This is a genomic window from Sphingomonas zeae (assembly GCF_014197135.1).
Taxonomy (GTDB): domain Bacteria; phylum Pseudomonadota; class Alphaproteobacteria; order Sphingomonadales; family Sphingomonadaceae; genus Sphingomonas; species Sphingomonas zeae.
Genome location: NZ_JACIFA010000009.1, coordinates 56,538 through 153,698, shown reverse-complemented (window position 1 = coordinate 153,698; position 97,161 = coordinate 56,538). Strand labels below are relative to the sequence as shown.

Below are 97,161 nucleotides of genomic sequence, written 5' to 3'. Positions count from 1 at the left end.
GCACGAGCGCCGTCGTGCCCGACACGACGCCTGTTTCCACAAGATCGTTGCCGTAGGGCGTCAGGCGGAGCTTGATGCCGGGCGCGACCTTCTCCAGGCGCGCCACGACAGCGGGGACCAGGACGAACTCGACATAGCCGTTCGGCGCGATGGTGAAGAGCCGTTCGGCCTGTGCGGGATCGAAGGCCTGCTGACCGAGGACCGCGTCGTCAAGCTGCGCGAGTGCCTCGGCGATCAGCGGTGAGAGTTCAAGCGCGATCGGGGTCGGCTGGATGCCGTAGCGCTCGCGGACGAACAGTTGGTCCTGAAGCATCAGTCGTAGACGCGATAGGGCATTAGACAGGGCGGGCTGTGTCATGCCCATTCGCTCGGCGGCCCGCGTGACGCTGCGCTCCTCCATCAACGCCACGAAGATCGGCAGCAGGTTCAGATCGTAGCGCACGCAGTCATCCTGTCAGACGTATATCTGACATTAGAAAGATAAACTTCTAGAATATATCAACTAGGCCCATTTCCCATCCATCGGCGACGGGCGCCGCGAACATGGAGGTTCAGATGAGCAAGGGTCAGGTTCTCGTTCTTGGATCGAACGCGACACAGCTCGGTCTGCGTGGCGGCAGTACCGCAACGGTCGGTCAGTATCTCAACGAAACGGCAGTCCCCGCGCTGGCACTGCTCGACGCCGGCTATGATATTGTTCTCGCTACGCCCAATGGGACCAAGCCGCACATCGATGCCGGTTCCGACACGAAGGACCACTTTGGCGGTGATGAGGCGGCATACCAGCGCGCCAAGGACTTCTTCGCCAGCCACCCGGCCATGAACGACGTCCGCACGCTGAAATCGGTCGTCGACGAGGGTCTGGACGGCTTCGTTGGCGTGTTCGTGCCGGGAGGTCACGCGCCCATCGTCGATCTGATGCAGGACCGCGATGCGGGCACGATCCTCCGTCACTTCCACGCGGCGGCCAAGCCGACCGCGCTCCTCTGCCACGGACCGGTGGTCGTTGTTTCTACGCTCGACGATGCTCCGGCCTTCCGCAAGGCGCTGGAGGAAGGCGATGACGCCGGGGCGGCCGACCTGGCGCGAGACTGGATCTACTCAGGCTACCGCATGACCGTCTTCTCGGCGAGCGAGGAGAAGATCGCTGAGGAGCAAGTGCTGAAGGGCGAGCTCTTCTTCGACATGGAAAAGGCGCTGCGGTCGGCCGGTGGCGACGTCTCTGTCACCGACAAGAACTTCGCTTCGAATGTCGTCGTGGACCGGGAGCTGATCACGGGTCAGAATCCGGCGTCGGACCAAGCCATGGCCGACGCTTTGATCGAAGCCCTCGATCGCGCCGCTGCGTGAGTACCAGGATGACGGGCGGGGCGCTCAGGATGCGCCCCGCTTCGGATATAACCAGGACAGGATATGGTGCCATGACCGCCAACGTGAAGATCGTCGCCGTCCTAACCGCCCGTGCGGATACCGTCGACCGCCTGCGCGCTCTGCTCGACGCCATGCTAAAGCCAAGCCGTGCCGAACCGGGCAATTTGCGCTACGATCTCTGGCAGGACCAGAGCGATCCGAACCGCTTCGTCCTCGACGAGCTGTACGCGGACGCGGATGCGGTTACCGCCCACCGCGCGACGCCCCACTTCCAAAACTACCTCTCTCAGATCGGCGATCTGGCCGAGCGCGCCACGTTTGTCCTCAACCCCGTCTCCGCGACCTAAGGGTGCTGCCATGGGCAAGCTTAAAGAATGGGTGGGGTCGGCGCTGCTGGCACAACCGTTCTACATAGAGGAGCTGCGGATGATCGGCCTGTTGGCACCTGCGCTTCGCGCGGGCCTTATCGGCCTCGTTCATCCACGCGGCTACCGCTGGCGCGGGGCCGCGACGCAGCGAAAAATCAACATCTGAAGTGAAGGAAACACAGTCATGACCAAAGGTATCGAAGGCAAGGTTGTTCTCATCACCGGCGGGAGCACCGGCATCGGCGCCGAGACCGCGCGTCTTCTCGCCGAACGCGGTGCGAAGGTCGCCATCGCCGCACGGCGCAAGGACAAGCTCGACGAGGTCGTCGCGCAGATCGCCGAGAACGGCGGAACGGCACGCGCCTATGCGCTCGACGTCACCGACAAGTCGGCGGTCCAGACCGTCGTCGCCGCGATCGTCGCCGACTTCGGCCGTCTCGACGTACTGATCAACAACGCCGGTCTGATGCCGATCCGTCCGATGGCCGAGGTCAACACCGACGAGTGGGACCAGATGATCGACGTCAATTTGAAGGGCACGCTCTACGGCATCGCCGCGGCTCTTCCCGGCTTTCTGGAGCAGGGCAGCGGCCACATCATCAACCTGAGTTCGGTCGCCGGCATCAAGGTCTTCGCCCCGGGCGGCACGGTCTATTCCGGCACCAAGTTCGCCGTCAGCGCGATCAGCGAAGGTCTTCGCCAGGAGGTGGGCGAGAAGGTCCGCGTCACGTCGATCGAGCCCGGAGCCGTCGAGAGCGACCTGAAGTTCACGACGTCGGGTACGGCTGCTGAGACGGTGCTGGACTTCTACAAGCAGGCCATCCCGGCGGCATCGGTGGCGCGTGCTATCGCGTTCGCTGTCGAACAACCTGATGACGTCGACGTCAACGCGATCGTCATCCGGCCGACCGCACAGCAGTTCTGATTTCGACGAGGAGGCGGGGCCGCGTTTGCTCCGCCTCATGGGGAACGTAGCGGCCCGCTCTTCCGTTACTCTGCCGAATAATGACTGTCGGTTTCACTTGAGGAGTCATTTATGCCCAAACTTGCCCTGTATGTACCACTGAAGGCCAAGCCCGGAAAAGAGCGTGATGTCGCCAATTTCCTGACCTCGGCATTGCCGCTCGTTCAAGCTGAGGCGGGCACTCTGACCTGGTATGCGATCGAGGAAGGTCCCGGTGCGTACGCGATCTTCGATACGTTCGACACAGAGGAGGATCGGCAAGCCCATCTCGACGGCAAGGTTGCCGCCGCACTGATGGACAAGGCAGAAGAACTTTTTTCTGAACCGCCGCAAATTCACAAGTTCACCCTGCTGGCCGCGAAATAGCCGAGCGGTCGGCACCCTAAGCTGCTGTCTGACTGCAGGGTAAGGTTCGTGTTTCTATCCGGAATGGGTGGCCCGGCCGTATCGGGAAATGAATAGATGAATATGGCAGGTCATCCGCAATAGTGGATGACCTTGTCTTCTGCACTTATCATATCTCTGAATTTAACGATAAGGCGCCGTTGATGGGTCGCGACGTGACGGCACCATTCGTTCGCGGGAGGGTGCCGAACGCGAGCGATGACTTGCCCGAGCCCGATATGCCGGTGAACACCACGAAGGCGTCGCGCGGTACATCGACGTCAATATTTTTGAGGTTATTCTGGCGCGCGCCGCGAACCTGCACGCAAGCGGGCAGCCCCGTATGCCCATGATCGGTGGCCGGCGTCGTCGCGTGAATATCCTTGCTCTTCAATTCAGTCTTCCTGCCCTATCCGCCCGTGCGGCCCGTGGTTCATCACAGTCGGGGAACAGATGAATGCTTTTCCGACTCAATACATCCAAAGGTCAGGCTGGCCCGATATTCGGCACCTTTGAAGTATTTTTCCAGCAGTGGACAAAGGTTACGATAAAACCATTTTCCCTGTTGGGTCGCGCGACGAGGCCACACACACTCCGCTGGTAAGCGCCTGGGCTGGGCGGCCCTGGTCCGTGCCGCTATCGGCATGTAACGACCGTACTTCGGCGCTTGTTACCGCATCGCGACGCGTTGCCCATTTGCCAGAGCGCGCTTCATCATGGCCGGGGTCGGGCCATGATGACGGCCGAGTTGTCGATCCGAGCGCCTCGCGCCGCTTCGGATCGGCGGGTCAGTAGTGAATGACCGTGCGGATCGACTTGCCTTCGTGCATCAGTTCGAAGGCCTCGTTGATCTCCTCCAAACCCATCGTGTGGGTTACGAATGGGGCCAGATCGATATCGCCTCTCATCGCATCCTCGACCATGCCGGGGAGCTGTGTCCGTCCCTTGACGCCACCGAAAGCGGACCCCTTCCATACGCGGCCCGTGACGAGCTGGAATGGGCGGGTGGAGATTTCCTCGCCCGCGCCGGCAACGCCAATCACGATCGACTGACCCCAGCCACGGTGCGCTGATTCAAGCGCGGCGCGCATGACGTGGACGTTGCCGATGCACTCGAAGGTATGATCGATGCCCCAGCCCGTCATCTCGATCAGCACTTGCTGGATAGGCTTGTCATGGTCCTTGGGGTTGATGCACTCGGTAGCACCGAACTGGCGTGCCAGCTCGAACTTGGATGGATTGGTGTCGATGGCGATGATGCGACCCGCCTTCGCCTGGCGCGCACCCTGAATCGCCGCGAGGCCGATGCCGCCGAGGCCGAACACGGCGACCGAGTCTCCCGGCTGGACCTTGGCGGTATTGTGGACTGCGCCGATGCCGGTCGTGACGCCGCAGCCGAGCAGGCAGACATGTTCGGGGTTTGCCTCGGGATTGATCTTGGCGAGCGAGACTTCGGCGACGACAGTATATTCACTGAAGGTTGAACAGCCCATGTAATGATAGAGGGGCTGACCATTGTAAGAAAAGCGCGTGGTCCCATCGGGCATCAAGCCCTTGCCTTGCGTTTCGCGGACAGCGACGCACAGGTTGGTCTTGCCCGACAGGCAGAAGTCGCACTTGCCGCATTCGGCGGTGTAGAGCGGAATCACGTGATCGCCCGGTCCGACGCTGGTGACGCCTTCTCCGACCTCGACAACGATGCCCGCGCCCTCGTGGCCCAGAACCACCGGGAAAACACCCTCCGGATCACTCCCCGCCAGCGTGTACGCGTCGGTGTGGCACACACCGGTGTGCGTCACCCGTATGAGGACTTCGCCTTTCCGGGGTGGGGCGACATCGATCTCGACGATTTCGAGTGGCTTGCCCGCCTCGAAGGCTACAGCGGCGCGAGATTTCATGTTGGGATACCCTCGTTGAGTTAAACCGATTGCTGGTGCGAGGCCGTCGCGTCAGCGCAAATTCGTGGGGGAGCGATCGCTCACTCCCCCCGGTATGCAGGTCAGACCGTAACGACGACCTTGCCGACCTGGTCGTTCGATTCGAGGAAGCGGTGAGCGTCCTGGATCGCGTCGAGCGGGAAAGTGCGCGCGATCCGCGGCTTGAGCGCGCCCGATTCCAGACCCGCCACGATGAACGCCTTGGCGCGATCGAGGGCGGCATCGTCCGAGACGATCTCGCTGTAGAGATACCCCTTGAGCGTGAGACTCTTGCCCAGCACGGAGAACAACGGGAACGGCGTCGGTTCGCCGCTGAGCGCGCCATATTCGAGCAGGATGCCGCCGCGTGCCATGCTCTCGGTCAGCGGCTCGAACGACGGGCCTCCGACCGGATCGAGCACCACGCGCGCACCCTGACCATCGGTTATCTCCATCACCCTCGCTACCAGATCCTCTTCCCCGGTCGCGACGACATGATGTGCACCGGCATCGATCAGGGCCTGGCGCTTGGCGCCGGTACGCGTCGTCGCGATTACCGTCGCGCCGACCATCCGCGCAATCTGGAAGGCAGCAAGGCCGACGCTGCTGGAGGCAGCAGTGACGATGACGAAATCGCCCTCGCCGAGTTTCGCCTGCTCCACCAGCGCACCCCAGGCGGTGACATACTGCATCCACACGGCCGCCGCTTCCTCGAACGTCAGCGCCACCGGATGCTTGACGACGAGGCGGGCGGGCACGTTGGCGACCTCGCCATAAGTGCCCCAGCGCGCGATATCGAGCGGGGGGATGACGCTGACGGCTTCGCCTTCCGCAAACCCGGTCACGTCCGCGCCGACCGTAACGACAGTGCCGGCAGCCTCATAGCCAAGGCGGCTCGGGAACTCGGCTTCCTGAAGGTAGGCATGGTTGCGGAACATCACCTCGGCGCGGTTTATGCCTATCGCCTTCACCGCGATCTGCACTTCGTCGGCCGCGGGCGCGGGGACTGCCACATCTTCAATCCTGAGGACGCTGGCGTCGCCATATTCGTGGATGCGGACGATGCGGCTCATTGTAAAATCCTTGATTATTGAATGATCGTTCTGTAAGGAGACGGACCACCCGTTTCAAGATATTATTTATCGATCGTTCCATATCGTGCACGAAAGATGACAGAGACGAAAGCCCGTCGCCGCGCAGGTCGCCCTCGTGTGTTCGACACTGACGCTGCGCTCGACAAGGCGGTGCGGCTGTTCTGGCAGCGCGGCTACGAGGCGACATCGATGGCCGATCTGGTGGCGGAGACTGGCGTCGCCGCTGCCAGTCTCTATGCAGCGTTTGACAACAAGGCGGGGCTGTTTGCGGCGGTGATCGAGCGCTACGCCGCGACGTTCAGCGTCCACCTCTATTCACCCATCAACGATCCGGCGTTGTCCACCTACGAGGCCGTCAAAGGCCTGCTGGAACGAGCGGCGTCATCATTCTCGGAACCTGGAACGCCGGCCGGCTGCTTCATGTATTCGGCAGCGGCAGCCGTTTCGCCGGCGTCCGCCGCCATCGAATGCCTGCTGCGCGACAAGCGTATCGCGGCGGAGGCTCTCCTGATCGAGCGTCTGCAACGCGGCGCCGCGCAGGGCGAGCTTGCGGCCAACACCGATCCGGCCGTGCTAGGCAAATTCATCAATACGGTCATGGAAGGCATGTCCGTTCAGGCGCGCGACGGCGCTACGATCAACGAACTGCTCTCCATCGCCAAAATGGCACTCGATCGATGGCCGGCCGCGATATGATCGTTACATGGTGGTCATCTGCCAATCCGCCTCCCGCGACCGAACAGTCGAACTCATCTCATTGGACGAAAGCACATGAAACACGTGACATTGCTCGGCGGGGAAGTGGTTCCTTCAATGGGTCAAGGCACCTGGAAGATGGGTGAACGTGCTGAGCGGCGATCCGATGAGATCGCCGAGCTACGCGCCGGTGTCGAGCTAGAGCCGCCTCGACGATCCGCTCGAACGTCGCCAAGGCGTCTTCGGCGAGGTCTCGCAGGATCACAGATCGGTCTGCTTCTACCCTCTCGGAAGGATTCGTCGCCACTGGTTCGCCCCCTCAATGCATTCTTAGAAGCAAGTTGAGCTCAGACGGTGGTTGATCGCAAGAACTTACGTGTCGCGCGCGCCTTGATGTGTGCCCACAGGCCAATCCGATTTTAAGGTCGCCACCTTGGTGACGGACACGAGGCCTTGAGGCCGGAACGCGACGGCCCGTGCTCCTGATCTTGGCAGCCGGCGCTACGCGTCGATTAGGAGATACATATACCACGATACCCCACCTGCGGGAGCGTCAGCACGGCGTTATTTTACCGCAAATTTCGCTCCCATCTTACGCGACAAGGGTCACGCCGGAGCGATCGGCAAGCGCCTTGAAGCGCATGGCGAGCCCCGGATCACCATCGATGCCAGACGTGCTGACCACGCTTAGCGCACCAGGCGGCACGCGATCGCCGAACAACATCATCGCCTGCGACGAGGGATAGGGGCGAGACTCCCAGACCATCCCATGCGTGGCGGCGTCTTTGCGATGCAGTGCCGCAGACCAGCGCCGCGTGTCCGGAAATTCGCGCGCGGGCGTGTCGATCAGCTGGGTACGGGCGACGCCCAGCTTCATCAGATCGGGCGCGAGAAAGGAGCGAAGCACCAGCGGGCTGGCGACCCGGAGTACCGAGCAGCGAACATCGGCAAGCCTGCTCAGCGCAAAGGTCTTGAAGGTCTGCGTGGAATCGAGATCGTGGAAGATCGTATCGTACACCGCAGCCTCAAACCCGTCTGCGGCATAGGCCGTCGGCACCCGCTTGCGCACCGGGCCGATCGGCGCGAAGCGCGAAGCGCCGAAACCCGGATTGAACGCGTCTCCGGCAAGCTTCTCGGCGTGAATGCGCCAAAGCACCGTCCCCACCGGTAGGTCGGTAACGTGGGTCGGGAAGGCGGTCGGCGGTTTCGCAACGATGCCTGTCGGAGCGAGGGCCGTCACCCGCTGATCTCATCACCTTCGTGGGCTGCCGCCTCGAGAACGGCTGCTGGTTCGTCGAACCGCTCAATGGGTGCGGGACCACCAAGCCATGAGTTGGACGATACGAACCAGAAAGCAACTTGCCATGGCGTGCGGTTCGCGGGGAGGGCCGCGAGAACCTGCCGGATTAGCGGAAGGGGTTTGCCGTCGGCATCGAACTGGAACGCGGGAAAGCGATCCTGCCCCTGATAGGGGACGGCGAAGACACGGGCCTGCGCCTTCCAGCGCGCGGCCGTCTGGTGGCGGTTCTTGGCTTCGTGCCCGGCGCGCGCGGCAACCTCGACCGAGGTAAGCGTCTCGACCTCCTGAAGGAAGCGCTGCCGGATCGCGGTGTTATCGGCCGCGACCGCAGTGTGAAATTCCGCCATCGGGTCATGCGTGTCGGCCAACACATCGAGGAGCTGCTCGATCTTGCGCTCGAGGTGTCGGGTGCGAATGTCGGGCAGCAGCTTGTCGACGATGGCGTAGAGCGCCTGCCGATCCGGATCAGTTGCAATACCGGCTTCAGCTAGCTGCTCCAGCGCGTGATCGACGGCGGTGCGATATTGTGCGGAGAAGCCCTCAACCGTGGGCGCTATATATAAGGTTTCGTCGACCGTAGGCGCCGGCTCGGATCCACGCTGTTTGGCTGGCTTGTTGCGTGCGGTCTCGACCAAGCTGGCGAACACCAGATTGGCAAAGGCACCCGGATCAACGGCGTTGGCGAGGGTCGCCATGAGCAGCTCCTACGGTTAGTCTAGCTAACATATAAGCGATCTAACCGGCTTCGTCACCCTCATTGTATTTTCCGGTAACCCCTCTTCCTGGAAAAAGAGAGTGGCCGGGCAGGGCGCGTGTTGGTTCTCCTGAAACGGGACGCTGGATATCGCACTGCTTCGGATGAGCCGGTCAGCCGCCTAATTGCGGGTACGGCCCGCCTATGACTGGCCATCACTGGAATGGCTGCTCGCTAGCACGCCGAAATGGGTCCAGGCGATGTTGATCCAGAACTGCAAGGACTGGTTGGCGCCGCTGCGCGCTCGTGGCCAATGCACCATCGGCAAATGGGACTGGACGTTGCCGACATTCTGGCGCAGTTTCATGCGTGGCTCGCCGAGCCGAAGCACGCCAGCGCGAGCGGGTGTCGCTGATCGGGTGAGTGCCGGTAGAGCGGCCTAAGTGCTTCCGCCGCAGAGCAGATTTGCTAGTCCGATAACATAGATTATGTTAAGCATCTGAGCGATATTTTCCGCGGGCTCCCGTCACTGCAGCGCCTCCGTCCAATCACTTCAGCCTGGAGCCACCGTCAGCATGCTCCTGTCGGGAAGGCTCTCAAGAAGGTCCGCTTCGGCTCGGTTCGGACCGCTTACGACGCTATTCACGCCTGCAACGCCGGTCCGAGCTTCCCGCATGCCTGCCCTGCCGCGCTGGTTCACGCAGCCCGCTCCTGCAAGCCGCAGGAGGTGCAGGCCGGGAGGTCGGCCATGAGCTCCAAACATTGATTGCGCTCTGATCGAGGAAGGACCGACGGAACAGAACGGAGCGACGAGATTAGAATCCCTCACCGTGCCTGAACGAGGCACGGCAGGACGAGGACGAACCTGATGAACGAGAACAACCTGAAGAAGCTGGTCGCGCAAGGATTGTCCGCGATGCGGGCCGGCAGCGACGTCGCCGCCAAGGCGACCGACGAGATCAACAACGACGCGCGCCACCCGGCGCTGCGATCCGCGCTCGAAGAGGGCAACCGGACTTCCCGCCAATGGGCGGACCGCATCCGTCGCGCCGCCGAGCAGGCGGGCCCGGCCGATCAGCAGGACAACCCTGTGCTCGAAGCGCATTACGAGGTGAGCCGCAGGATCCGCGAAGCGGCACCGGACGATGCCTCACGCGACCTCGGCATCATCGCCAGCGGGCAGCTCGCGCTTCATTACTGGATCGCTTCGTTCGGGACCATGGCCAATTACTGCCGGCAGACCGGCATGGACGATGCGGCGCGCGACATGAAGGCGTGCGCGGACGAGGCCAAGCAGGCCGACGAAAAGCACAGCCAGCTCGCCGAGCAGTTGCTGTCTGAAGGCTGAACCGGTGCCGGCCCGCCTTGCTACCGACGACTGGCCAACCGGCATGATCTTACAACAGGAGATAATTGGTGCTTGAGCAACGAAAGCTGGGCGACGGGCTGCGCGTATCTGCGCTGGGCCTCGGTTGCATGGGCATGTCCGAATTCTATGGGCAGGCCGACGAAGCCGAGGCGGTCGCGACCATTCAGCGCGCGATCGATCTCGGCGTGACGTTTCTGGACACCGCCGACATGTACGGGGTAGGCCGTAACGAGGAGTTGGTCGGGCGTGCGATCCGCGATCGCCGCGACGCGGTGGTTCTCGCCACCAAGTTCGGCAACGTTCGCGGCGAGGACGGCACCTTCAAGGGCGTGTGCGGGCGCCCGGATTACGTCCGCTCCGCCTGCGAGGCGAGCCTGCGACGGCTCGGCGTCGAGACGATCGACCTCTACTATCAGCACCGCGTCGACCCCGACACGCCGATCGAGGACACGGTGGGCGCGATGGCCGGGCTGGTCCGCGAGGGCAAGGTGCGCCACCTCGGCCTCTCCGAAGCGGCGCCCGCCACGGTCAGGCGCGCGCACGCCGTGCATCCGATCGCGGCGCTGCAGACCGAATATTCGCTGTGGAGCCGCGATCCCGAGGGCGAGATCCTCGACACGGTGCGCGAGCTCGGCATCGGCTTCGTGCCGTACAGCCCGCTCGGCCGCGGTTTCCTGACCGGCGCGATCCGGCGGGTGGAGGATCTCGCGCCTGACGACTATCGCCGGCACAGCCCCCGCTTCCAGGGCGAGAACTTCCAGCGCAATCTCGATCTCGTCGCGGCGGTCGAGGCGATGTCGCGGGAGAAGGGCTGCACCCCTTCCCAGCTGGCGCTCGCCTGGGTGCTGGCGCAGGGCGAAGACATCGTGCCGATCCCGGGCACCAAGCGCCGCGGCTACCTGGAGGAGAATGTCGGCGCGCTCGACGTGACGCTCACCCGAGGCGAACTGGAGCGGCTCGACCGCGCGGCGCCGAAGGGGGCAACGGCGGGCGAGCGCTACGCCGCGCCGCAGATGCAGGCGCTGAACCGATGAGCGGGAGCGACGGACACGGCCTTGCCGGCCGCGTCGCGATCGTGACGGGCGGCGGTCGCGGGCTGGGCCGCGCGATGACGCTCGGGCTGGCGCAGGCCGGCGTGCGGGTCGTCGCCACCGCCGCGCGCGAACTCGCCGAGGTCGAAGCGGTCGCACGGGAGGCAGAGCGGGCATGCGGCGACGATCGGGTGCGGCCGCTGCTCGCCGACGTGACGCGGGTGGAGGATTGTGCCGCAGTCGTGCGCGCGGCGCTCGTGCGCTTCGGCCGGCTCGACATCCTGGTCAACAATGCCGGGCGCGGCATGAAGTATGTGAGCGACACCTTCCTGACAGAACCGACCCGGTTTTGGGAGGTCGCCCCCGACACTTGGCGCATGGTGACCGACACCAACGTCAACGGCCCGTTCCTGATGGCGCGCGCCGCCGTCCCCGCCATGCTGGAGGCGGGATGGGGCCGAATCGTCAACATCTCGATGAACCGCGAGACGATGCGACGGCGCGGCTTCTCGCCCTACGGCCCGTCCAAGGCGGCGCTGGAATCGGAGACCGCGATCTGGGCGCAGGACCTTGCGGACAGCGGCATCACGGTGAACGCGCTCCTGCCGGGGGGCGCGACGCTGACCGGCATGATTCCCGAAGGACTGCCGGATAGTGCACGCGACGGACTGCTGTCGCCCGAGATCGTGGTGCCGCCCTTGCTCTGGCTCTGCTCTGACGCTGCCGCGGCGGTGACGGGTAAGCGCCTGGATGCCCGGCGGTGGATGGGAGAGCAGCCCGGAAGTCAGCGCACAACTGACACGCTGGAGGATGTAGGCTGTTAGGGCAGACCACAGGACATATCCGCTCGGCCAGCCGTGGTCTCTTCGTCCTTTTGTGCGATATCCCTAGCGACAGGTCTTCTGCTAACCGAGACGGTAAAGGACCTGAAATTGGCCGCACGAAGCCGGGATCAAGAGATCCCGGCCCACTCAGCCTACCAAACAGCGGTCGGCCGCACGCTTCGTCCGCCAGCTTTGCAGCAGCTCGATCTGTCTCTCGTGCACCTCGTCGATAACTGGTGGCTCGGCCTGACAGGTTGCACCGGCCGCCACGACCTGAGATTCCGTTTTGTATCCCTTATCGCTGTTCATGTGATCTAGGAGTGCGCGCAGCATCTGCCGCCCTCTTACCACGCGGCTCTTGATTGTGCCGACGGGAACCTGCTCGATTGTGGCTGTCTCCTCATAGCTCAATCCCTCGATCCCGATGAAATTGATGCACCGCTGCTGCTCAGGCGTCAGGCGCGGCCATAGACGGCGAACATCGCTCAGCGTCACAACGGATTCCTGGTTCGACGCCACCGGAATGTCGGCGAGTTCGGCGGTCTCGCTAACTTGTACCGTGCCTCGACGGCGTACCTGCGAAAGAAATGAGTTGCGAAGGATCCGGAAGGTCCACGCCTTCATATTTGTACCGGCTTCGAAGGATGCGCGGCTGCGCCAGGCTTTCAGCACGGTTTCCTGAACAAGGTCCTGTGCAGTATCGGGATTCCTGGCCAGCGATCGCGCATAGCGCGCCAGACTAGGCATAAGCGCGCTGAGCTCGGCACCGAAGTCCGACCAGCCCTCAGATGGCAGATGCGGCTCGTCAACCGTTTGTTCGGACACGCGGAACCCCTCGCTCAATCGAACCGGTCAGCTGCTTTGGTACCAACCGGTTTACTTTCGGAAAACGCCAAGCCGATTGGTTCGTTCCGCTCGTCGGAGATGAAATATCAGTAGCGAAACAATCGCGCGCGACTGGGTACATGAAAGGCTGACAACAAGAGGTCAGCGCCGCTGCCTGTTCGCGTACCAAGCGCAGCCGGCAAGGAGTATCGCAGAAGCCATCAGGATTGCTCCAACAACATCATGGTCGTGCTGGAGGATCGCGCCGGCGACCAGCAGGCCGGCGGACAGGACGTTGGGATCTGCGCCCCGGGGCAATGCCGGTGGTGAGGAGACGGCACCTTTCTGCAACTCGATCGGCAGCGCACCCGACCGCGCAACCCGCTCGGCGAAGGCCACCAGCTCGGGCGAGGCGGCGGCCAGACGGCCAAGGCTTGTCGCCAGCCGGCGTCCGCCACGCTTGAGGCCGGCCGGGCCGATCCGCTCCCGCAGCAGTTCGCGCGCGATCGGTGCGGCGCGCGCGGTGATGTCAAAGCCGGGATCGAGCCGTCGCACGAACCCTTCGGCGATCAGCAAGGTGCGCAGCAGCAGGGCGAGGTCCGGCGGCAGCGCCAGACGATAGGTTCGAAGCAGCGCGAACACGCGGCCGAAGATGTCGGCGAGCTCGATCTGCTGGAGTACCGCCCCGCGGAACTGGCCGATCAGCGCGTCGAGGTCGCGGGTCAGCGCCTGGCGATCGACATCGGTCTCGCCCGACCATTGCAGCAGTACGTCCGTCACCGATCGTGTGTCCTCACCCGCGATGGCAAGGACGAGCGTGACAACCTCGTTCCGCCGGGCGGGACTGAGCACGCCGACCGCCCCGAAGTCGATGAACGCCAACGACCCGTCGGCCAGAACAAAGACGTTGCCGGGATGGGGGTCCGCGTGGAACCGACCGTTGAAGATGATCATCCGCAGCACCGCATCGGCATATCTGCCGGCGACGTCAGCACCGCCCTCACCCGCCACGTCAAGAACCTCGCGGACGGGCATGCCGTCAAGCCGCTCCTGCACGTTGATCCGGCGGCCGACCTGATCCCAGTAGAAGGCCGGCGTCCGGACGCCGAGCGGCTGCAGGAACGCGCCGATGCTCTCGCAGGCTGCCGCTTCTGCGCTGAGGTCCATTTCCTGCGACAAGCTCTCCGCGAAAAACCGCAGCAGTTCGTCGGGCTTGAGGCGGCGGATCTCCGGTGAGTGCCGGGCCGCGAGCCGCGCGATGCGGCGGAGCAGCCGTAGGTCGGCATCGACGCGTTCCGCGATCCCCGGCCGGCGTACCTTGACCACGACCTCGGTCCCGTCGCGCAAGGTTGCAGCATGAACCTGCGCAATCGACGCCGCCGCGATCGGCTCGCGGTTGAAGTTCGCGAACACATCAGCGATCGGGGAGCCGAGCGCGGCCAGGATCGTCGGCTCCAGCGCCTCGAACGGCAGCGGGGTCACGCGATCCTGCAGCGTCGACAGCGCCCGCACCCATTCCGGCCCGAGCAGGTCTTCGCGGGTGGCGAGCACCTGCCCCAGCTTGACCGCGACAGGTCCAAGGTCTCGCAGCAGCGCGACGACCCGCTCGGGCGTACCGAGGTCTACCGGCTGCTCTGAGCGACCGGGCAGCAGGCCCAGGCGCGAGGCGAGCCCGTTCAGCCCATGGCGCCCCATGATCTGGATGAGCTCGGCCAGCCGCGCGCGCTCACCGATTTGAGACTCGTCGTCGGTGGTGGGCATCACGCGCTGCAACCATCCTCCTGCCGCGGGCGGCAGCCATCGAGGAACAGGTCGATGCCGCGCGAAATGCGATCCCGCGCTGCCTCGTCGTATGCTGGAGGAGACAGCCCCAGCGCTGCGCGGCGCATGGGTGCGACCACGACGAGCGTGACGAACTGCTCGGCAGCGAACACGGGGTCCGCCAGCGACAGTTCTCCCTTCGCATCGGCGTGGGCGAGGATCGACGCCACCCATTGGACGGCCCGCTGGTAACCGAAGTCATGGATGTTCGCCGCTAGCGCGGGAAAGCGCACGGCTTGCGCGATGACGACGCGTTCCATGGACGCGATCCGGGGCGTCAGGAGCCACTCGAGCAACCGATCTGCGATCACGCCAAGTCGCGATCCAATGTCGGGTTCGTCGCTGCCCGACGGTTCGAGCGCCCGCAGCTGCGTGTCGATCTCGTCGAGAATGACCGCCTCGAACACACGCGCCTTGCTGCCAAAGCGCGCGTACAGGGTCCGCTTGGAAATGCGCGCCTGTTCGGCGATCATGTCGGCACTGGCGCCGTCGAACCCGTGTTCGAAAAACAGCTCGCGAGCGCTCTTGAGGATGTGCGAGGTCAGGCGGAGCGCATCCTCAGTGGTCGGTCTGCCCATTTTCCTCGGACGCCGACGTTTCTTTTCGTCATCGCTCAATCTCGTTCTCCTGGATCGAGAGTAGCGCGATCCGGACCGGTTGGCGAGAAATCAAACGGAGACGGTCGGTTGCTCACCCGCCAGCGAGATCTCAGCCAATGGCTGTCCTTGTATCGCGGCCGATCACTGCCGTGGCCTCGGCTTGTAGATGGGAAGGGACGGAGCCCCCACGCCCAGTCCCTCCTGATCGATGCGAACGGCCGCATCCCTGACAGCACCGACCTTGTTCCTCGCTGAACGAACCGTTTCACGCAGTTGGGCCTGTTTGGCGGCCGTGCCGCGTATCGTGGGTCGAATAGCCTCTAGCCGAGCCGTGAATCGATCGGCACCGTCTCGGGCTCTCAACAATGTTCGGTTCGCTCTCGCGAGGACGGTCGCGCGGCGTTCGTCCGCTGCCGCTCTCAGTTGTTGGGCGCTGTCGCCGGATCGCTGCAAGGCGTCTCCCACGGCAATCACGCGGCCGCGCGCACCGGTGAGAGCATCGGACGCTGCTCCGGCTTTGTCAGCCCAACCAGCGGAACTCTCCGCGAGCGCCGCCAGCCGATCGCTGGCCCGCTGCTGCTGAGCGGCGTCGAGGTTGCGCGAGACAGAGTCCACGGTGCGGCTGATCTTCTCGACCAGTGCGACGGGGTCCCCTCCGCCGCCAAGGAGCCCGCCTTCCTTGGTGGGGATGACGGGAAGCTCCCCGTCGTTCGCCGCAACGATCGGGGGCGCGCCAGAGGTTGCACCGTCGAGGCTGATGTTCGCGGTGCCGGCCAGTGCCGATCTTGCGATCGACGCTTTCACGCCTGCGACGATGGGGATCCGCGGTTCAAGGCTGACGGTGACGAGAACCGCTGACGGGTCCTCCTTGTCGAACCGTATCGACGTGACGTGACCGGCCGGTACGCCCGAGAAGGTCACCGGCGACCCCTTCTCCAGACCGGCAACGCTTCCGGTAAAGCGGATCAGATAAGGGTTTCCGTCTTCATTGCGTGCATCAAACAGCCAAAGGGTAAAGACGAGGAGCGTACCCAACAGAAGGCTGGTGACCGCGAGCACAAGGAATTTATTCGACCGCGTTTCCATGAGAGACCATAACCATTAGGAAGCCGGACCAAATTTGTAAACCGTACCGTTTCCAAGGTGGCAAGGCCTGATCAGGACGAGGATGGAATCGTGGCTGGAGACTGGAGCCTGCAACCAGGCGACATACCGTGGGGCAACAGGCTTGGCCTGGAGTTGGTTTCGATCGGCGATGGCCTCAGCTCGCTACGTGTCGGTTGGCGTGAGGAGCTGGCCGACGAGGACGAGACTTTAGCAACGGGCGTGTTGACGAGCCTTATCGATCAGGCCTGCGGCGTTGCCGTAATGTCCCGACTGGGAAGGCGATTGGCAATCTCGACCCTCAACCTGAAGGTGGACCATGTGCGGTCCCCCGAGGCGAGATGCTCCGCGACAGCGTGGGCGCATTGTTACGACGCTACCGAGCGCCGTGCGTTCGTACGGACCGAAGTCTGGGATACCGATCCTTCTCACCTGATCGCGACTGCCCAAGGCGTCTTTTCGATCAATCGGGCTGTCGGGCCATGACCGGCTTCGCGCAGCTGCTAGGCTCCATGATTTCAGAGAGCGGTGACGCCTTTGTTTTGACGCCAGTGGAGTACATGATCGGCAGCCCTCTCCTTCCCGCCTTGCATGGCGGAGCTGTGGCATCCTTTCTCGAAGTGGCAGCGAAGCGTGCCCTTGCACGCAAACTTCCGCCCGGGCACTTCCCGAAGCTCATCAGCGTGAACCTCCAGTTCCTTGCCTCTGCTCGGCTGGATGCACTTGTCACGACGCCGAAGGTCAGGCGTGTCGGACGTCGGATCGCAGTCGTTCACGCCGAAGCATTCCGCCGCGAAGATCCAGCGGCTGTTTGTTTCGCGCAGCTTGAGTTTGCTGTGCACGAGCCCATCAGAGTGGGTGGCAGTGCCGATCGCCACATACTATGATACGGTCCGGTTTACATACGTTAGGGTTGCTGAGTGGCTGACGAGCATGCTGAAGATCGAGGCGGCGATGCGCCGCATGACGACCGGAATGCGCATTCCCAGCCAGAAGCTAGGTCGAAGGACGGTGTCGAGGAGAACGACGGCGTAAAGAAGCCCTCGCTTCTCGAGCGCTATCCGATCATCCGCTACGTCCTCATCGCCGCGCTCGTTGCGGGCATCGTCGCGGCGGTCGTCTGGTACATGAACTACCGCGCGAGCGGCCAATACCTGCAGTCGACCAACAACGCCTATGTGCGCGCGGACTTCGTGACCGTTTCACCGAAGGTGGGCGGCTATGTCGAGCGTGTCCTCGTCGCCGACAACCAGCCTGTCCGCCGCGGCCAGCTGCTCGCCGTCCTCGATCCTCGTGACTACCGCGCCAATGTCGAACAGGCGCAAGCTCAGATTGCCGCGGCCGGCGCCAACATCACGACCGCGCGCCGGACGCTTGACGAGCAGCAGGCCACTGTCGCTCAGGCCGCCGCCCAGGTTGCGAGCGCCGAGGCTGCCGCGGCAGCGGCAGAAAACGAGGTAAGACGTTACGAACCGCTCACTCGGACAGGGGCGGAATCGCGCGAGCGCCTCGCCAACCTCGTCCTGCAGCGTGATCGAGCCGCCGCGGAGCTGCGCGCGCAGCGCGCCGCCTACCTCGCCGCCCGTCGCAGTGTCGCCACACAAGCGGCTCGCATCGGCCAGGCGGAGGCGCAGCGCGGCACCGCGCAGGCGCAGCTTGCGCGCGCCTCGACGGACCTCGGCGCCGTCGAGATCCGCAGCAGCATCGACGGCGTTGTTGCCGACAAGGCGGTCCGGGCCGGGCAATATGTCCAGCCTGCGACCCGGCTGATGTCGGTGGTGCCGGTTGATCAACTCTACATCGAGGCCAATTTCAAGGAGACCCAGGTCGCGCTGATGCGCGTCGGGCAACCCGTGACCATCAAGGTGGATGCACTGGACGGCGCCGAACTGCGCGGCCGGGTTGCGAGCTTCTCGCCAGGCACGGGCGCGCAGTTCTCGCTCATCCCGCCCGAGAACGCGACCGGGAACTTTACCAAGATCGTTCAGCGAGTGCCCGTGCGGATCAGCATTGAAGCGGGGCCGGAGGCGCGCCGGGTGTTGCGTCCCGGCCTGTCGGTCGAGGTTACGGTCGACACGATCAGCGCAAAAGGAAGTCGTGACCGGATCGAACAGGAAACCGAGCGGCTTAAGCACGACGAGACGCAGGGCGGGCGCTGATGGCGGCCGAACGCGCCGGCCTGCGCGACTGGCTCGCCGTCGCAGCGGGCACGATCGGGTCGTTCATGGCGCTGCTCGACATCTCGATCGTCAATGCGGCCTTGCCCACCATCCAGGGCGAGATCGGCGCGAGCGGAACGGAGGGCACCTGGGTCGCGACCGCCTATCTCGTGGCGGAAATCGTCATGATCCCGCTTAGCCCCTTCCTCGTGCGTCTGTTCGGTCTGCGCAACTTCCTTCTGGGTGCGGCGATCAGCTTCACCGGCTTCTCGATCATGTGCGGCATCTCGACGACGTTGCCGATGATGATCGCCGGGCGTGTAGGGCAAGGCTTCACCGGCGGTGCGCTGATCCCGACCGCGATGACCATCATCGCGACACGGCTGCCGCCATCGCAACAGCCGATCGGCACCGCCGCGTTCGGCGGCACCGCGATCCTCGGTCCGGTGCTCGGGCCGATCATCGGCGGCTGGCTCACCGACAATTACAGCTGGCACTACGCCTTCTTCCTGAACGTGCCGGTTTGTGCCGGGCTCGTCCTGCTCCTGCTGTTCGGGCTCAAGCATGAGCGTCTGCGGCTCGACCAGCTGCGCCATGCCGACTGGTTCGGGATCGCAGGGCTCGCAATCGGCCTGGGTGCGCTCACCGTCATGCTCGAGGAGGGGCAGCGCGAGATGTGGTTCGAATCCGCCATGATCGTGAAACTCGCGATCGCCACGGTCTTCGGCTTCGCGCTCATCACGATCGGACAGGTCCGCTCCGCGCATCCGGTGCTCAAGCTGTCACTGATCTTCAGCCGCTCCTTCGGCAGCGTATTCGTCCTCAGCCTCATCATCGGCGTCGTGCTCTACGGGGTCACCTTCCTCATCCCCCAGTTTCTCTCGTCGATGGCGGATTACAGCGCGCTGCAATCGGGCAAGGTGGTCTTCGTCTCCGGCATCCCCGCCCTGATGCTGATGCCGTTCCTGCCGCTCGCGTTCAAATATCTCGACGTCCGGCTGGCGGTCTTTGTCGGCATGACGCTGATCGGCGTCAGCTGCGCGATGGACTGGCATCTCACCGCGCGGTCGGCCGGTGGGGACCTGACGAACTCTCAGCTCGTGCGCGGCTTTGGGCAGATCTTCGCCATGATGTTCCTCAACCAGGCCGCGATCAGCGCCGTGGCGCCCGAAGACGCAGGCGATGCGTCCGCGCTGTTCAACGCGGGGCGAAACCTTGGCGGATCGATCGGCCTGGCGCTGATGGCGACCCTCCAGGACCGGCAGACCTTTCTGCATTTCAACCGGCTGGGCGAAACGGTGTCGGCCAACGCGGCGACCACGCAGGAATGGTTCGCTAAAGCCATGGTCATGCCGTCCGGCGAAGCCGGCGCGTATCGGCAGCTCGCCGGTCAACTTCTCGAACAGGCTACCGTCATGGCCTATAACGACCTGTTTTTTGCGCTGGGCGTCGCGATCGCGATCACGACGCCGCTGGCGCTGTTCCTCCGCCCGATCTCCTCCGACACGCAGATGGCGATGCACTGATGAAGCGACTTGGCTGGGCCATTCTCCCCGCACTCCTGACTGGATGCGTCGTCGGCCCCAACTATGGAGGCCCGCCGGGCGTTGCGAGCGGGGAGCGCGCCGGGTCGACATTTCGCCGCGCGGATCAGGCCGTCACGTCACCGCAGACCCCTGTCGCACGCTGGTGGGAAGGCATGGGCGACGCGCAGCTCACGATGCTGATCGACCGGGCGCTTGCCTCTAATCCGGACGTGGCGATCGCCGAGGCGCGCATCCGCAAGGCGCGCGCCAGCTTGCGCGAACAGCGCGCGAACCAGCTTCCCACCGTCTCGGGGTCAGGGACTGCGATCGTCGCCGATCTTCCCGCCGGCTCGCTCGCGCTGCCGACGCAAGGCGAGCAATCCGATCGTACCAGGGCCGAATTCTACAACGCCGGCCTGGACGCGTCTTGGGAGATCGATCTGTTCGGCGGCCGACGCCGTGCCGCCGAAGGTGCCGAAGCCCAGGCGCAGGCAGCCGAAGCCAATAGGGCCGATGCGCAGGTTCGTCTCTCGGCGGAGGTTGCCCAGAATTATGTGACCTTGCGCGAACTTCAGCAGCGTCTGATCCTGGCCCGCCGCTCCGCAGCGCTTCAGCAGCGATCACTCGCCCTGCTTCAACAGCGTGAGCAACGCGGTGCATCGTCGCGCGACGAGGTGGTTCGGCTCCAGACCGAGCTGACCCGCACGGAGGCCGGGCTGTTGCCGCTCGAAGGGCAGATCGCAACCACGCTCGACCAGCTTGCCCTGCTCACCGGCGACGAACCCGGTGCTCACGACGCCTTGCTGTCTTCCCCCGCGCCGATCCCGATGATCCCGAGGAATGTCGCGATCGGCGATCCGGCCGCCATGCTGCGACGCCGGCCGGACATTCGCGCAGCCGAGCGGCAGCTGGCGGCATCGAACGCGCAGATCGGTGTCAACGTCGCCCGGCAGTTCCCATCAGTCAGCATCATGGGTATCATTGGCCTCGGTGGTCCCAATATTGCCGATGTGATCGATCCTGACAGCGTCGCGGGCCTCCTCCTGCCGCGAATCAGCTGGAGCTTCCTCGACTTCGGCCGTAACCGTGCCCGGGTCGAGCAGGCGCGGGCCGACCGCGACGAGGCGGAAGCACAATACCGCAAGGCGGTTCTCGGCGCGCTGTCGGACGCGGAAAGCAGCCTGACCCGCTTCGGGAATCAGCGCCGGAACCTGTTTTCGTCTATCGAGAGCCGGCACGGCGCCAAGCAGTCAGCGACCTATGCCGGGCAGCGATACGCGCAGGGAGCGATACCGCTGACCACGTCCATCGATGCCGAACGCGCGGCGCTGGCTGCCGACCAGTCGGTGCTGGAAGCCACTGGCGAGCTTGATCGTGCCTTCGTTGCCCTTCAAAAGGCGATGGGACTTGGATGGAGCCAGCCGTGACGGTCTTCCAACTATGCGAGCGGAGGGCGCCGACCGCGTGACGGCTCCGCTTCTGCCGCCCCCTGCCCAGTATCTGCGTGATGACGCGATCAGGGGAGGAATGGACCTGATGTTCTTCGCCCACAGATCCCATCTGGCGCATGCCGACGCCGAACTGGCGACGCGTAACCTCGGGCGGGCGCATCACCGCGCCCTGTATTTCCTCGGCGGGTACCCGGAAATCTCTGTCAGCGAACTGCTGGACGTTCTTTGCGTCTCGAAGCAATCGCTTGGCAGGGTAATGCGGGATCTGATGGATCGCGGGCTCGTCTGCGGCCGTGTCGGGGAGCGCGATCGTCGTCAAAAGCTGCTTTCTTTGACCGATGAGGGGCGAGCGCTCGAAAACGCGCTTTTCGAGGATCTCAGGCGCAACATGGCGAACGCTTACCAAGCGGCAGGAGAAACAGCCGTCACGGGCTACTGGATCGTAATGCAGCAGCTCATGCGCGGCGAAGCACGGGAGCAATTCCGCCGGCTGCACTCCAGGCAGTGATCGCCGCAAACAAGTGCCGGACCAGGTCGAAGGGGGCTTCGTCGACCTGGCCCGGCGGGTATCACCTATCCTGCAAGCCCGGAGGGAGTAAGCGACTTGCCGGTGGTGAGCTCGTTTTCCAGCACAGGGACCGCAGTACCGGCAACCTGCTGCAGCGCCGGGTCGGTCCCATCCTGTGCATAGCCCTTATGCACCGCCCACGCAGCCTGCTGAACCTGCGCCGACTGGGTCAGATACAGGTTGTCGAAAGCGCTCTTCGGCGCCTTCTGGAGCAGCTTTAGGAGGGCGGCGCGGTCGGCGGACAGGTTCGAGGGCGGCGCCTTGATCGTGCGCTGATCATTCTTCAGCGCTGCCAGCAGCGCCTTGTGGCTGCTCTGCGTTTCCGCCAGCACGCGCTTTGCGTAGGCCTTGACGTCGTCCCGCTGCGCGCGCGTCGCGGCGAGCTGCGCGGCCTTGATCTGGTAGAGGTTGGCGTCGGCCGCGGCGAGCACGTAATTAGGGCCGCTCTGGCCCGAGATCGGCGAGACGCCGACGTCGGCGCTGGTCATCGTTCCCGAAGTGGCGGGCGAAACGGCCTGCGCCAACACCGTAACCGGCGCCAGGGTGAGCAGCGCAGCGACAATCGCAATCTTCATAGAGGGCCTCCGTTGGTGTTGTCAGGCATTGACCGAAATCAACCGGCCGAACGATAAAGAAACGGAACGGTTCCCTTTTGCGAAACTGATTTGGCAAACCTATGGGATGGTGGCCGCTCGGACGGCTGGAGGTGCGCGGCGATGAAGAACACGACCGCTCGGGCAACCGTCTCAACGCCGAGTCGGTCGATAGCTGAAGCGGCAGGCCAGATTGCCGGGGCTTTTTTTCGCGAGAACGAACTCTCGAGTGTCTCGATCGTGTCCGCCCTGCTCTGCGTTGCATGCCTTAGTGGCTGCGACCGGACTCCTCGCGAGGCGCCTCCGCGAGCGACGGACACCATCAGCGTGCCCCCGCAGACTTCTACCATGGATGTCCCGATTGTTGCAGACATGGACAAGCTGGCGGCAAGCCTCGAACAGGCGGTTCCGCGTCGCCTCTGGTCGATCGACAAGCCGGGGCAGACCTGCCTCCCGCCGAAAAAGGTCAAGATCCTCTTCGCGAAGATCAAGACGCCCGCGATCCAGTGCCGCATCACCGGCACCGTCGTCCGAGGGCCGCTGGTGCTGGAGGGCTCGGGCAAAACGATCATTGTCACCATGCCGCTTCACGCCGCGATCAGCGCCCGCGACGTGGGCGGCGTGCTCAGCCGGGAAACGGCGGAGGCGGACGCCCGCGTCCGGGCCGTGGTCAGGCTCGACATCGCCCGCGACTGGTCGCCGCGCGCAACGGTGTCGATCGCCTACGACTGGACCGACGAGCCGCACGTCGACTTCCTCGGCCAGCGAATCGAGTTCACCAGCAAGGCCGACGCCAAGCTCGCCGGCGTCGTCGAGCGCCTGGAGCGCTCGCTGCCGCAGGAGCTCGGCAGATTGCAGCTGCGCGAGCAGATCGCGCAGGTCTGGGGGTCGGCGTTCACCTCCGTCCAACTGAACCGGGCGAACCCGCCGGTGTGGATGCGGATCACGCCCCGGCAGTTGAGCTACGGAGGCTACACCATTTCGCGCAACCGGGTGAACCTGGCGCTAGGGATGACGGCGGGGACGGAGACTTTTGTCGGCGATCGGCCGCCTGATCCGCAGCGCCGGCCGCTCCCCGACATGACGCGCACGCAGCCCGGACCCGGCCGCATCCTGTTCGCCATCCCCGTCATCGCCGACTATCCTCAGCTGGAGCCTGTGCTCGCCAAGGCATTGGCGAAGCGTTCCCGCCGGCCCTTCGAAGTGCCTGGTGTCGGGGCCGTGCGCGCGCAGTTTCACCAGGTGACCGTCTACGGCACCACGGGTGACAAGATCGCGGTCGGGCTTCGCTTCAGTGCGGCAGCCGAAGGTGGGGAGCCTGCGCAAGGCACGATCTGGCTTACCGCCACGCCGCGGAACGCCGTCAACGATCGCCGTGTAGCGTTCGACGATCTCACTGTCGCCGGTGTGGCCGACTCGGTCGGGACAAGCCTGCTCCTGAAGCTCGCCAACACTCCCGGCATATCAGGCACTGTGTCAGCCGCGCTGACCCAGAACTTCGAAAAGGATTTCGACAAGCTAATCGGCAAGATCACCCGTGCGATCGACGAAAAGCGGATTGGCGACATAATCGTGCGTGCCCGTGTGACGGACGTGCGGACGGGCCAGTTGAAGGCGGCGGGGCAAGGCGTCTACCTACCGGTATGGGGGCGCGGCACGGCCACGATTAGCCTTGCGCCAGTACGGGCCAGAAATTGAGATCTCGCTGCAGCCTTCACGGCTGCTTGACCGTCCCAGCGGCAACGCTGCCGCCTCTTTCCATCCTAGCAGAATTATTCAGAGGTCGAATTGAGTCCGGCTCTATCTCACGGTATCGTCGGACACGCATCGCTCTGCTTGGTCGCCCGGTGGAGGGCTGTAACGCGCTTGACTTGTGCGATGCTGCAGCCCGCTAGCGCCGCCGTTTTCGCTATGCTCATCCCTGCCTCACGAAGTGAGACAATGCGGCGATGATGGGCCAAGTCTGGTTTTCGACCGGTATAGCGTCCCTCCCGCTTGGCGATCGCTATGCCCTCCCGCTGCCGCTCGCGGCGCAGTTCGTAATCATCGCGAGCGGTCTGAAGCGCAACCCTCAACAACATGTCTTGAACGGCCTCTAGGACGATGCGCGTCACCCCGCCATTGTCCTCAGCAAGATCGGTAAGGTCCACAATTCCTGGTACGGCTAGCCTCGCTCCCTTGTCGCGGATAGCGGTGACGAGCCTCTCCGCCTCAGCCAACGGCAGGCGGCTGATCCGATCGATCTTTTCGGCGATAACGACTTCGCCCATTTGCAGGTCGGCTATCATGCGAAGCAACTCGGGCCGGTCAGGACGCGCGCCGGAAGCCTTCTCGCGATAAACAGCTGCGACATAATACCCCGCGGTACGCGAGGACACGACCATCGCCTCTTGGCGTTCAAGATCCTGCTCATCGGTGCTGACGCGCAGGTACACGCGAGCAGCGCGGACGGTCGTACTCATGTTGGCTCCGTTGGGTATACCCTTGTGAGCCAGTCATGCAGCAGTCGGCTCAGATCGGCAACTACCGGTCCTACGTAGCCTAGCTAAGCGAGCCGGGTCTAAGTAGCTGCTCCATCATCGATGAACGCTATATTGGTGATCGGCCGTGCATCGATCCCTGCCTCCACGCTGGTGTCCGACTTTGCTCTCCGGTATAAGGCCGTTGGGCGGGTAAGAGCAGCGGGTTTGGTGCAGATGGAAGCACAGAGGGTCAAGATCGTGGACGGTGGTAAGCTCGTGATCCCGGCGGCAATGCGCCGTGAGCTCGGGATCACCACGGGTGACACCGTTCTCGTCGATGTGGACGATGGCGAGCTGCGGGTACGTTCCGTGCCTAAGGCACTTGAGCGTGCTCGCGCGATCCTGCGTAGGTATGTGCCCGAAGGCGTCGGTTTGGCTGGCGAGCTGATCGCGGAGCGTCGGCGTGAGGCGGAGCGTGAGTAGCAAAGTCGTACTCGACGCCTCCGCCCTGCTCTGCCTTCTGAATGATGAACCCGGGGCGGATCGGGTAGTCGATGTCCTGACTCGCAGCATCATTGGAACAACCAACCTCGCGGAGGTCATTTCCAAGCTACGGGTCCGAGGACTGCCACTTGACGACGTGCGTGAGGCGCTTGGCGGGCTGCACCTCGATGTCCGGCCGCTTACTCCTGCCCAGGCGCTCATAGTAGGCGACCTTCGGCCAGCGACGATGGCGCTCGGCCTGTCCCTCGGCGAGCGGGCATGTCTTGCCTTGGCGATCGACTTGCAAGCTGAGATGTTTACGACAGACGGACCTCTGGCGAGCGCGGACGTTGGCATTACCATCACCAACGTGCGACCGCGGACGGTGTAGTCGCAAGTTCGTGCTTTTGGGTACGGTATGCTCAACCTACTGGGTCAGCAGACGCGTTCGCTATGGCGCAAGGACAGGCTCGCCGCGATCGCTGCCTGAGATATAAGCGGCCGATCCGTTGGGGAGACAGGACCATTGCCGGCGCTCACGCCTAACATCGAGAACCGCGTCCGAAAGCTACCCAAGCCCTCGAACGCTACGCAGAGCCTGCAGCCGCTATTTGAGGCCGTGAGCAATGCCATGTTCGCGATCGAGGATGAGTTTGACGATCGCGTGTCCGAAGGACGCATCGACATATCCGTTTCGCATCTAAGCGACCCGGCGAAGATCACCATTGAGGTCGCTGATGACGGGATCGGGCTCGATCAGGAGCGGTACGGAGCATTCTGTACCATCGATACAGATTTTAAGCGGAGCAAAGGCGGCAAGGGCGTGGGGCGCCTGTTCTGGTTAGACGCCTTCGACGGGATCACTATCGAAAGTGGGTATCGCGACGCCACAGAGGTTCAAGCGGCGGTCGTTCGAGTTCGTCCTCAATAATGCCGAGCAAGTTGTGCCGACGTACGAAGATAAGCCGGACTCGGCCGGGCACCACGGCACAAGGGTGCAGTTCCGCGGTCTCCGTACGAGAGAGTATGCTGACCCCTTCCCCAAACGAGCCGACACCTTCATGCGCTACTTCAGCGCGCACTTCATTGCGGACTTTTTGCTAGGTGGTGGTCCGACGATCCTCGTCGATGTGGACGGTGAGGTGACAGAATACCCGAAAGCGGTTTCTGACCTCGTCGTTGGCGAGCCGATGCAGGCAACGATCTTGAGCGACGAGTTCGGCGAGCTCCAAATCACCGGCTTCTTTTGCAAGCCTGAGGCGAGCACGGGTTTGGAGGGCCTTCATCAGCTGCACCTTCTGGCCAATGGACGTACCGTCGAGAGCCGAAAGGTTGACAACTTGCTTGGCGTCGAGCGTCTGGAGCGTGATGGCGAACAGGACCTCGCCTTCCATGGCTGCGTTTCGGGCGAGTACCTCGATCTACGGGTCAATGAGGGGCGAACAGCCTTCAACCTTACGGAGCGAACGCTCAAGCAGATCAGCCGGCAATGTATGGATGCCGTTCGATCGCAGATGATCCCAGACCAGGTGCGGCGCTACTTCGAAACGCGGAGGGAGCGGTACGAGTCCTTCGTCGAACGCTACCCCACTTACGGTTTTGACGATGACGATACACAGCTCGGCCGAGTGCCGCTTCATGCGGCGACGCCAGAGGAGTTCGCTTCTTTTCTCGTTAAGTTTCAGATCCGGCGGGACGAGGAGCGACAGGATGCGCTGCAAAGGCTCATTGATGCGCTTGACGCCGGAACCGTCCCCTTCAGTTTCGGCCAGACCGTCTCGGATGCAGCTCGCGAAATTCAGGCTTCGGAGCAGCTAGCCCTCGCGCAGCACGTCGTGCGCCGCAAGCTTGCTCTGGAGCTACTCGAAAAGCTCATCACTAGGATCAGAAGTCGCGATGGCAGTGCCGACGACTATCACCTGGAACGGACCCTTCACTCCTTCATTTGCCCGATGAACGTTCGTGGCGATGACGTGACTGAGCTGAAGAGCCGGGCGCACGAGCTCTGGATCGTCGATGAGCGGCTCGCCTTCACGCGCGCGTTCTCCTCTGACAAGCGCCTTGATGAAGTACTGGTTGAAGGCGGTACGGCCGATCGGCCAGATCTATTCCTATGGGACTTGGCTTACGGTCTGAGCTCCACTGATCCTGACCAGCCCGATGCGGTTGACCTATCGGAGCCGCTTCGCCGGGTTATGGTGGTCGAATTCAAGAAACCCGGTCGGCGAAACTATAGCGGTGCCAAGGACCAGATAGAGCAACAGATCACAAGGTATTTAGCCCAAATGCAGGGCGGAGAAATTGAGTCGTTCGGACGCTCACGCGTCAGGATAGCCAAGGATTGCATCTTCTATTGTTATGTTGTTGCTGACATTGTGGGGGACTTGACCCAGCAGCTATCGAGTTGGGACACGACTGCGAACGGCCAAGGTCGCATTAGGCCTCTGCGCGGCGCTTATAGTGGGCAGATAGAGGTCATTCAGTGGCAGGACTTAGTCAATGACGCTTGGATGCGGAACCGGTCGACACTGCACGCTGCTGGGCTGAGCCGAAAGAGACTGATGCCTATGAGCTCAGTATCTGCAAAGCCAGGGTCGGTTGATGACGATGATTTCGGTGATTGAGCGGAGGTCGAGGGCTGGCCTGCCGTCGTGTGCTCGATTGCGCCGAGCATCAGCAGATACGACCTAGGTAACCTGCTAGCGCAACCTGCATAGATCCAGCTGCGCGTTAGCCGCGGAACATCCACTCTTTCAGGTTCAAGTCTGCCCTTAAAGGTGCACGCTCCAGAGCGCGACGTCGTCCACTGATTCGGGAAAACCTACAGCTTCGGGTACGGTCGCGGCCATGACGAGTGTGGTAGTTTGGCGGCGGCGCGAGCTGATGGATCGAGGAAGCTTGATTGAAGCATGGGAGGGCGAGCCGCCGGAGTTTCCGGTCGAGCCGTGGATCCACGAGGGCGACATCTGGCTGGCCGCCGATAGCCGGATCAGCATGCCGACCGAGCATGGCCGCATCCCGACGACCGACGCCGCGATGAAGATTCTCCCGATCACGCTGCGGTTCTTCCAGGAGCACGAGGATGGCGGTCCCGGCATGACGCCAACCTACCACTCCGAAATCGCCTTCGCCTGGGCTGGTGACACTCAACCAGCGAGCGCGACGTATCAGCTGGCGACCTCGTATCTGAAGGCGATGCACGGCCCTGCGTTCGAGAAATTTCCGACGATCAGCGACATTGCCGACATGATCGGCCGTATCGGCGCGCGCTACGCCGGCGAAACGGAGCGGCGCTTCGAGGCATTCGTGGTTGGTCAAACCCCGCACCGCACGGGCAACCCGCCGGTGCAGGTCTTCAAATTCGGATGTGATGAGGCCGGACGCCTCTATGGTCCGCGCGAGATTGACCTTTCTCAGCCGGGGAGCTTCCATCTTCTGGGAAGTCATAAACCGGAGATCAGTGCGGCCATCGACGGGGGTTTCGGCGGCAGCATCGAGTATGTGCCGGCGCGGGCGATCAAGGCGGTGATCGCGGCGGACGCAGGAAGCGATATCGGCGGCTCGATCGCCTTGGCGCGTGTAAGTGGCGGTAGCGTCGAGCTTTATCCCGGTTGGCGCGATCCGGACGATGGTCTCCCCCGCCCCTACGCCGACGAAGCGATTGCCCGCATCGGCGAATGGCGGGCTGGCGGGATCTTCGGCTGATGACGATAGACGACGATGAGCCGATAGCCGACGATCACTCGCAGCTAGATGATCGCCAGAGCCTGGTGAATGTCGCACAGGCGAACCTGCCGCTCGCCGGGCTTGGCATCGATGACCAGGAGCGGATCGCCCGCTACATGGAGCGTGCGTCGTCGTCGGCGACGCTACGTGCGTACCGGTCAGACTGGGCGATTTTCGAACAATGGTGCGCGGCGCGAGCGCTGGTCACCCTTCCAGCGACGCCAGTCACCGTTGCGGCCTTCCTGACCGATCTCGCCGATCAGGGCCGCGCGCGCTCGACCATCGGCCGACGGCTCGCCGCGATCATCTTCGCCCACCGCGCGGCGGGGCACCCGCCGCCGACCGATCAGGTGAACGCCAACATCTTGGAGCGCGCGATGCGCGGCGTGCGTGCCGATAAGCGCGACCAGCCGGTCGCGAAGAAACGCGCTGCTGACGGCGATATCCTGCGTGACATGCTGCGCGCAATCGATGGCGACAGCGTCCGCAGCTTGCGCGACAGGGCACTGCTCGCAGTTGGCATGGGCGGGGCGTTCCGCCGCTCCGAGCTGGTGGCGATCCGTTTTTCGCAGGTGACCGAGCTGGCCGAGGGTCTGCGCATCCATGTGCCGCATGCCAAGGGCGACCAGCTTGGACGGGGCGCCGACGTGGTCATTCCCGATCGCCGGCGTATCGCACCAGTCGCCTTATATAAAGCCTGGATATCGGCGGCGCCGATCACGGATGGCTTCCTGTTCCGGAAATTGACCCCACAAGGGCGCCTGACCGAAAAGCCGATGAGCGATCGCGGCGTCGCACTGGTGGTCAAAGCGCGCGCGGCCGCCGCGGGCTACGACCCCGAACTGTTCTCAGGCCATTCGCTGCGCGCTGGGTTCCTCACCGAGGCGGGACGCCAAGGCGCGAACCTTTTCAAGATGAAGGACCACAGCCGCCACCGGTCGATCGAGACGGTCAGCGGCTATGTCCGCGATCACGAAGCGTTTCGCGACCACGCCGGCGACAAGTTCCTCTGAAGATCGCGCAACGTGGCGATCCGAGATCCGATCCGGTTTGAGGGCACGCTCTGCGTCCGTCCAGTCAGGGCGGGTCGCTCGGCCGCCGCTGCGCTTTAAGATAATCGACCGGACGTCTTTGTCTGGTACCTGTTTATCTCGCTTAATCGGTTTACGGGTTAATCGGGTTACTTGCGTCCTTATTCAGACCGGACACCTCTGCCTCGTCCGAGGAGATGCATCTGTCTCCTCCCGACCAGGCAGAGGTGTCCGGTCGGTCAGTCTTGTCTTCGGCCTATCAAGCGCTCATCTGCGAGCCTACGGAGACATCGGATGAGTGACAAGATCGAAAGCGAAGATGGCCAGCTGGAAGCGGCATCCGCGGCGAAAGCGCCTCGAAAGTCGGGTGCGGCCGCCAATAAATGGGGCGCAAAGGTGATCGCGCTCGGGTTCTGCATGTTGCCTTCGCTGCTGCTTCGCGCGCAGCGACGTCTCGGGCTCAACCCGACCCAGCTTGCCGTTTTGATCCAGCTCGCCGATTTCTGGTGGGATGCCGGCCGTAAGCCCTTTCCGAAGAAGGCCGATCTTGCACTGCGCCTCAACCTCAGCGAGCGCCAGGTGCAGCGCTACATCGCGGAACTGGAGGAGGCGGGCTTCGTGCGCCGGATCGAACGCCGTGCGTCGCACCGTGGCAAGATCTCGAACGAATATGATCTTCAGGGACTGGTCGACAAGCTGGCCGAGATCGAGCCGGACTTCCGTGAGGCAGCCGAAGAAGCGCGTGCCAAGCGGCAGGCCGTCGCCCGCCCTGGCATGCGGCGCCGCCGACCAGCGGCGGCTCCGGCGGATGCGGAGGCCTGAGTGACGAAGGGCCTGAACAAGAAGGTGCTGTGCTTCATCGACGAGTCCGGGACCGCCGGCAGCGGCCCCTTTCAGCTCGGCGCGCTTTTCGTCCTCGCTCGGGAAGCCGGGCGTCTCGACAAGGCGTTCAGCGACCTGCTGCCGGCGGATGCAAACGAGGTCCATGCCGTGAAAATGGCGAACGGCTATCTTCAAGGACTGCTCGATCGCCTGCGTGCTGGCGCCGACCTCGATCGGGTGGTGATGATCAACCAACATTTTCAGGGGCGGCAGGGGGCCCCGCCGGTCGTCTATGCACAAGCGGTCGTCGAGACGGTGAAGATCGGCATGAAGCGGTTTCGTTCAGTGCTCGGGCGCGACAGCGTCGGCAACGTCGATGTCATCACCGACGTCAATCAGCATAACGATCACCCTGATTTTGATGCCGAGATGGAGCGGGCGCGCAAGGACGACGGTCGCTTCAGAGGCGTCAATCGGGTCGTCCGCCTTGATTCCGGGGCCTCCCGGCTGCTTCAGCTTGCCGATGTCGTGGCCTATGCGCGGCGCTGGATCGTGGATGGTGAGATGAACGCGCAGGGCTTGCGTGAAAAGTACGGGATCGATCTGCTCTGATACGAAAAGAGCCGCCCCGAAGGGCGGCTCAGAAACGTGTCAGGGAGAATGGTGGCCGGCAACCAGGGTTTGAGACCCTGGGTAGCCACAGCGCTCATCCAACACGGGGCCGGAATAAGTCGCTTTGCAGGTCTCCCTGCCCGCTCCATGTACGCGCTCGCCATGCCGGATACAAGTACCAGTGGTCACGCGTGTCCCGTACGGGAGCCGGCGACAACCTGTACCGGGTAGTCGTTAACGCCTTGTACTTGGAAGGCGGCGCCGCTTCTCCTCCCTTGCTGCCAGATCGGCCTGACCGCGGGTACGGCGACGCTAGGCAAAGCCGACGGCCTGTACCGCACTGCGACCGTGACAACCACCCGATCTCAAGGGAGCCAATCTGCCCGCCGCTACGTCCGCCTGTTTGCTGAATGACAGTTTCGCGGGATCGGTTCGCTACCGTTCGTTTCCCGCGGGCCGGCTGTTCTGCTGGAACGACGCGTCCCAACATGGATTACGGAACTTCTGGCGGCGAATCGCTCCATCCTGCAGGGTCGACACATGGAAATATCACCCGCTGGATACGACAAGACAGATGCCAGCGAAACCGCCACGGATAGCCCCGCGCGCTCTGACCGACCATCGCCTGTCGACCAATTGAGCGAACGGCAGCTCTCCTACCTCCGTCTCGTTTACCAGCATCGAAGTTCGAAGGAGATCGCGATGTTAACCGGGGCAAGTCCCCGCGCTGTCGATAAGCAATTGTTGAAGGCTAACAATTTGCTGGGCACCACGAGCCGGATCGACGCCGCCCGGATCGTCGCGGAGCACGATGCAGGGGTAGAGGCTTTGCCCCCTGCAATCGTCCTACCTAGCGATGAGCACGTCTTTCCTCTCCCACCGCCGTTGCCGACCGCAGGGGCGGCAGCGAACATGCTCACCTGGAAGCAGGCGGCGATCTGGAGTGCGATCATTGCGATCCTCACTCCAATCGGCCTGACCGTCGCGGGTATGGTGATGCTGACGCTGACGTTCCTGCTCGGCCTCAAGGTACGGTAGCGGCGCTGCGGCGCCCAAGGAGACGTAATGCAGGCACTCGAGAATACTGGTCGCATCGTGGCGGATGAACTTCGCAAGGCGGAGCGATCGATCAACCTGGCGGCGCGCGACACCGCCCAGTTCCTCTTGACGACGCTCGATGCGACGGAGGTTCATCGGCTCTCGCCGGCGATGGCGCAGCGAACCGTCAAAGCGACGGTAGCTGCGCTCGCTGCTCTGGTCGAAGGTCAGGATCAGATGGCGATGCGGGCTCACCCCTTCACGGAGCGGGTCGGCCGTCATCTCGGCCTGAACGAGACGAGCTGGGGAGAAAATCTCCCAAAGCCGCCGATGAACGCCGAAATCGAATCACCGGTCGAAGTGGCCACTGCCTGAAGCGAACCCGCGTATGAAAGTGGAAGTTCTACTCGCCTTACTGTTCAATGCGATAATGGCAGTGGTTCTTCTGTTCGCTCTCGTACGCGGCGGGAGGCCTGAGCGACTGGGTGTTTTAATAAACTTGGCGGGCTTCGCTCTCACGACCGGTCTGCGCGTTTATTCTACCAAGGTCGCTTGGGATCCCGGGCACTTTCCAACGTTGGTTGTGGACCTGGGAGTCGCCTGCGGCTTCTTTTGGTTAGGTGTGACGACTATCCGTTTCTGGCCGATCTGGGCAGCCGGCTTCGCGCTGGGCGGCCTGTTTATGAGCCTGTGCGGAGCGTTACTGCCCGGCATTCCACTCTTCGCCTATCACACAGGTCTCGGTATCTACGCCTATCTCGCGCTTGGCGCGCTTGCGCTGGGAACGATGCGATTGCCGCGTGATGCTGCGCCCTATCTGAAAAATGGATCGCGACGATCATGGCTTCAGCATCAGCGGGCGACGAACTGATCGACGTCATCGTCCGTCTTCCGCGTAAGGCCGTCGAGGAAAGCCTGCTATCTGCCGCCGCTGCCGGGGGCACGATCGCGGACCTGCGCCTTGGCGAAGCTAAGGCGATTTTGGCCGGGCGCCGTCGACGCACCCGCTGCTTTTCCGGGGCGCGCTTCCTCGATCCCAGCTGGGATATGATCCTTGAGCTCTATGTAGCGCAGGGCGAGCACCGTGACATCGCGGTGTCGCAACTCTGCTCCCTCAGCGGGGCGTCAATGACCACTGCGCTCAGGCATATCGAGCAGCTTGAAGCGGTCGGCTATATAGAGCGCATCCCCGACCCGGCAGATCGGCGCCGAGCGAACGTGTCGATGCTTCCACGGCTGAGGAATGCCGCAGAGGAGTGGCTCGATCTCCAGATCGCATCGTCCCGCGCGACCGGATAGCCGGCGATGAGAGACGCGTTAGTGAGCCACTTAGGAGACCCTATGGCGCTTGCAGCAGTAGCAGGAACGCGCGACCTGCCCGAGCAACGACTGTGAACTGCGGCGCCAACCTGTTACAGCGGCTCGTATGAATCTGCGCGAACTCCATGTCGAAACGACCCTCCGCGTGGCTCCCAGCATCGGGCGCGCGGTCGGTCCGCAAAAACACGAACTTCACTCCGATAGTGCGCTGTTCCGAGCGTTTTCCCTCGGTGGCACTCCCGCCCTTCGTGTTTTCGCGGACCTTCGCGAGCGGGCTTTCGTGCTTTTGCGGACCCGGGATTGGGCGGCATGACGGGCACCTCTCCCACGCAGGGCGACCTCTTCGTCCTCGACAGTCCGCTCCTCACCGAGGTTCGCGGTGAGCACTCACTCATGGCCTATCCCTTCTTTTCGCTGTCGAAGACTGCGCTGAAGCGCTCCTTAGTCTATAAGACTGACAGTGTTTCCATAGAGATCGGCCCTGGTCCCAGCGGTGTTGCCACAATCTATGACAAGGAGATCCTACTGTATATCGCGAGCTTGCTTGTCTCGAAGATGGATGCAGGCGAGCGCGTGGCCCAGGAGTTCTACTTTACGGCCCACGACCTCTTCCGAGTGACGGGGGTCAGCGGTTCTGCACGCTCCTATACACGCCTCTCTGATGCGTTAGGACGGCTTCAGGGTACGCAGATCAAGACGAACATCGAAGCCGGTGGCGAAGGCCAGACGGGCTTCTTCTCGTGGCTGTCCGAGGCGCAACTCCAATATACGAAGACACGGACCGGTGAACCACGTCTCAAGGGCGTGAAAGTCCGCCTTTGTGACTGGCTATACCGTGCGATCCTGCGCGATCGCCGGGTCCTCGAATATTCGCCGGACTATTTCCAGCTTGGTCCAGTCGAACGACGACTTTACGAAGTCGCGCGCTCCACCTGTATCGATGGTCCCGTGCAGATCGGATTGAACGATTTGCGCCTTCAGCTTGGCTATCAGAACACGCTGAAGCATTTTCGCCACGTTCTGCGTGGCATCGCGGACCTGGACTCGATTCCTGACTACCGGGTTTTGCTCAACGAAGCAGATGCTCCTGCAGTGGACGCCCCGAAACGCAGGGTCGCGGCCCCTTCCCTGGTCACGTTGACGCCGAAAAAGGCCCTTCTGTCGGCCGAGCAGACGACCAGCGACGCGATTCGCGACTGATTCGCGGACCGGTCCGCGAGAACACGAACGAGCGTCCCTCAAAGCACGAACTTTCGTCCGTCAAAGCACGAAGTAGCGTCCTCCAAAACACGAATGGACGTCCGTCAAAGCACGAACGGACTCCGCGTCGGTCCGTCAAAGCACGAACTTTTTCTCGCTTCGGTCCGCGAAAGCACGAGTCGTGCCCGCTTCCGAACCCCTGATTGGGCTGGCATCGTCCCTTAATGTTCTCCGCGGCCGCTCGGCGGCCAGCGTGAGACCGAACAGAAAGGGTGGCCGTGAGCACATAAACGAATGCCCGGCACGAAGGCCGGGCACCCAGAAATCGCAACGTGGCAGCGTCGCCAAACGCTGACCGGTCACTCAGAGATCTTCCACGTACCGGTTTCCGAGCCTCGGTTCAAGGGAGCGCGCTTCGCGCCACGCCTCTGTTTTGCCTGCTGACGGCCCCTCGAACGAGGGGACGAACGATGACCTATACCCAGAATGCCTTTACGGGGGGAACGGGAGCCCGACCGATCACGGCCTTCTCCCGCCAGATCGCACGCGCGCTCGAGACTAGGATTGTCGATGCGCCGACGACGGTCGACCGGAAAGCGGTGTTCGCCGTCGTCAAGCGCTCAGCAGCGGCGCTAGGCGTTGGGATCGGTGCGCTACAGACGCTCGAACACCTCATCAGCTACACCCATGCCGATGATTGGAAGGAAGGGCGCACGCCGATCGCCTGGCCAAGCAACCTCACGCTCGCTGAGGACGCCGGCAAGACGGTCAGTGCGATCAAAGCCCGTCTCCGGCAGCTCAGAGCGCTCGGACTGATCCTCGCGCGCGACAGCGCTCATGGACGGCGCACAGGCCGCCGTGATCATACGGGTGCAATCTCAACCGCCTTTGGTGTCGACCTCTCGCCGCTTCGCATCCGCTTCGAGGAGCTTCGCGAGCGCGCCGATGCCTATTCGGCACAATCTCGGCTCTTCAAGGAGGGTCGGCAGGAGATTGCCCGCGTTAGCCGGATTGTTGGTCAGGCACTCGCGCAAGCAGCCGATATGCGGTTGACGGGCCCGCGGTGGTTTGCCCTCCAGGAAGCCATCGATAGCGTGGCTGAAGCTGCAGCGCAGGCGCGTTCCGTGCGTGACAGTGATCTCTATCGGGCTGCACTCAGCCGTTTGCCGCACGTCGAGCAACTCGTTGCCACGACCATCGACGAATGTATGTTTCCTGAAGATAATGATGGGTCAGGGTCAAAAAATGAGCCCTTCATACATATACAAACCAGCCCTCACCCCATCAAAGATGTACGGGCTGAGCGAGCTTGTAGTTCTGATCCAATCGGTTCCGCTCCACCTCCAGCCGACCTCTCGGCGTCACCGTCGAACAGTCGCTTCAACACTCGTCCAGCAGAGTTGATGGAGATGTTCCCGACCACCGCGATGTACGTCGGCAACAGCAGACCCGCGTGGTCCGATATTCATCGGGCCGCCTCTCGGCTGCGCAACGATCTCGGGATCCGCATCGGGGTCTATGTGGACGCCTTGGAAAAGCTTGGGCCGGATGCCGCAGCGGTGGCGATCATGATTACCGCCGAACGCCATTCGCGGTCGGAAATTCGGCTGACGCCAGGCGCATATTTCACGGGAATGATCGGCAAGGCAAAGCGCGACGAACTCGATCTTGCAAAGAGCCTGTGGGGATTCCGGACCGAACGAATGGCAGCACACTGACAAACCTGACTTGGCGTCCAATAACGTCCTGTGGTAAACGTGGACTATGTCTCGACACGGATCCATTCAGATTTTCACCTGCACCTGCGGTCCCAAAGGCGGGCGATGAGGTGGCTGGCGCTGATCGTCGGTGCAGGGGTGCTTGCCGTACTTGCATGGTGGCACGGCGGTTTGAGCCATGCGATTGGCGCGCCGTTTTCGGGAAACGCCCGATGCGATGAGCCGTTTTGCGAGGCTGTCCAGAGTCTCGCGTCGACGATCCTGCGTCCGCCGCTTCCGCTGGGTATCGATGGACGATTGCCGCCGCCCGATGTGAGAGGCTCGATCGACGCTCGCATCACGCAAGGGAACATTGGGAGGACGATCTGTCGACCGGGATATTCCCGATCGATGCGCCCCTCCTACGGTGTCACCGGTCCCCTGAAGCGGCGGATGATGCAGGCGCAATATCCAGACGGACGATTGGCCGACTATGAGCTTGATCACCTCATTCCGATTTCTCTAGGCGGCGCACCATTCGATGCCGGCAATCTCTGGCTTCAACCGCGCCGCGGACAAGCGAATGCGGATGACAAGAATGCACTCGCCTTCGTTCTGTGGCGGCTCGTGTGCGAGCACCGGCTTCCGCTAGCAACCGCGCAACGAGCCATCAGTCGCGACTGGCTGGCGGCGTACGAGACCTACGCAACACCTCAGAACGTCACGAAATACCATTTCCAGCCGCGCGCGCTGACAAAGAGCGACTGATCGCGCGACCCCGCCTGTTCAATTGAGTGAGTCACTGGAGAAGAGCATCATGCCCCAGAATATCGCTGAATTCCGCATCATCGGGCGTGTCGGCAAGATCAACAGGCGAGAAAAGGTCACGTTCGTGAACGTTGCAGCAAATTACAACCGACGTGATGGCGACGAATGGAAGCAGGATACCCTATGGAATAGCGTCGTGTGTTTCTCGAACCTGACCAACCAACTGGAGGTTGCCGGCGTCGGTGATCTTGTCCATATCACAGGACGCGTGCGCGAGGGGCAGCATGGCGACACCAATGATACAGGCTACCGAACAGAGCTCATCGCCGACACCTTTTCGGTTCTGGCCAAAAGTACCGGCGAACAGGTGTGAGGCTCTGGCCAAGCGATCGGCTGGCGGTCGTCACGCCCTTTCAAACTCGGTATGCCGGGATCGGCAGATCATTCGCCGCATTTTCTCCTTTCGTTCTCGGTGCGCATGATTCAGAATCGTCGCATGCCGATCCGTCCGGAACATCGCTGGCTTTATCCGATCGACTGGCCCGAGATCAGCCGGATCGTACGCTTCGAACGTGCAAGTGGTCGTTGCGAACATTGCGGACGGCCGCATGGCCGACACGTTGCTCAGCTCAAGGATGCGAAAGGGGTCTGGTGGGACGCAGACGGGCGTTCCTGGCGGGATGGACGCGGCCGCGTGTTGCGACGGCCTCCCGCTTTTGTTGCTCTAGACGCGATCTGCATCACGCGCAGACCGGTCTACCTGGCCACAGCGCATCTCAATCACGATCCGAGTTTCAGCGGTCCGCGTTGGCGAAACCTCGCCGCCCTCTGTCCGCGCTGCCACATGATCCACGATGCGCCAGAACATCGTCGCCGTCGGTGGTGGAACGCCTTTCGACGCCGCGCGCTCGGCGACCTCTTCACAGGACGTTACGGTTAGCTAGCCGCCCAAGGGCGTTCATGCGGCGACGCCGCGCGCGCACGAGATCAGTTCCTTTCAGTCTTTGGCTCTTCGCTCGCCGTCCAGAGGCGAGGGCGACGATGACCCTGCGGTTCGAAGTTACCGGAGTGTCAGGAAATGATCGCAGTCCAGCACGATGCCGGAGCTCGGCCGATGCCTAGACTGCCGCTCGACGCTGAAGTCCGCGCAAAGACGATCGTCGAGCGCCTTGGCGGGGTATGGCGCGGCACCCGTGGCGAATGCCGATGCCCAGCACATGACGATGTGTCGCCCAGCCTCTCGGTCAGGCTTGGCGATAGCGCCATCCTGTTCCACTGCTTCGCCGGGTGCACCACCGCCGAGGTGCTCAAGGCGCTGCAGCGGCAACGCCTTCATGATCGCGCGCCGCTCGACATGCCTGCCAAGGAACCGCGGCGCGACATGAGTGCGCTTGCGGTTCGATTGTGGCACGCGAGCAAGCCGGTCGTCGGAACGCTGGCCGAGACGTATTTGCGCGCCCGCGGACTGACCGGACCCTATCCGCGAAGCTTACGGTTCAATCCGAAGACCGTGCTTGGCTCTGGCTCCGACAAGCGGGTCATGCCCGCATTGATCGCAGCCGTAGAAAGTGACCTGGGCGTGATCGCGGTGCAGCGGACCTTCCTCGATCCGGTCGACATCCTTCACAAGCCAATCCCGAAGCCCAAAGTTGCGCTCGGACTCCTAGGTACCGGCGCCATCAGGCTTGCACCCGCGACGGACGAACTTGGTCTCGCCGAAGGCATTGAGGACGCACTGTCTGCGATGCACTGGTTCGGTACGCCGACCTGGGCGCTGGGCGGCGTGGAACGGCTCGCATTCGTCGCTATCCCCGAAAAAGTGCGCAGGATCATCGTCTATGCCGATCGCGGGCCGGCGGCAGCGCGGCTCCTTGAGAAGGCACGCGAGCACCTGTCCCGTCACCGCCGTGAACTTGTGGCACATGTGCCCGATGTTCACAACGACTGGAACGATGCCTGGCGCGCCAAGCGCGTTAGAGACTCATTCGCCCGACGATGACGCAGGACGAGGGACCGATTGCCGCAGAGCGGCACTGCGCGGTCGCTCGCAATTAACGGCGGGGTGATGCATCGTCGGAAGATGGCGCGGCTTCGCTCGCCGCCCCATCCCCGTCCCTCTCTCACGGGCAGAGCAGGATTTTGCCGCTTCGTCCGACACGGGCATCGTGCGTGAGCGCAAGACCGATTTCCGCCAGGGGGTAGCGGGCAGCGATCGAGATCGCGGCACGGCCGACCCGTATCTCGTCAAATACAACAGACATCAATTCGTCGAGCTGCGCTCTCGATATGGCATGAACGATATCCCGCAGTCTGAAGTATTGTGCTGTGGTGGCGCCCGTCCCGGCCAGCGGCTTCCCTGACATCAAACCATAATGCAGCATCTGGCCGCCCGGCACGACCGCGGCCGCCAGATCGCATCCCGCGCGGCCGCCAACCGCGTCCATGGCTCCATTGAGCCTGGGCATTGGCGTATCGCTCCAGACCACCTCAGCAGGTTCGCAGCGGAGGCTTTCGGCCGCCGACTGCGAGCGCACGATGGCAACCGCGTGCGCCCTCGTCGATGCGATCATGCGGATCAGGATGCGACCGATTGCCGACGCGGCGGCGGTGATTCCGACCGCGTCTCCTGGCTGCGGGGCCATCCTACGCACCATCAGTAGGGCGGTCAGGGGATTGATATAGGCGGTCGCGGCCTCGTCATCGTCGACATCGTCCGGCACCAGGATGCACCAGTCGGCCGGCAGGACCTTCAACGTCTGCCAGCATCCCGCACTGCCCAAGGGTAACACGCGCCGACCGATTAGCCCGGGATCGACATTGTCGCCGACCTCTTCGATCGTTCCCGTCCCCTCATAGCCTGGCACGAACGGAAGCGACGTTCGCGCAGCATAGGCACCGGCAACGGGGATCAGGTCGGATGGATTGATCGGCGTTGCCGTCATGCGCACGAGAACCTCGCCGTACGCTACCGGCGGTCTGCCGAGCGGTTCGCACGCGAGCACCTCCATCGGAATGCCAAAGCGATGCGCGATCATTCGCAGCGGTGGCTGCGTCACAAGCTTCTTCCTTGTATTGTGTAGGCGCCCACACCGTTGCCTTCGCGGCACCTATCATACTCCTGGCTCGGGCGAGCGACAGCGTGCGCGGTTCGAGGACCGGTGTTAGGATGGTCGAAATCGGACGATTTTGATCATCCTATCACCAGATCCCGGTTCGCTGGATCGCATGCTGGTATGCTGCATCGAGCTATCGAGTCCAAAATCCCCTTCCGCACCGGCTGCCGACGCCGCTCTTACAAAAAGCCGTTCTCATCGTATCGGCCCGCCTTGCGCAGCTGTCGGACGATGCCATTGAATGCAGCGGTTACGCCCTGTGCCCGGCCGATCTCGTTCTCCTGTGCCGCAGCATCCCAGTATAACGACAGCGGCCAGGGCTCCGGACAATGCGGCAGCAGACATCGCAACGCGAGCCGTACCTCGATGCCATCGACGCGTCCTTCCGAACAGCGCGCGACGCCCGCGCGGAGGATATGGACGGAGAGCGCGATCACGACTCGCTGGTGACGTGGCAAGCTCGCCATCGGATCAATGAAAGTCGTGCGACTTGAAGCGCACGACCTGTTCCGGATCCCTGCCGTCGGCATGCGGCGGCCAATAGCAGTCGCGCGGTTCTGGCTTCCACCGGTCGGCGTCATGACCGGGTTCTCCGCGATCGGGAGATCCTGGATGCTGCGCGGCGTCTCCGCGACCGGTCCGAGGCGGGAACGACATGTCGCCGACCTTCATCAGCAGGTCCCCGTACTCGACGATCCGATCGCAGATCACGTGGATCACCTCGCCTTCGCGCTGCACGCGCCCTTTCAACCCGACCATCGACGCCGACATCACTGTGCGATGCTGCGCCTCGAAACGATCCGGCCACAGGATCCCGTTGGCGATGCCGGTTTCATCCTCGATGGTGATGAACAGCACGCCTTTGGCGCTGCCCGGCTTCTGCCGGACAAGGATGATGCCCGCCACCTCGACGTGGCGGCCATCACGGATGGTGCTCAGGTCGGCACAAGAGCGCACGCCTTGTCGGGACAGCTCGTCGCGCACGAAGCTTAGGGGATGTGCGCGAAGCGACAGTTGCAGATTGCGATAGTCCTCGATGACCTCGCGCCCGTCGGTGAGTGGGCGCAGCGCTACCGCAGGCTCGATACCCTCGACGCTGCCGGCAACAGCCGCACGATCGGCGGCCGCGAAGAGGGGCAGCGGCGCCTCCCCCAGCCCCCTCACCTTCCACAGCCCTTGCCGCCGATCGGCGCCGAACGCGTGGAAGGCGTCGCCGTCGGCCAGCTTCTCGATCGAGGCGCGTTGCGCCCCCGATCGGCGCCAGACGTCCTCCACGCTGTCGTACGAGGCGGTTGCCCGAGCTGCGACGATCTTGGCCCCATCGGCGTTGGACAAACCGCGGATCACCCTCAGTCCGAGCCGGACGGCCAGATATCGGCTCCCGGTCGGCTCCAGCGTACAGTCCCAGCGGCTCGCATTGACGCAAGGCGGCCGAACCTCGACGCCGTGCTCGCGCGCGTCGCGCACGATCTGAGCCGGCGCGTAAAAGCCCATCGGCTGCGCGTTCATCAAGCTGGCGCAAAAAACGTCCGGATGATGATGCTTCATCCACGACGACGCATAGGAGATCTTGGCAAAGCTCGCGGCATGGCTCTCAGGAAAGCCGTAGGAACCGAAGCCCTCGAGCTGACGAAAGGTACGCTCCGCGAAGTCCCGTGGATACCCTCGGGCAACCATGCCTTCCACCAGTTTCTCGCTGAAATGGCTGACACCGCCGGTGAACTTGAACGTCGCCATCGCACGGCGCAGCGCGTCCGCCTCAGCCGGCGTGAACCCGGCGCCGACGATCGCAACCTTCATGGCTTGTTCCTGAAAGAGTGGAACGCCAAGCGTCTTTTCGAGAACGGCGCGCAGCTCAGGGCGTGGATACTCGGGGCGCTCAAGACCCTCCCGTCGGCGGAGATAGGGATGGACCATATCGCCCTGGATCGGCCCGGGCCTTACGATCGCGACCTGGATGACCAGATCGTAGAAGCGCCGCGGCTTCATGCGCGGCAGCATGCTCATCTGGGCGCGGCTCTCGATCTGGAATGTCCCGAGCGTATCGGCCTTCTGGATCATGGCGTAGACGCCCGGATCGTCGTCCTGCAGATCCTTCAGCTCCACATGCAGGCCCTTGTCCGCCTCGAGCATGTCAAAGGCGCGGTTCATGCAACCGAGCATGCCGAGCCCAAGCACGTCGACCTTCATGAACTTGAGGCTGTCGATATCGTCCTTGTCCCATTCGATGATCTGGCGGTCCTCCATCGCCGCTGGTTCGATGGGAACGAGGTCGTCGAGACGATCATGGGTCAGGACGAAACCGCCTGGATGCTGGCTCATGTGACGCGGTACACCGATCAGCTTGCGCGCAAGATCGAGTGTGAGACGCAGCCGGCGATCACCGATGTCGAGGTTGAGCTCGTCGACCTGCTTCTCGCCGACCCCTTCGGCGGACCACCCCCAGACCAGGCCTGCCAAGGAGGAGGTGAGATCCTCGGGCAAGCCCATCGCCTTGCCGACATCGCGTACCGCGCCGCGCGCCCGGTAACGAGTGACGACCGCGGTCAGCGCTGCCCTGTCACGCCCATAGGTTTCGTAGATCCACTGGATGATCTCCTCGCGCCGTTCATGCTCAAAATCGATGTCGATATCGGGGGGCTCGCGCCGTTCGCCCGATACGAAGCGTTCGAAGAGCAGTTCATGCTTGATCGGATCGATCGACGTGACCCCGAGCACGAAGCAGACGCACGAATTGGCAGCCGAGCCGCGCCCTTGGCACAGGATCCCACGCCGGCGGGCCTCACGCACGATCGAATGGACCGTCAGGAAGTAGGGCGCATAGCCGAGTTCGCCGATCAGCCGCAGCTCGTGTGCGATCTGGTCGCGATAGGACTTGGGCACGTTTCCGTCGAACATGCCCTCGACCGCTTCGGTCGCGAGTTGCTCGAGCGCCTGTTGTGCAGTCAGTCCCTCAATGACCCGCTCGTGCGGATATTGATATGCCAGTTCGCCGAGGTCGAAGGTGCACATCCGGGCGATGTCGACGCTCGCCTGCAACGCGTCCGGATAATCCTGGAACCTGCGTACCATTTCGTCGGGCGATTTGAGCGCGCGATCGGCGTTGACCTCGCGTCGATAGCCCAGTTCGTCGACGGAGCACTTCTCTCGGACGGCGGTGACGACATCCTGCAGCAGCCGCGCTTCCGGAGCGTGATAAAGGACGTCGCCGGTGACGACCGCGCGTATGCCCGCACCACCTGCCTGTCGCGCGAGCGCGTCGATGCGAACCGCATCACCTGGCCGACGCCGCTGGAACAGCGCCATATAACCCCGCTGCCCGAAGACCGCCTTGAGGTCGGCCAGCGCCTCAAGGTTCTCCTCGTCCGCCTCGTGCGGTAACAGGATCGCGATGACGGCGTCGGACCATGGCGCAAGATCATGCCAGTGCAGCAGACATGCGCCCTTCCCTGCCCGCTTCTTGCCGACCGTCAGGAGCCGCGTGATCCGCGACCAAGCTGGTCGATCCGTCGGATAGAGCAGGAGGCGTCGGCCGCAGGACAGATCGACCCGGGTGCCCGCAATCAGGCGAACGCCGGTCGCTTTCTGCGCCTCCCAGGCCCGGACCACGCCGGCCACGGTCCCGATATCGCTTACCCCGATCGCGGGATATCCGAGCAATGCTGCGGCAGAGAATAATTCCTCGGCAGACGATGCACCGCGCAATAGCGAGAAATGCGTGAGGACCTGCAACTCGACGTAATGGGTCATCCAAAGACCCCATGCATCCACCACGACAGATCGCCGGTGTTGTCCTCGAAGCCGTCGCCGCGCCGGAATACCCAGAACCGGCCGCCCTCCTCATCCTCGACCCGGTAATAGTCACGGATCGCCCAGACCTCGGCGTCACGCCGCCACCATTCGCCATGCACCCGTTCGGGACCATCGCCGGCGACGATCCGATGCACGCGCCCTCGCCATTCGAAGCGGCGCGGAGGTTGGTCCGGCATCAGCGCGATGACCCGGCCGAGGGGTTCGGGTCGAGCAAAGAGCCGGATGGGCCGCTTCCATGCCGGCCATGCGCCCGGCAGAGCGATGGGGTCGGATCGGATCACGGCGCGCTCGGGCACGTGGCTTTCGCGTGGGGCTGCGCGGTAGACGGCCTGGGCACCGATCCGGCCCGCGATCACGTCGACGAGGCGCGCTGGATCGCGCTTCTGTCGGTCGTCGACCAGCACGGCGCCCAGATCCACCGCGTCAAGCGGTTCGGTGTGCGGCGCTACGAGCCGAAACTGCTCGAAACCCAAGCCCGGATCGATCCGCTCGATCCTGAGCTTCAGCAGGCGAAGCAAGTGGGAAACTTCTCGCGTGGGTCGCGAAGTCCCCACGCCGACGATCTGTTCGGATCCATCGACCCGCAGGCCGGCGAACCGCAGCGACCGCGCGCCCAGCCCTCGCGCTTGCAGAACACGGGCAAGATCCCGCAGCAGATCGCCCATCACCTGCTCAATCGCCTCAGCGGTACCGATCGGCTCGAGCAACCGGCATTCAACGCCAGGAACCTCGGCATCCTCGCGGGGCGTGATCGGCTCCGCTACGGCACCCAACGCCTGATCGAGCCGAACGATCGCTGGCAGCCCGAGGCGCCTGGCGAGTGGTCCCCGAGCCACGGGCAGGAGATCTGCAATCGTATCGAAGCCGAAGCGTCGACACGCACGGAGCGCGGAGGGCGCAAGCCGCAAGGCGGCAACCGGCAGCGGCGCTAATGCATCCGCGGTCGCGCCCGAGGGTGCCCGTATGATCTCGCCGCGTCCGTATCTTGCCAGGGCATGCGCCGCTCCACCCGTATCGGCGACCGCGATCCGTGCGGAGAAGCCCGCCCGTCGGCAGAAGGCATGAAGACGGCGGCAGAACAGCTCCTCGCCGCCATGCAGATGCGCGCAACCGGAAAGATCGATCCAGATCCCGTCGTTCGGCGTCGCCGCTGCGACCGGCGACCAGCGTCGTACGGCGAGCAAGGCCAGGCGATCGAGCAACGCGCTATCCGCCTCCGGATCAGCCGGGCGGACGTCGAGGTCCGATACGAGCGCGCGTGCGTGGGTCGCCGCCATGCCCGGATACACGCCCAGGGCGCGCGCCCCATCGCACGCGGCGACGATGTCTTCTCGCCGCCCGACCTTGCCTACCAACGCCAGCGGCGCGTGCCCCAGCAATGGGAGGGGATGGGGCGATGTCGGAGCAGCCTGCACCATGGCCTTAAACGGATGGCTGGCCGCCTCCGACCGGCGACCGAGTTCGCGTACGGGGGGACGCGCATGCGTTGGAAGCGCTGCGATCTGTGCCTCAACAACAGCCCGCGTCGGCAGCCCTTGCCGCGCCCACCGGGCGCCCGGACGCCATCCGCCGCCCCGGGGCACCGAACAGTCCCCCGGATCGTCGTCGATCGGCACCTCGAGGACAGACCGTTCAGGCTGCTGCAGAGCGGACCGTTCCAGCCGCCTCAGCCGATCGATGGCTAAGGTCGGCAGGAACAGCGAGACGACCCGTCTCATCGCTGCCCTCCACGATCATGGTGAAGCTCTCGCCACCACGTTGGCGGCTGCACTCCAGCGAACAACGCGGACGACCCACCCCCGCGACCGCGAGGCGCTGGGACGAAACGGACCCGATGCGCCAGCGCGTCCAGGCTGCGGACGGCTCGTTGAAGACTTCCTGGCCGAGACGGCGCGCGCGGCGAAGGAGAAGAATGGGTATGTCGGCATCACCCGCGACGAGCTGCAAGCGTCGCGTCGCGACCATTGAAACCTTGCTCGCCTCGGCGACGATCGCACACGGCGTGCCGTCACGCACCGCGTCCTCGACCACCGCCAGGAGCGCGGTATCGTCCCTTGGCTGGGCATAGATCACGCTTGCGGCCGGCAGCCCCGCTTGCTCCAGCGCCGGCGCGTAGAGATCAGTGCGGCAGCTCACCCATAACACCAGACCGCCTGTGGCGATCGCTTCCCGCGCGGCGATGCCGGCGAGGAAGAGCGTTGCGGCCGCATCATCGGCGAGCGAGGGGCTGCGCGGCGTAGCTTCGTGCAACGCCCCCGCCCGTAAGCCCCCTCCCCCCAGCCGTGCGTCGAGCGCCGCGATGCCAAACGGCATGACCCTGAAGTCGGTCGCCGGCGAAGCGATCCTGCGCAAATGGTCAATGCCGGGGACGGCAGGATGAAGGGCGGCGGACATATCAGCTAGACTCAGTGTGTTCCCTTTATGTTCCGTAAAGTTGGCATTCGCGTCAAGACGATTCCGTGCGGCGGCATGGGACGGGTCGTGTGCGATCAAACCCGAGCTCGCCGGTCGATTCTCGCCAGGCCGACAAGAGGGGAGGCCGCCTCCGGCGTGTCGATCCGGTGATGAACACCGGACGGAAGAACGGAGTAACCTCGATGCGCCACCTACCCGCAGCCCGCCTCCTCGATGCTTCCGAGCTGGAGTTTGCCGCGCCATCGATCACGGCCGCCAGGGCGCTCGCCGTGATCATCGCCAGGAAAGACCCGGTAAAGCGGGAGTCGTTGCTGTGGCTTATGGAACAGGCGCACGGCACGTCCTCAGCCGACGGTCGCTGGTCACTGCGCGACGCCTATGACGTGCTGGAACTGGCCCAGGTCCTTTACCTCGCGACCGCGGACTTGCCCGCAGGGCCTGCGGCCTGCCTCGCGGAGCTCAACGGGCTGGTGTCCAACCTGCCGACCCATAGTGTGCGCAGCGAAGAGCAGATCGAGCTCCAGCAATTCTCAACGCCCGCGCCGCTGGCCTTTCTGGCGGCCCTTGCCGCGCGCATCGGGTCCGACGATCTCGTCCTCGAGCCCTCCGCCGGTACCGGGCTTCTGGCAACCTTCGCTCACCGGGCCGGCGCACGCCTTGTCCTCAACGAACTCGACGCGACCCGCGCTGCGATGTTGTGCGCCGCTTTTCCCGACACGACCGTCACCACGCATGACGCCGAGCTGATCCACGACTTTCTCGACCCGGTCATCCGGCCCACTGCGGCCCTGATCAATCCGCCGTTTTCGCGGAGCCTGGGGCGCCATGCCGATCCGCTCGCGGCCTTCCGACATCTCCGCTCGACATTGTCCCGGCTTTCTGTTGGCGGACGGTGTGCGGCCGTTCTCCCCGAACGGGTCGATACGTCAAGTCGAGCCTGGAAAAGGGCGACGGAGGGCTGCGCACTGACGTTGCATCTTGCGCTGCCCCCCAATGCCTATGCGAAGCACGGTACGGGTCAGGCTGTGAAGATCATGGTCCTCGAGAAGGGGCGCTCAGGAGAAGCAGAGCTGATCCGTTGCTCCACCCTCAGCGATGCCCTCGGACATATCGTGGCCTTCCCAGCGCCTACACGGGTCGCGGCGCCTTCATCGCCGGTTCCCAGGCCGTCGTCGTTGCTCGGTGCTCTTGCGGCTCGTCCCCGGCTGGCGACGCCACTTGCCCGCCCTACGCCCTCTGCCGTGATGCGGGACATCTCCTATGCGGTGCTCGACGATCCGGCACCGGTAGGCGAAGCCGCTGGCGTCTACCTTCCCTATCGACCAAGCCGCATTGTGATTGAGGACGCCGCGCAGCATCCAACCGCCTTGGTGGAATCGATCGCAATGGGGTCGATCACCGCACCGCAACCGCATTATGCGCCGAACCTTCCCGTCGCCATTCTCGAAAGCCAGGTCCTGTCGGACGCGCAGCTCGAGACGCTGATCTACGCTGGTGACGCCTTTCAGCGCGACCTTCCCGGCCGATTTCATCCCGGCGAGGAAGGCCTGACCCTGATTCCGGACGATGAAGGTCGCCCGTATCGGACGGGCTTCTTCCTCGCCGATGGAACCGGGGCGGGAAAGGGTCGGCAAGTCGCGTCTATCATCCTCGATCATTGGCTCCGCGGTCATCGCCGGCACGTCTGGATCTCGAAGACCGAAACGCTCCTTGAGGACGCGCGACGGGACTGGACCGCGGTGGGAGGACTCGCACTCGACATCCAGCATCTCAACCAATGGAAGCTCGGTACGGCCATCGGCGCCGGAGAGGGCGTCCTCTTTCTCACCTATGCGACGCTGCGATCGAGCCGCGGCGATAAGGGCAGTCGCCTCCAGCAGATCCTCGACTGGGCGGGTGATAGCTTCGAAGGTATGCTCGTCTTCGACGAAGCACACGAGATGGCCGGTGTAGCTGGAGGCGAAGGCCGGTTCGGCACGAAGGACGGATCGGATCAAGGCATCGCAGGCGTGCGGCTGCAGAACCTCCTTCCACGCGCGCGAGTCCTCTACGTCTCGGCCACCGGTGCCTCCGATGTGAACAATCTTGCCTATGCGACCCGCCTCGGCCTGTGGGGTCAAGGTACCGCCTTCGCGGATCGCCGCGCCTTCGTTGAAAGCTTGCGGCGCGGCGGTATGGCGGCCCTCGAGCTGATCGCGCGCGACCTCAAGATGCAGGGGCTGTACACGGCACGCGCGCTGAGCTTCGCGGGCGTGGAGTACGACATCCTCGAGCATCAGCTCACCGACGATCAGATCGCCGTATACGACGCCTATGCCGATGCCTGGGCGATCATCCACGCCAATCTTCGTGCCGCACTGGACGCAACGCGGGTCACCGACAGCTTTTCGAAGGACACGTATAACGGGGGTGCAAAGGCGGCCGCGCTGTCGATCTTCGAATCCACGAAGCAGCGCTTCTTCGGCCAGCTTCTGATCGGCATGAAGCTCCCCGCCCTCATTCCCGCCATGCGCACCGATCTGGCGCGCGGTGACAGTGTGGTGGTCCAACTTGTCTCGACATCGGAAGCGATGCTCAATCGCGCACTGGCCGGGCTCGGCTCACAGGAACGCGGCAATCTCGACATCGAACTCTCACCCCGCGAGTTTCTGATGGACTATCTAATCGCGGCCTTCCCCGTTCGTCAGATGAAGACCTTCGTCGATGACACCGGCAAGACCCGGTCGGAGCCGATGTGCGACGAAGCGGGTCATCCGGTGTTGAGCCAGGAGGCGCTCGAGATGCGCGACACCCTGGTCGAGCAGGTCGGTGCGCTGCCGATCGTCGAGTCCGCCCTCGACCATATCATCGGTCATTTCGGCCCCGACGCCGTCGCCGAGGTCACCGGCCGTAGTCGGCGCATCATCGTTGACGTCGGTGGTCGGCAGCGAATTGAGAACCGTTCAGCGCGCACCAATCTCGCCGAAACGGACGCCTTCATGCGTGGTGCGAAGAAGATTCTGATATTCTCGGATGCAGGCGGCACCGGTCGCTCGTACCACGCGAGCCTTTCAGCCGAGAACCAGTCCCGGCGTATCCATTATCTCCTCGAGCCGGGCTGGCGTGCCGATGCGGCGATCCAGGGCCTCGGTCGAACCCACCGGACCCACCAGGCAGCGGCACCGCTTTTCCGACCGGTGTCCACCGATTGTCGAGGCGAACGCCGGTTCATTTCGACGATCGCGCGACGGCTCGACAGCCTTGGTGCACTGACCCGCGGCCAACGCCAAACGGGGGGGCAAGGACTTTTCGATCCGCGCGATAACCTCGAGAGCGACTATGCACGAGAGGCGCTCGAGACATGGTTTCGCTTGCTCGCCGAGGGCAAGCTTCGCTCGATCACCTTCGCCACGTTCCAGCAGTTGACCGGGCTCGAACTCGAAGGTGAAGGTGGCGGATTGAGGGAGGATCTACCCCCCATCCAGCGCTGGCTCAATCGCATCTTGGCACTGCGCGTCGCTCTTCAGAACGCCATCTTCGACGAATATCTCGGCCTGATCGAAGCCCGGGTTGAAGCGGCTCGGGAGGCTGGGACGCTCGACGTCGGCGTCGAGACCATCAACGCCGAGCGAATTACCATTCTCGATCGAACGGTGATCAGGCGCGATCCGGTCAGCGGAGCCGAAACCGAGATCCTGCGCCTCGAAACAGAGGAACGCTACAAGCCTATCTCCCTGGAACAGGCATTGCGCCGCCTCGGCGACGATGCGCGGCCGATGGTCAATCGGAAGTCCGGCAAGGCGGCCATCCGCTGCACCACCTTTTCCCTCACCGATGATGACGGCGAAATTGTCCGCCGCTTCGAACTCATCCGGCCGACCCGAACCGAGCGGATGCGCCAGGACCTGCTGCTCGAGACCATGTGGGAGGAAGCAAGCGAGGAAGAGTTCTCGACGCTTTGGTCAGCCGAGGTCGACGATCTGCGCGGCAAAACCCGCACCAGCACCATCTATCTGGTGGCCGGCCTGCTCCTGCCTGTTTGGGACCGCCTTCCGGACGACCATGTCCAGGTCTGGCGTATCACCACCGACGATGGCCAGTCGTTCCTCGGACGTCTGGTGCCTGCGCCGGTCGTCCCGAAACTTGCCGCCGCTTTCGGGATCGAGGCAGCGATCGTTGTCTCAGGGGAGGATACCGCCAAACACGTGCTGGGCACCGGCGAGATGGCGACGCTTGGCAGCTACAGGCTGAAGCGCAGCCTGGTGGCAGGTGAGCATCGGCTCGAACTGCTCGACTGGCCATATTCGCGCCTCGGGGAGTTGAAGGCGGCCGGGTGTTTCACCGAGATCATTCAGCACAAGACCCGCCTGTTCATTCCTGTCCGGGCGGCCAGTGCCGTGATCGAGCGGATCGCCGTTTGATCACCCGCACGGCCCCGGCGTCACTCATTGGGGGCATAACATAGAACGAGCACGAAACGGCGCTTCGCCTATCGGAAAACCCGGCCGGGTTGACTGTCGCGCATATTGGCCATCCGGCATGGATTGTCGTGTCGAGATCGCGAGGGGCGCGAACAGTTGTCTTAAAACTGCTATTTGGCACCGGGAATCAGGTGCGTTCCGACAGGCTCAAGCGTCCCGTTTCCCCGTTGGTCCGGCGCCATTCCGGGAAAAGGCAACCGGGAACAGAATTTGGGAAAGCCTACCGCAGTAGCACTGATCAAACTGCACGGGGTACACCGTCATTCTCGATCAACCTTCCTTTACGGGAACGCCGATCAGGCTCTGGTTAGCTCAGTTTTGCGCGTGATAGTCCAATGCTCCAGTCGTTTGTAGACGATCACCTTGTCGCCGATCAGATCTCCATACCGGCGACAGAAGAGGTCGAGCTGATCGCGATCGCCGACCAGTTCGACACAGATCGTCAGATGCGGATCGGCAATTTCCGAGCCGTTCTCCCGGATCGGTTCGTGATTGCTGAAGCCGTAATGGGTATTTTGCGCGACGGCGTTGATGATGCCGTCCGCCTTCGCGGTGCGAATCAGCTCGCGATAGAGCGGCTTTGCCCCCCAGAAGCGACGCGGGCCGATCTTGTCGGACGGTTTCAGATAGATGCGCAGCATCCCGACTTCGCGGTGATGGACGGTGAAACGATTGGGCATGACGGGCTTTCGACAGGAAACAGGATCAGGCGCGCGTGCGCCGGCGAGAAGCGCGGTGCGTGCGGGCATCGCGCAGGGTCGCGTCGGGTGTGAGGTGTGCGGCAGGTACCTTTGGCACAGCGACGCGCTGCGACAGGTAGATGCCGTTGTGGCCTGAGCAGAGGTAGGCGACGAAGCACGCGACTGCGATCGGCACCGTATAGGCCGCGCCGAACAACTCGATCCCCATGAACGTGCAAGCCAGCGGTGTGTTGGCCGCGCCCGCGAACAGCGCGACGAAGCCGATCGCTGCGAATAGCCCCGACGGTACTCCGAACATCGGCGCGAGCGCATTGCCGAGCGCCGCGCCGATAAAGAACAGCGGCGTGACCTCGCCCCCCTTGAAGCCCGCGCTCAGGGTCACGACGGTAAAGAGCAGCTTCAGCGCCCAGCTCCACGAGTGCGTATCGGGACCAAAGAAGCTGGCGATGGTCAGGCTGTCCGGTGTCGCGGCGAGCGTACCCAGGCCAAGATAGTCGCGGGTTCCGAGCAGCCAGACCAGCGCAATCACGGCCAGCCCGCCGATAACGGGTCGTAGTGGGCCATAGGGGATCACGCGCTTCAACCATCCGCCCAGCGCGTGATTGGCCTCGGCAAAGGTCAGCCCGGTCAGACCGAAGGCAATGCCGGCGACACCGGCCTTGGCGACGAGCAGCGCGTCGACCGGCACCAGCGCATCGACATGGTAGACGCCGTGATGAATGCCCCAGGCAAGACAGGTCCAGTCACCGACCAGCGCCGCGACCAGGCATGGCACCAGCGCGCGATACTCGACCCGACCGATCGCCAGCACCTCCAGTGCAAAGACCGCGCCCGCAATCGGCGTCCCGAAGACCGCGCCGAACCCAGCCGCGATCCCGGTCATAAGGAGGGTGCGTGTCGCTTCCGCATCCAATCTGAGCGCGCGTCCAAACCCGCTGGCAAGACTGCCGCCCAACTGCACGGCGGTGCCTTCACGTCCCGCCGATCCCCCGAACAGATGTGTCACGACCGTGCCGAAGAAGATGAGCGGAGCCATGCGCAGCGGCACGCCGCCCCCCGGTTCGTGGATTTGCTCGACGATGAGGTTGTTGCCGCCTTCGACCAAGCGCCCTGTCAGATGGTAGAGCAGTCCGACCACGAACCCGCCGATCGGCAGCAGGTAGAGCAGCCAGGGAAAGGCGAAGCGAAGCCGGGTTACGGCGTCGAGGCTCCGCAGGAAGGCCGCGCAGAGCGTTCCCACCGCTGCGGCCATCGGGACCAGGATCAAAGCCCACCGCAGTACCGACGTGGCATGGGTGCGGCGATCGCGAATGAACGCTGCCATGTTGAACTGGTCATAGAGATTGCGAAATGTCGCGCGCACGATTCCTCCTTGCTGCCTTGCGGCGCCTGGTAGGAATCATCGGCCCTTGCGAGGGCGGTTCGACCGAATGGCCCGGCGGAAATCCATCGCCGTGCCTGCGCATATGCTGTCCGACCGCGACCCGGTCAACCAACCGCAGAAGCATGAGACTATCGTTTTGGTGAGGACCGATAAAATGGCTTTGGCCACGGAATAAACCCCGACGAGCATCGTCTACGCTTTCGAGACCGATGCGCTGGAGGCTTATGCGTAGACGAGATTGGATGCTGGGTCTGACGGCTTCGGCCCTACTTACCGGCGCAGTCGCGGCCGCCCCCGCCGATGGCTACGCTACCATGATGTCTGTCGCGATGGACCGGATGATGGCGGGCATGATGGTCAAGCCGTCCGGTGACGTCGACCGCGACTTCGTGGCGATGATGCTTCCGCATCATCAGGGTGCCATCGATATGGCGGTGGCGGAGCTGCGCTACGGCCATAACGAGCAGCTCAAGCGCATCGCGCAGGAAATCATCATCGATCAGCAGCAGGAGATCGCCGCCATGAAGCTGGCGATCGGCCAGCCGCTACCGCCTTCGACGCCAGCCCCGACGCAGGGCGGCGACCACCATAGCCCTATGGAGCACTGACATGATCCGGACCATCCTGCGCTCGGCCGCCTTGCTGATGAGCGCCGCACCGGGCCTCGCCATGGCCCAGCAGGCGCCGTGGAACGCTAAGGACATGCCCGTCAGCCACCGCGACCGCGTCTATGCGTCTGAACAATTCTCCAACACGGTGTCGGTGACCGACCCGGCCGACAACCGGCTGCTCGGCGTCATCAAACTCGGCGATCCCCAGCCGATGAACTTCTCCCCGCTCTACAAGGGACAGGTGCTGGTTCACGGCCTGGGCTTCTCGCCGGACGGGAAGACCTTGGCGGTCGTGTCGATCGGATCGAACGCCGTGTCGTGGATCGACACCGCCACCAACACCGTCAAGCACACGACCTATGTCGGGCGCAGTCCGCACGAGGCGTTCTTCACGCCGGACGGCAAGGAGGTGTGGGTCACGGTCCGCGGCGAGGATTATATCGCCGTGCTCGACCCCACGACGTACAAGGAGACGGGGCGCATCAAGACGCCCGGTGGTCCGGGCATGACGATCTTCTCTCCCGATGGCCGGTACGGCTATGTCTGCTCTTCGTTCAATCCGGTATTGGCTGTGTTCGATGTCGCGACCCACGCGCAGGTCGGACAGGTGGCGCAGCCAAGCCCCTTCTGCCCCAACATCGCCGCGACGCCGGACGGCAAGCAAGTGTGGTTTACGCTGAAGGACATCGGCAAGACGGTCGCATTCGATGCTCGGCCACCCTTCGCGATCCTGAAGGTGCTGGATACCGGGCCTATCACGAACCATGTCAATTTCGCCCGCACGGCCAAGGGGCAGTTCGCGTATGTGACGGTCGGCGGAGAGAATGTGGTCAAGGTGTTCCGCACGTCCGACTTCACGCCGGTGGCAACAATTCCGGTCGGCAAGATGCCGCACGGTGTTTGGCCATCGGGCGACGGCCGGCGCGTTTATGTCGGGCTAGAGAATTCCGATGAGCTGGCCGCGATCGACACTGCCGGCAACACGGTCGTCGCTACCGTGCCGGTCGGACAGGCACCGCAGGCGATCGCCTATGTGTCGAACGCAGTTCCGACAGGCCCCGGCACCGACAATCTCCAGCCGCTCGGCACAGCGGGCAAGGCGCTGCATCTGACCATGGGGCCGATTGGCGGCAAAGGTACGGCAAGCAGCATCACCCTCTTCGACCAGGGCATCATTCAGGTCGTGCAGAGTGCCGTTACCGGTTTGCAGCCCAAGAAGCCTTACATGCTCGTACTGACCGCCAATGCGGACGGCAGCGGCGCTGTAGAGCCGCTTGCGAACTTCATGAGCAACCCGGCAGGTGCGGCGATCGTCAACGCATCGGGTCCGATCCGCCAGATCGTTCAGGGCAGGACCGCGACACCCCGGCGCTTTCTGGCGGTTGCGGAGGTGGTGAACGGCGCGCCGGGGCGCATCGTGCAGGTGCAGCGCGACTGAGATGGACCCGCTTGCCGCCGCGATCGAACCGCTGATCCCCGGGCTGCGCCGCTATGCCCGGTCGTGGTTGCGCGACCGGGTGATGGCGGATGACGTGGTGCAGGATTGCCTGGAGCGCGCGGTCGGGCGCTGGCGACAGCGACGGGGTGCGGAGGTCCGCCCGTGGGTCTATGCGATCCTGCACAATTTGTTGGTCGATCATCAGCGGCAGCATAGCCGGCGAGGTACGGCGGTTCCGCTCCACCTCGTGGACGACGCCGCGCTCGGCCGCCCGGCCGATCAGGACACAGGCCTGCACCACCGCGACCTGCTGCGCGCGCTTGATGCGTTGCCTGAAGAACAGCGAACGGTGCTGCTCCTGGTCTCGGTCGAGGGCCTGCCCTATGCGGAGGTCGCTGCCGTAGTCGGCGTGCCGCTGGGCACGGTAATGTCGCGCATATCGCGGGGGCGCGACCGTCTGGCGACCCTCCTCCGGGAGGGTGAACGGCCGCGATTGAGGAGCGTGCAATGACCAGCCCGATCGGCGAGGACGATCTGGCCGCATGGATCGATGGCAGGCTGTCGCCCGAGCGGCAGCGCCTGGTCGACGCCTATCTTGAAGGCCAGCCGGACGTGCATGCCCGTGTGCGAGAGCAGGCGGAGCAGGCGCGAGCCCTTGCATCCCTGTTCGCCCCCGTCGCGGATGAACCGATCCCGGCGACGATGCGCGTGGCAGCGATCAGGGGACGGCAACGGCAACCGCGTTGGCAGCTCGCCATCGCCGCGTCACTTCTGCTGGCGTTGGGGTTTGGCGGTGGCTGGTCGAGCGCGCGGTGGAGCGGCGAACCCCGCGCGGGCATCGCGGCGCTGGCCAACGAGGCGAGTGATAATTTCCGTGTCTATGCCGCCGACCGGATACGACCGGCGGAGATCGGCCCCGACCAGCGCGCCATGCTGATCCGATGGACCTCCGCTCGATTGGGTGAGCGCGTCACGATCCCGGACCTCAGCACGGCCGGCTATCGCTATGGCGGGGGGCGACTGGTCGCGACGCCCCACGGCCCTGCGGCACTGCTCCTCTACGACGGACCGCAAGCGTCGAAACTTGCAGTGCTGACGAGGCCCATGCAGATCGACAAGACCGCGAGCATGACCAGCACGTCCAGCGGGACCATGGGCCGGGTCACATGGGCGGTCGACGGGATCGGCTATAGTGTGGTGGGCGAGCGACCCGCGGCCGAACTGCATCCGATCGCCGATGAAGTCCGGCGTCAGGCAGATGCCGCGCTTGTGTCCTGATAGCGCCTTGCCGCCTCCCGGCGCCGACGGGCACCGGGCGGTCCAGCGCGATCACGGCTTGCGCTCGACATCCTTCCTGTCGGTCTCGGCCGGCGTCAGACGGGCTCGCTCGCGGATGCGGCGTTCCAGCGGCGCGCCGACGAACAGGACGAGCATTGCAAGGCTCACCCCGCCGATGATGAGCGGCCACACCGCCAACCCTGCTGCCGCGCCGATCGTGGCTGTCACCCAGATGCACGCGGCGGTCGCCAATCCATGCACTTCCTGACCCTGGCCGACCCGCAGCACCGCACCGGCACCGATGAAGCCGACGCCGGACAGAATGCCCTGCATCGCCCGTCCTGCGGCATCGGCGTTCACGTTCGGCAAGCCACTATGCACGATCGCCTGAACGGCGATGCAACTCGCCAGACCGACCAGACCCAGCGTCCGCAGGCCCATGATCTGCCGGTTCTCACGCGAGCGTTCCCAGCCGAGCACCATCCCGGCCGCGGTCGCCACCACCAGCCGGCCAATCGCATCGATCCAGAAAGCGACGTCCGGTGCCGCTGATGCTTCGATCATTCGACCAGCACGTGAACGTGATGCCAGGCGGTGCACAGATAGCCGGCGAAATTCCACATCGTATCCGGCCGCTCGGGCTGTCCCTGCCCGGTCTCGTCGAAGGCACGGGCGACAAGGTGCTGGCGTCCCTTGGCAAGTGTGGCGTCAAGGATCCAGCGCCGCCAGCCCCAGCGCGTCTCCGGATCATCGGCGAAGGTCGCCTGTTGCCAGTCGCGACCGCCGTTCACCGACACTTCGATCCGAGAAATACGGCGGTCATAGGCAATGGCATATCCCTCAATCCGCACCTCTCCGGCGGCCAAACTCTCGCCCGCACCGGGCGAGCAGATCGCGGCGTTGAGCGGCATGGCATTGATCGTCAGACCCTGGCTCCAGTCGACGGTGTCGCTCGTCACAGCGGCGGGGAAGAGCTTGTAGTCGTGCGCCTGGATCGGTGCCTCGGAGGGCGTTTCACGCACCTCGATCCGTGTCAGCCATTTGGCGCTGCGGACCCCGGCATAGCCAGGCACCACCATGCGGAGCGGGGCGCCATGTTCGGGCGTCAGCGGCTCGCCATTCATCGCCCAGGCGAGGAGTACGTCGGGCTCCCGCGCCTTGCTCATGGCGATCGATACCCCGAACAAGGCTTCTTCACCCTCCACGTCCACCTCGTCCGCGCCGGTGAACGCCACGAACAGCTCGGACGCATCCGGCGCGCCGACCGCATCGAGCACATCGGCCAAGCGTACGCCGGTCCACTCCGCATTGCCGATCGCGCCTACGTCCCACGGATCGCCGGAGGTGTTGGCGACCTGCTGGAGATCGGTACGCCGGTTGCCGGCGCACTGGAGAACCGCCGTTACCGTGCGCGTGGCAAACGTGCTCTTCAGTTCCTGCACCGAGAAGAAGCGGCTCGCCATGCCCCTCCCGCTCACCTCGATCCGATGATTGGCGGGCAGATCCGGCACCGGCCCGTGGCTGCGCACGTAGAACAGCGCCTGCGGCGTCAGAAACCGCTCGATCAACGCACCGGGCGTCGGCTTGGCATTGTAGGGATCAGAACTGCGCTCGATCATATCGGTCATGGACGATCAAACGTCGCGGGCACGCGTAACGCTTCAAGTCTTCGAGACCATCGCAGACGAAAGGCTGCCGACCATTCCGATATCCAGATTGGAATGACCATATCAAACGGTTGGTCGTATCGATCTAAGTACGCGATATATGATGCATGACTTTGGAGCAGCTCAGAATATTCGTCGGTGTCGCGGAGCGCGAACACGTCACCAAGGCAGCGGAGGCGCTGAACGTCACGCAGTCTGCTGCCTCCGGGGCGGTTGCGGCCCTCGAAGCGCGCTACGGCGTTCCGCTGTTCCACCGCGTCGGGCGTGGCATCCAGCTTACCGAGGCAGGCCGCGGCTTTCTGGAGGAAGCGCGCGCGGTGCTGGGGCGGGCAGCGCATGCCGAGACGATGCTCGCGGACTATGCCGGGCTCGCGCGTGGTTCGTTGCGGATCGTCGCCAGCCAGACGATCGCGAGCTATTGGTTGCCGGCAAAGCTCGCCGCCTTCCACGAACGCCACCCACAGATCGCGGTCGAGCTGGCGATCGACAACACCGAAGGCGCGGCAGCGCAGGTGTTGAGCGGCGCGGCGGAACTCGGCTTTGTCGAGGGCGAGGTGGACGAACCGGCGCTTGCCCACTGGAATGTCGGGCATGACCCAATGGTGCTGGTCGGCCGCGAGGAAGCCGAACGCATCGACGAGGCCTGGCTGCGCACTACACGCTGGATCGTCCGTGAGCAGGGATCGGGTACGCGCTCGACTTTCGAGGACGTGCTGCGAACGCGCGGGTTTGATCCGGCCCAGCTGACGATAGCGATGACGCTGCCGTCCAACGAGGCGGTGCGCACCGCCGTTGAGGCCGGTGCCGGCGTTGCCGTCTTGTCGCGATTGGTCGTCGCGCGCGCGCTCAAGGCTGGCGATCTCGTCGAGCTGCCGCTCGGGCTGCCCGACCGCGCCTTTCACGCGCTGCGCCACAAGGAACGCTATCGCACCCGCGCGGCCGACGCGCTGACGGATCTCATCAAGGAGCAGGTCGCATGACTGCCGACACGCACTCCGTTCTCAGCGGCCTCAAGCCGCTCAGCCGGCTCGATCACCCCCGCGAGATGATCCGCCAGTTCACGCCCAACTGGTTCGCCGCGACGATGGGCACGGGCATCCTTGCCCTCGCGCTGCCGCAGGTGCCCGGCATCGGGCCTTCGCTTAAACCTGTCGGCGAGGTGTTGTGGTTCTTCAATATCGCGCTCTTCGCGCTGTTCGCCGGCCTCTATGGCGCGCGCTGGGTGATGTTCGGGCACGAGGCGCGGCGCATCTTCGGGCACAACACCGTGTCGATGTTCATCGGGACCATTCCGATGGGGCTGGCGACGATCATCAACGGCTGTCTCGCCTTCGGCATCGCGCGGTTCGGAAATGGCATCGTGCCGGTCGCGCATATCCTGTGGTGGATCGACGTCGCCATGTCGCTCGCCTGCGGCGTGCTGATCCCCTACCTGATGTTTACCCGCCACGAGCACAGCCTGGACGGCATGACCGCCGTATGGCTGCTGCCGGTCGTCGCTGCCGAAGTGGCGGGCGCCAGCGGCGGGCTGCTCGCGCCGCATCTAACCGATCCCCACGCGCAGATAGTGACGCTCGCGACCTCCTATGTGCTGTGGGCCTATTCGGTGCCGGTCGCGTTTGGCATCCTCGCCATCCTCATCCTGCGCATGGCACTCCACAAGTTGCCGCATGAAAGCATGGCGGCATCTTCCTGGCTGGCGCTGGGGCCGATCGGCACGGGTGCTCTGGGCATGCTGGTGCTCGGCGCGGATGCGCCGGCGATCCTCACCGCGCACGGGCTAGCCGGCGTCGGCACCGTCGCGCAGGGGATCGGCGTTGTCGCCGGGCTCTGCCTTTGGGGTTTCGGCCTGTGGTGGCTGGCGCTCGCGACGCTTATCACCATCCGCTACTGGCGCGCGGGCGTGCCGTTCAACCTCGGCTGGTGGGGCTACACCTTCCCGCTCGGCGTCTACACCGTCGCCACCTTCCGCCTCGGCACGACGCTGAACCTTATGTTTTTCGGTATCGTCGGCACGGTGCTGACGGTTGCGCTCGCGGCGATGTGGCTGCTGGTCGGTGCCAAGACGCTAGCCGGTGCATGGCGGGGCAACCTGTTCGTCTCGCCCTGCATCGCCACCCCGAACTGATCCGCCATGATGATCGGATCAGTCGGTCCGATCACTTGCAGAATGCCCCTTCGATCCGCCAGCGTGACTGGCCACAGGAGAGCCTTGTCATGGACAATTTCGACGCCGGGCTGGCGAGTGAGACCAGCCGTCGCCGCTTCCTCAGCCATGCCGCGCTCGGCACCGCCGGCCTTGCCGCCGCGCCGGCACTGGCGCAGCAGCTCGTCGACCTGAAGCTGCCCGGCGGCAATGCCGAGCGGCCGATGACCAGCGCCTTTCCCGGCAAGGGCAGCATGATCCTCCAGCGCGTCCATCCACCCTTGCTGGAGACGCCGATGGAGGTCTTCGACAAGTCGGTGTTCACGCCCAACGACCAGTTCTTCGTCCGCTGGCACTGGGCCGACATACCGACCTCGATCGACGTCGAAAGTTTCCGCCTCAACGTCTTCGGCCACGTCAATCGGCCGCTGTCGATCAGCCTCGCTCAGCTGCTGCGCCTTCCACGGGTCGAGATGGCGGCGGTGAACCAGTGCTCGGGCAACAGCCGCGGGCTGTTCCAGCCGCGCGTCGCCGGCGCGCAATGGGGCAATGGCGCGATGGGCAACGCCAAGTGGCTCGGCGTTCGCCTGCGCGACGTGCTCGACCTCGCCGGGGTCAAGGCAGGCGCGGTGCAGGTGCGCTTCGGCGCTCTCGATCAGCCGGTCGTGGCGGGCGCTCCTGACTTCGAGAAGGCACTCGACATCGACCATGCCCGCGACGGCGAGGTCATGATCGCCTTCGGCATGAACGGCGAGCAACTGCCGCTCCTCAACGGCTTTCCCTGCCGGCTGATCGTGCCGGGCTGGTACTCGACCTATTGGGTCAAGATGCTGAACGCGATCGAGGTACTGCCCGGCCCTGACGACCAGTATTGGATGGCCAAGGCCTACAAGATCCCCGCGACACCCGGCGCGAATGTCGCGCCCGGTGCCAAGGACTTCCCGACCGTACCGATCAATCGCATGATCCCGCGTAGCTGGATGACCAGCCTGCCCGATGGTCAGGCGATCGCCTATGAAGCGTCGATCCCGGTCGGCGGCATCGCAATGGGCGGCGATTGCGGCGTCGCCAAGGTCGATGTGTCGTCGGACGGTGGCCGCACCTGGTACAGGACGACGCTCGGAGCGGACGAGGGCAGGTACAGCTTCCGGCGCTGGGACGGGCGGGTGCCGCTGAGACGCGGGCCTAACCCCATCATGGTGCGCTGCTGGAACACCAACGGTGTCGCTCAGCCGATGAAGCCGATCTGGAATCCCGGCGGGTTCATGCGCGGCAACATTGAAACCACCACCATCATCGCGGCCTGAGGAGCGAGCAAATCATGAAGACTCCGTCTCCCGGCATGATGGCTGCTGGCCTGATCGGCCTGACCGGCATCATCCTCGTCTCGATCGGCGCGCCGAGCAGCCGCAAGGCGCCCGTTCCGATCTCCGAGATGTCTGAGCCGGCGCCGGCCGCCAGCGTGTCAGCGCGCGGCTTCTCGCTTGCCTCGACCAGCGTCGACCTGCCGGCCGACGACGCGACCTACCCCGACGGTCCGCACGCCGACGTCATCAATGCCAATTGCACCTCGTGCCACTCAGCCAGCATGGCGCTGACCCAGCCTGCGCTATCGGCGGATCAGTGGAAGGCGACCGTCACCAAGATGCGTGAGGTGTATAAGGCGCCAGTGGCCGAGAAGGACGTCGATGCGATCGTTGCTTATCTCACCGCTATGCCGAGCCAGAAGGTGGCACCCGCGACCGGCAAGGCGCAGGACCCGGACCCCAAAGTGGCTCCTGATGTCTCAGGTGGAACCGGCTAACCGATCTACTTCCATAATCCCGAAATACCATCCCAATTGGGACGCTAAACGGCGCGCTGACGTGGCGTTAGCGTATATTCGGGTCCACTATATGTGACGCCCCCTCCTTGGATCGCGCGAATGGCTAAGGGCAGCGCATCGGCGACGACCACGATCTGCGGTCCCATCCAAGACGCGCGATCGTTCTCGGGGCACGTTGCCGTCCGCTGGCTGACTGATTTCTGACAGGAACCTTCCCGGGCAGGTCTCGAACGCACGAGCGGGATGCCGTCACGTCGCATCTACTGTGTGCGTCATCTCGGTCGTCCTGTTCCATCGAAGTGGAGGAGAGGGAGCCTTCGGCTTGGTGGGCCTGAGGTTCAGGCTCGCGCGACGTCGTCGACGGCGCGCCAACTCCGGATGGAGACGACCGATGATCAAGTCCGTGAAGGTCAAAAACCTTTCGCTCTCGAACGACAATGTGCGCAAGCGTGGCCGGGAGGTCGGCCTGGAGGAGCTCGCCGCCAGCATCGCTGCCAACGGCCTCCTCCAAAATCTGGTGGTGACGCCGCTCAAGAAGGCCGGCACCTTCACCGTCAAGGCCGGCGGTCGACGGCTGCGCGCCATTCAGCTGCTCATCGGGCGCGGCGCACTTGCGGCTGATCACGAGGTTCCCGTGCTCGTCCTGTCGGTTGATGATGCCGCTTCGGTCGGCGCCAGCTTGGCGGAAAACCGGCAGCGCGTACCGATGAACCCGGCTGACGACTGTCTCGCGTTCAAGCATCTCATCGATCAGCTTGGCATGACCGTCGAACAGGTCGCGATCCAGCAGGCCGTCACCGTTCGTTTCGTCGAGCAGCGCATGCGGCTCGCCGACCTCGCGCCGGCCATCTTCGAGGCCCTTGGATCGGACGAAATCGATCTCGGCGTGGCGCAGGCGTACGCCGTGACCGCCGACGTCGATCGCCAGGCGCGGGTCTTCGAGCAGATGAAGCATTCCTATTACGGCAAGCAGCCCGACAACATTCGCCGCGCGATCCTCAACGGTACCGTGCGGCCAAACGATGCCAAGGCGCGCTTCGTTGGGCGGGAAGCCTATGTCGCCGCGGGCGGCCGTATCGACGGCGATCTATTCGCGCTCGACACCGACGACGAGAACTGGACCGACGTCGACCTCCTCGAGGACTTGGCGACCAAGAAGCTCGAGGCAGCCGCGGCGGAACTCGCAGCCGCGCAGGGTCTGGCGTTCGTGACCCCGATCGCTGCCACCCACGTCCCCTATGATGTCGAGCGGCAGCTCCACGAATTCCACCCGGTTGCTCGGCCCCTCACCGACGAAGAGCAAGCCCGGATCGAGGCGCTGGGCCTCGAGAACGATGCGCTGATCGAGGCGCTGGAAACCGATCTGGCCGAGGGCACTCCCGAGGCGAACGCGGCGAACGACCGCGTTGAGACGATCGAGCGCGAAATCGCGGAGATCGACACCGCCCGCAAGACGATCGATCCGGGCGTGAAAGCGAATTTGGGCACCTTCGTCTATATCGGCGGTGACGGCGAGGCCCGCGTTCACACGCGTCTGTTCAGCGAAAAGCCGCTGGCTGACCCCCGGGCGGGTGGCGCTGCGAGCGGCAATGGCGCTGGACCAGGCGAAACCGGCAGCGGTGACGACGCCGTGGCGGACCCGTCCCCGCGGCTCAGCGCCACGCTGATCGAGGAGCTAGCCACCCAGCGTCGCCAGATCCTCGTTGCGCACGTCGCGAGCGATCCGATGATCGCGCTCGATCTGACCATCTTCCTCATGGCCCAGAGCCTCGTCTTCACGACCAGCTATGTGCGCGATCACTCGACCCTGCGTGCCGATCCCGCGCAATTTCCGATCTTCGCCTTTCGTGACGAAGCATCGATGGCCTCACAGACGATCGAGGATCAGCGTCAGCATCTCGACACGACCTGGGTCGGGCACACCACGATGTCGGAGAGGTTCGATGCTTTTCGAACGCTGCCGGACGATGCTCGTGGCGCGTGGGTGGCGTTTGCCGTGGCGCAGACCCTCGAGGCGACGCTCAACGTTGCCGATGGCGCACGCGCGAACGGTTTCCACGATCATCTTGGCCGTCTGCTCGATATCCAGGTCGCGTGCTTGTGGCGTCCCACGGCCGAGAATTACTTCGGCCGGGTGAAGAAGGACGTCATGCTCGACGCGCTGGAGGAGATCGGCGGCCCGATCCTGCGCGGGCGCTACAAGGATGCCAAGAAGGGCGAATTGGCGGCCACCTGCGCGGCACTCTGCAACGGACAGGGGATCGTCGAGGCGGAGATCCGCGAGAAGGCGACGGTCTGGCTTCCGGAGGCGATGCGCTTCGACAACGTCGAACGGCCGGAACGCGTACCCGCGCGCTCGACCTTCGTTGACGACGGTGACGCCGTCGGATCGGACGGTGACGAGCTGGACGGTGACGATCTGGATGGAAGCGAGCTGGACAGCGGTGCGAACCCGCTTGGTGACGCGCCGACACAGGAACCGGTCGACGACGATTATCCCCAGGCCGCCTGACGCCTGACAGCATGTTCGAGGAGCCTCAGGGCGGTGCTCTCTCGGGAGTACCGCCCTCCTTTTCGTGCCTCTGCGTCGTGCCGGATGCGAACCCCCGCCGACGCTCGAGCGCCCCTTTTCCAAGCCAAGGAGCCCACCCGTGGCCAAGACCACCGATGCCCCCTCCCCCGCCGAGATCATCACGGCGGCCATCATCGATCGCCTGGACGCTGGCGTGAGACCTTGGGTGAAGCCCTGGCGCCCAGGCCTTGGCGGTCGTCCTCTCCGGGTCACCGGCGAGCCTTACCGCGGGATCAATTGCTTCTGGCTGTGGCTTGTCGCGGAAGGTGCCGGATACCATTCGCGCACGTGGATGACCTTCAAACAGGCCGATGCTCTCGGCGGTAAGGTTCGGCAGGGCGAGCGATCCGAAATCGCGATCTTCTACAAGTCCTACAGCAAAGCGGTGGCCTCGAGCGTGACGGGTGTCACGACGGACGAGTTGCGACGTGTCCTTCGCAGCTATGCTGTCTTCAACGCCGATCAGATCGAAGGCCTTCCCGAGCGGTTTCACCCCACGCCGCTTTCTATCGTGCCGCCGGCCGATGCCTTGCCATCCCGCGCCCAGACCTTCGTCGAACGCCTGCCAGCCACGGTTCACATCCGCGGCGACCGCGCATTCAACGATCCGACGGCCGACAGCATCACCATGCCGCCGCCCGAGCAATTCTCCACCCGGGCTTATTGGGCATCGACCTTGGCCCATGAAGCCGGGCACTGGACCGGTCATCCCAGTCGCCTCGACCGTGCCTTCGGCAAGAAGTTCGGCGACGACGCCTACGCCTTTGAGGAACTGTGCGCCGAGATGACATCGGCGCTGCTGGGCGCCGATCTCGAGCTTCCGACCGCCCACCTCGACGATCACGCCAGCTATGTCGATGCATGGCTGCGCGTGCTGCGACGCGAGCCCCGGGCGATCATGACCGCGGCGGCGAAGGCCGAAGCCGCAGCAGGATTTCTGCTACGTGCAACCGGGCTCGGACGCCTCGACCATGCCGACGAGCCTTATCGTGAAGCGGCGTGATCGTGCCCGACAGTCCGGACCTCCGCGCCTACCGGCGCATCGTCGTGGCGTTCAGCGGTGGCAAGGACAGCCTTGCCGCCCTTCTCCATCTCCTTCACCTCGGCGTGCCGGCGGACGCGATCGAGCTCCATCATCATGACGTCGATGGTGGCGGCGCGAGCTTTATGGATTGGCCCTGCACCGCCGGATATGTCCGCGCGATCGCCGAGCATCTTGGGCTTCGCGTCTATTTCTCGTGGCGTGAGGGTGGCTTTGCACGCGAACTCGAGCGGTCGGGCGCACCCACCGCACCGGTCGTGTTCGAGACCCCGGACGGTATCGGCCGCGCCGGGGGCAATGGCCCGATCGGCACGCGCGGTCTGTTCCCGCAGACCAGCGCTGACCTTCGTGTTCGCTGGTGCAGCCCATCGCTGAAGATCGATGTCCTGGCGGCCGCCATCCGGAACCAGGACCGGTTCCTCGATGGAGCCACGCTGGTCGTGACGGGCGAGCGCGCCGCCGAAAGCCCCTGCCGCGCGCATTACCTGGCTTTTGAACCGCATCGCACGTCGAGCAGGCGACGCACAGTCGATCATTGGCGCCCCGTCCACGGCTGGACCGAGGCACGGGTCTGGGAGGCAATTGCGGATTCGTCGATCCGTCCGCACCCTGCGTACACGCTTGGCTGGGGACGTCTGTCGTGTCGAACGTGCATCTTCGGCTCGCCCGATCAATGGGCGACCGTGCGTCACGTCTTCCCTCGCGCGTTCCAGCGCGTGAAGGTGCGCGAGGCGGCCAGCGGCAAGACCATCCACCGCGCGGCTGACGTCGAAACACGTGCGGATCGTGGCTCCCCCTATTCTGCCGCGCTCGTTCATCCCGACGAGCTTTCCCAGGCCGAGGACGAGCACTGGCGCCTTCCGATCGTGATGAATCCCTGGCGGTTGCCCGCCGGTGCCTTCGGCGACCCGGCCGGCCCACCATAGCATGAATGCCTCGTATCGAACTCTGCGCCGGTCGACCGCCCCCTTTCCCAGGCCGGACGGCATGACGCCCATCTCTCCCACAAGAAAGGATGTCCCATGACTGACCGCGTTTCTGCCTCCATCACGATCGGCGGTGTCCTCGATCGCAGCACCCTGCCCGAACTCGAGTCCATCGTTCGGCACGAGGGCCTTTCGACCGATTGGGACGGCGCGCCCTTCCATCTCGCCGAGCTCGTCGACGGCAAGTCCCTCACCCTCAAGGCCCATGAAGTCGCCCGCGGCGCGTTCGAGGCGCTCGAGGCATTCTGCGTTCGGGAGACGCTGCCCTTCGTCCGGTGGTCAGGCGCCTGCCCCGGACAATGGGGTGCTGAGCGCCTCGTCTTCACCGGGAGCGGCGAGCCAACACGCTTTCCATGCGACGAGGACGATTATGTCGTCATCGGTGAAGACCATCTTCAGCGCCTCGCCACGTTCGAGGCCGCGCTGGCGTATTTCGAGGGTGCGAACTTCGTCGTGCCGCCCATCCGGCTGCGTTGAACCCGCCGGCACAAGAGGAGAGGACGCCTTCGGCCTTTGCGAGCGCATCCGCGCTCAGGAGGCTGAACCATGTTCTACGACACGACCTATCGTCATCATCAAGCCCTTCATCCTTCGGGCCTGGAAACCTTCCCCGCAGCGCTGCACGCCCTCATCACCGCCGCTGACGACTGTCGCCGCGCCGGCAAGCCGATCGCGCAGGACGCCGCAATCCTGCTTCTCAGCCGCAACCTGGCCAGCGTGATCCGGCCGATGGCGGGTCCTGATGAAGCGCTACGCCTGCGATGCGTCATCGATCGGGCGTCGATCGAGGCGTCGCCAGCGCTTCTCGAGATCGCGGGACACCATGTGGGCGGGGATCCCGCCGCCAAACGCGCCTTCCATGCGCAAGCGCGTCGCGCCGTGGCACAGCTTGCTGCCGAAATCGGGCTCGGCGCCGGCGAGGCCCGGGTCCAGACGATCGACGGCGACGATGACGACGACGGTGTCACCGAGTTGCGTCATCCCGACATCGGCATCCGCGTCGTTCCGCGCAGCTTCCTGCCCGACAGCGAGATCACCTTCCATCGCTGCCGTGGCGGCGAGCCGTCGAGCAGGGTTTTTCGCGCACCCATCGCCGAATTGCTCGACGCCCCCGCGTTTGCGCGCCGTCTCACGCTGTCGATCGGGGCGCTTCCGCCATCGTTGGAGGCTGCCGCCTGACCCTCTTGCCGATGCAATCGCCGGTCGCATCCGGCGTCAGGAGAACGATATGCCTGAACTGGTCATCACCCGGGTCTTCCGACCGGCGGAACTTGAGCCGCCAGCCCGCGACACCGCGCGTGCCTGGGCGCGCCATCACCTGGTTCCCGACGATTGGCATGAGAGCGTCTTCGAAGACTTCGAGAACGTGTGCGCCATCGTCGGCGTCGAGATCGCGACCCGCCCGGTCCGGCTCTACGGAGGAGGAACCCGGGCGGCGCCGCGCATCCTTTTTTCCGGCTTCGCCAGTCAGGGCGACGGCGCGAGTTTCGAAGGCGAGTATCGGTACGCGCGCGGGTCGAGCGCCGCCATTCGCTCCTATGCGCCTGTCGACCCTGAACTTCACCGCATCGTCGACGCGCTCGCCGCCATCCAGCGCCGCAACCTGTATCAGTTGCAAGGCACCATCCGGCAGACGGGTCGCTACTGTCACGAATATTCGATGACGATCAGCGTCGAACGTGACGGCCCGAACGGACAAGATGGGACCCCGACTGCTGAGGACGATGTCACGGAGGCGCTTCGTGACCTTGCGCGCTGGCTTTATCGCCGGCTCGAAGCCGAATACGACTTCCAGACCGCCGATCATCAGGTCGACGCGGCGCTCGAGGCGAACGACGTCACCTTCACGGCAGCTGGAGCAAAGTTCCCATGACCCGGCCACCTGTCGTCGTGGCATGGGGTGCCGGTGTCGACTCGACCGCGATGATCATCGAACTCGCCGGGCGAGAGGAGCCGATCGACATGGTCCTGTTCGCCGATCCGGGCTCGGAGAAGCGCGGCACCTATGCCTTCATTCCGCTCTTTCGTGCCTGGATGGCCGAGCGTGGCATCGCATCGGAGATCGTTCGCTATCAGCCGCGCAACTTCAAGCATTGGCCGCCCTATGCAACGATCGCCGAGAACATGCTGACCAACGCAACGCTCCCGTCGGTGGTCTTCAATCGGGGATCCTGTTCACAGAAGTGGAAGGCAAGCGCCCAGGATGCTTGGACTGCGGACTGGGAGCCTGCACGGCGATGTTGGGACGCTGGCGAACGCGTGATCAAGATGATCGGATACGACGCGTCGCCGCGGGACACGCAGCGCTACGCACACGCCGTGGAGTGCGAGGATCCGCGCTATGCCTATCGCTATCCACTGCGCGAATGGGGATGGGATCGTTCGGCATGCGAGCGACGGATCGCTGCCGCCGGTTTGCCATTGCCACCGAAGTCGAGCTGCTTCTTCTGCGGCAGCATCAAGGCCGACGAGGTGATGGAACTCGCCATCCCGGAACTGCGGATCATCGTTCTCATGGAAGCGCGGGCGAAGCCCCGGCTGCGCAATGTCGACGGGCTCTGGCGGCGTCCCGTGCTCGGTCGTCGTGGAGCAACGCCGCGCCCCGGCAGCATCACCGAGTTCATTCGTGAGCGCGGCTTGCTGCCGCCCGACGAGATCGACCGGATCATTGGCGAAGCACCGACGGACCTCATCGCCTTTCAAGAAGCGCAGGCCGCCCTCCCCGTCGACGAGCGTGTCCCGATCGGCAATTGGCTTGAGGACTTCAATCGTGCCGCCGACGCGCTCCGCGAGCGCTCGCCTCAAGGCGGTTGTCCTGTCCCTAGGAGAGCAACTGGGGCGATCGGGGACGCATCGTGTCTCACTTATGCCGTCGGCCAAGGGTGAGCACTCCCATCAGCCAGGTCGCTTGCGCCGCGCCCTGCGCTGACCGTTACGCATTCATCGGGCGCTCGACCTCGCCTGCGGCATGGCGGATCGTCGCGCTCCAGCCATCGATGATGGACCCCATTGCCGGGTCCTCTACCGCTGACACATCGCCGAACAGCGCGAGCAACCGGCCGAATTCGTCGAGTGCGACGATATCGTTGCGTGCCAATAGGGTGCCGACAATCGTCAAGGCACCGCCCATCGCACGGCGCAGCGCGGATTCACCCGGCATGATCGCTGCGGCAACGGCGATCTGCGTGGGGTCATCCGCTACGTCGACATCGATGCACGCCATCGCGCGCTCAAGATAGACGCTTGCGGATCTCGCTCCGGCTTCGAGCAGAAGCGACTGTGCTTCTTGAAGCAGGTGCTGCACCCTGGCGCGCCGCAGCGCTGTATCGTCCTGTCCGGCCTCGTGACCGTTGGTGTCGTCCAACACACTCTCCGCGTCCCAGCGTTGAGCGCGAGATCGGCGTGTCCGTGAAGCGCGCCAATTCGGCCCAAATACAGGGTCGGGGAAATATCGCGTGCCTGGCAGGCAGACGCACGGCGAGGTCGACGCTCACGCGCCGCCCTGCATGGTCAGCAGACCCTCACTCACGAGGTTTCCACGCCCCGACCTGCGTCTCCACAAGTTACATCAGGCTAAGGGAGATCGTCCGGTAATGCCAGCAGCCGCTACTCCAGCCTCGGGACGTCGGTCGCCGTGCATCTATCGCACGATCCGCAGTGAGGCAGCATCGTTGCGCCCCTGCGACGTTCAGGTAAGCCTTGTGCCCGCCATCGGCCCCGTGGTTCACCGCCGTACCTGCGAGCCGACTTGCAGTGACGGCTCGATCGACGCGCCCAAGTCTTTTCGCTCATTCGCCTCCGCGTCCCAGCGTTCGAACGGACCGCCCTTGGTGCCGCCCGGATCGGGGTTGCGCGCGGTCGCGTAGCGGCCCGATTTGGGAGAGATCACGAGGTCCGCGTAAGCACGAACGGCGCGGGCAACAGGGCTGATCGTCGGCGCACTAGCGGGGCTGTGCCGCGCGCGCCGGCATGCGTCTGCTCTTTTGTCGCGGCTCGCCCTTACGGTCGAAGGGATCTCCCACCGTCGCCACTCGCTGTCGGGTCGGGAGCACGCCGACCGAGGATCTGGCGGGGCGGACCCCGCAGTGATGTGTAGTTCTATCCGCAGCCACTCTCGCTGACGCAGCAGGAGCAAGAGGGCCCAGGCGGCCAGTCACCTCGCTAGGTCGCGACGATGCCGGGGAGATGCTCCTACCGGACGCGACATGGCGCGGCATCGCTGGCCAGTCGTGGCGATGACGTCGAAGGGGATCGTGACGAGCATCCTTTCGCGGACCTTCCGCGTGCGCCCTTTTCGCCGGAGGGATGCGGCACATAGGCCCCCGCGATCCCCCCGCAACCCGCGAAAGCCGGGCCGTGTTGCCGCGTACCGCGGCTGCCCGCGCCACCCCGACTTTCGCGGGTTCCCCGCCGCGAAGCGGCGGTGCGTCGGGCTCTGCTGCGGCGTCCCAGGAGGTGCGCATCCGGCGGAAAAGGCCGCCGGCCTCTGCAATGAAAGGCTGTCGCCATGACTACTTCCCTCGCCGCGGCGCTCGCCGCTCTCGAACTGGGCCACCTCGAGCCGCGCTCCGACGAACTGCCCGGGATGGCACCGCCCCCGAGCGAGGCCCTCGATCAGACCACGACAGCGATCTGGAGCGACCTCTTCGCGACCCTCTTCAACACGTCCCTGGAGCGCGACATCGAGGAATTGGGCTGGGGCCTGGTGAACCTGTTCCACCGCGCGGCCGCGAAGAAGCACGCCACCATCGATCGTCTTACCGACGAGATCAGACTGCTGATCGCCGAGCAGGACGGCTCCGAGATCAACAGCACGAACCTTGAGGAGAAGGTCGAGCTCGCGAAGAAGATCGAGGAGGCGGCCGGCTGCTACGAGCAGATGCGCGACACTGCCGCGGCGCATTACATGCGCGAGACCGGTCGATCCTGGGTGCCCGCCACCGGCAATCGCATCTCACTGGGGGTTACCTCGGCAATCGTCGATGGTCAGGCGTTCTTGCGCGCGCGGCGTGAGCGCGTCCGCGATGCCAACACCGCGGTCGGAACCCCCGTCGTCTTCGCCGGCGGCCGGCTGACGTTCACCTGCGACGGGGACATGAAGACGTTCGGCGACAATCTCCTGCGCACGCTCAACGCCGTCCGCGAGCGGGTCGGGGACATGTACCTCGTCCATGGCGGCGACATGAAGGGGATCGAGCGCATCGCGGCGTCCTGGGCCGAGCAGCACGGCGTCCAGCAGGTTCGATTCGGTCTCGACCGCAAGCTCGGCGATCGCGCCGGTTTTCGTCGCAACGAGCAGATGCTGTCGCTCCGCCCGCGCTATCTCATCGCCTTTCAGGGCAATGGCGTGACCGAGCGCCTCGTCATCGATGCCAAGAAAGCGGGCGTCCGCGTCGTCGACCGCCGGGGACCGCTCGGGACGCCCCCGGCCGCGCTCGATCAGAAGCGCGAGGTCAGTCGCGCCTGATCGACGACGGGACCGCCGGTGCGCCGGCGGTCCTCGCTATGAGGGGGCTGGTCCCCATTTCCTGGCGGTGTCCGGCAGCCTTGGCGTTTCGCTTTTCCGCGATCGACATCGCATCGCACGCAACAGCGGTTATCAGCGGTTATCAGTGGCACGTCGCTGCACCAATGCTATTATCTCTTCCGAGCGCGCTGCGTGATCGTCGCATCCACCCTGTGGTGGACGACGGAAAGGGACAGGATGACCGAGACTGTGAACACGATCGAACTCGCCACCGAAGTGACCGCAGCCTGGCTATCGAACCCGAACACGCGCGCCGATCCGGAGGCCGTGCCCGCCTTTCTGACAGCGATTTACGCGTCGATCACGCAATTGGTCAGCGGCGAAGCCTCAGAGGACGCCGTCGAAGTCACTGCGGTCGATCACGCTCCTGCCGTCACCGTGCGCAAATCCCTGGCCTCACCCGATCGCATCATCTCGATGATCGACGGAAAGCCCTATCGGACCTTGCGCCGGCACCTCTCCACGCACGGCCTGACCCCGGATGAGTATCGCGCACGCTACAAGCTGAAGCCCGACTATCCGATGGTCGCGCCCGCCTACAGCGAGGCGCGGCGTGCCATGGCGAAGAAGATCGGCCTCGGTCGCAAGCCCAAGACACCGGCCGAGACGACCGCGGCGTCGGCCGTGCCGGCGCGCAAGCCCCGCCGCGCGAAGGGCGCCGTCACGCCGGCCTGATTGCGGACGGCGGGCGCGAGCGCGCCATCGGCCGGTTGGTTGTCGCCCCTCGACACGCGCCGACCGGTTCGGCCGCGCGATCGAGCCGTTCATCGGATCAGGGGATCGTCGAGCGGAGGTCGCCTGCCCGACCGCTCGGCGAACCCGGGTCCGGGTATTGAGGTCTGCTCGCAACTGATCGGCGGGGCTCATAGGAGAGACCGGGCTGCCGCCGACGTCGGAGAAGCCGGCGTCGCGTGGGGTCGGCACCAGGCTTCCCACCCCCTGTCGAGAGGAGGTATCAGACGTCCGCGTTCGTTGCTCGATCGCCCCAGGCTGCGCGGAGCGTCGTTGTATAGGGAACATTCTCGACTTCGGGCGCGGTTCGGCCAAGGCGCGTATGCCTGTGGCGTTGGGAGGGTCGGTGTCGCAGCCGCGCCCCCCTGCTCGCCCCTGACGTCCCCTGTCGGCAACGTGCCTCGACATGCATTGGTATGAAGGATGATGGTGCTGCTCCGGTTCGGCCCGCAACCGTTCGATCGCTCCAGCCCTCGATGCGATTGCAGCGCAGGTCAGTGGGGGAACGACGATCGAAGGTGCCGCCCGAATCCGGGGCGGGGGTGGCAGCGAGGTCGCAGGCCGGATGCGGTTTCACGAATATCGTGGTTCCGCTCGACTGCCTGAAGAGGGTCCATCCCCTCTCCTCACTGAACGACCTAAGCCGGCCGTCCATCGGCTCCAACCCGCATGGCTTCGGACCGAGTTGCCGCTTCGCGGCTGCCCGCACCACTCCTCGCCATGGGGTTTCCCTTCGCGTCTGCGCGCTCCGGTGGAGCCACCGGCCTGGCCGTCTTTGACGGTGTTCAGCCGAGGGAACGAACCCTCGAGCAGGACAAAGGAACCTCGACATGCAGAACCTCGTCATCCTCGCCGGCAACGTCGGCGCCGCCCCCGAGACCCGCACCACCCAGGGCGGCACCAAGATCACCAGCTTCAGCCTCGCGACCTCGCGGCCGAAGCGCGACAGTGAGGGCAAGGTCCTCAAGGAAAACGGCCGCCGACTCGAGGATACCGAATGGCACCGGATCACCTGCTTCAACGGTGTCGCCAAGACCGTCGCCGAATATGTCGAGAAGGGCCAGAAGGTGATGGTGCGCGGTCGGATCCACTACACCCGCTGGACCGACCAACAGGACATCGAGCGGTTCGGCGTCGAAATTATCGCCGACGAGGTCACCTTCCTCTCCTACGGCAAGTCCCGCCAGCAGCAGCAGGGCGCCGCGCAGGACAATGAGGACGACGACATCCCCTTCTGATCGGGGCGGGCGGCCCGGGAGCTTCGGCTCCCGGGCTCTTTCGTGCTGCCTCGCGCCAGGCATCCCTTCCTAACCTTTGTCGGTTGAGACACGATGCCCAAGTGGCAGGTCGAAGGACCGTGCTCGCGCCGATGACGTGATCCCGCACTCTACCTTTTTACCGTTTCGAGCGTTATGTTGACCACAAGCGGCCAAGACCCCTCGGCCGGGAGATGATGCAATGCTCGTCACGAACGTCAGGCAGCAGCGCGCGATCGGTCGCGCAGCCGCCGCCGCGGGTGGCTATTTCCAGCTCGCTCGGCGCCTGTCGCAGGCGCAGACCGAACGCACCCGTCGCGAAGGCACCGCAGTCGACGCGCCCCAGGCGGTAACCAATAACGAGACCACGCGACGCTGAACGTCTCGCATTGAGCCTCACCTTTTCCCTTCTTACCGCACTGCTGTGGCTGCTCCCGGGCATCACCGGGCTTATCTTCTGGAACAATCTGGGCCGACGCCACGGCGTACGACGGCCCGATCAACCGCTTACCGCGCTCAACAGCCTCGCGCTGGCGGGTGGCATCAGCCTCGCGGCGCATCTGTTCGGTGCGATCGTATGCGACGGGATCGTCGCAATTCTCAGCGGGCCCGAACGACCTGGGCTGGTCTCGCCTTATCGCGTCGTCGCCGGTTTGATGATCCGCCCGACCTCAGGTCCCAATGCCCGCGACCTCGGCCCGGGCGAGCCGCTCGGCCTGATCGAGTTTGCCTTCATCCTCATCTTTCTGTCCTATCTCGTCGCCGTCATGATCCGGCACAGGGGATTGGCGCTGGTGCTCGACGGGCTCGACAGCCACACCCAGGGCTGGGCATTCCAGCACATCATCGATCCGACGAACCATGGCTATTTCCAGCTCGCCTATGTCCTCACCGACGCGGTCGAAGACGGTCGCGGCCTCGGCTACGCGGGAGGGATCGCCGATATCCGTCTGTCGGACGACGGCGAGATCAAGGCGCTGACCCTGTCGGAGCCCAATCGCTTCATCTACATGATCGGCGGCAAACCCAAGGAGAAGGGTCATCTCAGCTTGCCGCGCAGCTGGGGCTCGATGATGCGGCGCGACGATGCGGGCGCGTCGGTCGCTGCCGGACTGGTGGTGGAGGAGGCAAAGCCGGTTGGCGGCGCCATCTACCTCCCCGCCGCGCGTATCCGAAACATGCTGGTGCTGAACTATTCAGAGCAGGCGCTGACCTCCGTCCTTCCTGACGCAGATCCCGCTCCCGCACCGCCCCCGCCTGTCGGCAAGCGCGAACGTGCCCGCGCTGCCGTGGCACAGGGCTTGTCCTGGCTGCTGCGCTGATGCGTTTCGATCCTGCCTTCCTTGCAGCGCTTCCCGACGATGCGCGGCTCATCGCCATCGGCATCGGCGTGTTGCTGCTGCCCCACCTCATCGCCGGACTATTCTGGTCGGCGATCCTGCGTCTCAAGCTGATGGTGCCGGCGGGGATTGTCGGCCTTCTCGCCGCGCAGGGCCTCGCGGTCACGATGACGAGCGGCCTGGGTTGGTTCGGAGGCGCAACCGGCATGGGCCGGACAGCACTCTGCAGCCTGCTCTGGCTGCTGCTGACGCTCATCATCCTGAACGTGCTCGCCGCTGTCGCCACCCGCTACGCGACGCCGCTTGAGTTCGATGGCCGCGTCATCGCGCCGGCCCGCTTCTGGCCTACCGGTCCGCTCGACTGGGTTTTGCGTCAGGAGGAGACGGTCAAGAATGCCACCTACGTCCCGCCGAGCGCGCAGCCGCCGCGCGAGGGCTTCGACTGATCGATGCTTTGCAGGCGGGTGGGGCACCCATGCCGGCGGTACCCCCTCCCCTTGCCCGGTGCGAAGGATCAGTATCCGACCTCGACCGGCAACGCACCGCAGGTATGACGCTGCTGTTCCAGTCCCCGTAGCAGAACACATCGTCGACGTCTCCCGGCTGTCGCCGGGACCGCCGCTCTATTCCGCTTGACGCTCCACCGAGCCCCTGACGGGTCTCGGCCCATCCGGGTGACGATCAGCTGACGAAGGCAGTGGCGCACAACGGGGCCGATCGCAGGCAACCGGCGCGCTGTGCCTGTCGAGCGCAATAGGATCGCTGGCGCATAGCACTGGTCTTGCCATCGCGGCACGCGGAGTGGGCGCGCGAGGAAAGGGAGCGACCGGATCGCCGACGTGGTGAACGTCGAGGGCGGCCCAGTGCTTCAGCCACGACGCTCCCGGCCGACGAGGTTCACCCCGCTCTTGGAGGCGCAATCCTTGGGCCGGTGCGGGTCCTTGTACGATCAACCCGTGAAGGGTCCGGGCGCTTCGCTACGGCTTTTTGCCGTGCCGGCGAAAAGTGATCGCGGCCCCTCCCCGTCCTGTCGGGCGCCTGTCGAGCGGGGATGAACCCCGTCGGCTTCACAGGAGCCTCGGACATGTTCAACGACATCTGGATCGCCCGCAAATCCGCCCTCAGCCTCGCCCGCAGCCTCATGGTCGCCACCATGGTCATCGCCATCGGCACCCAATACGCCGTCATCACCGCCGAAGATCACGACAGCTCGCACATCATCGTCAACGAATACGACCCTTTTGCCTGACATCCCGGGGGCTGAAAGGCCCCCCTCCCCTCCCCGTCTCGACCAAGGGCCCGGGCGGGCATCGAACCCGCCCGGGCCCGGTGGAGCGGTTCACCGGCTCACCAGATCCGCTGATCCCGGCTATCGTCGCGCGATGGCGCACGAGCTCGATGACATCGCCGCGCAAACCGAATGCCCGGCGTGCGGTCGGACACTCAACATCGCGTTCAAGACGCTTCGCCTCGCGCGGACGATCGATTGTCCGGGATGCGACGAGACGATCCGACCGATCGACGATACCCCCATCGCCCGCGTGCAGAAGCTGATCGACGAGGCCGACGGCTGACCACCTGACGGCCTCAGAGCAGGCCGCCGGTGACCTCGTGAAACGGCCGGATGCTATAGAGATCGGCGGGCTCGGTCGTCAGCAGGTCATCGACCGGCGCCTCCAGATCGAGCCAACGCGCCCAATCCTCCTGCCGCAACACAACCGGCGCGCGGTCATGGAGATCACTCAGCGCGCCCGGCGGCTGCGTCACCATCGTGAAGCTCTCGATCTCGCCCGCGTCCTGCGTCCTCGCCCGATCCCACAGGCCGGCGAAGCAGATCGGTGCGCCGTCCCGCGGAGCGACGTAGAATTTGGGTTTCGGCTTGCCCTCCCCCTTCCACTCGACCCACCCTTCGGCAGCGATGAGGCAGCGGCGTCGCTTGAAGGCATCGCGAAACGACGGCGCCGTCTTCACGCCCTCGGCACGGGCATTGAACGTCGCAGCCTTCCAGCCGCTGACCGGCCCCTTATGGAAGAAGGGGATCAATCCCCAGCGCATCCAGGTCAGCGCAACCCCGTCCTCCTGCGCGCGCAAGACGACCGCGCGATTGGTGGGACGAACCTCGGGCTGCGGCTCCAGATTGGGTGCCTGATGACGCTCGGGAAAGCGTACGGGGATGCGCGTCTCGTAGAACTCCTCGCAGACTTGATCGAAGCCCTTGGTGCGGCGGTAGTTGGTGCACATCGCTGTGGGCCGTCAACCGAGCGCGGTACGGACCGGTGGCAACGTCGCGAAGCTCCCGAGCAACGCCGGATCGCGCAGCAGCGCCGTCCAGGCCTGCCCGTAGGTCCGCGATGCGAGATAGAAGGTCGAGCCCGCACAGCCGACCATTCGGCAGCGCTCCAGCTTGTCGACCAGCGAATAGCCCACGCCATGGCGGGCAACGATGTCGTCGAGGTCGACGCGCAGTATCGTCCCGCAGACCGCGCAGCGTACGCGAACGAGCGCGTTCATCCGACGCATCTCGCCGACGTTTTCCAGCCAGCGGGGCCACAGGGCGATGATGTCGGCGCCGGTCTCCATCGATGAAGGATAGCGGGTCGGCTCCGCTTTCGTCCAGCATGGTGGGGCGGCTTGGCAGGGCGGCCCCCTACTCTCTTCCGGCGATCATCCGGGACTTTCCTGGCGCGCACGTCCTCGCCGAGGCGCAGCCCGGCGCAAGCCCGCTGGCGCGGGCTTCTCCACTGCCGTTTCGACCCTTCGGGTGCGCCGGGCGGCTATGCCCCGGCGGTCCTGCCGCGTGTCGAAAGGCCCCGATCACCGGGGCTCGAGCGTCAAGGAGACCGTCATGTCCGATGCCACCCCCCGGCCTGCAAGTACCGCCGATGCCGCCAGCGCGATCGCGCGCCTCAACGACCGGCTGCGCGATCACATCACCCAGCCCGGCACCGACCGGGTCATGATGACCAGCGGGATCGCCGAACTGATCGGCGACGTTGGCATCTTCCGCAACTTCCGCAAGCGCGCCGAACTCCTCCGAGCGATCCGGGGCTATGACGCCTTCACGCGCGCGAACGACCCTTATGGCGAACACGACCTCGGCACGTTCGACTTTGAAGGCGCAGCCTGCATGTGGAAGATCGACTATTACAACGCCGACCTGTCCGCCGGCTCGGAAGACCCCTCAGACCCATCCGTGACGGTACGCGTCCTGACGATCATGCGCGCCGACGAGCGCTGATCGGTCGGGCTCCGGCGGTCCTGCCGCCGGGGTCCGGTGCTGGCAGCGCGCCCAGTGCGTCCGATCCGGCGAGAGGCGCCAGGCCGAGGATCGCGATGGTCAGGGGAGCTGTCGCCATCGATCATGGTGACCCACGCAGCGATGCCGTGACCGCGCTCGGTCAACCCGGCGAAGCTGCACCTGCACGGCCGCGTCATATCGGGGCCGTCTTGGGCTCGTTACCTCGTTGGGGCATGTCGCTTGCTCGCGGATCGCCGCGTCCAACGGGAAGAAAAGAAGAGGCTGTCGTCGACGTCTCCCCAGTGTGACGGCCGGCCGGGGTCGGCGTCAAGGATGCGCGGTTCCCCCAATTCTCCCGGCCCGTTCCGCTGGCGCTCCAGGGCCGAGACAATCGGCTCCCCCACGCCCCGCTCGCGCGGCTGCTGGCGCAGTCCTGGACCCCGGCCCCAACCGACCGTCCAGCGGCACCTCGTCTTCACTCGAACAGACGGAGGCTTTCCATGCATGACCAATCGGCTCGTATCCAGGCGTGGCGTTCGGACCTGGCGGCAATCAATCGGGAGCTCGATGCGGCATCCCCCCTCCCCCGGCCATCAAAGGCCAAGCGTCGCCGCAATCCCAAGCCGCTCTGGGAGGAGTGAGCCGTCAGACCTTGAGGGGGGATCCTCGCGATTTTCTCTCCCTGTCGTCGGTCTCTAGGCGATCGCGGCGGGCGCTGGCCCAAGGGAGAAGGCTTCTTCAAGAGATACCACAGAATAGCGGGACAATGGCGGGTTGCGCCGCGGTGCAGCCGTTCGGTAAGGATGAGGCGCCTGCGGAGACGCGGGCCGGGGCGTGGAAACCCCGAAGAGTGAGAGCCGGTTCGATTGACCGGGTGGCGGACGCGTATGTCCAGGCCGCCCGGCTAAAGGCGTTCGCGCCAAGCTCACTCTTGGTTTCCAACACCCGGTTCCGAAGCGACGGCGTGCCCCGCGGGGCACGCCGCCGGCTTCCTGGCCGCCGGCTGCACGGAGCAGAGGTGTAGTGGCAAAGCGGCCGCGCGACATCGAGGTCGAAATTGTGCGGCGGCACCTGCCGAGCGTTCGTCAGCTTCTTTCGGCGCATCTTTGGCTCGCAAAGTCGGCGCGCATGACGCGGCATCGCATTTGGGCGACCTCCCCTTGTCAACCCTGCCGAGCTTGGATGGCCTCTGGATCCGGCGCGGCCAAAGCTATCGGCCGTCGTTTCCGGCCGACGCAACGCTGCTGGTGGGCGACGCCATTCTGCGATCGGCGTCGTATGTCTGGCTGGTGTGCGGCTAGATGGTCAGGGCGACCGTTGGTTATTGCCTGGGCGCAGCGACCATTCCGGCCGGCGACGTGGCCGCCACCGAGGCAAGCCGGTGCACCATGCCTCCGACGACCATGTGCGCAAAGTGTACAATGTGCACCGAGTGAGCACATGGCTAACGTTCACGGTGTGAGCATTTTGAAGGTTGGGACGTGTGCACGGCGTGAACATGTCAGCGCGGTGAACGTATAAACCTCGCGACCAAGTAGCCGCGAGCCGGTAGGAATTCGGTCCAGCTTGCTCTCTGCCGCAGGGTCTTCTCGCGGGGCGGTGATACGCACAACGGCGCGCGCAAACGTTCACAGCGTGAACATGGGCGCATTGTCGACAGGTTCAAGGAGGATCGTCGCGGCTGAAGCGCGGTTGCGCCTCTCGCCAGTACAGGAGCCTATTCGTCCCAGGTAGCTGCACTCACCAGCAGAGCGCCGACGACCTGCCCCCCCTCCCCGCGGCAGCGCCGCGCGGTTCGGGTGCGGGCGGTGACAGGATGGCCAATGATGTGGCGAGGCCGTTCCACGGGTATCGAGGTGAACATATTCAGGCGGTGAGCATGTCGCCAAGGTGAACGTCCTAGCTATGTGAACGTGTGACCAGGGTGAACATCAGAGCCATGTGTACATGAGTGCGGTGTGAACATGTCGCCGCGGTGAGCTTACGACCACACCAAGGCTGCACTGGGATCGCTGACGTCGCCGGTCGCGAAAGGCGATCGGACAACGCCTCGGCGGTTTGGTTGCGCTGATTGCTCGGTCGGCGAAACTCGGTCAACTCCCATCGCTGGCTGAACGCGGTTGCGTGGAATAGACGCTGGTCGTCCTAAGCAGGCGTGAGGGCAGGGGAGGGCGAGTGCCTCTGCGAGTTTCCTCGTGAGCATGTACTCAATGTGAGCATGCTCACACGTGGCGCTTGAACGTGCCGTCCGATCGCCGAGCGAAGGCGGTCCCCTGGCGCACGGGGCGATGCTGTCGGGAACGCGGCACTGTGGTCGCTTGTCGGACGCGAGTGCAAGCCGCGTCCGGTGCCTGACCCATTGCCAGCCATCCAACGCCCGCAATGCTCACGCGGTGCCCATGTTCACACGGCTTACATGTCAATAAAGTGCGCAAGCGACCATCGCGCACTTGTCACCAATGGGGGCTTGTGCAACTTTGGTCACACGTTCGCGGCGTGGTTGGTGCGTCACATGTGCACATCCGCCGATCAACCTGAGGAGACATCTGTTGCCGGTGATATCGATGCTGTCCCCGAAGGGCGGGGTGGGGAAGACCACTACCTCGCTCATTCTCGCGACGGTTCTCGCTTCGAAAGGGTCGAGCGTCGTGATGATCGACGCCGACCCGAATTTCCCGCTGTCACGCTGGGCGGCGAAGGACGGGAAGCCTGACAATATCGAGGTGGTACCCGAGATCGATGAGGACGAGATCATCAGTACGATCGACGCGGCGCGTAAACGCGCCGACTATGTCATCGTCGACCTGGAAGGGAAGGCCAGCGCGCGGGCGACCAACGCACTGATGATGTCGCATCTCGCCCTTGTCCCGATCCAGGGCTCCGAACTCGACGCCATGGAAGCTGCGCGCGCGTTCAAGGCGATTCGCAATGCCGGTACCGCGCGCCAGCGCCCCTTGCCCTTTGCCGCGGTTCTGACGCGGACGCCTGCTTCGACGAGGCTGTGGCCGCGTGACCTGAAAGCCGTCGTCGGCAATCTGGAAGATGCAGACGTCCCGATGATCTCGACCGCTATCGCCGAGCGCGGTGCATTCCGCGGCCTGTTCAGTATGGGCGGTACGCTGGACGACATGACTGCGGCGGATGTCGGTTCACTCGACAGCGCGAAGGCGAACGCTAACGCCTTCGCGTTCGACGTAGTGACGCTGCTCAAGGAAGGACTGGGCGCATGAGCGAGAAGCCTGCGGCATCGCGTCGATCGATCACCAGCTTCGCCGCTGATGATGACATTCCGGTCCCCACCGCTGAACAGCTGGCCGCAGCCAAATCAGCAGGGGAGGGGCTGGGCTTTCGCTCCGAAAAGCCGGCTCCCGCACCGGCGCAGCGGCCGGCGCCCAAGGTCCGGCAGCCGACCTTTACCGACGCGGTGCACGTCCGGTGCCGTCCCGAGGATCGTGCTCGCTTCGAGGACTTCGTCTGGCGCAACCGCGTTTCAAAGGGTGAGGCAATGACGCTTCTCCTTGACTTGGCCCTGACCGAAGAGGCGCGGAAGGCAAAAGCCGGGAAGTGACGACAAGCTGACCGGGGAGGGGAGGGGGTAAGTCTCCCGGCCATGATCGCGACCGCCCCGTCGATGGCACTCCGCCAGCACAGCCGGCGTCATACACCGGCCGGAAGGGGAGGGGGGCTGACCGCCAGGGACCATCCCCGTCGCTCCTCATGCCGAGCGACGAATCGGTGTGATTGATCGGCCGCAGGGTGACCGTTCCTGTGTCAGGTAGCGTCGCGTTGGGGCTTGCGCGTGCACGCCAAACGCGGGTCAGCGGCCGTTGGGAAGCGGACCAGCGGCAACGGAGCTCGCTATCTGCCGATAGCCTCGATCGGATCGCCTGGTCGTCATGATCTAGGCAACGTCAGCGACTCCGCACGATCGCCCATGTCCCGCCATCGTACCCGTTGCGACCGCGATGGGGCTGGTGAAAGGCGCGAGGCTAGCGGCCGAGGAGCCTTGGTTGCCGGGAGCCGGTGCCGTCCTCGCTGCGACGGACTGGTGCGATCGCGGGAACGGCATCCGCTACGACGGGTGTGCTACCGACGATCCGTCGAGCGACCGTTCACGACAGCTATCCGAGCTCCGGGGACTGGTCGCCGGCAAGCGGAGAGGGGGAGGGGGTCGCGGGAACGCCGCTCTGATGCCCTGTTCCCTTCGCGCGATCGGATCCGCGAACGGCTGCCGCTGACACGCCGTTGGTCGGACATGCGATCCTCCAGAATACGCTCGCCCCGGCCGACCGATCAGCCCGAGAGCGCGGCCAGTCGTTCAGCCACTGCCTTGCCGCCATGGGAGGCGAGCGCCGCTGCGATCGTGCGGGCGTCGGACTTCTCGATGGCAGCGATCTTGACCCGCTCGAGCGCGGCCAGAAGGACAGGACGACCGGCGTCACGGGCCGCTTCCGTCGCTTGCTTCGCCTGCTCGTCGACGCGCGCCAGTTCGGCAAGCAGCGCCTCGCGTCTCGCCGCGATGGCCGCCAGATCACCGGTGTTGGATTTCGCACGAGGCATGTGGCGTTCTCTCTTGTGCTGCAATTCGTGGACAGCACAAACATGGCCGACCCTCTCCAAGATTACTAGGTATCAGGGTATTGATCTTGTCCAGATCGACGGTGTCGATACCGGACCGGCATCAATGACGACTGCCAAGGCCGTTCGACTGTCGAACATATCAGGCGTCCATGTGCTTGCAATAACCTCGGCAATACAGCCCACTCCGCGTCTGGAGTGATTTCACTCCATCTAATTGGTTTTTGTACGAGGGTGGATCAATTATGAGGGATGGCAGGATATGCCATCTGGCACCAATGTAATACATTGGCTCGATGGCACCGCTGCACGGGGCTTTGAAAGTGGTGATCAGTCTTCGGCTCAAGGACGATCTGATCGCGGAGATCGACCGCGTCGCGGCCGCCCATGGCCAGACCCGGAGCGCCTGGATCGCGCAGATCCTCACGCGCACGGTGCTTGCGTCGGAACATGATGACCTGCCCATCGCGGGGGCGGCAGGTAGGCTCGATCACGAGGGTCATTCAGACGAGCAGGTCCGGGTGACGGTCCGCCTCAACCGGCGCGAGATCGAGGCGATCGATATTGTTGGCGCGCCGCTCGGCCTGTCCCGCAACGAGTGGATCAAACGCGCCCTGCGCTGGCAGCTCTGGGACAAGGCCGCGCAGCTCCGGCTATGCCCGGCCATGAAGGAGGAGGTCGGAAAAGTCCGCAAGCAGATCCTTCTGATCGGCCGCAACATCAACCAGGCGGTCCATGCCATGAATGCCGCCAACCAGCCCGAGAGCAGCCTCGACATCGCGCGGATTGCGGAACCCTTTCTGGAGACGTGCGCCGACCTGAAGATCGTTCTGCACGCCACTCGGCGCAGCCTGTCCGCCTATGTCGGGGGCGAAGTCGCGTATTGGACCGGCGCGTTCGGAGCACCGCGCGCGTGAGCCTCAACCTGTCGCCGGGCACGCTCGACACGATGGCGGGGATCTTCGCGCCAGCGAAGAAGCAGAGGCTCGGCAGCGGGGGCGGGTCGCCTCCACCAGCAAAGCAGGGCGGAACAATGCTGAGGCTCGCGGTCGCCTCCATGTTCCCGAAGGCCACGAGCCGACCGGGTGGCGGTCGCCAACCTTATGCGACGAAGCAGGCATTCGGTGCGGGCGCCCAAGGCGCCGTCAGTCGTCGCGCTATCGCGACGATGGACCGAACCGCACGCCGGGTCCCCGAGGTCCTCGTTCGCATCACGGGACGTCAGCATGGCAGCGGGCACGTGCTCGCCAATTTCGCCTACATCAGTCGCCTTGGTCACGGCACCGACAAGCAATTGGCGCTGTATACGAGCGACGAGGAGGTGCTCCGTGACGGACGCGCCATGCAGGAGCTCGCGCAGGATTGGCAGGAATGGGAGATGGGCGACGATGCCCGCCGCAAGGGCGCGACGTCGCTATCGATGATCCTTTCGATGCCATCGGGTACCGATCCCGAACGCCTCAAGGCGGCCGCGCTGGATTTCGCGCGGGAGGAATTCGCGAACCGGTCCTGGGTCGCGTCGCTCCACATTGACCGGGATCATCCGCACGTTCACCTGACCTTCGCACGGCGCGACCATGATGGTCGACGTTTTCACCCCACCCGTGACGACCTCTTCCGCTACCGCCAGCGCTTCGCCCAGAAGCTGCGCGACCGCGGCATAGAGGCGAATGCGACGCCGGCGAAGGCGAGGGGGGTAGACCCCAAGCATGAGCCGATCGCTGCCAGGAAAGTGCGAGCAAACGGCCAGGTACCGCGGCTCGACACGAACCGCCTCGCGCGCGCACAACGCTTCGCGAACGCGACCACAGCCGATCCGGTTCGGGCTATCCTTACCGAGCAACAGGCCGTCGTCAGGGACGCCTATCTGCAGTCGATCGCCGAGCTCAGTGCCACCCCGTCGGTCGTCAACCAGACGGTCGCGAAAAGCCTGCAACGGTTCGTCGAGGTTCTGCCCGACCCCGAACCGAACTCCATCCAGGCCGCCCATACGCTCCGCGTGCTGCGGGCGTTGGACACCCGACTTGGTGGACTCGAAGCGGAGGCAAGCGATGCGCCAGCGGACCCGATCGCCGCCGCGATCGCCCGGTCCAGCGCGATGAGGGACCGGATCGAGGCACGTCGTCTTCGCGATCAGACGGATGCGGTCCGCTCGCCCGAACCCGTCGACCCCGAGCGGCAGAAGGAGGAAACTCGGACACCAATCACCCGCCACGATCCGGCAACCGCACCGACCGATATCGACGAGGTAATGCGTCAGGTTCAGGAGCGAGAACGCGCGCGGATGGCCCGCGAGCGGGAGCGGGATCGAAGCCCTGGTAGGGGAGGGCCGACGCGATGAGCGATGTCAGTCAGACTGCCGCCCTAGCCGCCATTCTTGACGCGCTGACACTGATGCAGGACCAGGTCGAAGAGATCGGCGAACGCAGCAAGCGCCTCGAAGCAAATCAGGCCGACATCCTTGCAAGGCTCGAGACCATCGATGCTGCGCAGGCCATCGCGACGGACCTCCAGCCTAATCTCGAGCATCTCGCGTCCGAAGTCTCCGAGACCCGGGGCGAGATGGGGGAGGGGTTCGCCCGTGTTGCGCAGGTCGCGGGCTGGGCGCATGCCGCGGCCGCTGGCAACGCCGCTCCATTGCCGGCCGATGTCCTCGACGATCCGCTGCTCGAGCTCTTCGTCATCAGCCAACCCGCAGACCGCACTTCAACCCGCCGCGCCATCGTGGATTGGCGGGAGAAGGCGCGGACGGTCGATACTGCGGCGCTGACCGCTCTTCTGATTAGCCAGTACCGCCCGTCACCGACAGACGATCGCGCAGGCCGCCGTCTGCGATACAAGTTGGCTGCGATCACCCGCGACGAACTGGAGCGTCGAGGTGCTGTGATGCCGCCATTGCCGCGCTCGACAATAGCGGCGGACCGATCGGCCGAGGCGCAGCGCGCGCGGTCCGAGGCGCTGGTCGAGGTGTGGCAAGCGGGGGAGGGCGCAATGCTCTACGCTGAGCCGGAGCTCGCTGGTGCGATGGACATCATGGCGGCGGCAAGGCGGGAGGGTGTTGCGCTGCCTGAGCAGAGCCTAGCAAGCGGATTGGCTGCGTTGCATCAGACGATTTCAGATCGCCTGAGTGTCGGCGACAGACCTGAGTTGGCATCTGATCCGAAGAACGTCGGCGCGAGGGAAGAAATACTCCGTGATCGATAGCTTTGAATCACGTACAATCTGAGGAAGAGACGCTGAAGCCGTGCGCCACATGTCAATGAGCGCGTCACATGAAGAAGCGGAACTGAAACGGGGTACTCCCCAAGCGGGGCATTCGTTTAAGAACCCGCGCTAGGACCTTGGCGTAGCTCATGGTCACGGGTAGGGGATCGTAGAGTCCGTCGTTGTTCCAATTCATCTTGGAAAGCGCCAATGCCGCCATAGCCGTGTCATCCCACGAGCCATGTCCGGCGTGGCGCACAAGCCGGATCGGCTTGGGAGTTCCCCGCCCGCCCTGAAGGTGCGGCCGCTTGCCCAAGCCGTCTACCGCGCCGTGTATCCAAAGCAGCGCGTCTCGTGGGCCGAGCTGTACCAGCGTTCCCCGTTTGACCGGATATGCGGCGGCCTGATTGCGGCGTGGATTGTTGGGGTCCTGCTCCCACCAGACACCACGCCACCCGACCTCATCAACGACTTGGATGAGATCGACCGCTTCGCAGACCGGTAGCGCTTCGAAGCAACCAGCGATCTCGTCGCTTTTGAATTCGGTGGTCTTGTGGATCATCACGCGTCGAGGTGAGCGTCCCCCGTGTCGTCGCCTGTAGAGTTCGAGCGACCGCGTGATCACTCGGAACATCTCGGCACGAGACAAAAACGGGTTCTCCCGTTGTACCTGAATTTCATTGGTATCAAACGCGATAAATTCTAATCCGGCGCCGTCCTCATCGAAAACCTGACTGCAGCAGGTTACGAAACGTGGACTACCGCTGTCGTCATTACGAACGGCATAGGAAATGCCGATGAAGGCCGTTTCCGCCTTGGTGTCAGCCAACTTCCAAGGAATGCCGCCAGCCTTGGCATAGATTGCGAGGCCGATACGCCACATCACGCTCGCTCGACATGAATAGGAGAGCGCGCGCCCTTCACGCACGATCTGGATCGGCATCCCGCGAATTGCTGCAAAGGCCTTCAGATAGTCGTGCAGGTCGAAGTCATCGTCGTGGCCGAAGAAGGCGGCCTCCCAGCGATCGGGCAGGTAGACGAACAGAACGTCGAACTCCGTGCGAAACGCCTCCAAGCAGCGAACTGCTTGGATAAGGCGGTCGGCCAGCAGAGTATGCGGCGCCGGGCTCGCGGCGAGATCGGCGTCCAGTGCCGGCTCAAGTTCGACACGGCACTTGGCCGGTGCCGCGGTTACCCGCGTGTTGAACACGGCCGAGAAGCCCGGCCACTCGGGAAGATAATCGGTTCGTTCACGTGGCGAAAACGTCCGGTGGAGCTCTTGCATGAAGCCGAACAGGCGGGTGGACTCTCCGGCCGGCGCAATGGTGGCAACCCGAATGGGACTGGGCACCTGCGAGGCGGAAAAGGGACCAAACCTCTTGAGGCCGCGTAGCGGATGAATATCTCGATCGCCGCTGCGCTCAGGATGGAAGAGGAGTTCCGGCTCCGGATACCAGACGTGGGGCGAAATTTCGCTGCTCATGGCGTCACCCTGAACGAGAACGCGGTTCGTCGCCCGACGGCGAACGAAGCGTCGATCCCATCTCCAATCCCCAGTGCCCGCACATTCTCTCCGGCAAACAGTCCCGTCCAGAAATCGATGAGCTTATCCGCATCCCGGTTGTAGCGGCGCGCTGTTCGCTCGCGCGCAAAGTCGGCCGCCTTGGCCCGGCTTGCGGTTGAGCCATCGTCGTCCGTATCGATCCGGGGCTCAACCAAGAGCCACAAGCGGTCGTCCGCCCAATCCAAGCGGACCGCTACTCCCTCCCGCCATCGTACCTTGCCGCCGTCGATCCGACCTTGGAGCGGTCCCACCAAGCTGCGCAGCGACCCCCAATGCTCATCTGCCGGGTCGTGCGGTGCCAGGATATGGACGTTGCGCCGCCGCTGGGCATCAAGCCCATGTACACTGCACAGCCCACGAACCAGCGCCTCTCGCAGCAGGCCTCGTTCACCGGAATCGTAACGCAGTCGCCGATCCTCAAAGACGGACAGATCAAAGTCCGTGATATCGTAGGGGGCGAAGACGCGGCGAAACTCCTGGTCCGAGCCGAACCCAATGACTCCCCCGCTGGTGCGGGTAGCAATCAGATCAGCCTTCGCCGCGAGTATTGCATCCCGGACGTCTGCCGCCCCACCAATTCCACAAACGACGCGGCGGGCGTTTGTCGGTATGGATTCGACCTCGATCCCATTTAGTCGGACGAGAGGCCAGTTATGTTTGCCGGTCAGCGCCGGGGCGGCTGTCCACCAGCGTTGCTTCTGACCCAGGCTGTCGAGCGCTGTCGAGTCGAGGTCAGGCAACAGACGCACGAGATCGCGAAGCGCTTCGTCCAAATTCTCGATACGGACCAGCCCGCTGTCGACGCCAACCGCCTGGGCGCGTTCGAGCAGCTGGTTGACGCGTTCGAAGGGTGGCTCCTCGCCGCGATGCAGCCAAAACAAGCCTCCCGGGAAGGCGCCGGGGCGTTCGAGTGCTGCCTCGAGCGCATCCATAATGGACGCATCGCGTCCGCTATACCCCCCGACGACCAGACCGGATCGGCGGCAGGAATCGACGAGCACCTCTCTGAGCTGTGCATCCTGCTGCCTGAGCTCGTCGGGTGTGTTCTTGAGCCGGCGGGACCGGAAATCGCCGTGCAGCTTGACCTCGATAGGCCATTGCTGCGCTGCAATCTGCTCGGCTGCCAGATCAGGCGCATCAAGGGCCACGACGCTGAGCGACTTGGTGGTGCCATAGGTTTGTGCGCAGGCATCCGCGACGAGGTGATCGAAGTTGGTGGTCCAGATCAGGTGAGCATGCCCCGCCTTTAGCAGGGCAGCGAGCGCTAGGTGGCCATAAGCAGGCTTTGCGCCGCCGATCATGCCATCGATGAACGTTCGACGGTCCTTCTCGGCGGGATAAGCTGCTTCGAATAGCGCCGCATATTCGTCCGGAGCACCGGGGACTGGTAAGCTGCCCGATCCGCTGACATGGGCGTCGAGCAACGCACGCACACTCGGATTGCCGGTGTCGGCGATGGTCGAAAGCGGCACCCGCCGCTGCGCCGCATAGAGGATCTGCTTGAACTGCCAGATCATGTCCCATGCGGTGGGCACGCCCGCAGAGACAGACGCACCCGCGCCCAGAAACCACATGAGCTGACCAGGTCGCAGCGCGAAGCGCCGTGCGAAGTCATCACTATCTATCTCAGGTGCCAAGCCATTCCCCTCCCGGGCCACGCTAGCCAACTCAGGCCGCCTGTAAAGTAGAGGCAGCCAGCGTTGTGAGATCGGTCGGACTGAACCAAAACACCCGCTTCTCGAAATCTGCCGGTTCTCGTCAGTGCCGCAGGAAGCCGTCAGCTCTAGGCACTGGCCTGGGGCGATCACATATAAGACTGTATGAGCACTTTTCTGCTTCCGTTATCCGAGTTCAACCGCATCCATCAGGTGATCCACGGCACGATCAAGGACGAGGGCAATCCCGGCAAGGCGTGCACGCTCTTTGCCTGCATCGGCGCCTTAATCTTGAACAAGCATTACAAGATACCGGCCAGGGCGGTAGCCGGAGGTTTTGCGCTATGCGTCGAACCCGAGAAGGTCATGTTCTTCGGGCGGGATGGGGGAGGTACCGTAGAGTTCGACGAAGACGGCTTCCACATGTGGGTCCAAACCGAGACCCACGTGATCGACTTCATGTCTCCCTTGTACCAAGAAGCGTTCCAGGACGTGCAGCAGGAAGTGGCCATTCCACGCCGAATGTTGCAGAAGCGGCTATCCGATGAAGCACCCGACCTCAACCAGCTAAAGAAGGCCGGCGACTACTTTACGATGCCCGATCCGGAGCTGAGCGAGCGCTTGATCGATCACGTCCTAGACCGGCCTATCAACACCGATATTATCCACATCGCTGAAACATGGTTCGGCACGCGTCGAGGTAAGCAGAAGCCATCGCTGACGATCGGCAGCAATGACGGGCTGGTTCGTGACCTGCGGCTGCCGGCGACCGTCGCGCGAGGAGCTTGGTAAGCCATGGCAGTTGCACGATGCCGCTCCGGTTCGCCTAGCCCATGGCCCCTGCGATGCCGCTGATCGGCACAATTGATCCTGCATGGAAGGACATGTCCAAATACGTAGTCCACTTCGCCAAGGAGTCTAAGTTCAAATCGGCCTATGATAACGCAATTGCGATCCTGTACGAGCGGCGCATTGTCGCGATGAAGGCGTTCGGTGCCGGACGCCATCTTCCGCACGCCAAGCGCTCGGTCTGTTTTAGTGAGGTGCCGCTTCATCACTTCAAGCGCCTGGCTGACGCGCGAGGTCAGCACGGGATCGGCTTTCGCAAGGAGTTTCTGGTCGAGCGAGGCGGCGGGCCGATCCTCTATGCCTATAAGGATACGCCGCAGGCGCAGGCGATCAATGCCCTGGTCCATAGCGCAGCCGGCGATCCGGCCGCTCCGGTCTGGAATTTGGCGCCCTTTGTGGACTTGCCCGGCACCTATGGTGTCTCGACCTACCTTTTCGAGTGGGAGCGCGAGTGGCGACACGTCGGCGACCTACCGTTTGCAGAGACGGAACCGGCGTTCCTAATTATTCCCGAAACGCTCCACGATGCCGCCAGAGGCTTCTTCGCCTCCGCTAAGCTCGATCATGTCGGCCCGAGCTACGAGTGTCCGTTCATCGATCCCTACTGGAGCGAAGACAGGATCGAGATGGCGTTGTCGGGCTGAGCGCTTGGGTGTTGAAACGGATCTCAATCGGTTGCGCTGTCTGGATGTAAGCGTTGTCGGCACGGCAGGCGAGACTGCACGGAACGACCGACAAGCTTTGCTCACCACGGAGATCAAGCGTGACCTGCATCTACTGTCCTTCCGACGGCCCTTATACTGAAGAGCACGTCGTCCCGGCGGGCATGGGCGGTGACGACGGCAAGTGGTTGCTGAAGGATGTCGTCTGCGGGGTCTGCAATACTGACGTTTTCTCTCCCATGGAAACGAAGGTAATGCGCGCCTCTCCTCTGGCGATCGCCCGCTTGTTCAAGCAGACCCGGTCACGAAAGCGGGGCAAAAGGACTGCCGCGCCCTCTATTTACGCGCCGGTCAGTTACTTTGATGATCCACAGTCCGGTCTGCTTCTTGAACAGGAGCTTGGCAGCGGAGGCCAGTCAATGGTTTGGCCGCAAGTGAACTACGTACCGCCCGAACGGATGACTGTCAGCGCGACCGACGCGGCGTCGGCGAACGAGTTGATTCGCGATCTGGGGCACTCGCCGACCTGCTTACGCTTTGTGAAAAGCTGCGGGACGGTGTCGAGGTGCGTTACCGTCTGACTTTCTTGCGCTGGGACGGCGTCGCTTACCAGCCGGGCGAGGTCGACAGCGCCGCAGCAGCGCCGCGCGGGGCCGTCTGGCTCGAGCCGCTCGAGTACCCAAATACCGAAACAACCGGAACTCTTACCGCGCGTGTCTTTCGTAGGGGCAGGGGGGCGATGACTTGCCGGGCGGAAGATGTCGAGGCTGTCGCCAGCCTGCTAACCCTAATCCGTCAAAACCACCCGAAGCTCGTCGTCCCCGCTGACGCCACCTCAATCAGTACCGACACGCCCGGAATCCATCTTCGCCAGACCATGGATCCCGTTGCCTATGACAGAGTGCTGGTCAAAATAGGCGTAAACGTCTGTGCTCATCTGTTTGGAGACGCAGCTGTTCGGACGCCAGCATTTGCCAGCGCCCGAGACTATGCGCGCTACGGAACTGGCAGCGTCGTTCAGCTTTCGATCGAGGAAGCCAAGAAATTTACCGAAGCTTTCCCGGTGCTCGCACACCATCATCTGCTCCTGGTCGCCACCAAGACACCGGAGGGCGAAAAACCTGGCTGTGTCATGATCACCATGCAGTTCTACGGGGGGCTGACGCATTCCTATTTGCTTGCCGTGGGCGACGTGGTCCCGAACGCCGCAGACCCAATCTTCGTTGTAGTCGACTATGAAGCCAACGTGATCGAGCGTCACACTCCGGAAAGCTTTTCACGGTTCGCGAAGCGAAACGGTGCGACTTGGCGTCCTATCGACCTAGCTGGGGGGAGTAGCTAGGGTCTGGACTCGTTGATCGCAGCCAGGAGATGATGGTGGCCGCGAGGCGACGTCGGAGAAAAAGGCGTTTGGGCACCGATCGTAGCGGGAGCCGACACGGCGCCAGTCCTTCAGACGGCCGAACATGATCTCGATGCGGCTTAGTCGTATCTGAGCGACTCTTTACCCGACCTTCGACGCGGGATGCCGGGTTTAATGCCCTTGGCGTTAAGAGCATTCCTGACCCGACGGCGTCATAGCCGCGATCACTGAGCAGCCACTGCGCCCTTGTGCGGGTCGTCGAGCAGCGCCGCCGCACCGGTGTAATCGCTGACCTGGCCCGCGGTCATGAAGAAGCTCGGGCCGAAGAAAAGTCGTGAATGACCGCGTGTGGGATCGCGTCGCCCATGCTGATCTTTGAGGGTCTAATTATCTGGCCATCGGCGATTGCCGAGAAACTAAGCGACCCGAATGTTGAGTGCGATCAGATGATCGAACAGCTCCTTTGTTCGTGCGCTTGGAGGCACAGCCAAGGCTGCGTCCACGGCGGTACGACTGAGCAAGGTACGCCGTTGATCAGAGCTCCCATGGGTTGAATTCGGCGACGCGAGGCCGGAAGCGGCAATCGCAGCAGCGTCCTCCGCGCCGGACTCGCTTGCCTGAATGACCCTCAAGCTATTGCGGGCCACCGCGGGATCGAGCCGGATCATCGGCATGGCAGGTGGCGCGATCCGTGTGCGTGCCGCGAGCTTCTTCTCGGCATAGTATCGAACCTTCTTGCCATAGGTCGCATACATGCCACGCCGAAAGACAATGAGATCGTCCTCTGGCAACATTTCAACCTCCTGGGGAAGCATCAACGGGCGGCGCTGATCGGACAGCGACGTGGAGCCACCCCCGCCTCCCCAGGTCCCTATCGAGCGCGATCGTGATTTGAACGTGTACGTGCCAAGCTGCTCGGAGATATTCTTCGCATCGGACAGCCCTGCCGGGCGGAGGATGAGCCGCACGGCACAATTGCGTTCGATGTCGGCCGCCACCTTGTCGCCGTAGACGCCTTGGATCTGCTCGATCGATTGGAAGGCCGGAAGCAGCCGGAGACCATAGCCGGCGACGTAGCTGAAGGCGTTCGCCAGGACGGAGCACTTGCCGAGGCTGGCGAATTCGTCGAGCGCGAGAAGCACCTTCACCCGGTGCCGATCTCCCTTTGGCAGTTCGCGCACATTCAGGTCGACGAGCTGCTGGAACAGCAAGCCGTAGATCGGCGCGGCGCGATCGAGGTCGTCGGGCGAGACACCGAGATACAGCGAGATACGCTCATCTCGGAAGTCGCGCAGATCGAAGTCGCTTTCCGAAGTGGCGGCATCGACATAGGGGTTCAGCCACGCATTGACCTTGGCCGTCACCGACTGACGAAGCCCCGTGAACGTGTTCGCCGACGACGACGTGTAATCACGGATGGCAGATTCGCAGCCCCCAGACAGCGGCTTCCCGGTCGCTTTGCGCTGCTCGATGATCTTCGGGAACCGTCGCTGCGCGTCGCCAGCTGCGAACTGCCGGTAGACTTCACCGAACGTGAAGGGGAGCGCGTCTTCGCCATCGTCGGCCGTCGCAGCGATATAGGCCGTGACGCCAAGAAACGCCGTACGTGCCCCCTCGGCCCAGAACTTGTCGCCGGTCAGCGGATCGGGGAACAGCATGACCGCGATTTTCTGCAGTTCGTTGATCACCTCGACCGGATTGCGACGATCGATATAACTGAGCGGATTGTAGCGAGCCGTCCGTCCGGATGGATCAAGCGGGTTGAACAGGACGACACGCTGGCCCAGCTCCTTCAGGCGATAGCCGGCCGTGTTGTCCCAATTCTCCTGCTTAATATCGAGAACTACTAGGGAGTCGGGCCAGTCGAGCAGGTTGGGAATGATGACGCCAACGCCCTTGCCAGCCCTGGTCGGAGCCTCGAGCAGCACGTGCTCGGATCCGTCGAAGCGCATCACCTTTCCGCCGAACTTGCCCAGGACGATGCCTGCCTTGCCGAGCAGCTTGCCCTTGCGAACCTCGCCCGGCCGCGCCCAGCGCGCCTCGCCATGGAGGGTCTGCCGCCGGAAGAGCGAAGACGCGATCAGAAATCCGGTGAGCACCAGTCCGATCCCGAAACCGACGATGAACGGCTTGTAGATGATCGGATAGGCACGCATCGACCACAGGGCCGCCGGGACCTTCAGCCACGGTGTCTTGGCACTGAGAAGATGCGCGCGGCAGAGGACTGCGACGGCTCCGATCGCCGCGCTGAACGCAAGGCCGATCACCGTTAGAAAGATGATTGCGCCGGGTTGCGACCCTTCGCTGCTCCGGACCCACTTGCCGCTCACGCGCGACCCTCCTCAGTCTCGCGGCTTACCCGCCGGATCGAACCACACCTCCGTCATGCGATAGCGCGCAGGCTGCCCGTCTCGCGGGGGCAGCCGGTCCATTTGCACGACGATGTCCACCAGCGACCGCAGCAATGCTCTGATGTCATGGCGGTCGAGGTCGCTTCCGCCGTCCGACTCCTTCACCAGGAGCGTGAGCTGCTCGAGCGCGCCCTCGGCCGTATTGGCGTGGACGGTGGTGATCGATCCGGGATGACCGCTGTTGACGTTCCTTAGGTAGAAGAACGCCGTTCCATCGCGCAGCTCCTGGAGGAGGATGCGATCAGGGCGCATGCGAAGGGCAGACTCCAGCAACTCTTTTGCCCCGACCTTCTGCAGCCCCTTGCCGTCCTTGGCGTACATCATGTGGACGCGGTTGCGCTGCGGCACGACCAGCTCGCGCGTATCCTCGATCGTCAGGATCCGCTCATGGTCGGGGATCAGCTTGATGAGCCCCTTCGAAAAGCTGGTCTTGCCCGATCCTGTGGCGCCGGAAATCAGAATGTTCTTCTTCGCTTCCACGGCCAGTCGGAAGAACGCCTTCCAATCACCGGCCGCGCGCCGCGCGAGCAACGCCGCATCGATCTCCTCGTGAAGCCCTTTGGCACGCACCTCACTGAAAAGACCGGCCCGATCGAAATCGTCGAGGTCCATCGAGACACCGGATGCTTTGCGTACCGTGATCGAGATGAAGCCTTGCTCGACTGCGGGTGGAACGACGACCTGCGCTCGTTCACCGCCTGGAAGGACCGATGATACGATCGGATACTCAGCGCTGACATCCTGTTTGGTGCAGCCGGCGATGAGCCGCGAGAGCGTCATCAAAGACGAACTGTCGAGCGAAGGCTCCTCGTGCCACTCCCAACCCGCGCGAGTTTCCAGTCCAATCAGGCCGGGCTCGTTGATGACGAGTTCTGTGACGTCGGCGCGCTCCAGATGGCGAATGATCGGCGCCGCGTTATGAGCGTAGAGCAGCGAGGCTGAACCCGACGCCATATCAGCGCCTCAGGCGCACTTCGTAGACCGACCGAAAGTCAAAATCCTTCGCGACGAAAATAGCCGCCGTATCGCCTTGGTTCTTCTTCAAGACGGGCCTGATCTGCATCGTCTGTTGAAGAACGGTATTGGCGGTGTTGCCCGGAACCTGCGTCGAATAGGTTCCTTCCCCTTGAACCGCCCGGCTCGCGATGTTGGAGGCGTCCTCCAAGACCGAAATAACGAGGCCAAGGCCGAAGCGGGACCAGAATTGTGTATCAACCCCGCCCGGCAATCCCGCGCGCCCAAGACTGTCAGACGCCGGCGAACCAAGGTTGATCGCGACGCCGCGAGGGGTGAGTGCCCGGGTCCAGAGAACGAAAAGGCGCGCCTGACCTTGCGTGATCCCGCCTGCATACTGGCCGAGCACCTTCGTGCCTTTGTCGAGCAGCACGATGCGGCCGTTTTCCGAGAAGACGTCGTGATTGATGACGCATGACACAAAGCCCGCCTGCGTCGAGTTTATCGCCGTCTGCAGCGTGCAAGGGATGACGGTTCCGGCGCTGAGGAGGAGACTGCGGT

At 64.1% G+C, this 97,161-nt stretch carries 99 protein-coding genes, 1 pseudogene and 1 riboswitch (1 of these 101 cut by a window edge); of the genes and pseudogenes, 67 read left to right on the top strand and 33 right to left on the bottom strand.

All coding sequences use genetic code 11. From position 1 onward, the window contains the following. Positions 1–442: LysR family transcriptional regulator (locus GGR45_RS14100; RefSeq protein WP_183988990.1), on the bottom strand; the 442-nt coding region annotated here is incomplete at its 3' end. A gap of 113 nt (positions 443–555) precedes the next feature. Between GGR45_RS14100 and GGR45_RS14095 the strand changes: the two genes are divergently transcribed. The 5 genes from GGR45_RS14095 to GGR45_RS14075 all read left to right on the top strand — a co-directional run bounded on the left by GGR45_RS14095 (position 556) and on the right by GGR45_RS14075 (position 3,069). Continuing rightward, positions 556–1,350, top strand: a complete 795-nt coding sequence (locus GGR45_RS14095) for a type 1 glutamine amidotransferase domain-containing protein (protein WP_061780455.1) — start codon at positions 556–558, stop codon at positions 1,348–1,350. Positions 1,351–1,421: 71 nt separating this feature from the next. Continuing rightward, positions 1,422–1,718, top strand: coding sequence for a putative quinol monooxygenase (locus GGR45_RS14090; protein WP_043061435.1), 297 nt, complete (start codon positions 1,422–1,424; stop codon positions 1,716–1,718). Positions 1,719–1,728: 10 nt separating this feature from the next. Next, positions 1,729–1,905, top strand: a complete 177-nt coding sequence (locus tag GGR45_RS14085) for a hypothetical protein (protein ID WP_156477766.1) — start codon at positions 1,729–1,731, stop codon at positions 1,903–1,905. 18 nt (positions 1,906–1,923) lie between these two features. Beyond that, entirely contained in the window at positions 1,924–2,664 is a 741-nt protein-coding gene (locus tag GGR45_RS14080; RefSeq protein WP_043061436.1) for an SDR family oxidoreductase, read from the top strand. A gap of 111 nt (positions 2,665–2,775) precedes the next feature. Further along, positions 2,776–3,069 carry a putative quinol monooxygenase gene (locus GGR45_RS14075; protein ID WP_037093999.1) on the top strand — a complete coding sequence of 98 codons (294 nt, stop codon included), beginning with the start codon at positions 2,776–2,778 and terminating at the stop codon, positions 3,067–3,069. A gap of 148 nt (positions 3,070–3,217) precedes the next feature. On the opposite strand, the gene GGR45_RS14070 is transcribed toward GGR45_RS14075, so the two are convergent. From GGR45_RS14070 to GGR45_RS14060, 3 genes are all read right to left on the bottom strand, one after another. Beyond that, positions 3,218–3,481 carry a hypothetical protein gene (locus tag GGR45_RS14070; RefSeq protein ID WP_043061437.1) on the bottom strand — a complete coding sequence of 88 codons (264 nt, stop codon included), beginning with the start codon at positions 3,479–3,481 and terminating at the stop codon, positions 3,218–3,220. A 394-nt stretch (positions 3,482–3,875) separates the two neighbouring features. Further along, the gene (locus GGR45_RS14065) at positions 3,876–4,985 is read right to left on the bottom strand and encodes an S-(hydroxymethyl)glutathione dehydrogenase/class III alcohol dehydrogenase (protein ID WP_043061438.1); all 1,110 of its coding nucleotides are present in this window, start codon (positions 4,983–4,985) and stop codon (positions 3,876–3,878) included. Positions 4,986–5,086: 101 nt separating this feature from the next. Beyond that, on the bottom strand, positions 5,087–6,076 hold the full coding sequence (locus tag GGR45_RS14060; protein ID WP_043061439.1) for a zinc-dependent alcohol dehydrogenase family protein: 990 nt from the start codon (positions 6,074–6,076) through the stop codon (positions 5,087–5,089). Positions 6,077–6,214: 138 nt separating this feature from the next. On the opposite strand from GGR45_RS14060, the gene GGR45_RS14055 reads away from it, so the two are divergent. Then, positions 6,215–6,793, top strand: coding sequence for a TetR/AcrR family transcriptional regulator (locus GGR45_RS14055; protein ID WP_241769373.1), 579 nt, complete (start codon positions 6,215–6,217; stop codon positions 6,791–6,793). A 592-nt stretch (positions 6,794–7,385) separates the two neighbouring features. Here GGR45_RS14055 and GGR45_RS14050 read toward each other — a convergent pair. The 3 genes from GGR45_RS14050 to GGR45_RS14040 form a co-directional block, all read right to left on the bottom strand. Next, a complete protein-coding gene (locus GGR45_RS14050) occupies positions 7,386–8,033 on the bottom strand; it encodes an RES family NAD+ phosphorylase (protein ID WP_043061441.1) in 648 nt (215 codons plus the stop codon). Then, entirely contained in the window at positions 8,030–8,788 is a 759-nt protein-coding gene (locus GGR45_RS14045) for a hypothetical protein (RefSeq protein WP_052814282.1), read from the bottom strand. The genes GGR45_RS14050 and GGR45_RS14045 overlap by 4 nt, the downstream gene beginning before the upstream one ends. Positions 8,789–8,989: 201 nt before the next feature. Beyond that, entirely contained in the window at positions 8,990–9,154 is a 165-nt protein-coding gene (locus tag GGR45_RS14040; protein ID WP_156477767.1) for a hypothetical protein, read from the bottom strand. A gap of 501 nt (positions 9,155–9,655) precedes the next feature. Here GGR45_RS14040 and GGR45_RS14035 point away from each other — a divergent pair. The 3 genes from GGR45_RS14035 (at position 9,656) to GGR45_RS14025 (ending at position 12,011) form a co-directional block, all read left to right on the top strand. Beyond that, positions 9,656–10,135, top strand: coding sequence for a YciE/YciF ferroxidase family protein (locus tag GGR45_RS14035; RefSeq protein WP_018251269.1), 480 nt, complete (start codon positions 9,656–9,658; stop codon positions 10,133–10,135). Between the two features lie 68 nt (positions 10,136–10,203). Then, the gene (locus tag GGR45_RS14030; protein ID WP_030541330.1) at positions 10,204–11,190 is read left to right on the top strand and encodes an aldo/keto reductase; all 987 of its coding nucleotides are present in this window, start codon (positions 10,204–10,206) and stop codon (positions 11,188–11,190) included. Continuing rightward, complete coding sequence (locus GGR45_RS14025; RefSeq protein WP_018251271.1) at positions 11,187–12,011, top strand: SDR family NAD(P)-dependent oxidoreductase; 825 nt, start codon at positions 11,187–11,189, stop codon at positions 12,009–12,011. The genes GGR45_RS14030 and GGR45_RS14025 overlap by 4 nt, the downstream gene beginning before the upstream one ends. A 147-nt stretch (positions 12,012–12,158) precedes the next feature. Here the strand turns inward: GGR45_RS14025 and GGR45_RS14020 are convergent, their stop codons facing one another. The 4 genes from GGR45_RS14020 to GGR45_RS14005 all read right to left on the bottom strand — a co-directional run bounded on the left by GGR45_RS14020 (position 12,159) and on the right by GGR45_RS14005 (position 16,342). Continuing rightward, positions 12,159–12,836, bottom strand: coding sequence for a sigma-70 family RNA polymerase sigma factor (locus GGR45_RS14020; RefSeq protein WP_237751636.1), 678 nt, complete (start codon positions 12,834–12,836; stop codon positions 12,159–12,161). A gap of 162 nt (positions 12,837–12,998) precedes the next feature. Next, complete coding sequence (locus GGR45_RS14015) at positions 12,999–14,597, bottom strand: ABC1 kinase family protein (protein ID WP_018251273.1); 1,599 nt, start codon at positions 14,595–14,597, stop codon at positions 12,999–13,001. Then, entirely contained in the window at positions 14,597–15,274 is a 678-nt protein-coding gene (locus GGR45_RS14010; protein ID WP_145147061.1) for a TetR/AcrR family transcriptional regulator, read from the bottom strand. The genes GGR45_RS14015 and GGR45_RS14010 overlap by 1 nt, the downstream gene beginning before the upstream one ends. A 123-nt stretch (positions 15,275–15,397) precedes the next feature. Next, positions 15,398–16,342: an MlaD family protein gene (locus tag GGR45_RS14005; RefSeq protein WP_018251275.1), complete on the bottom strand. Its 945-nt coding sequence runs from the start codon at positions 16,340–16,342 to the stop codon at positions 15,398–15,400. Positions 16,343–16,399: 57 nt separating this feature from the next. Here GGR45_RS14005 and GGR45_RS20035 point away from each other — a divergent pair, with 57 nt between their 5' ends. From GGR45_RS20035 to GGR45_RS13975, 6 genes are all read left to right on the top strand, one after another. Continuing rightward, positions 16,400–16,846 carry a PaaI family thioesterase gene (locus GGR45_RS20035; RefSeq protein WP_051076137.1) on the top strand — a complete coding sequence of 149 codons (447 nt, stop codon included), beginning with the start codon at positions 16,400–16,402 and terminating at the stop codon, positions 16,844–16,846. Beyond that, positions 16,843–17,247: a PaaI family thioesterase gene (locus GGR45_RS13995; RefSeq protein WP_018251277.1), complete on the top strand. Its 405-nt coding sequence runs from the start codon at positions 16,843–16,845 to the stop codon at positions 17,245–17,247. The genes GGR45_RS20035 and GGR45_RS13995 overlap by 4 nt, the downstream gene beginning before the upstream one ends. 33 nt (positions 17,248–17,280) lie before the next feature. Further along, positions 17,281–18,519, top strand: a complete 1,239-nt coding sequence (locus GGR45_RS13990; RefSeq protein ID WP_018251278.1) for an HlyD family secretion protein — start codon at positions 17,281–17,283, stop codon at positions 18,517–18,519. Then, positions 18,519–20,045: a DHA2 family efflux MFS transporter permease subunit gene (locus GGR45_RS13985; RefSeq protein WP_018251279.1), complete on the top strand. Its 1,527-nt coding sequence runs from the start codon at positions 18,519–18,521 to the stop codon at positions 20,043–20,045. The genes GGR45_RS13990 and GGR45_RS13985 overlap by 1 nt, the downstream gene beginning before the upstream one ends. Beyond that, complete coding sequence (locus tag GGR45_RS13980) at positions 20,045–21,472, top strand: efflux transporter outer membrane subunit (RefSeq protein ID WP_030541334.1); 1,428 nt, start codon at positions 20,045–20,047, stop codon at positions 21,470–21,472. The genes GGR45_RS13985 and GGR45_RS13980 overlap by 1 nt, the downstream gene beginning before the upstream one ends. Before the next feature lie 100 nt (positions 21,473–21,572). Beyond that, the gene (locus GGR45_RS13975) at positions 21,573–22,004 is read left to right on the top strand and encodes a MarR family winged helix-turn-helix transcriptional regulator (protein ID WP_018251281.1); all 432 of its coding nucleotides are present in this window, start codon (positions 21,573–21,575) and stop codon (positions 22,002–22,004) included. A gap of 65 nt (positions 22,005–22,069) precedes the next feature. Here the strand turns inward: GGR45_RS13975 and GGR45_RS13970 are convergent, their stop codons facing one another. Further along, the gene (locus GGR45_RS13970; RefSeq protein WP_018251282.1) at positions 22,070–22,639 is read right to left on the bottom strand and encodes a DUF4142 domain-containing protein; all 570 of its coding nucleotides are present in this window, start codon (positions 22,637–22,639) and stop codon (positions 22,070–22,072) included. Between the two features lie 258 nt (positions 22,640–22,897). Between GGR45_RS13970 and GGR45_RS13965 the strand changes: the two genes are divergently transcribed. Continuing rightward, the gene (locus GGR45_RS13965) at positions 22,898–24,355 is read left to right on the top strand and encodes a DUF4403 family protein (RefSeq protein WP_298090532.1); all 1,458 of its coding nucleotides are present in this window, start codon (positions 22,898–22,900) and stop codon (positions 24,353–24,355) included. Between the two features lie 107 nt (positions 24,356–24,462). Here the strand turns inward: GGR45_RS13965 and GGR45_RS13960 are convergent, their stop codons facing one another. Continuing rightward, positions 24,463–25,119, bottom strand: coding sequence for a recombinase family protein (locus GGR45_RS13960; protein ID WP_018251285.1), 657 nt, complete (start codon positions 25,117–25,119; stop codon positions 24,463–24,465). Positions 25,120–25,353: 234 nt separating this feature from the next. On the opposite strand from GGR45_RS13960, the gene GGR45_RS13955 reads away from it, so the two are divergent. The 17 genes from GGR45_RS13955 to GGR45_RS13875 all read left to right on the top strand — a co-directional run bounded on the left by GGR45_RS13955 (position 25,354) and on the right by GGR45_RS13875 (position 39,815). Beyond that, positions 25,354–25,602, top strand: coding sequence for an AbrB/MazE/SpoVT family DNA-binding domain-containing protein (locus tag GGR45_RS13955; protein ID WP_043061538.1), 249 nt, complete (start codon positions 25,354–25,356; stop codon positions 25,600–25,602). Then, on the top strand, positions 25,583–25,993 hold the full coding sequence (locus tag GGR45_RS20030; RefSeq protein ID WP_353653269.1) for a type II toxin-antitoxin system VapC family toxin: 411 nt from the start codon (positions 25,583–25,585) through the stop codon (positions 25,991–25,993). The genes GGR45_RS13955 and GGR45_RS20030 overlap by 20 nt, the downstream gene beginning before the upstream one ends. 228 nt (positions 25,994–26,221) lie before the next feature. Continuing rightward, a complete protein-coding gene (locus tag GGR45_RS13950) occupies positions 26,222–26,533 on the top strand; it encodes an ATP-binding protein (protein ID WP_183988989.1) in 312 nt (103 codons plus the stop codon). A gap of 130 nt (positions 26,534–26,663) precedes the next feature. Continuing rightward, on the top strand, positions 26,664–28,226 hold the full coding sequence (locus GGR45_RS13945; RefSeq protein WP_175312626.1) for a hypothetical protein: 1,563 nt from the start codon (positions 26,664–26,666) through the stop codon (positions 28,224–28,226). A gap of 223 nt (positions 28,227–28,449) precedes the next feature. Beyond that, positions 28,450–29,307 carry a hypothetical protein gene (locus tag GGR45_RS13940; protein ID WP_147035409.1) on the top strand — a complete coding sequence of 286 codons (858 nt, stop codon included), beginning with the start codon at positions 28,450–28,452 and terminating at the stop codon, positions 29,305–29,307. After that, positions 29,307–30,341 (top strand): site-specific integrase, encoded by a 1,035-nt coding sequence (locus tag GGR45_RS13935; protein WP_082049422.1) that lies wholly within the window; start codon positions 29,307–29,309, stop codon positions 30,339–30,341. The genes GGR45_RS13940 and GGR45_RS13935 overlap by 1 nt, the downstream gene beginning before the upstream one ends. Positions 30,342–30,653: 312 nt before the next feature. Further along, positions 30,654–31,181 carry a helix-turn-helix domain-containing protein gene (locus GGR45_RS13930; RefSeq protein WP_043061524.1) on the top strand — a complete coding sequence of 176 codons (528 nt, stop codon included), beginning with the start codon at positions 30,654–30,656 and terminating at the stop codon, positions 31,179–31,181. Next, positions 31,182–31,793: a DUF3800 domain-containing protein gene (locus tag GGR45_RS13925; protein ID WP_043061525.1), complete on the top strand. Its 612-nt coding sequence runs from the start codon at positions 31,182–31,184 to the stop codon at positions 31,791–31,793. It abuts the gene before it with no gap. Between the two features lie 540 nt (positions 31,794–32,333). Further along, complete coding sequence (locus tag GGR45_RS13920) at positions 32,334–32,831, top strand: helix-turn-helix domain-containing protein (protein WP_082049410.1); 498 nt, start codon at positions 32,334–32,336, stop codon at positions 32,829–32,831. 27 nt (positions 32,832–32,858) lie between these two features. Next, entirely contained in the window at positions 32,859–33,206 is a 348-nt protein-coding gene (locus GGR45_RS13915) for a hypothetical protein (protein WP_043061526.1), read from the top strand. Between the two features lie 13 nt (positions 33,207–33,219). Next, positions 33,220–33,702: a hypothetical protein gene (locus GGR45_RS13910; RefSeq protein WP_082049413.1), complete on the top strand. Its 483-nt coding sequence runs from the start codon at positions 33,220–33,222 to the stop codon at positions 33,700–33,702. Continuing rightward, positions 33,672–34,130: a MarR family winged helix-turn-helix transcriptional regulator gene (locus GGR45_RS13905; RefSeq protein ID WP_061781136.1), complete on the top strand. Its 459-nt coding sequence runs from the start codon at positions 33,672–33,674 to the stop codon at positions 34,128–34,130. Before GGR45_RS13910 ends, GGR45_RS13905 begins: the two co-directional genes overlap by 31 nt. 330 nt (positions 34,131–34,460) lie before the next feature. After that, positions 34,461–35,351: a replication initiator protein A gene (locus GGR45_RS13900; protein WP_043061531.1), complete on the top strand. Its 891-nt coding sequence runs from the start codon at positions 34,461–34,463 to the stop codon at positions 35,349–35,351. A gap of 470 nt (positions 35,352–35,821) precedes the next feature. Next, on the top strand, positions 35,822–37,069 hold the full coding sequence (gene repC, locus GGR45_RS13895; RefSeq protein WP_082049419.1) for a plasmid replication protein RepC: 1,248 nt from the start codon (positions 35,822–35,824) through the stop codon (positions 37,067–37,069). Positions 37,070–37,174: 105 nt separating this feature from the next. Beyond that, the gene (locus GGR45_RS13890) at positions 37,175–37,816 is read left to right on the top strand and encodes a hypothetical protein (protein WP_240456353.1); all 642 of its coding nucleotides are present in this window, start codon (positions 37,175–37,177) and stop codon (positions 37,814–37,816) included. A 49-nt stretch (positions 37,817–37,865) separates the two neighbouring features. Next, the gene (locus tag GGR45_RS13885; protein ID WP_043061535.1) at positions 37,866–38,189 is read left to right on the top strand and encodes a single-stranded DNA-binding protein; all 324 of its coding nucleotides are present in this window, start codon (positions 37,866–37,868) and stop codon (positions 38,187–38,189) included. A gap of 705 nt (positions 38,190–38,894) precedes the next feature. After that, positions 38,895–39,815, top strand: coding sequence for a DUF7146 domain-containing protein (locus GGR45_RS13875; protein ID WP_240456351.1), 921 nt, complete (start codon positions 38,895–38,897; stop codon positions 39,813–39,815). A 121-nt stretch (positions 39,816–39,936) separates the two neighbouring features. Here GGR45_RS13875 and GGR45_RS13870 read toward each other — a convergent pair whose 3' ends face one another. The 5 genes from GGR45_RS13870 to GGR45_RS13850 all read right to left on the bottom strand — a co-directional run bounded on the left by GGR45_RS13870 (position 39,937) and on the right by GGR45_RS13850 (position 47,055). Further along, positions 39,937–40,872 carry a zinc-dependent alcohol dehydrogenase family protein gene (locus tag GGR45_RS13870; RefSeq protein WP_133178099.1) on the bottom strand — a complete coding sequence of 312 codons (936 nt, stop codon included), beginning with the start codon at positions 40,870–40,872 and terminating at the stop codon, positions 39,937–39,939. A gap of 236 nt (positions 40,873–41,108) precedes the next feature. Next, positions 41,109–41,366: a hypothetical protein gene (locus GGR45_RS13865; protein ID WP_241768967.1), complete on the bottom strand. Its 258-nt coding sequence runs from the start codon at positions 41,364–41,366 to the stop codon at positions 41,109–41,111. Positions 41,367–41,400: 34 nt separating this feature from the next. Further along, a complete protein-coding gene (locus GGR45_RS13860; RefSeq protein ID WP_116462973.1) occupies positions 41,401–44,679 on the bottom strand; it encodes an error-prone DNA polymerase in 3,279 nt (1,092 codons plus the stop codon). Continuing rightward, a complete protein-coding gene (locus GGR45_RS13855; protein WP_082049190.1) occupies positions 44,676–46,160 on the bottom strand; it encodes a Y-family DNA polymerase in 1,485 nt (494 codons plus the stop codon). The genes GGR45_RS13860 and GGR45_RS13855 overlap by 4 nt, the downstream gene beginning before the upstream one ends. Before the next feature lie 214 nt (positions 46,161–46,374). Then, positions 46,375–47,055, bottom strand: a complete 681-nt coding sequence (locus GGR45_RS13850) for an ImuA family protein (protein WP_043059026.1) — start codon at positions 47,053–47,055, stop codon at positions 46,375–46,377. Between the two features lie 284 nt (positions 47,056–47,339). Between GGR45_RS13850 and GGR45_RS13845 the strand changes: the two genes are divergently transcribed. Continuing rightward, complete coding sequence (locus tag GGR45_RS13845) at positions 47,340–51,557, top strand: strawberry notch family protein (RefSeq protein WP_116462974.1); 4,218 nt, start codon at positions 47,340–47,342, stop codon at positions 51,555–51,557. Positions 51,558–51,913: 356 nt separating this feature from the next. Here the strand turns inward: GGR45_RS13845 and GGR45_RS13840 are convergent, their stop codons facing one another. Continuing rightward, entirely contained in the window at positions 51,914–52,258 is a 345-nt protein-coding gene (locus tag GGR45_RS13840) for a DUF190 domain-containing protein (RefSeq protein WP_246358230.1), read from the bottom strand. A gap of 64 nt (positions 52,259–52,322) precedes the next feature. Further along, positions 52,323–53,681: a voltage-gated chloride channel family protein gene (locus GGR45_RS13835; RefSeq protein WP_116462976.1), complete on the bottom strand. Its 1,359-nt coding sequence runs from the start codon at positions 53,679–53,681 to the stop codon at positions 52,323–52,325. Positions 53,682–53,704: 23 nt separating this feature from the next. After that, positions 53,705–53,781: riboswitch (Fluoride riboswitch) on the bottom strand. A gap of 130 nt (positions 53,782–53,911) precedes the next feature. On the opposite strand from GGR45_RS13835, the gene GGR45_RS13830 reads away from it, so the two are divergent. The 4 genes from GGR45_RS13830 to GGR45_RS13815 are packed head-to-tail and all read left to right on the top strand — an operon-like array spanning position 53,912 to position 57,029. Beyond that, positions 53,912–54,310, top strand: a complete 399-nt coding sequence (locus GGR45_RS13830; RefSeq protein ID WP_037569481.1) for a DUF305 domain-containing protein — start codon at positions 53,912–53,914, stop codon at positions 54,308–54,310. Position 54,311: 1 nt separating this feature from the next. Then, positions 54,312–55,751, top strand: a complete 1,440-nt coding sequence (locus GGR45_RS13825) for a YncE family protein (RefSeq protein WP_043061556.1) — start codon at positions 54,312–54,314, stop codon at positions 55,749–55,751. A 1-nt stretch (position 55,752) separates the two neighbouring features. Continuing rightward, complete coding sequence (locus tag GGR45_RS13820) at positions 55,753–56,262, top strand: RNA polymerase sigma factor (protein WP_007406239.1); 510 nt, start codon at positions 55,753–55,755, stop codon at positions 56,260–56,262. Beyond that, complete coding sequence (locus tag GGR45_RS13815) at positions 56,259–57,029, top strand: anti-sigma factor family protein (RefSeq protein WP_007406229.1); 771 nt, start codon at positions 56,259–56,261, stop codon at positions 57,027–57,029. Before GGR45_RS13820 ends, GGR45_RS13815 begins: the two co-directional genes overlap by 4 nt. Before the next feature lie 51 nt (positions 57,030–57,080). Here the strand turns inward: GGR45_RS13815 and GGR45_RS13810 are convergent, their stop codons facing one another. Further along, entirely contained in the window at positions 57,081–57,593 is a 513-nt protein-coding gene (locus GGR45_RS13810; RefSeq protein WP_007406274.1) for an MgtC/SapB family protein, read from the bottom strand. After that, positions 57,590–58,657: a molybdopterin-dependent oxidoreductase gene (locus GGR45_RS13805; protein WP_043061557.1), complete on the bottom strand. Its 1,068-nt coding sequence runs from the start codon at positions 58,655–58,657 to the stop codon at positions 57,590–57,592. The genes GGR45_RS13810 and GGR45_RS13805 overlap by 4 nt, the downstream gene beginning before the upstream one ends. 146 nt (positions 58,658–58,803) lie before the next feature. On the opposite strand from GGR45_RS13805, the gene GGR45_RS13800 reads away from it, so the two are divergent. The 11 genes from GGR45_RS13800 to GGR45_RS13750 all read left to right on the top strand — a co-directional run bounded on the left by GGR45_RS13800 (position 58,804) and on the right by GGR45_RS13750 (position 70,153). Continuing rightward, positions 58,804–59,676 carry a LysR family transcriptional regulator gene (locus GGR45_RS13800; RefSeq protein ID WP_007406272.1) on the top strand — a complete coding sequence of 291 codons (873 nt, stop codon included), beginning with the start codon at positions 58,804–58,806 and terminating at the stop codon, positions 59,674–59,676. Further along, complete coding sequence (locus GGR45_RS13795) at positions 59,673–60,824, top strand: TDT family transporter (protein ID WP_007406242.1); 1,152 nt, start codon at positions 59,673–59,675, stop codon at positions 60,822–60,824. Before GGR45_RS13800 ends, GGR45_RS13795 begins: the two co-directional genes overlap by 4 nt. Positions 60,825–60,913: 89 nt before the next feature. Continuing rightward, positions 60,914–62,149, top strand: coding sequence for a molybdopterin-dependent oxidoreductase (locus GGR45_RS13790; protein WP_007406293.1), 1,236 nt, complete (start codon positions 60,914–60,916; stop codon positions 62,147–62,149). Positions 62,150–62,163: 14 nt separating this feature from the next. Then, entirely contained in the window at positions 62,164–62,646 is a 483-nt protein-coding gene (locus GGR45_RS13785) for a c-type cytochrome (protein ID WP_007406258.1), read from the top strand. A gap of 412 nt (positions 62,647–63,058) precedes the next feature. Next, positions 63,059–65,179, top strand: a complete 2,121-nt coding sequence (locus tag GGR45_RS13780; protein ID WP_043061550.1) for a ParB/RepB/Spo0J family partition protein — start codon at positions 63,059–63,061, stop codon at positions 65,177–65,179. Positions 65,180–65,318: 139 nt separating this feature from the next. After that, positions 65,319–66,242, top strand: coding sequence for a zincin-like metallopeptidase domain-containing protein (locus GGR45_RS13775; protein ID WP_175312627.1), 924 nt, complete (start codon positions 65,319–65,321; stop codon positions 66,240–66,242). A gap of 2 nt (positions 66,243–66,244) precedes the next feature. After that, positions 66,245–67,207, top strand: a complete 963-nt coding sequence (locus GGR45_RS13770) for a phosphoadenosine phosphosulfate reductase domain-containing protein (protein WP_241769350.1) — start codon at positions 66,245–66,247, stop codon at positions 67,205–67,207. Positions 67,208–67,303: 96 nt separating this feature from the next. Beyond that, positions 67,304–67,744: a hypothetical protein gene (locus GGR45_RS13765; protein ID WP_043061328.1), complete on the top strand. Its 441-nt coding sequence runs from the start codon at positions 67,304–67,306 to the stop codon at positions 67,742–67,744. A gap of 69 nt (positions 67,745–67,813) precedes the next feature. Continuing rightward, complete coding sequence (locus GGR45_RS13760) at positions 67,814–68,446, top strand: hypothetical protein (RefSeq protein ID WP_043061327.1); 633 nt, start codon at positions 67,814–67,816, stop codon at positions 68,444–68,446. A 49-nt stretch (positions 68,447–68,495) separates the two neighbouring features. Next, positions 68,496–69,140, top strand: a complete 645-nt coding sequence (locus tag GGR45_RS13755; RefSeq protein ID WP_043061326.1) for a hypothetical protein — start codon at positions 68,496–68,498, stop codon at positions 69,138–69,140. A 50-nt stretch (positions 69,141–69,190) separates the two neighbouring features. Beyond that, complete coding sequence (locus GGR45_RS13750; RefSeq protein ID WP_243403075.1) at positions 69,191–70,153, top strand: hypothetical protein; 963 nt, start codon at positions 69,191–69,193, stop codon at positions 70,151–70,153. A gap of 46 nt (positions 70,154–70,199) precedes the next feature. Here GGR45_RS13750 and GGR45_RS13745 read toward each other — a convergent pair whose 3' ends face one another. Together GGR45_RS13745 and GGR45_RS13740 are read right to left on the bottom strand one after the other, a co-directional pair. Further along, complete coding sequence (locus tag GGR45_RS13745; protein ID WP_043061325.1) at positions 70,200–70,631, bottom strand: hypothetical protein; 432 nt, start codon at positions 70,629–70,631, stop codon at positions 70,200–70,202. 360 nt (positions 70,632–70,991) lie between these two features. Then, complete coding sequence (locus GGR45_RS13740; RefSeq protein ID WP_157846251.1) at positions 70,992–71,156, bottom strand: hypothetical protein; 165 nt, start codon at positions 71,154–71,156, stop codon at positions 70,992–70,994. A 618-nt stretch (positions 71,157–71,774) separates the two neighbouring features. Between GGR45_RS13740 and GGR45_RS13735 the strand changes: the two genes are divergently transcribed. The 8 genes from GGR45_RS13735 to GGR45_RS13700 all read left to right on the top strand — a co-directional run bounded on the left by GGR45_RS13735 (position 71,775) and on the right by GGR45_RS13700 (position 77,696). Then, positions 71,775–72,734 carry a DUF2493 domain-containing protein gene (locus GGR45_RS13735; protein WP_052814255.1) on the top strand — a complete coding sequence of 320 codons (960 nt, stop codon included), beginning with the start codon at positions 71,775–71,777 and terminating at the stop codon, positions 72,732–72,734. Between the two features lie 237 nt (positions 72,735–72,971). Then, the gene (locus GGR45_RS13730) at positions 72,972–73,469 is read left to right on the top strand and encodes a Ros/MucR family transcriptional regulator (RefSeq protein WP_043061324.1); all 498 of its coding nucleotides are present in this window, start codon (positions 72,972–72,974) and stop codon (positions 73,467–73,469) included. A gap of 887 nt (positions 73,470–74,356) precedes the next feature. Then, positions 74,357–74,764, top strand: a complete 408-nt coding sequence (locus tag GGR45_RS13725; protein WP_043061323.1) for a single-stranded DNA-binding protein — start codon at positions 74,357–74,359, stop codon at positions 74,762–74,764. A gap of 220 nt (positions 74,765–74,984) precedes the next feature. Next, the gene (locus GGR45_RS13720) at positions 74,985–75,161 is read left to right on the top strand and encodes a hypothetical protein (RefSeq protein ID WP_156477747.1); all 177 of its coding nucleotides are present in this window, start codon (positions 74,985–74,987) and stop codon (positions 75,159–75,161) included. A 10-nt stretch (positions 75,162–75,171) separates the two neighbouring features. Further along, a complete protein-coding gene (locus GGR45_RS13715) occupies positions 75,172–76,104 on the top strand; it encodes a hypothetical protein (RefSeq protein ID WP_043061322.1) in 933 nt (310 codons plus the stop codon). Continuing rightward, positions 76,104–76,568, top strand: a complete 465-nt coding sequence (locus tag GGR45_RS13710) for a hypothetical protein (RefSeq protein ID WP_043061321.1) — start codon at positions 76,104–76,106, stop codon at positions 76,566–76,568. Before GGR45_RS13715 ends, GGR45_RS13710 begins: the two co-directional genes overlap by 1 nt. A 638-nt stretch (positions 76,569–77,206) precedes the next feature. Next, positions 77,207–77,371, top strand: a complete 165-nt coding sequence (locus GGR45_RS13705) for a hypothetical protein (RefSeq protein ID WP_165800937.1) — start codon at positions 77,207–77,209, stop codon at positions 77,369–77,371. A 133-nt stretch (positions 77,372–77,504) separates the two neighbouring features. Beyond that, positions 77,505–77,696, top strand: coding sequence for a hypothetical protein (locus tag GGR45_RS13700; RefSeq protein ID WP_043061320.1), 192 nt, complete (start codon positions 77,505–77,507; stop codon positions 77,694–77,696). A gap of 13 nt (positions 77,697–77,709) precedes the next feature. On the opposite strand, the gene GGR45_RS13695 is transcribed toward GGR45_RS13700, so the two are convergent. Both GGR45_RS13695 and GGR45_RS13690 read right to left on the bottom strand, forming a co-directional pair. Next, entirely contained in the window at positions 77,710–78,363 is a 654-nt protein-coding gene (locus tag GGR45_RS13695) for an SOS response-associated peptidase (RefSeq protein ID WP_052814254.1), read from the bottom strand. A 12-nt stretch (positions 78,364–78,375) separates the two neighbouring features. Beyond that, positions 78,376–78,702 carry a hypothetical protein gene (locus tag GGR45_RS13690; RefSeq protein ID WP_043061319.1) on the bottom strand — a complete coding sequence of 109 codons (327 nt, stop codon included), beginning with the start codon at positions 78,700–78,702 and terminating at the stop codon, positions 78,376–78,378. Between the two features lie 265 nt (positions 78,703–78,967). Between GGR45_RS13690 and GGR45_RS13685 the strand changes: the two genes are divergently transcribed. The 3 genes from GGR45_RS13685 (at position 78,968) to GGR45_RS13675 (ending at position 82,928) form a co-directional block, all read left to right on the top strand. After that, a complete protein-coding gene (locus GGR45_RS13685) occupies positions 78,968–79,360 on the top strand; it encodes a DUF3768 domain-containing protein (protein WP_061780325.1) in 393 nt (130 codons plus the stop codon). Positions 79,361–81,924: 2,564 nt separating this feature from the next. Beyond that, complete coding sequence (locus tag GGR45_RS13680) at positions 81,925–82,590, top strand: ParA family protein (RefSeq protein WP_243403485.1); 666 nt, start codon at positions 81,925–81,927, stop codon at positions 82,588–82,590. Continuing rightward, positions 82,587–82,928 carry a hypothetical protein gene (locus GGR45_RS13675; RefSeq protein ID WP_043061317.1) on the top strand — a complete coding sequence of 114 codons (342 nt, stop codon included), beginning with the start codon at positions 82,587–82,589 and terminating at the stop codon, positions 82,926–82,928. The genes GGR45_RS13680 and GGR45_RS13675 overlap by 4 nt, the downstream gene beginning before the upstream one ends. A gap of 725 nt (positions 82,929–83,653) precedes the next feature. Here the strand turns inward: GGR45_RS13675 and GGR45_RS13670 are convergent. Beyond that, positions 83,654–83,920 carry a hypothetical protein gene (locus GGR45_RS13670; RefSeq protein ID WP_043061316.1) on the bottom strand — a complete coding sequence of 89 codons (267 nt, stop codon included), beginning with the start codon at positions 83,918–83,920 and terminating at the stop codon, positions 83,654–83,656. Between the two features lie 341 nt (positions 83,921–84,261). Between GGR45_RS13670 and GGR45_RS13665 the strand changes: the two genes are divergently transcribed. Genes GGR45_RS13665 through GGR45_RS13655 form a run of 3 tightly spaced genes read left to right on the top strand, consistent with a single transcriptional unit; the run spans position 84,262 to position 87,142 of the window. Further along, positions 84,262–84,855, top strand: coding sequence for a ribbon-helix-helix domain-containing protein (locus tag GGR45_RS13665; protein WP_043061315.1), 594 nt, complete (start codon positions 84,262–84,264; stop codon positions 84,853–84,855). Then, complete coding sequence (locus GGR45_RS13660; protein WP_241769347.1) at positions 84,852–86,279, top strand: relaxase/mobilization nuclease domain-containing protein; 1,428 nt, start codon at positions 84,852–84,854, stop codon at positions 86,277–86,279. Before GGR45_RS13665 ends, GGR45_RS13660 begins: the two co-directional genes overlap by 4 nt. Then, entirely contained in the window at positions 86,276–87,142 is an 867-nt protein-coding gene (locus GGR45_RS13655) for a hypothetical protein (protein WP_116462766.1), read from the top strand. Before GGR45_RS13660 ends, GGR45_RS13655 begins: the two co-directional genes overlap by 4 nt. A gap of 64 nt (positions 87,143–87,206) precedes the next feature. Here the strand turns inward: GGR45_RS13655 and GGR45_RS13650 are convergent, their stop codons facing one another. After that, complete coding sequence (locus tag GGR45_RS13650; protein WP_043061314.1) at positions 87,207–88,625, bottom strand: argonaute/piwi family protein; 1,419 nt, start codon at positions 88,623–88,625, stop codon at positions 87,207–87,209. Beyond that, the gene (locus GGR45_RS13645; RefSeq protein WP_221235832.1) at positions 88,622–90,343 is read right to left on the bottom strand and encodes an SIR2 family protein; all 1,722 of its coding nucleotides are present in this window, start codon (positions 90,341–90,343) and stop codon (positions 88,622–88,624) included. Before GGR45_RS13645 ends, GGR45_RS13650 begins: the two co-directional genes overlap by 4 nt. A gap of 183 nt (positions 90,344–90,526) precedes the next feature. Between GGR45_RS13645 and GGR45_RS13640 the strand changes: the two genes are divergently transcribed. The 4 genes from GGR45_RS13640 to GGR45_RS13625 all read left to right on the top strand — a co-directional run bounded on the left by GGR45_RS13640 (position 90,527) and on the right by GGR45_RS13625 (position 93,214). Beyond that, positions 90,527–91,153, top strand: coding sequence for a DUF2026 family protein (locus tag GGR45_RS13640; protein ID WP_043061313.1), 627 nt, complete (start codon positions 90,527–90,529; stop codon positions 91,151–91,153). Positions 91,154–91,206: 53 nt separating this feature from the next. After that, complete coding sequence (locus GGR45_RS13635) at positions 91,207–91,854, top strand: abortive infection system antitoxin AbiGi family protein (RefSeq protein WP_043061332.1); 648 nt, start codon at positions 91,207–91,209, stop codon at positions 91,852–91,854. 119 nt (positions 91,855–91,973) lie between these two features. Next, positions 91,974–92,453, top strand: a complete 480-nt coding sequence (locus GGR45_RS13630) for a hypothetical protein (RefSeq protein ID WP_043061312.1) — start codon at positions 91,974–91,976, stop codon at positions 92,451–92,453. Then, positions 92,438–93,214 carry a hypothetical protein gene (locus GGR45_RS13625; RefSeq protein ID WP_043061311.1) on the top strand — a complete coding sequence of 259 codons (777 nt, stop codon included), beginning with the start codon at positions 92,438–92,440 and terminating at the stop codon, positions 93,212–93,214. Before GGR45_RS13630 ends, GGR45_RS13625 begins: the two co-directional genes overlap by 16 nt. Here the strand turns inward: GGR45_RS13625 and GGR45_RS13620 are convergent. The 4 genes and pseudogenes from GGR45_RS13620 to virB10 all read right to left on the bottom strand — a co-directional run. Beyond that, positions 93,186–93,549 (bottom strand): annotated as a pseudogene (locus tag GGR45_RS13620) (transposase); the annotation flags it as partial. The gene GGR45_RS13625 and the pseudogene GGR45_RS13620 overlap by 29 nt on opposite strands. A gap of 102 nt (positions 93,550–93,651) precedes the next feature. After that, complete coding sequence (locus GGR45_RS13615) at positions 93,652–95,565, bottom strand: type IV secretory system conjugative DNA transfer family protein (RefSeq protein WP_061780304.1); 1,914 nt, start codon at positions 95,563–95,565, stop codon at positions 93,652–93,654. Between the two features lie 12 nt (positions 95,566–95,577). Further along, positions 95,578–96,600: a P-type DNA transfer ATPase VirB11 gene (gene virB11 / locus GGR45_RS13610; protein ID WP_043061310.1), complete on the bottom strand. Its 1,023-nt coding sequence runs from the start codon at positions 96,598–96,600 to the stop codon at positions 95,578–95,580. A 1-nt stretch (position 96,601) separates the two neighbouring features. Continuing rightward, positions 96,602–97,161: the end of a type IV secretion system protein VirB10 gene (gene virB10 / locus GGR45_RS13605; protein ID WP_061780303.1), read on the bottom strand. Its footprint extends 751 nt past the window's final position; 560 of the gene's 1,311 nt are visible here — the last part of the coding sequence; its start codon lies beyond the right edge, outside the window; its stop codon occupies positions 96,602–96,604.

What these genes read in the sequence shown, in the direction of transcription:
- GGR45_RS14095 (WP_061780455.1), top strand. Translation starts at nt 556, where the DNA reads ATGAGCAAGGGTCAGGTTCTCGTTCTTGGATCGAACGCGACACAGCTC.
- GGR45_RS14090 (WP_043061435.1), top strand. Translation starts at nt 1,422, where the DNA reads ATGACCGCCAACGTGAAGATCGTCGCCGTCCTAACCGCCCGTGCGGAT.
- GGR45_RS14085 (WP_156477766.1), top strand. Translation starts at nt 1,729, where the DNA reads ATGGGCAAGCTTAAAGAATGGGTGGGGTCGGCGCTGCTGGCACAACCG.
- GGR45_RS14080 (WP_043061436.1), top strand. Translation starts at nt 1,924, where the DNA reads ATGACCAAAGGTATCGAAGGCAAGGTTGTTCTCATCACCGGCGGGAGC.
- GGR45_RS14075 (WP_037093999.1), top strand. Translation starts at nt 2,776, where the DNA reads ATGCCCAAACTTGCCCTGTATGTACCACTGAAGGCCAAGCCCGGAAAA.
- GGR45_RS14065 (WP_043061438.1), bottom strand. Translation starts at nt 4,985, where the DNA reads ATGAAATCTCGCGCCGCTGTAGCCTTCGAGGCGGGCAAGCCACTCGAA.
- GGR45_RS14060 (WP_043061439.1), bottom strand. Translation starts at nt 6,076, where the DNA reads ATGAGCCGCATCGTCCGCATCCACGAATATGGCGACGCCAGCGTCCTC.
- GGR45_RS14045 (WP_052814282.1), bottom strand. Translation starts at nt 8,788, where the DNA reads ATGGCGACCCTCGCCAACGCCGTTGATCCGGGTGCCTTTGCCAATCTG.
- GGR45_RS14040 (WP_156477767.1), bottom strand. Translation starts at nt 9,154, where the DNA reads ATGAAACTGCGCCAGAATGTCGGCAACGTCCAGTCCCATTTGCCGATG.
- GGR45_RS14035 (WP_018251269.1), top strand. Translation starts at nt 9,656, where the DNA reads ATGAACGAGAACAACCTGAAGAAGCTGGTCGCGCAAGGATTGTCCGCG.
- GGR45_RS14025 (WP_018251271.1), top strand. Translation starts at nt 11,187, where the DNA reads ATGAGCGGGAGCGACGGACACGGCCTTGCCGGCCGCGTCGCGATCGTG.
- GGR45_RS14015 (WP_018251273.1), bottom strand. Translation starts at nt 14,597, where the DNA reads ATGCCCACCACCGACGACGAGTCTCAAATCGGTGAGCGCGCGCGGCTG.
- GGR45_RS14005 (WP_018251275.1), bottom strand. Translation starts at nt 16,342, where the DNA reads ATGGAAACGCGGTCGAATAAATTCCTTGTGCTCGCGGTCACCAGCCTT.
- GGR45_RS13995 (WP_018251277.1), top strand. Translation starts at nt 16,843, where the DNA reads ATGACCGGCTTCGCGCAGCTGCTAGGCTCCATGATTTCAGAGAGCGGT.
- GGR45_RS13985 (WP_018251279.1), top strand. Translation starts at nt 18,519, where the DNA reads ATGGCGGCCGAACGCGCCGGCCTGCGCGACTGGCTCGCCGTCGCAGCG.
- GGR45_RS13980 (WP_030541334.1), top strand. Translation starts at nt 20,045, where the DNA reads ATGAAGCGACTTGGCTGGGCCATTCTCCCCGCACTCCTGACTGGATGC.
- GGR45_RS13975 (WP_018251281.1), top strand. Translation starts at nt 21,573, where the DNA reads ATGGACCTGATGTTCTTCGCCCACAGATCCCATCTGGCGCATGCCGAC.
- GGR45_RS13970 (WP_018251282.1), bottom strand. Translation starts at nt 22,639, where the DNA reads ATGAAGATTGCGATTGTCGCTGCGCTGCTCACCCTGGCGCCGGTTACG.
- GGR45_RS13960 (WP_018251285.1), bottom strand. Translation starts at nt 25,119, where the DNA reads ATGAGTACGACCGTCCGCGCTGCTCGCGTGTACCTGCGCGTCAGCACC.
- GGR45_RS13955 (WP_043061538.1), top strand. Translation starts at nt 25,354, where the DNA reads ATGGAAGCACAGAGGGTCAAGATCGTGGACGGTGGTAAGCTCGTGATC.
- GGR45_RS13945 (WP_175312626.1), top strand. Translation starts at nt 26,664, where the DNA reads ATGCGCTACTTCAGCGCGCACTTCATTGCGGACTTTTTGCTAGGTGGT.
- GGR45_RS13940 (WP_147035409.1), top strand. Translation starts at nt 28,450, where the DNA reads ATGACGAGTGTGGTAGTTTGGCGGCGGCGCGAGCTGATGGATCGAGGA.
- GGR45_RS13935 (WP_082049422.1), top strand. Translation starts at nt 29,307, where the DNA reads ATGACGATAGACGACGATGAGCCGATAGCCGACGATCACTCGCAGCTA.
- GGR45_RS13930 (WP_043061524.1), top strand. Translation starts at nt 30,654, where the DNA reads ATGAGTGACAAGATCGAAAGCGAAGATGGCCAGCTGGAAGCGGCATCC.
- GGR45_RS13920 (WP_082049410.1), top strand. Translation starts at nt 32,334, where the DNA reads ATGGAAATATCACCCGCTGGATACGACAAGACAGATGCCAGCGAAACC.
- GGR45_RS13915 (WP_043061526.1), top strand. Translation starts at nt 32,859, where the DNA reads ATGCAGGCACTCGAGAATACTGGTCGCATCGTGGCGGATGAACTTCGC.
- GGR45_RS13910 (WP_082049413.1), top strand. Translation starts at nt 33,220, where the DNA reads ATGAAAGTGGAAGTTCTACTCGCCTTACTGTTCAATGCGATAATGGCA.
- GGR45_RS13905 (WP_061781136.1), top strand. Translation starts at nt 33,672, where the DNA reads ATGGCTTCAGCATCAGCGGGCGACGAACTGATCGACGTCATCGTCCGT.
- GGR45_RS13900 (WP_043061531.1), top strand. Translation starts at nt 34,461, where the DNA reads ATGACGGGCACCTCTCCCACGCAGGGCGACCTCTTCGTCCTCGACAGT.
- repC (WP_082049419.1), top strand. Translation starts at nt 35,822, where the DNA reads ATGACCTATACCCAGAATGCCTTTACGGGGGGAACGGGAGCCCGACCG.
- GGR45_RS13890 (WP_240456353.1), top strand. Translation starts at nt 37,175, where the DNA reads ATGAGGTGGCTGGCGCTGATCGTCGGTGCAGGGGTGCTTGCCGTACTT.
- GGR45_RS13885 (WP_043061535.1), top strand. Translation starts at nt 37,866, where the DNA reads ATGCCCCAGAATATCGCTGAATTCCGCATCATCGGGCGTGTCGGCAAG.
- GGR45_RS13875 (WP_240456351.1), top strand. Translation starts at nt 38,895, where the DNA reads ATGATCGCAGTCCAGCACGATGCCGGAGCTCGGCCGATGCCTAGACTG.
- GGR45_RS13860 (WP_116462973.1), bottom strand. Translation starts at nt 44,679, where the DNA reads ATGACCCATTACGTCGAGTTGCAGGTCCTCACGCATTTCTCGCTATTG.
- GGR45_RS13855 (WP_082049190.1), bottom strand. Translation starts at nt 46,160, where the DNA reads ATGGTGCAGGCTGCTCCGACATCGCCCCATCCCCTCCCATTGCTGGGG.
- GGR45_RS13850 (WP_043059026.1), bottom strand. Translation starts at nt 47,055, where the DNA reads ATGCCGTTTGGCATCGCGGCGCTCGACGCACGGCTGGGGGGAGGGGGC.
- GGR45_RS13845 (WP_116462974.1), top strand. Translation starts at nt 47,340, where the DNA reads ATGCGCCACCTACCCGCAGCCCGCCTCCTCGATGCTTCCGAGCTGGAG.
- GGR45_RS13840 (WP_246358230.1), bottom strand. Translation starts at nt 52,258, where the DNA reads ATGCTGCGCATCTATCTGAAACCGTCCGACAAGATCGGCCCGCGTCGC.
- GGR45_RS13830 (WP_037569481.1), top strand. Translation starts at nt 53,912, where the DNA reads ATGCGCTGGAGGCTTATGCGTAGACGAGATTGGATGCTGGGTCTGACG.
- GGR45_RS13825 (WP_043061556.1), top strand. Translation starts at nt 54,312, where the DNA reads ATGATCCGGACCATCCTGCGCTCGGCCGCCTTGCTGATGAGCGCCGCA.
- GGR45_RS13820 (WP_007406239.1), top strand. Translation starts at nt 55,753, where the DNA reads ATGGACCCGCTTGCCGCCGCGATCGAACCGCTGATCCCCGGGCTGCGC.
- GGR45_RS13815 (WP_007406229.1), top strand. Translation starts at nt 56,259, where the DNA reads ATGACCAGCCCGATCGGCGAGGACGATCTGGCCGCATGGATCGATGGC.
- GGR45_RS13810 (WP_007406274.1), bottom strand. Translation starts at nt 57,593, where the DNA reads ATGATCGAAGCATCAGCGGCACCGGACGTCGCTTTCTGGATCGATGCG.
- GGR45_RS13805 (WP_043061557.1), bottom strand. Translation starts at nt 58,657, where the DNA reads ATGACCGATATGATCGAGCGCAGTTCTGATCCCTACAATGCCAAGCCG.
- GGR45_RS13800 (WP_007406272.1), top strand. Translation starts at nt 58,804, where the DNA reads ATGACTTTGGAGCAGCTCAGAATATTCGTCGGTGTCGCGGAGCGCGAA.
- GGR45_RS13795 (WP_007406242.1), top strand. Translation starts at nt 59,673, where the DNA reads ATGACTGCCGACACGCACTCCGTTCTCAGCGGCCTCAAGCCGCTCAGC.
- GGR45_RS13790 (WP_007406293.1), top strand. Translation starts at nt 60,914, where the DNA reads ATGGACAATTTCGACGCCGGGCTGGCGAGTGAGACCAGCCGTCGCCGC.
- GGR45_RS13785 (WP_007406258.1), top strand. Translation starts at nt 62,164, where the DNA reads ATGAAGACTCCGTCTCCCGGCATGATGGCTGCTGGCCTGATCGGCCTG.
- GGR45_RS13780 (WP_043061550.1), top strand. Translation starts at nt 63,059, where the DNA reads ATGATCAAGTCCGTGAAGGTCAAAAACCTTTCGCTCTCGAACGACAAT.
- GGR45_RS13765 (WP_043061328.1), top strand. Translation starts at nt 67,304, where the DNA reads ATGACTGACCGCGTTTCTGCCTCCATCACGATCGGCGGTGTCCTCGAT.
- GGR45_RS13760 (WP_043061327.1), top strand. Translation starts at nt 67,814, where the DNA reads ATGTTCTACGACACGACCTATCGTCATCATCAAGCCCTTCATCCTTCG.
- GGR45_RS13755 (WP_043061326.1), top strand. Translation starts at nt 68,496, where the DNA reads ATGCCTGAACTGGTCATCACCCGGGTCTTCCGACCGGCGGAACTTGAG.
- GGR45_RS13750 (WP_243403075.1), top strand. Translation starts at nt 69,191, where the DNA reads ATGATCATCGAACTCGCCGGGCGAGAGGAGCCGATCGACATGGTCCTG.
- GGR45_RS13735 (WP_052814255.1), top strand. Translation starts at nt 71,775, where the DNA reads ATGACTACTTCCCTCGCCGCGGCGCTCGCCGCTCTCGAACTGGGCCAC.
- GGR45_RS13730 (WP_043061324.1), top strand. Translation starts at nt 72,972, where the DNA reads ATGACCGAGACTGTGAACACGATCGAACTCGCCACCGAAGTGACCGCA.
- GGR45_RS13725 (WP_043061323.1), top strand. Translation starts at nt 74,357, where the DNA reads ATGCAGAACCTCGTCATCCTCGCCGGCAACGTCGGCGCCGCCCCCGAG.
- GGR45_RS13720 (WP_156477747.1), top strand. Translation starts at nt 74,985, where the DNA reads ATGCTCGTCACGAACGTCAGGCAGCAGCGCGCGATCGGTCGCGCAGCC.
- GGR45_RS13710 (WP_043061321.1), top strand. Translation starts at nt 76,104, where the DNA reads ATGCGTTTCGATCCTGCCTTCCTTGCAGCGCTTCCCGACGATGCGCGG.
- GGR45_RS13705 (WP_165800937.1), top strand. Translation starts at nt 77,207, where the DNA reads ATGTTCAACGACATCTGGATCGCCCGCAAATCCGCCCTCAGCCTCGCC.
- GGR45_RS13700 (WP_043061320.1), top strand. Translation starts at nt 77,505, where the DNA reads ATGGCGCACGAGCTCGATGACATCGCCGCGCAAACCGAATGCCCGGCG.
- GGR45_RS13695 (WP_052814254.1), bottom strand. Translation starts at nt 78,363, where the DNA reads ATGTGCACCAACTACCGCCGCACCAAGGGCTTCGATCAAGTCTGCGAG.
- GGR45_RS13690 (WP_043061319.1), bottom strand. Translation starts at nt 78,702, where the DNA reads ATGGAGACCGGCGCCGACATCATCGCCCTGTGGCCCCGCTGGCTGGAA.
- GGR45_RS13685 (WP_061780325.1), top strand. Translation starts at nt 78,968, where the DNA reads ATGTCCGATGCCACCCCCCGGCCTGCAAGTACCGCCGATGCCGCCAGC.
- GGR45_RS13680 (WP_243403485.1), top strand. Translation starts at nt 81,925, where the DNA reads ATGCTGTCCCCGAAGGGCGGGGTGGGGAAGACCACTACCTCGCTCATT.
- GGR45_RS13675 (WP_043061317.1), top strand. Translation starts at nt 82,587, where the DNA reads ATGAGCGAGAAGCCTGCGGCATCGCGTCGATCGATCACCAGCTTCGCC.
- GGR45_RS13670 (WP_043061316.1), bottom strand. Translation starts at nt 83,920, where the DNA reads ATGCCTCGTGCGAAATCCAACACCGGTGATCTGGCGGCCATCGCGGCG.
- GGR45_RS13655 (WP_116462766.1), top strand. Translation starts at nt 86,276, where the DNA reads ATGAGCGATGTCAGTCAGACTGCCGCCCTAGCCGCCATTCTTGACGCG.
- GGR45_RS13650 (WP_043061314.1), bottom strand. Translation starts at nt 88,625, where the DNA reads ATGAGCAGCGAAATTTCGCCCCACGTCTGGTATCCGGAGCCGGAACTC.
- GGR45_RS13640 (WP_043061313.1), top strand. Translation starts at nt 90,527, where the DNA reads ATGAGCACTTTTCTGCTTCCGTTATCCGAGTTCAACCGCATCCATCAG.
- GGR45_RS13635 (WP_043061332.1), top strand. Translation starts at nt 91,207, where the DNA reads ATGCCGCTGATCGGCACAATTGATCCTGCATGGAAGGACATGTCCAAA.
- virB11 (WP_043061310.1), bottom strand. Translation starts at nt 96,600, where the DNA reads ATGGCGTCGGGTTCAGCCTCGCTGCTCTACGCTCATAACGCGGCGCCG.